This window comes from uncultured Brachyspira sp. (genome assembly GCF_944390845.1).
GTDB lineage: Bacteria > Spirochaetota > Brachyspiria > Brachyspirales > Brachyspiraceae > Brachyspira > Brachyspira pulli.
Window position 1 is genome coordinate 1 of the sequence record NZ_CALXRM010000001.1, and the last position, 115,343, is coordinate 115,343.

Consider the following 115,343-nt stretch of genomic DNA (forward strand, 5'->3'; position numbering starts at 1 on the left):
TTCTAGTAATTTAAATTATAAGGAATACCTTCTTTTTTTAAAATAAAAGTGTGCAATATCTATGGCTCTTAAACAATCAGTATAAAAAACATATATTTACAAACATAACTTTTTATATTATAATATTTCAATTCAAAATAGAGGTTGTTATGGCATCAAAGTACGAAGAAATTTATAATAATTTGCTCGATAAAATAAGATTTGGATACTACAAAAAAGGGGATATACTTCCAAGCGAATATGATTTGATGAAAGAATACGATGCTTCAAGGGATACCATAAGAAAGTCATTGCAGCTTTTATCTAACAATGGATGCATTCAAAAACATAAAGGAAAAGGTTCTATAGTTATCAATTCAAATATATATAATTTTGAATTCGGAGGAATATTCAGTTTTAAAGAAGTTGCTTCAAAAATGTACGGTAAAGTAGAAACTATAGTGCATAGATGTGAATGCATAAAACCTGATGCATTAGTAAAAAAAGCATTGAAACTAAATGACGATGATAAAGTATGGGCTATAGAGAGAATAAGAAATATAGACGGAGAAAATATTATACTTGATATAGACTTTATTAATGCATCTATTATACCGTTTATAGATGAAAATATTTTAAAAGACTCTTTATATGAACATATAGAAAAAAATCTTCAGTTAAAAATATCTTATGCTGAAAGAGAAATATCATGTGAAAAAATAAATAATAATGATAAAAAGCTTTTAGATTTAAAAGATTATGATATGGTGATAAATGTAGAGTCTAGAACATTTTTATCAGATACAAGAGTTTTTCAGCTCACATCTGCAAGACATAGACCAGATAAATTTAAATTCAGAGATTTTGCAAGAAGATAATTATTATTTTTTTATTGTGAATTTACAATTTGGATAATTACTGCATCCATAAAATTGTCCGTATTTTCCCTCTCTTAAAATTAATTTTCCTTTACATCTTGGACATATACCATTACTTATTTCTTGTTTAGTATCATTTATATTTTTTATATGTTCCGAATTTGAAATATTATTATGATTTGATATTAATTTCTCATAAATATAATTCATTTCATCAGTAGTATAATTATTTCCTTCATTAAAATTATTTAAATAATTTTTTAAATCACATAAATTAATTACATTATTTATATCTATTTTATCAGCATTATTTTGAGTAAATACAATTAATGAATAAACATTATATTTATTATCCAATAATTTTTTTAAATGAAATATATGAGATTTATTTTGTTTTAACGGATTATAAAAATAGTTCTTTTTACCATGTCTTAAACATTGAGTCCATTTTTCCTGATTTTCACTGCCAAATATAAGTCCGCTGTAATTTTTAGTTTCTATGCAAAATATACCATTTGCTCTTATTTCTATATGATCTATTTGATGACTTTTTCCATTATCATCAATTATTACTAAGTTATTTATTTGCCTATGTTCTGCTTTACCAAAAAATAATGGATTTAAAGCATTATCTACTTCAAATTCTCCTACTTTTCCTTTAAGTGAATCAGTATATAAAAAATTAGGAATAAGTTTTTTAGTGAAATCATTTAATAATCCCATAATTACCATACCTTATGATCTAAATATAAAATAATTATAATCTTCTATAAGTATTTATCAATTATTAAAATTAATAAAAAATCATTAAAAGAGAATTGACAAACTTGTACGTATATGTTAATATGTACGTACAAGTTAATGATAATAAAAATATATAAAGCTATGGAGGCATATTTATGGGAAAATTCACCGAAGACGCCACACTTCTATTAAAATATGTTGGCGGAAAAGAAAATGTTAAGGCAATAACTCATTGTGTTACAAGAATGCGTTTTGTTTTAATAGACCCTAAAAAAGCAGATATCAAAGCTATTGAAAATTTAAAATCTACTAAAGGTACTTTTACTCAATCAGGACAATTTCAAGTTATAATAGGTAATGAAGTTTCAGAATATTATAATGAATTTGTTAAAATTTCTGGTATAGAAGGAGTAAGTAAAGATGCTGTAAAAGAATCAGCAAAAGGCAATCAAACATTCTTGCAGCGTTTAATGTCTAACATAGCAGAAATATTTTCACCTCTTATTCCAGCTATTATATGCGGAGGTTTTATATTAGGTTTTAGAAGCGTAATATCAGATATAAAATTTTTTGAAGAAGGTACAAAGAGTTTAACTCAAATATCTCAGTTCTGGGCTGGAACAAATGATTTTTTATGGTTAATAGGTGAAGCAATTTTCCATTTCCTTCCTGTAGGTATCACATGGTCTATTACTAGAAAAATGGGAACTACTCAAATATTAGGTATTGTTTTAGGTATAACATTAGTATCTCCTCAGCTTGTTAATGCTTATTTGGTTGGAAGTGTTGATCCTAAGTTTTATGATTTCGGAATATTTAAAATGCCTATGGTTGGTTATCAGGCACAAGTTATACCGGCTATAATGGCGGGATTTATATTGGTTTATTTAGAGAAGTTTTGGAGAAAAGTTGTCCCTGAATATGTTTCTATGGTTATAATACCTTTTGCTTCATTAATACCAACAGTTATTATAGCACATGCTGTTGTTGGTCCTATAGGTTGGAAAATAGGTGAGGCTGTTTCTTATGTTGTATATACTGGCTTAACATCAAAATTTGGTGTTTTATTTGCTGGGGTATTCGGATTCTTCTATGCTCCTTTAGTAATAACTGGTCTTCATCACATGTCTAATGCTATTGACTTACAGCTTATGAGTCAGTTCGGCGGTACTATGTTATGGCCTATGATAGCTTTATCAAATATAGCACAAGGTTCTGCAGTAGTTGCTATGTCTATACTTCAGAAAAGAAATAACAAAGCTAAACAAATAAATATACCTGCTTTTATATCATGTTATTTAGGAGTTACAGAACCTGCATTATTCGGTGTAAATTTAAAATATGGTTTTCCATTTATATGTGCATTGATAGGTTCTTGTGTGGCTGCAATTATATCAGTTGGTTCTAAGGTTATGGCTACATCTATTGGTATTGGCGGTATACCTGGCATACTTTCAATACAGCCTCAGCATATGTTAATGTTTGCTGTTGCTATGATTTTTGCTATAGCTATACCATTAGTATTAACTTTTATAGTAGGAAAGAAAAAATTAAAACCAGAAGATTTAACTGATAATACAGATATTTCAGAAAAAACAGAAACTGTTTCAGATAATGCATCAGCTGCAGAAAGTATAGCTTTAGATGATGATAATTTTGTTTCACCTATGAATGGAAAAGTTTATAAATTATCAGATATAGCAGATGAGGCATTTTCAAGCGGTGCTATGGGAGAAGGTTTCGCAATAGAATTAGCTGATAGTATAGTTACTTCTCCTTGTGATGGTGAAATAATAGCCGCTTTCCCTACAAAACATGCTTATGGTATAGAAACAGCAGGAGGAAATGAAATACTTATTCATATTGGAATGGATACTGTAGAACTTAATGGAGAAGGTTTTGAATCTTTTGTAAAAGTGGGAGATAAAGTGAAAAAAGGAGATAAAATAGCTAAAGTTGATTTAGAATACGTAAAAAATCATGGAAAATCTTTAGTATCTCCTGTAGTGTTTACAGACGGAACTAAAATTAATATATTAAAGGAAAATACTATCATAAAAAACGGTGAAGGAAAAATTATAGAAATAAAATAATAAAGCGGGGTAAATATTTATAGGTTTTTATTATATACACGGCAGTTAACTATAATTATTGGCTGCCGTTATGAAACTTATAAATATTATTATAAAATTATTTAATTAGGAATCATTTATGAATTTTAAAAATAAAGTTGTTTATCAAATATATCCAAAATCTTTTATGGATAGTAATAATGACGGATTTGGAGATATAAGAGGAATAATATCAAAATTAGATTATTTACAGAATTTAGGAGTAGATATTATTTGGAGTACTCCTTTCTTCGTATCTCCTCAAAAAGATAATGGATACGATGTTGCTGATTATTATAATGTTGATCCTTCTTATGGTACTATGGAAGATGTTGAAGAACTCATAAAAGAAGCTAAAAAAAGAAATATAGATATAATGTTTGATATGGTATTCAATCATACTTCTACAGAACATGAATGGTTTAAGAAGGCTATTAATGGAGAAGAAAAATATAAAAATTATTATATATTCAAAAAGGGCAGAGTAGTTGATGGAAAAAATGAAAAAAAAGTACCTCCTACAAATTGGGTATCTAAATTCGGCGGCAATGCTTGGCAGTATATAGAAAAATTTGATGAGTATTATTTGCATCTATTCGATGTTAGTCAGGCTGATTTGAATTGGGATAATGAAGAAGTAAGAAAAGAAATTTTTGACATAGTTAACTTCTGGATAAAAAAAGGGGTTTACGGATTTAGATTTGATGTTATAAACCTTATATCAAAACCAGAAATTTTTGAAGATGATTTTGAAGGAGACGGCAGACGTTTCTATACTGACGGAATAAATATACATAAATATTTAAAAGAATTAAATAAAAATACTTTCGGAAAATATGATAATGCTGTTACTGTAGGTGAAATGTCATCAACAAGTATAGAAAACTGTATTAAATATTCTGGTGAAAAAGAAAATGAACTTAGCATGGTATTTAGTTTTCATCATCTTAAAGTTGATTATAAAAATAAAGATAAATGGCAGTTAATGGATTTTGATTTTCAAGAATTAAAAAATCTTTTATTTTCTTGGCAGGAAGGAATGCAGGATAATAATGCATGGTCAGCCTTATTTTGGTGCAATCATGATCAGCCTAGAATAGTTTCAAGATTCGGAGATGATAAAAAATACCATAAAGAATCTGCTAAAATGCTTGCTACTGTTATGCATTGTTTAAGAGGTACTCCTTATATTTATCAAGGCGAAGAAATAGGTATGACTAATGCTTATTTTGATAATATTAATCAATATAAAGATGTTGAATCAATAAACTATTTCAATATACTTAAAAATAATGGCATAGAAGAAAAAGAAATATATAAAATACTTCAAAGTAGATCAAGAGATAATTCAAGAACTCCTATGCAATGGAATGACAAAGAGAATGCAGGATTTTCAAATGCTAAACCTTGGATAGAAGTTATTGATAATTATAAAGATATTAATGCTGAAAATAATATTAAAGATGAAAACTCTATATTTAATCATTATAAAAAATTAATAAAATTAAGAAAAGATTATAAAGTTATTTCAGAAGGTAAAACTATACCTATATTAAAAGATGATAAAAATGTATTTGCTTTTATAAGAGAATACAATAATGAAAAACTTTTAGTAATAAATAATTTTTACAGTAATGAGTGCACTATAGATTTAAGTAATATTGATTTTGATATAAAAAAATCGAAATGCCTTCTTTCAAATTATGATGAGGCAGTACTTGATAACACATTAAAGTTAAGACCTTATGAATCTATAGTACTATATAATAATTAATTGCAGATTGATCCTTCATATAAATTTTTATTATCGTTATTAAAAGCCTTGCATATATTAGCCTTTATATGCAAGGTTATTTTTTAATTTTAATAAAACATATATACTATCTAGAAGCAAAGCAAATAATATACATATTAAACAAAATAACTGAAAATTATTGAATATCTTAAAAGCAAGAGAATTTGCTGATTCTAATTTTATTAATGCATTCATAAAATTAATATTAATTACATTGTATGATAATAGCCATAATGATGATGCAATAGCTGATACTATATCAATACCAATAAACAATGCAACTGTTTTTTTATTGTAAGTGTCTGTAAACATTTTGATGATTTCTCTTGATATAAGCATTAAAATGAATATTAAAGGAAATAAAAAACTATTCTTCATAATGTCTATATTAAAGAATGCAAAATATTCATTATTTATTTTTATTGAAAATAAATTTGGAGATAAGAACAAAAGAGATAAAAATATAATTGCTGCGGATATCTTAATAATTGAATTATATAAATTTATTTTTTTATTGGGAAGTTTTGGAAGATTATCAAAATCTACTGTTATGCTGGAAATATCTATATTCTTATTTGAAATAAATACAAATATTAATGTTACAAATGAAAATGCTAATAACAATGCAGTAAAAATATTGCTTGCTGTATTAATTATATTGAAAGCTTCATTATTTATAATTATATTAATTATTGATGAAACTACTATTCCAAGCAATGTTGAAGATAATACAATTTTTAATACAAATTTATAATATATATAATATGGATATCCTATTAAGCATTTATTGTAATCTGTATCATATTTACATGCAAGTTCATAAGGATTTCCGATTTCTATTAAAATATTTTTTATATCATTTATTTTATAGTCTGAGTTTGAAAATCTTTCTTTGATTATATCATCAATAAGAGTTCTTATTTCATTAGAAACATCTTCTTTAATTTTATCGGGCATTGATTTTGTAACAGTATAAATATATCTTTCAATAATATCTTCCGCTTTTTTATTTTCTTTATTGTTAATCATATAAACTCCTATATATTAAAAAATTAAAAAAAATTATTCATCTATTATTTTATTAACATTAGATGAAAATTCCTTCCAATGATGAACAGCTTTTTTTAAAACTTCTTTTCCGTCTTTTGTTATAGAATAATATTTTCTTGGCTTATCTTCTTTAGTATTCCATTCACTTTTTAAAAGCCCTTGATTTTCTAATCTTCTTAAAAGAGGGTATAAAGTATTAGCTTCAACCGTAATACCGTTTTCTTTTAATTTAGTAATCAAATTGTATCCGTATTCTTCTTTTTTTAATTGACTAAGTACAACTATTATTAAAGTTCCGCGTCTTAGTTCCTGCATCAAATTTGATACTATATCATCATAGTTCAATATTAAATCCTTTATATATTATATAATACATTATAGTGTGTAATACACAATATATCAATATGTGAAATAAATTTTATTTAAAAAGCTTTATTTTTATTCTAATATATGGCATACTATACAAATGAAGAACGATAAAAAAGACTTAAGAATATTGAAAACTGAAAAACTTTTAAAAGAATCATTGCTTGAACTTTTAAAAACTAATTCATTAAAAGATATAAGTGTAACAGAAATATGCGATAATGCCATGATAAATAGAGTTACATTTTATGATCATTTCAATAATAAAGAGGAATTATTAAATTCAATTATAGAGGATATTAAACAGGATATTATAAAAGAATTAAAGAAAGATAATTCAATATATGATTTCAAAAAAAATTATAGAAAAATATTAGAAAAAGTTATTAATTACTTTGATGATAATAAACAATATTTTAATGTGTCATTAATAGATTATAATAATACATTGCTTTTCGTTTCATCATTATACAAAATATTTACAGAATATTTAGATGAAACCATGAAAACTGATAATATTGAAAACACAAAAATAACTTCTCAATTCTTTTCTGGAGCTTTGGTTTCAGTAATATTATGCTGGGTTAAGGATAATAATAAAATCAAAAAAGAAGATTTACTGAATGGTATATGCCTGCTATTAGAAAAATCATTAAAAGAATAGTTTACATAATATTTTTACAATTATGTCTTGATAATAGTTATTTTTTATATATACTAATATCATAATAAATAGGTGGGGTATATTATGGCAAATGTTGGAATTATAGGTGCTGGCGGTTGGGGACTTGCACTTGCTAATATTTTCTCAGAGAAACACAATATTAAAGTTTGGGTGCATAGCGAAGAAAGCTATAAACTATTAAATTCTTCACATCAAAATGATAATTATTTGAAAAATATTAAATTAAATGAAGATATAAATTTCACAATGGATATAGGCGAGGCTGTAAATGATAGTGAAATAGTTATAATAGTAACACCATCTTTTGCATTTTCTGAAGCCTGTACAAATATAGAACCATATATAAGTAATGAACAAATATTAGTGTCTGCTACAAAGGGGCTAGATAGAAATACAGGTAAAACTATGAGCGAAGTGGCAAGGAGTATAATATCTGGAGATTTATCAATATTAACTCTTTCAGGCCCTTCTCATGCTGAAGAAGTTGCCAAAGGTGTTCCAACTGCTGTAGTTGTAGGCGGTGAAAAAGGTGTTTCTGAATATGTAAGAGATACATTAACAATACCTCCTAAATTTAGAATATATAACTCTACAGATCAAAAAGGTGTTGAAATAGGCGGAGCTTTAAAAAATATTATAGCTATTGCCGGCGGTATAGTAGACGGACTTAAACTCGGCGATAATACAAAAGCAGCACTCATAACTAGAGGATTGCATGAAATAGTAAGATTTGCATTAAGTAAAGGTGCCAGAACCGATACTATGTACGGACTTTCAGGAATAGGGGATTTAATAGTAACTTGTTCCAGCGGACTCAGCAGAAACAATAGACTAGGCAGAGAACTTGCTAAGGGAAAAAAATATCAAGATGTAATAGCTGAAAGTCATGGGCAGGTTGCTGAAGGAGTATATGCTACTACTGCGGCTTATGAATATTCTAAAAAAAATAATATTTATATGCCAATCACAGAAGCCATATATAATATACTTTTTAATAATGCGAATATACAGGATACATTAACAGAACTTATGAGTAAAGATGCTAAAAGCGAAGGATTCTTTTAATAGTATTTATTGCTGCTGCTGTACTTTTGTCATTGGTAATACTTGCTGTACTACATTTTTTAATATTATAGAAGCTTGAGCATTATTTAAGTCTTTAAACTCTAATATAACATAAGTAATATTATCTATATCTAGTCTAAATTTTGTAGCTTCAGATGATGGATCCCCAACTTTTACATATCCCCTATAAACCATCCATCCTTTTAATACTACATAAGCAAATCCATTTTGTTTTAAATCAGCATCAAAAGTAAAATAAGGACTTTTACTTTTATAGTATCCAGCTCTATCTTTTAAAATAGTTGCTTTTGGCTTTTCTACTTCTACTGTTTCTTTATTATGATGTTCTGATACTTCTATCATTTGTACATTTGTGCTTTTGCATGAAATAAAAGCAAGAATAATAAAATTAATAATTAATATTAGTAAGGGCTTCATACCATATAATATATAAATTTTTTTTACAAATTCAAGTTTTTTTTATGCTTGAAAGAATATCATATTTAATATATTATATATTTACTTTAACTTTAAAATAGATGAGGTGTATAATTTGAGTAAAAAATTAGATGAAAATAGAATAAAAGAAGGAGTAGGCGGTCAGGCTGTTATAGAAGGCATAATGCTCAGAAATAGAAGTCATTATGTTGTTGCTGTAAGAAAACCTGATAAACAAATAGATTTTATTAAAGCATCTATTCCAGAAAATAAAAATAAATTAACAAAAATGCCTTTTGTAAGAGGAGTTGTTAATTTTATAGATATGATGAAATTAGGATATAAAACTTTAGTATTCTCTGCTAATACAGCAGGTCTTGAAGAAGAAAACAATAAAAAAGATAATAAGCCTAAATCAGAAAAAAGTGAAAATCTAGCTATGACTTTAAGTATGTTAGTATCTTTAGCATTTGCTGTAGGGCTTTTTATAGCTTTGCCTTATTTCATCACTACACTTATAGGAATAAATGAAAAAGAAAATTTTGTTATTTTTAATTTGGCTAGAGGCGGAATAAAATTAGCAATATTTGTTTTATATTTATTAGTAATTTCATTTTTTAAGGATATAAAAAGAGTATTTGAATATCATGGTGCAGAGCATATGGTAGTTAATGCTTATGAACATGGATTAAACCCAGATACAGGAAATATTAGACAATATACTACTATACACCCTAGATGCGGTACTACATTTATGTTTTTAGTATTAACTGTTTCTATATTACTATATATGTTTACAAGTTATTTTGTATACACTTATATATATGCTTCTTATACACCTGCAAAAATTGTTGGAAATTTAACAGTACTTGCTATAAATATATTATTATTACCTATTGTTTCTGGTATATCTTATGAAATATTAAAACTAGGTTTCAAATTCTACAATTTCCCTCTTATGAGAATAGCAATATTACCTGGTCTATTGCTCCAAAAAATTACTACAAGAAGACCTAAAGATGACGAAATTGAAGTTGCACTATTTGCTTTAAATAAACTAATAGATGATTCAGTAGAAAACAGAACAGAAGAAGAAGTTCAGGCAGATATTAAAGCAAACCTAGAAAATAATAATACAAAAGAAGATAATACAGAAGAAAAGTTATGTATATAAGAAAACGTCTTGTAGCAAAGAAAGATGATTATTACGAATATTCTTCCAGCTATATAAGGAAGTATATCGTTTTAATCTCTGCAGCTTTAATAATTTTATTATTTACATTAATATTTATACATGTTAATTACAGAGTCATTCCTAATAAATCATATATGAGAAATGATACTCCTGTATTAGATACCAATTCTTCTATAGTTACTATAACAAATAATAATGGGGTATATTATACTGGTGATTTTAATAGTATACCTCAATCTATTCAAATAAATGATAAAATGGTTGAAAATCTATATTTGTATTTGTTTCATGATAATCATATTATATTTTGGAAATTATACAAATATGGATTAAAAAGATATTTTTCATATTATGCATTTAATATATTAGATGGTGATTCTCAAAAGTTTATAATAAAGGAAAATGAAAAAGACTTTTTAGACTTTTATGATAACTTTATAAGATCCCAATTTAGAAAAAGTGTAGGGTATTTGGATTTAGAAATACCTAATTTTTATAATACAAAAATTAATGTAAAAACTTCTATTAATGATTTAATAGAAACAGAATTTTCATTCAAATTTACTAATTATAGTGCTTCTATGGTAAACTGGGCAGCTAATAGAGCTTTATATGTATCTTTTTATTATGGACTTCCTTCTGGATATTTAATAGTACCTGGAAGTGAAAACTCTATCACTGATACAAGTTCTGTTTTAGCAATAAATACTGTTGGAAGAAATCCATCAAGATATACACATAATATAATAGCGGCATTAGTATACACTTCTTATAATACTGAACCTATACCTGTTTTTATTTATGATTCTAAACCGGAATCACAAAATTCAAGAATAGTAAAATTTTTATTTAAAAATAAATGGTATGTATATAAAAATGTTGATTCTCATGAATACAAAGATGTTATAGACTTTTATTCAAAAGAACAAGGATTTAGCTTTGTATTTACTGTAACAAGCGACTATTCTTATGATGATTTTGGCAGTTTCACTAAATTAGATTTAGAAACTACAAAGGGTGTATTAGACGGATATTTTACTGTAGGAGATGAACAATTTAAAATTAATGGAAATGCGGTAAGAGAATTCGTTCATAGTGTATTTTGATGTGAGGAAATATGGCTGAAAATAAAAAATTTGTTAGATTATTTGAAATATATACTTCATTAATATTAGATGGTTTTGTATTAAAAAATACGCTTGTTGAGTTAAATAATATGTCTGTAAGGACAGCTCAAAGAGATATAGATGAAATTAAAAGATACTTACATATTAAACTTGTATCAGAAAAAGATAGATACATTATAAAGCCTGAAGATTTAAAAAAACTTAGAAGAGGTTTTCATTTAAATGAAAATGATCTAAAGCAAAATTTAGATATACTATTTTCTGTTTTTATGAAAAAAATAAGCAGTAATTTATCTTTAATACCTAATTCTACTATATCAAAATTATTGCCAAATAATGTAAATAATGATTATTATGATATAATAGTAATTGCTAGTAATGATATAAACAATATATCAGGAAATAGTGAGAACATAGATAAATTATTATCTTGTGCTAAAAATTTGAATGATATAACTTTTAATTATTATCTTGAAAGTTCTGATGTTAATTTTAAAGTAGAGGCTGTAGCTTATCTTATTTATTATTTTCAAGGAATATGGTATTTAGTTGCCAATGATAATAAAAAAGATAAAATAAAAACATATATAGTCAATAATATTTCCAATATAGAAATAATCAAAAAGATAAAATTCACAAATAAAAAAGAAAAAGATGAATATGACAAACAATATGAAATTAGATCAGCTAAAAGAGAAGAATTAATAAAATTTTTAGAAAAGAAAAGAAGTATTTATTGGGATAAAAATAATTTAATAAAAACTACAGTAAAATTTCTTCCAGATGTTGCACATTATTTCAAAAATAGAGATTATGGATTTAATCAAAAAATAAAAAAAGAATTGGAAGATGGATCTATACTAATTAGTTTTGATTTTTCATCTTTTACAGAACTTAGAATATTTTTAAGTCCTTGGATTGGATTCTTTAAAATTATATCGCCTAAAAAATTTAATGAAGATTTTATCAAATATTTAAATGATTCTTTAACTGTTATGAGTGATAATTAAAAAAATCAGGTATGAATATTTAATATATTTACATACCTGATTCTTATATGATAATTACTTATGATAAGCTGTATAGCATATCACCATAAGTTGGAAGCTTCCAATATTTTTTAGATACTATTTTTTCTAATTCATCTATTGTTACTCTCATATCTTCTAAGCAAGCAAATATTTTATCTCTATAAAATATAGCAGATTGAGATATATCAGTAATTTTCTTTCCTTCTACAATATAGTTTTCTAATTTTCCTAATTTTGTATAAAGACTTTCAATTAAATCATTTAGTTTATTTGCTAAATCTTTTTCAACATCGCATTTTAATTGTAAATGACTTTTTTTATTAGCTATAGATGCCACTTCTCCAGAATATTCTATAGAACTTGGTAATATATCTTTATGAACCATATCTGCCAATGTAAGAGCTTCTATATTAATTTCCTTAACATATTCCTCCATGCTTATTTCATATCTTGAATGTATTTCAGTTTCTGTTAGTACTTTATGTTTTGTTAATACATCTATATTCTTTTTAGATATGAAATGAGGTAATGCTTCAGGAGTTGTTTTTAAATTAAATAGTCCTCTTTTTTCTGCTTCTTTAACCCATTCATCTGAATAATTGTTTCCATTATATATTATTCTTTTATGTTTTTTAATAGTATTTCTTATAAGCTCATCAACATCTTTATCAAAATCAGATGATTTTTCTAATATATCAGCAAATTGAGATAAAGCTTCAGCAACTATTGTATTCATTATAATATTTGGTCCAGAAACAGAAAGACTAGAGCCAACCATTCTAAATTCAAATTTATTACCAGTAAATGCTAAAGGAGAAGTTCTGTTTCTATCAGTTGTATCTTTAGTGAGTCTAGCTAATGAATTAACTCCCATTTCCATTTCAACTTTTTCTTTTCCTGTATATTTAGTATCATTTTCCATAGATTCAAGTATTTCAGTAAGTTCATCACCAAGGAACATAGATATTATTGCTGGAGGAGCTTCAGAAGCACCAAGTCTATGGTCATTGCTTGCACTTGCAGTAGTTACTCTAAGTAAATCTTGATACTCATCAACAGCTTTGATAATAGCAACTAAGAATAATAAAAACTGTTTATTATTAGCAGGATTATCAGTAGGATCTAATAGATTCAATCCTGTATCTGTAGCTATAGACCAGTTATTGTGTTTACCGCTTCCATTAACACCAGCAAAAGGTTTTTCATGAAGTATGCATGCCAAATTGTGTTTTTCAGCTATTACTTTCATAAGCTCCATTGTTATTTGGTTTTGGTCAGTTGCCATATTTGTAATTGTAAATTCAGGAGCTAATTCATATTGACCTGGTGCTACTTCGTTATGTTCAGTTTTTGCAACTATTCCTAATTTCCAAAGTTCATTATCTAATTCTTTCATAAATTCTGAAACTCTTGGTTTTATTGCGCCGAAATAATGGTCTTCTAATTCCTGACCTTTAGGCGGACAAGCTCCAAATAATGTTCTTTTACAATATCTTAAATCCGGTCTTTGTAAATAAAGTTCTCTATCTATTAAAAAATATTCCTGTTCAGCTCCTACAGTTGTGAATACTCTATTAATATTATTATGTCCGAAAAGTTTTAATATTCTTTTAGCCTCTTTTTCTATTACCTGCATAGAACGAAGTAGGGGAGTTTTCTTATCTAATGATTCACCACTATAAGAACAGAAAGCACTTGGTATACATAAAGTATCACCTTTTATAAAAGCGTAAGAAGTAGGGTCCCAAGCTGTATATCCTCTAGCTTCAAATGTAGCTCTTAGTCCTCCTGAAGGAAAGCTAGAAGCATCTGGTTCACCCTGTACTAATTCCTTACCAGTAAATTCCATACGTATATCGCCGTCACTTGTTTGTGTTATAAAGCTAGTATGTTTTTCAGCAGTAACACCTGTCATAGGCTGAAACCAATGAGTAAAATGTGTAGCACCTTTTTCTATAGCCCATTCTTTCATAGCATGAGCAACAACATTAGCAACTTCTAAATTTAAACGCTCGCCATTTTTTATGGTTTTTATTAATTTTTTATAGATATCTTTAGGAAGTTTATCCTTCATTACATTATCATTAAAAACCATACTACCGAATATTTCTGGTATTTTTTTCATTTTTATTCTCCCATAAAGTATTATTATAAATAATAATTTAGAATATTATATCATTAGTTAGAATTAACACAATATTACTGTTAGTAGTTATTTGAAAAAAAGATAAAAAAGTGAATTTTTTATAAATTTTCTTGTACGATTTGTTTTATTTTGTATAAAGCCTGCAAAATTTCTTTTCTGTGAAGATTATTTCTGGTAGAAAATAATACTTTAATATCATTAATTTCAGAAAGAGACATATAATCATCACTAGCTATTTTTTCGTATATATAATCAATAGCTTTCAATACAGCCTCATCATAATCTCTAAATCTAAAATATTCATTAGGAAGGTTCCATATAAGAGCTTCAATTATACTAGAAGAAAGCTCATTTAATGATTTAATTTCAGAAGCAAAAGTCAAAAATATATGTTTAAATATTTTTATTAAATTAATAAAATTTACTCCGCATTCCTGTTCTTTCTTATCAAAATTTTTATTATCTAATTTGGGATAAAATATTTCATTAGAACCATCAGAAGTAGTAACTAAAGCACCTTCCACATTATTTTCAATGTTTTTAAAAGAGGGTAGAAGTAATATCTTCTCATTATCATCTTGTAATATTAAATAATAAGCTATTTCATTAATTTTATCAGAATATGCTTTATTAGTTTTTATTGCATTTAGAATAGAAGTTTTAAAATTTCTTGTATCTAAAGAATTTTGATTTTCATCTAATATTAGATACACATTTAAATATTCCATATAATTCACATCTGTTCGATTTCTCTTAGCACCAGATGGTATAATAGAAATATTCTCAAATGATTTATGAGAAGATATTAACTTTGATATTAAATCTAATTTTGCATCAATTTTATAATAAGGGTAAGTAGTGGAATTACCTACCCATTTATTCATATATTCGTATAAATCTATATTTTCTTTCATTTTAGATTATACTCTTTTCAAAGCTGCAGCAAGTATTTTATCTAAAGGTAAAACCTCATCTACACCACCTCTTGCTATAGCTTCTCTAGGCATACCAAATACTGTACAAGTTTCTTCATTTTGTGCTATATTGTATGCACCAGCATCTTTCATTTCTTTCATACCATTAGCACCATCATCACCCATACCTGTTAAGATAATACCAATAGCTTTATTTTTAGCATAAACTGCACCGCTTCTGAATAATACGTCTACAGAAGGTTTATGTCTAGTAACAGGCTCTCCATCTCTTACTTCTAAGTAATATTTTCCGCCTTTTACTTTAATCATAGTGTGTCTTCCGCCATGAGCTAATGCAGCTTGGCCTCTTCCTATAGGCATACCATCTTCAGATTCAAATACTTCAATTTTAAGAATACTATTTAATCTCTTAGCAAAAGAAGTAGTAAAGTGTTCAGGCATGTGCTGAGTTATTACAATAGGAGGAGCTGAAGGTGTGACATTTTTAAGACATTCTATCAAAGCCTCAGTACCACCTGTAGAAGAACCTATAAGAATAATTTTATCCATAGGAGTTTCTCTTGAAGGTGTAAGAGGTAATATTATGTCTGCAGTATTTTTTTGATAAACTTTAAACCCAGGAGTTTTTGGAGCTTCTAAACTTATAGGAGTTCTTTCAGTAACAGTAGAAGTTGTTTCTGTAGGCATAGAAACACCATGCTTTCTATAGAATTTAGCTCTATTGGCATAAGCATTTTTTATTTTTTCTACCAAGTCAGTAGCTAATTCCTCAACACCATCTCTAACATTAGCTGTAGGTTTTATAATATAATCAAAAGCACCTATATTCAAAGCGTCCAAAGCTAATTCTCTATGTTTATCCAACAAAGAACTGAACATGATTACTGGAATAGGGTTGTTTAACATTAATTTTTTAAGATAAGTTATACCATCCATTTCTGGCATTTCAATATCTAGGGTAATAATATCTGGTTTAAGATTTTTTACCTTATTTTCAGCCAAAATTGGATTAGCTGCTGTACCAACCATTTCCAAAGCAGGATCTGAGTTTACTATCTTTGTTAGTAATTGTCTAATTAATGCGCTATCATCAATAGCTAATACTTTAATTTTTGTAGCCATAAAAAATCCTTAATAATTATTAATATATTAAAACAATGTGATATCTGATTTTTCCTCAAGTTTATGCTGTAAGTTTTTAGAATATTTAATCTCTTGTTCTGCAGAGAATTCTTTAGTTTTACCTTCAAGCTTTTTCATTAAAACCCTATTTTCTGTATTAAAGAAAAATACTTTTCTAGGCCAAGAACCTCCTATATCTTCACTTACTATAGGTATTTTTTCATCTGCTAAGAACTTTTTAGCGAACTGAATATTTTTATCTGGTACTTGAAGAATATTACTAGTCATACCGGAAAGAACATGTCCACCGCCAAATATTTTAGCAGTAAGATTTTCTTTCTTACCACCTAGTTTAATAATTTCATTTATCAGAACCTCCATAGCAAAAACACCATATCTAGTATTGTTGTAATCTTCTGCCGGGTTTTCCCACTCCCTCATTTCTGGCAGCATAAAGTGATTCATACCGCCAAATTTTAACTTATTTTCAAAAAGACAAACAGATATACAACTACCCAAAACTGTTTTAATTACAGCGGGTTCTTTAGATGCATAATATCCACCTATATATATAGTTATTCTTTTAAAATTACTGTTAGCCGCTGCTGGAAAATCTATCATTATTATTACCCCTACTTAAATCTTTTTATAAATATTACTAGCCACATATTTGAATTTATCAGATACTCCGAATAAAGTTTCAGAGTGTCCTATAAATACAAAACTATCTTCTTTAAGATATCTATGGAATTTATTAAATAATTCCTTTTGAAACTCTTTATCAAAATAAATTATAACATTTCTACAAAAAATCAAATCAAATTGGGTATGTATATCAAAGTCTTCATCTTTAAAATTCAATTGTCTGAAAAACAAATTCTTTTTAAGGATATCTTTTACTTTATATAATCCATCATTATCACCTGTACCTTTCAAAAAATATTTTCTTAATAGGTTAGGATTAATAGGTTCCACAGATTCTTCTTTATAAATACCAGCTCTCCCATGAGCAAGTACATTTGTATCTATATCACTAGCTAAAACCTTTATATCATATCGATCATAATTACTTCCAAAATACTCATGAAGCGTCATTTGTATTGTATATGGCTCTTCACCAGTGGAACAAGCTGCTGACCAAATTCTAAGGTTTTTAACTTTTCCATCTTTAAAATTTTTCTCCCACTCAGGAAGTAAAGTGCTTTTCATATATTCAAAATGTTTATTTTCTCTAAAGAAATCAGTCTTATTTGTAGTAACTGCATTTACGAAATTTGTTAGTTCTTCATCTTTAGCATTTTTTACGAAATCTATGTACTCTCTAAAAGAATCCATATTCAATGCCCTAAGTCTTTTACTTAGTCTAGAAGTAACTAAAGCCCTTTTATGATTAGACATCTGTATACGAGTTTTATCATAAATAATTTTAACTAATTCATTAAATTCCGAATCAGTTAAAGCAGGCATATTAGCATTCATATCTTCCATATTATCATACCCCATTAACTACTTTTATACTGTTTTATTGCTATCATCATTGGATTTAATTATTTCATCTATAGGCAAAACCATAATAATTTTATTTTCTAATCTAATAACATTAGAGATTTGAAGACCTCTCATATTATCTATTGGTGTTTCTGTCATTTGACTTTCATAAACAGTTATAACATCACTAACCATATCTGCTAATATTCCGAATTTTCTATTAGTAGTTGATATTACTATTATTACATCATCTTCTATAGAATGATCATCTCTTCTGTCTAAGCCAAACCTTATTCTTATATCAACGATATGTAAAATATTACCTCTCAAATTCATTAAGCCTCTCATAAACTTAGGGCTTCCAGGTACAGGAGTGATATTAGTAACACCAACAATACCATCAATACTTAAAACATCAAGAGCATATTCTTCATTATCAATTTTAAATACTAGAAATTGCTGACTTGGTTCAGTAGAAAGATTTTCTTCATGATCTAAACCAGTACCACCAACCTGAGGTATATTAGCAGCATTTATTTTTTGATTATCTAACATATTTCAATCCTTTATTTTACACCGTTGTTTATTTTTCCTTGTAAAGACATATTAACTAGCCCTTGTATATCTATAATAAGAGCTATTCTACCATCTCCAAGTATAGTACCACCAGCTATTCCAGCATGTTTACTGAAAGCTGAATCCAAAGACTTAATAACTACTTGTTGCTGATCCAAAAGCTCATCTACAAATATAGCACATCTTCTATAACCAGCTTCAACAACAACAACAATACCATCTTCTATATTTTCAACTTGTGTATCTATTTCAAATACTTTATGTAATCTAATTAAAGGTAAATATTCCTCTCTAATTTTTATCATTTCACCTTTACCTTCGAAAGGCTTAACTTGTTCATTTTTTACTTTAATTTGTTCTATAATAGAAATTAGAGGCATAATATATATTTGTTTACCTAAAGCAAAAGTAATACCTTCAATAATTGCCAATGTTAAAGGAAGTTTAATAATAAATGTACTACCTTTACCTTCTGTTGATTTAATTTCTATTTTACCTTTCATCTTTTCAACATTTGCTCTAACAACGTCCATACCAACACCTCTACCAGATATGTCAGTAACTTTGTCAGCAGTTGAAAGACCAGGTGCGAATATAGTTCTGTATATTTCTATATCAGAATATTTTCCATCTCTTGAAAGTAAACCTTTTTCTACAGCTTTATTAAATATTTTTTCTTTATTTAATCCATTACCATCATCAGATACTTCTATAACAACGTGACCTTCTTGGTGAGCAGCTGACATAGTAATAGTACCATATTCAGGTTTACCTCTTGCTATTCTTTCTTCTTTAGTCTTTTCTATACCGTGGTCCATAGAGTTTCTTATAATATGTTTAAGAGGGTCAGATAACTGCTCTAACATATTTTTATCTATTTCTGTTGTTTCACCTTTTAATACTAACTTAACTTCTTTATTTAATTCCAAGTTAAGGTCTCTAACATATCTATGGAACTGAGTGAATATAGGACCTATAGGCATCATTCGGATATTCATAACTTCTTCTTGTATTTGTCTTGAAGTTCTATCCATTGAACTTACAGCCTCTTTTAATCCATTATCTATATCTAAACTTTGAGTAAGCTGCATTATTCTTGACTGAGCTATAACAAGTTCTCCAATTAGGTTCATTAAACTATCAAGTTTTCTTGTATCAACTCTTACAGTAGAAGGAGCTTGTACTTTAGCTTTTGGTGCAGCAGTAGCAGCTGGCTGATTAGTAGCTGAAGCAGCTGGTGCTTCTGCAGTTTTTTCTTCTGTTTTTTGAGCTTCTTCATGCTTTTGTTCTTCTGCTGGAGTTTCTTGAACTTCTTGAGTTGCTTCAGCAGGTTTAGCATCATCTTTTATTTCTGCTTTTGTATTAACGATATTAATATCATTATCATCTATTACAAATAAGAATATATTTTGAACTTGTTCTTCTGGAGCATCAGTATCAAAATCCAAAGAAAATTGTGTATAACAAACATAAGGGTCTTCAAGATTTAGAATACTTGGAAGACTATTACATTCTATTTTCAAATTACTGATAGTACCAATAGCTCTTAAATCATTTAAGAACATAAGAGGGTCTATACCATTATCGAAAATAGTATTTTTAAATCCCATATCAATGTGGAAAGAATTACTTCCGCTCTTAACAGCTTCTGGTTCTTCCTTTTCTGCTTTAGGAGCTTCCTCTTCTTTCTTTGGCTCTTCTTTTTTAGGTTCAGGTGCTGCAGCTGCTTTTGGAGCTGGAGTAGAGGATACTGTTGAAGGATCATTTCCATCTGCTATAGCTTTAATTTTAGCCTTTAAAGAATCTATATTATTAACACCTTCTGTTTCACTTTTTCCATCAACGATATTTTGCAACATCAATTTAACAGTGTCCAAAAATTCCAACAACACTGTTATCATTTGTGGAGTTACATCTAATTTACCACTTCTTACTTTCTCCAATAAATTTTCAGCAACGTGGTTTAATTCGCTCATTGTCGTAAAACCAACTGTACCTGCTGAAGATTTAAGAGTATGAGCACTTCTAAATATCTTATTTAAAAGATCTTCATCACTTTTATTATCCTCTAATAAAACTAAATCATTCTCAAGCCCTTCTACAATCTCTTTCGCTTCGCTTAAGAATATGGATATAAATTCATCACTATCAAACATGTATTACACCTCTACCTTTAATAAAATTCTTATTAGCTCATAATAAGACGGTTGACAATCAATTTAAGAAACGTTTTACAACGTCCAAAAGTTGAGTTGGGTTAAATGGCTTTACTAGCCAACCACTAGCACCAGCAGCCTTACCCTCCATTTTTTTCTCATCTTGAGATTCTGTTGTAAGCATAAGAATAGGGGTATATTTATGTTGATCTACCTTTCTTACATGCTTAATAAATTCTATACCGTCCATTTTAGGCATGTTAAGGTCAGTTATTATCATATCAACATTTGGAGTTTTACCTAATACCTCCAATCCTGTAGTACCGTCATCTGCAGACACTACAGTATAACTGCCCTTTTTCAAGGTATATTCAACAGATGCTCTAGCTGTATTTGAATCGTCTACAATTAGTATTGTTTTAGCCATACATTTAACCTCTTATATCATTAATTATTTTTATCATTAATTATTTTTAAATATTCTACAAACAAATTATCCATGCCTTCTACTATAAGATTTTTTTGATTTTTCGCAAGTTCTTTTTTCATAGCATACAATATTTGAAGACCTGCTAAATCTATATGGGCATCACCTTCACAATTAAATTTCACAGTAATATCATCATTGTAATTTGCACTTTTTATAACATTCTTAAAATATTTACTCATGGTTCTTATATTAAGATTGTCATTTATTTCTATAACTGACATAGACAAACACCTCCATTACTTTTATTAGAACATAGTAAAGTCACCGCTATCTGCTCCTACATCTATACTTATATCGACATTAGGGGCTTCTTCTCCAGATAAAATACTGTTTGCGATAGCTCTTTCTTTCTTAATTGTATATGAATTAACTATGTCCAAATATTTATCACTTTCTATTTTCCAGTTTTCTATACCTAATATTTTATAGTATTCATTTTTCTTATCTCTTATAACATTTCTCATGCTATTAAAGATTTCTATTATTTCATTAATCTTAGTAAGCAATGTACTTAATGTACTTAAATCTATTAAAGTTTTATCTATAAGTCCAAACAATTCATCAGCATAACTATCTAATCTCTTAATATTATTATTAATAATATATTTTGACTCATCTAAACGCTTACTAACACTCTCAGTCATAGATTCTATAAATGAATGCTCTGTAGATTGTTGATTAATGTTAGACTTAAATTTATTAATAGAGCTAAATATTGCTGATTTAATATTATGGAATTGCTCCAAACAAGCATCTACTGTTTCTGTAATGTTTGTAGCTATTGATTCCACGCTTTCTATTGAGAAAGTTTGAGAGTTATTGAATATATCGCTGTTCTTTTCTAGTTCTATTTTTGCCAAAAAGTTAATTGAGTTAAATGTTTTAGCAATGTTTTTAGTTTCTAAGAACATACTCTCTAGCTCTTCAATAGAGTCTATAATAGCTATATTGCTGTCTGATATTCTATATTTATTTGTTAGGAATAATTTAAAATTCTCTAAATAAAGTTTAATAAATCCCATATACTCATTAAACAATGATTCTGAAACAGTGAATGGGAATTCTGATTTACCGCTTTCTCCTCCAATCATATACTCAACTATAGTAGTTCTATCTGAAGTTATATCTGATAAAGCATCTTTTAAACCTTTCAAACTTTTATAAATATCAGAGTTTGTTAAATCTATTTCTTCATGTATAGATTTAAAGTTTTCTATTATTAAAGTCAAAACCACATCGTCAAAAGTTAATAAGTCAAGTAATTTGTGTTCTAAAGTCTGATTCTCTTCTTTTTCAAGTTCCTCAGCATCCATTGATTCTACTTCTTTACCATAAAAGTCAATGAAATTCCTATTTTCATAAACTATAGAATTTATAGACTCAACTATATGTTCTGTTTGCTGTCTAACTATATCTTCACGAGGAAGAACCATCATTATTTCAAATATAAAATCATAAGTATTATCTACTCTTGAAATGATATCTGATATAATATTAGAAAAAACAGCAAAGGAATTAACCATATTATTATGTTCTTTATCTAACTGTTCTCTCATGATAGTAAAGTTTTGTCTTTGTAATTCATTAGTCTTTAAAATTTCAGTTTTGAATGACTCAAATCTTACAAACAACTCTTTACCAATCCTATTCATCTGATCAGCTTGTTCATTTGATGTTTCAGACATTTTAATGATGTTTTTAGATATTTCTCCAAAAGCTCTACCGCCGGCACCATATTTAGATGATATTATAATGGCATTCAAAGAATATACTTTAATTTGATCTGCAAGCATTCTTATTTGCTCTATAGAATCCATTATATTACTTGTCTTACCAACATCTTCAACAAGAGAATCTGATAACTCATTATCTTGAGCTATAAACCCTTGCATTCTATCAAATGACATAAAGAAATCTTCTTGGTTTTCTTCCAAATCATTAGAAAAGTTTTTTACACCTTTATCTTTATTAGTAAAGTATGACAACAAATTATTAGCTTTTTCGTTTTCATTTTTCATTTCCTGTTCAATCATAGGAAATTTTTCACCGATAAAACTATATACTCTTCCAACTTCTTCCAAGAAAGAATGTATATCTTTCACGGTAGTTTCAAGTATAGCAGAATAATCAAGAATATCCTGTCGTATATTATTATCTATTATATTTGCTGCCACTATATATAATTCCTATTTATTTTTTTATATAGTTTAAATAAATTACTCTATATAAATATAACATTTATTATCGCTTTTTGCAAGTAAAAATTTATATACTCAATAATTTTAAAATAAAATTTACATAAATATTAATTTTAATATCATTAAAATTTAATTTAAATCAAGTATTTTGTTTTTTAAAGCTAAATATTTTGCTGTATAATAAACTCTATTTTGTGATTCTCTATTTCCAAAACCAAAACTTCTTCTGCTTACAGCAAGTATAGGAGGAGCTTGTATTCTTTTTGATATACCCATTCCCATATATTGCTTCCACCATCTTTCCAAATCATCTACAAATTCATTACCATTTTTAAAATATTTATTTAAAATACCTTTTTGACAGCCTATTTTTTCTTCAAGTTCACCTTTAATATACAAATCTGCAATATCTTCTAATATGGATCTATTCCAAGATTCCATTAAATATTTAAATAAATAATCATGATAATCATATTTTATAGGATCACCTTTGCCTTCATCAACAGCCTGTGCGGTAGATAATTCTGCACTTGGAACAATATTTATAGTACCTTCAGGAATAATTTCCTTTTTAAATACTTCTTTGTTAACATAATTAGAAAGTCCGTATATTTGATATTTCCATAAATCAGCAAGACATGCAAAGAATCCTGCACCATCACCATACATAGTAGAATATCCTACCATAGTTTCTGTCTTATTAGCATTGCAAGTAAATACACCTCCAAAACTTGCTGCGATAGAAGCTAAAACTCTTGAAGATCTATCCCTTGCTTGTATATTTTCTATAACGAAAGATGATACTGTTAAATTACTTTCTTTTCCGTCTTTTATAATAGGGGAGGTTTCTAATTGTTTTACTGTATAATCTACTGATTCTTGTATAGGAACTACCATATATGCACAGCCTAAATTATCAGCTAATGTTTTAGCAAGATTTTTAGTTGTGTTAGAATTAAATTTACTTGGCATATTTACCAAAAGAACATTGTCTTTACCAATAGCATTTACATACATAGCTGATGATAATGCCGAATCAATTCCTCCTGATACGCCTATAACTACTTTACTGATTCCTATAGACTTCATAAATTTTCTTATACCATAAATAACTGTATCGTATATTAATTTATATTCATTTTCCTCTTTTATTTCCATAGGATTTGGGAATATTTTATTTTTTACATCTATATCTGCATAATACAAATTATCTTCGTATCTATTAGCTGTTATTAACAATTTACCATTATTGTCATAAACAGAACTTCCGCCATCAAAAGTATAAACTGTTTTTCCATTATTTTGTATTCCTACATTATTAACATATATTAAAGGAACATTATGTTTACTTGCTATATCACCATACATTTTATGACGTTTAGTATCTTTCACTAAAGTATATGGAGAACTTGATATATTAACAAATAAATCAACATCTTTATTGCTATTTATTATATCTATAGGAGAAAATGAATAATTACTGCTCCAAGCATCTTCACATATTGTCAAACCAAGTTTAATTTTTTCTCCATTGCATTCTATTTCTAATGGCTTTAAATATTCTTTTATATCAGCATTATTTTCAAAAGCCAAATCTTTTAAACTGAAAAAATGTCTTGGGTCTTCAAATTCTTTATAATTAGGAAGTAAAGATTTTATTATAAAAGGGTAGGAAGTGGAATTATTATGTATTAACTTTCCATCTTTTGCTACAAATAAAGCATTATATTTTCTTATTCTACCATCAAAATTTTTCTTAGTTTTATCCGATGCTACATTTCCAAAAATAACATATATGCCATTAGAAGCCTTGATAATTTCTTCTCCAAGCTCCTCACATTCTTTTACAAATCCTTCGCTTTCCCACATATCACCAAGCATATATCCAGATACTGCTAATTCAGGAAATATTACTATATCTGCTTTATTTTTTTTAGCAGAACTTATAGCACTTATGATTCTAACTGTATTATCGCATGGTATTGAGGGTATTATTTCAATTTGAGCAATAGCTATTTTCACAATAAATCTCCAAATATGTTATATTACGACCAATAACTATAATAATATAATTAAAGAAAAAATACAATAAACCGTTATATAATATATATTATTTTTTATTACTGTATGTTAAATATAAATAGGGGAAATGGAATGAGAAGGAAAGATTTTATATTTGAAAATATGAATGAAATAGAAAACATGCTGAATAATATAGAATTTGGTGTTATGGCTTTACCAGATACTATACCTTATGCTGTACCAATTAGTTTTTGCTACAAAGATAATAAAATATATTTTCATGGTGCTATGTCTGGAAGAAAATACGAAATTTTAAAAAATAATCCTAATATTTCTTTCACAGCTTCAAAAGTATATTCATATATACCATCTACATTTATGAACAATAAAATGATACCTACTCAATTTTTCTTTTCTGTATTTATTGAAGGTAAATTTGAAACCATACAAGATACAGAAGAAAGAAGGAGTATTTTGTATGAATTGGTAAAGAAATATGAACCAAATAATAATAATTTATCAATAGACGATAAAATGTTTGACTATGCCCAAAATAACATGTTAATAGGTATTATAAATATAAAAAACATCACAGCAAAAGCAAAATTTGGTCAAAATATGCCTGATGATGAAATAAAAATTATAATTGATGATCTAAAAACAAGGGGAACAAAACTTGACATAGAAACAGTAGATATGATAAATAAAACAAGAAAATAGAAAAAATAACTTGAAAAAAGTATTATAAGTGATAGAATAAAAGTTAAGGTGAAAAAACATCTCTTTTATTCTAAAATATATTAATTAGAATAAATATTAATTGAGGACAAATTAAATGCAAACAAGAGTATATAAAGCAGGCTCTATAGTATACTTTACTGGTGATACTTCTGATAGAGTTTACATATTAAAACAAGGTCAGGCTCAAAGCATATTTTTGTCAGAAGAAACAGGCTATGAAACTAGAGAGCTTATCAATATAGGTGAGTTTTTTGGTGTAAAAAGTATACTGGGAACATATCCGCAAGAAGATACTGTTCAATGTTTGACAGATTGTGTTGTTATTATTATTACTTATGAAGAATTTGAAAGTCTGATTGAAAAGAATAAACCTATCATTATAAAAATGTTGAAAGTTTTTTCTACTCAGCTTAGAAGAATAAATAAGAGAGTTAGAGAATTAGTTGAAAATGATATAAGTGAGGGTACTATTGATACTTTAGAAGGTTTGTATAGTATTGGAGAGTTTTATTTCAAAAATAAGAAATATAGAAATGCTTTATATGCCTATAAAAGATACATACAATATGCTGATGAGGATTCATCATTCTATAATACTGCTAAAGAGAAAATAGAGGAATGTAAGGAAGAATTAGATATAACTGATGACAGCGATATAGCTCCTCCTACTTCTGCACCTATTTCATCAAGTGCTAAACCTGATGCAAAATCTCAGAATGTTACTATTAATGATCCAAATTATAATAAAGCAGTAGAATTATATAATAATAATGATTATATTAATTCTATCAAAATATTTAATAGTTTATTAAAGAGTACAAATGCTCTTGTAGCTGAGAATGCTATTTTCTATATGGGAAAATGTTATTACAATATAAATAAATATGATAATGCTTCTACAGTGCTTCTTTCTGCTGTAAAAAAATATCCTAAATCTGCAAATGTAAAAGAAGCTATACTCTTTTTAGCTAAAACTTGCGAAGCTAAAGGCGACAAAACTAAAGCCAAAGCATATTATCAAAAAGTTATTTCAATGCCTCCTATGGATAATTTCTCTAAAGAGGCTTATGCTAATGCTTCTAGGTTATAATTTTAATTAAGGAAAATTGATATGGATAATAATTTATCTTCTCATACAAAAAAATACAATACTGATGATGTTATATTCTTGGAATATGAAAAAGGCGATAAATTCTACATGGTTCAAAGCGGTTCTGTAAAGATTACTAAAGTTATTAAAGATGTTGAAAAATTATTAGACATAGTTTATCCAGGTGATTTTTTTGGTGAAATGGCTATACTTGAAGACACTACTAGAAGTGCATCTGCAATAGCTAATGAACCTACTGTTTTATTAGAATTAAGAAAAGAAAATTTCCAAAATATATTAGCAAACAATACAGCAATGGCTCTTAAACTTTCAAAAATGTTCGCTAAAAGAATATTCGATGCCAAAAGAAGACTTTTAATACTACAATTAAATGAAACAGATTTAAGAGTTTATGACTGTTTGCTTTTACTTGCTGAACTTCAAAACATTCCTAGAGATCATTATTATGAACCTCAGGAATTAAATGCTACTATAAATGATATTGCAAATTGGTGCGGTGTTAAAGTAGTTGATGTTCAAAAAGTATTGAATAACTTGGTAAAAACAGGTAAAATTGATATTAAAACTAATACAATTTATGTAAAAAATTTAAAAGAAATTCAAAGACAAATTGACTTAAAAAGAAAGAAATCATAATAAAAAATTATTTCTTTCTATAAACTTTATAAAAAAGCTGATGACTGATTATTTAGTTATCAGCTTTTATTTTATTAATAACATTATAATTATGTAAAAAATATTTATTTTTCATTAATTATTCTACTATATTCACCTAAAAACATATATTAATAACATGATAATTCACAATATTATAATATTAATATATATAATACAGAATTTTATTATCGATCATAAAATATTCATATTGACAAAATAATACAATTAATATATACATTTTATAAAATATTTTTAAAAAGAGGTTTATATGAAAAAAATTGTATTAATGGCAGTATTGTATACTTTATTTAGTTTTAATGCTTTGTATCCGGCAAACGAGGAAACAGAAGCACGGTTCTTTTTGTATATAGGATCTGGTAATATTGAAGAAGTTTCAAATTATATAGATGATAAAAAAATCAATATAAATGCCAAATTAGATGATGGTATGACACCATTAATATTATCTATTGTTTATAAGCAAGACGAAATAGCAAAAATGCTTATAGAAAAAGGTGCAAATCTTAATATCAAAGACAAATCAGGATTTACAGCTTTAATACATTCTATAATGAAAAATAGAACAGAAGTATCAAAAATGCTTATAGAAAAAAAAGCTGATGTAAATATAAAGCTTTCATTAAATGAAAATGGAATATATATGAAAAATTTTACTCCTTTATTACTTAATGAAAATAAAGAAATAGCTCAATCGTTAATAAATGCTGGTGCTGATATTAATATAAAATTTACTGCAAAATATGCTGGACAAGATATAAAATTAGAAAATGCTACACCTTTAATGTGGTTTATTGTGAATGATAATACTGAAATAGCTCAGTTATTGATAGAAGCTGGAGCTGATATCAATGCTAAAGATAAAAGAGGAAACACAACATTAGATTATGCAAAAGAGAAAAACAATACTAAAATAGAGCAGTTACTTATAGCAAAAGGTGCTAATTAATAATCCATTATTATTTATAGCGATAAACTTGCTGAAAGATAGCTAGCTGACAACTAAAGTTATCAACTATTTATTTATCACTTTAAAAAGTTCATAAATAATTTTTATTAGTTGTTATATAATTCAATAGTGTAAATAATTTATAGGCAATACAGTAATTAAATGTAAATTCTGTATTGTCTAAATAATAACTAATAAATATAAAATTGAGAAAATAATATATTTTATTATAGAATATTTTTTTAAAAGAGGTTTATATGAAAAAAATTGTATTAATGGCGGTATTGTATACTTTATTTAGTTTTAACGCTTTATATCCAGTAAAATCTGAAAATGAAGCACTGTTTTTATCGTATATAGCATCTGGTAATATTGAAGAAGTTTCAAATTTTATAGACAATAAGAAAATTAATATAAATGCTAGAATAGAAAATAGTACGACACCATTAATATTTTCTATTATTTTTAAGCAAGATGAAATATCAAAGCTACTTATAGAGAAAGGTGCAGATCCTAATATCAAAGACAAGTCAGGATTCACCGCTTTAATATATTCTATAATGTATAATAGAACAGAAATATCAAAAATACTTATAGAAAAAAAAGCTGATGTAAATACAAAAGTATCATTAAATGAGAATGGAGTATATATGAAAAACGTTACTCCTTTAATACTTAATGAAAATAAAGAAGTAGCTCAATCATTAATAAATGCTGGTGCAGATGTTAATATTAAATTCTCTTTTCAACATGCTGGAAAAAATATAAAATTAGAAAATATTACACCTTTAATATGGTTTATTTTTACTGATAATTCTGAAATAGCTAAGTTATTGATAGAATCCGGTGCTGATATCAATGCTAAAGATAAAAACGGAAAAACAGCATTAGATTATGCGAAAGAAAAAAACAATAGTAAAATAGAGCAGTTACTTATAACCAAAGGTGCTAAATAATAAAAAATATATAGTTTTAAAAACTCTATAAGCTAAAGCTGATAGAGTTTTTTTTATTCGTAAGTCATTTAAAATTAAAGTTTTCACTTAATTGTTTATTGATTTAAAAGTTATAATAACTATAAAAGTTAAATGTACAAATTACTAATATACAAAAATAGTTTAAGTAATTAAATTTAATAATTATAAAATCATATACCCATATAAAGTATATAATTGACAAAACAATGTAATTAGTATATATTTTGTATAGAATATTTAAAAGAGGTTTATATGAAAAAAATTGTATTAATGGCAGTATTGTATACTTTATTTAGTTTTAATGCTTTGTATCCAGAGCTTAGTAAAGATGAAAAAGAATTTGTATCATATATAGCAAATGGTAATAAAGAAGAAGTTTTAAATTTTTTAAATAATAAAAAAGCAAATATAAATTTAGATATTATGGACGGTGCTACACCTTTGATGTTATCTATTATTTATAAGCAAGATGAAATTGCAAAGCTGTTAATAGAAAAAGGTGCTGATCTCAATAAAAAAGAGAAAGAAAGCGGTGCTACACCTTTAATCTTATCTATTCTTTATGAGCAATATGAAATAGCAGAGATACTAATAAAAAAAGGTGCTAATGTTAATATAAAAGACAATTCTGGATTTACAGCTTTAATACATGCTATACAACGTGAGAAAACAGATTTATCAAAAATGCTTATAGAAAAAAAATCTGATGTAAATACAAAAATCACATTTAAGACAGATGGATTATATTTAAAAGACTTTACTCCTTTGACATTTAATGTAGATATAGAAATAGCTGAGTTATTAATAAAAGCTGGTGCTAAAGTTAATACTAGATTATCTATAAAAGATGATGAACGAGATATACAATTAGAAAATATTACTCCTTTAATGTGGGTAATTTTTGATTATAATCCAGAATTAGCAAAATTATTAATAGAAGCCGGAGCTGATATTAATGCAAAAGATAAAGACGGAAACACAGCACTAGATTATGCAAGATACAGAAATAATAGCGAAATAGAGCAGCTGCTTATTGAAAAAGGTGCTAAATAATAAAAAGTTACTATAAATAAATTTTTTAGTATTTTCTTTGTATATTTAAATAATAAAAATGAAACATTAAAAAATATTTTAATATTACAAAAATATTTTTTAATATTAATGTATTTCCTATAAGTATAAAATTTATTATTAAAACATAAGTAATTATTTTTTAATAATATGAAAATTAATTTAAATAATATATTGAAAAAATACTTACATTTGTATATATTTAAATATATATATGTTTTTTATTAAGGCATGACTATGAAAAAAGTTATATTAATGATTCTATTTTTTAGTTTTACTTCCCTTTATTCTTATAATGTAACCGAGTAAGAATTTTTATCATACATAGTAAATGGAAATAAAGAAGAAGTTTTAAATTATATAAACCATAAAAAAGTAAATATAAATGCAAAAAATGACAGAGGTTTAACTTTTTTAATTTTATCTATTTTGCATAAACAAAATGAAATAGCTAAAATACTTATAAAAAGCGGAGCTGATCTTGATTTGCAGGATAATTTAGGACTTACAGCATTAGCATATTCACTTTTGCATGATAATGATGAAATGAGTAAAATACTTATAGATTCCAAGGCTGAGATTCATGTTAAAATAACAGTAAAAACGGGATATATGGATGTGAAAAACGTCACTTTCTTAATGCTTACTACAAATCCTGAAATAGCTAAAAAATTAATAGAAGTTGGAGTTAATATTGATGCTCAAGCAGATTTTAAATCTTATATGGAAAATATGTATTTAGAAAATATTACAGCTTTAATATTGGCTATTTTTAATGATAATACACCCAAAGCAGAAGTATTAATAAATTCAGGAGCCAATGTTAATATAAAAGATAGATATGGACGTACTGCTTTATATTATGCAAAAAGAAATAATAATACTAAAATAGTTCAAATGCTTATTGAAAAAGGTGCTGAATAATAAAAAATTATTTTTTATTTTCTTTACTATTTAAAATTATTCTATGTATTATTATGATTAGAATATTATATATAAGTAATGCTATAAAAAATACTTTCATTACAAACATGAAATTTTCAAAAGTTCTAAGTCCATTTCTTAATGAAAAATAAACATAAGAAAATATAACTAAATATCCATAGAATGGTGCAAACAATTTATAAGCAAGACCATAATTAAATGTAAGCACTGTAAAGCCTAAAGAGAACCCAAAAATTACTGCTTGAGGAATTAATGGAATAATAGCTTCATATCTATTTGTAAATTGTATCAACACAATTTGTTTAGCAAATACAATTAAAAATACTGATAAACAAAATGAAGCAAATACAAAAAGTGCAATAGAATAATAAAGTATTTTATTTTCTTTATTTTTCTTATCTTTTTTTGCTATTAAAATATAAGAAAACATTACTGAAGCTATAGGAGTTCCTATATAGAAAAACATTTTTATTACTAATGATATAGTAGAGTAGTATCCTGCACTTGTTTTATCCAAATACCTATTAGCCATAAGTACATCGCTTAATGATATCCAATTAAATATAAAATTTATAATAACAATATTTATTAAATATATTAAAAATCTTGATAAGTTTGTAATTGAAAAATGAGTTTTTATTTCATTAATTTTAATATAGTAGGGTAGTTTAAGTTTTTTTAATTCTATTAAATTAATAATCAAATATAAAATACAAAATAAAGATACAGATATAACAGCTCTTTCTAATGTTAATCCTGTTATAATGAAATATGCAAGCAATATTATTTTAGCTATGAATATTGCTATTAAACTTGCAATATAATCATAAGCTATATAATTATTAATTTTTAATATTGATTGAGATACTATACCTAAAATAGTGGCAAATATACCAATAGATATTATAAAAAGAGCAGTATAATTTTTGATATTGAAAAATATATCCATCAATGGTATAGAAAATATATAAAGTATAGTTATTACAAAAGCCATAAAATAACCGTAAGACCAATAAGTTTTACCGTCTTCTTCATTTCTATAATGATGCATTATATAATAACTAAAACTAGAAACAGTTAAAACAATAATAGAATATATATTGATTATACCATTATAATGTGCGAAATCTTCTATTGATAAACTTCTATTTACATAAATGGAAGAAACATAATTTAAAACGCTGGATATACCATTTATAAATACCAATAATGCATAATTAATATAATATGAATATCTTTTATATAATTTTTTTATATTATCCATATTATATTAACTGCATGCCTTTTATGTTATTTATATCAATTATCTTCTTCTTAAGAACCATATTAATATGCCAAGTATACCAAATAAACAAGGCAAACCTATTTGAGCAACGTATCTTATGAAATTAGTTTCAGTAGTTGTAAGAGTAAGATTTTTAATACTAGCTTCTTTAGGTCTTATAGTAATTTTTTGTCTAGCTTCTAAAAGATAAGCAACAGTATTCATAAATAAATCTTTGTTTCCAGCAAAAGCCACATCTACAGACTGACCTTGCTCAGGATTAATATAAGCATTCAAAGCAAAAGTAGCATCACCAAATACAACTATTCTTGCAGGAGCTTTTCTTCCTTCTATTTCATAAGTACCAGCAATAGCCAAAGGTACAGGTCCCATTATATCAGTTTTAGGATTGAATCTAGCTCTTGATAAATCGAATGTAGCTTCTTCTTTTCCATAACCTCTAGGGCTTGTTGTAATTATATTTTCAAAGCTGCCGTTATATTGATTTTCACCGCTTAATATACTTCTAGCAACAACTAAACAAGCAAATACATTTCCTTCTTTAAGTGTTTGTGTTATTGGGTGAGAAGTGTATTGAGGAACAACGTTAACCGGTATAACTACACTTGAAGCTGAATCTATTATATAATCGTTTTTAGTTTTGAATCCCCAATCTGATAGGAAGTTACCTAAATTAGAATTAAATTTACTTCTATCCATAAAACTATCATATAAAACAAGTAATTTACCGCCTGTTTTTACATAGTTATTTAATTTCTCTATTTCAAAATCACTGAAAGTTTCAACTGGTGCTGCTATAACAATCAAAGCGGCATCTGTTGGAATATTTTCAAGTATTATATTTAATTCTCTAACTTTATAGTTTTCATTTTCTAAATAAGTTTTAACATAAGATAAACCTTCTCCGCCTCTGTCCTGTATCTGTCTTTCACCATGTCCAACAGTAAAATATATTACATAAGATTCATTATCCAATAATGTATATATTGCCTGAGTGAATTTTTCTTCACCTACAAACAATGGATCTGAAGTAACTTTTGACTGAGTAGTTAAATCTTTTCTATAAACTCTAACTTGTTTGCTCTGACCATAAGTAAATACTATTTCTCCAACTTGTGTCATTTGATATTTACTTTTAGCAGAAGGTTTTTCTATAGGGTTTATATATTCAACTGTGATATGTTTATTTATTCTTTTATATTGTTCTAATAATAAATCAGCTCTCCAATCTGGTGAAGTAGGATCTGTACTTGGAGATCTTAACACAACAATAGAAAGAGGACTGTCTATTCTTGATAAAACGTCCATAGTTTGCTGTGAAACTGTATACGATTTATTTTGAGTTAAATCGAATCTCATTGGGAAGTTTATACTTATAATGTACAAACCAACAAGTATTGCCAAAATTATTATTAAAGATAATATTCCAAAAAAAGCCTTATGTACAAAACGCATCTTTAATAGAGATATAATATGTTTCCTATCTACTATTAAAGTAATAAGAGTTATAATAGAAGATATTGCTAAAACTACCCAAAACACGGTTGTCGGTGTTTGAGTAACAGCATAAAAGAAAATCCAAGCAAAAAATAATAATACCCAAGAAGCGATTGTAAGAATTCTTAAATTAAACTTTTTATTTGACATCTAATAATAATCCATTTTTTATAAAATTTTAAATTAATTTGAATAAGTATTATATATAATTAATGATAAATTTCAATAGTTATGTTTAGTTATACTTATTCTGAAACATTATCGGTTAATTTATAAATATATAAAAATAATTTTTTTAATTTTATAAATACTATTATAAAATTTATAAATGTACGATTTGTAAAGAAATATTTTTTATTTTCATTATTATATATTTTTTAACCTAAACAAATTGAAATAATTAAAAAATCACCTTATTATAAGTACAAAAAATTATAATAAAGTTGGTTTATATATGAAAAAAAGAATTCTTTTGTTGGGAGCTACTGGCTCTATTGGTACTAACACTTGTTCAGTTGTTAGAGAGTTTTGCAATGATTTTGAAATAGTAGGAATGTCTACAAATAGTAAAATAGATGTATTAAGAACTTTATGTATAGAGTTTAAACCTAAAACTGTTAACATATCGGATAAAAGTGCTGCTAATATTTTTAAAGATTATGATTGTACAGATAATATAAATATTTATGATGGAAGCATTGCTGATTTTGTTAAAAATACAGATTTTGATATATTGGTAAATGCCCTTACAGGATATGCAGGATTTCTACCTACAATAGAAGCTATAAAAAAAGGCAAAACTGCAGCATTAGCAAATAAAGAAACATTAGTTGTAGGCGGAGATATAATTAATGAATTATTAATAAAACATAATGCCAAATTGATACCTATAGACAGTGAACATTCTGCAATATTCCAAATACTCAATCATTTTAAAAAGGAATCATTATCTAAAGTAATAATAACAGCTTCAGGCGGACCTTTCTTTAGAACGCCTAAAGAAGAATTAAAAAATGTCACTGTTGAAATGGCTTTAAAACACCCAACTTGGGCTATGGGAAGTAAAATAACTATTGATAGTGCAACTATGATGAATAAAGGCTTTGAAGTTATAGAAGCACATCATTTATTTAATTTAGATTATGATAAAATAGAAACTATAATTCACCCTCAAAGTTTAATACATTCTATGGTAGAATTTGTTGATGGCGAAATATATGCCCAAATTGGTAAAAATGATATGCGTCTTCCTATACAGCATGCATTAACTTATCCTGAAATAAGAAATACTCCTTTTGAAAAACTAAAATTGTATGAACATTCTGAAATCAATTTTTATAAGATGGATTTTGATAAATTCGTAATGTTAAAATTAGCTTATGAATGCGGAAAGAAAGGAGGACTTTATCCTTGTGTTTTGAATGCAGCTAATGAAATATGCGTGTATTCATTCTTAGAAAAGAAAATAGGTTTTACTGATATATTTGACATTGTAACAAAAGTATGCGACAGAAAAATAAATATACCTCTTTCTGTTGATAATATTATCAATATGGACAGTGAAATCAGAAAAGAAACTAGATGGATAATAGATTCTATGATTAATAAATAAAATAAAAATTTGTTGTAATTGATAATTTTTACTTTATAATATATCATTATTAAAAAATATTTTAAGGAAATATTATGCGTTTATCGAAACTATTTATGCCTACTTTAAAAGAAGCTCCTAGCGATGCTATAATAGCTTCAAATAAATTGATGTTGAGAGCTGCACTTGCAAGAAAAATATCTAATGGACTTTATTCTTATTTACCTCTTGGGGTTAGAGTATTAAACAAAATATCTAATATTATACGTGAAGAAATGGATGCTATAGGTTCTAATGAATGCATAATGCCCATACTTGTTTCAAAGGAATTATTGACTCCTTCAGGAAGATGGGAAAGATTCAAAAAAGAATTATTCAGATTAAAAGACAGAAATGATGTTGATATGGCAATGGGACCTACTCATGAAGAAGCTTTCACTATAACAGCACAAAATGAAATACAATCATATAAAGATTTTCCATTAACTTTATATCAAATACATACTAAATTCAGAGATGAAATACGTCCTAGATTCGGAGTTATACGTTCTAAAGAATTTACAATGAAAGATGCTTATTCATTTCATATTACTAAAGAATGTCTTGATAAAACTTATAATGATATGAGCGGAGCATATACGAGAATATTCAAAAGAATGGGACTTGATACAGTTAGTGTAAAAGCTGACAGCGGTGCAATGGGCGGTGAAGGCAGCGAAGAATTTATGGTTTTGAGCGAAGTAGGTGAGGAAACTATTATTTTCTGTTCTAAATGTAATTACAGAGCTAATGTTGAAAAAGCTAATGTAAAAGAAGATGAAGCTGCTAAAGCTTACACAGATAAAGCATTAGAAGAAGTTCATACTCCTGATATAAAAACAATTAATGATTTAGAAAAATTCTTTAATACAACTTCAGACAATTTTATAAAAAGTATAATATACAAAACTGAAGAAGGCGAAGTTATATTGGTAGCTATAAGAGGAGATTTAGAAATTAATGAAACTAAATTATCTAATGCATTAGGCGGACTTGATTTAGAACTTGCTGATGAAGAAACTGTAAAAGAAGTTACAGGTGCTAGGGTAGGTTTTGCTTCTCCTATAGGATTAAAGAAGAAAATAAGAATATTTGCTGATAACTCTATTAAATCAGTAGCTGATGCAATAGTAGGCGGAAATAAAGATGATACTCATATCAAAAATGTTAATATAACAAGAGATTTTAATATTGATGTATGGGGTGATTTCAGAGTAGCTAAAGAAGGAGATAAATGTCCTCAATGCGGAGAAAAATTGTATCAGAAAAAAGGTTTAGAGTTAGGACATATTTTCAAACTTGGTGATAAATATACCGAAGCATTTAATTTCAAAGTATTAGATGAAAATAATAAAGAAATAACTCCTATAATGGGTTGTTATGGTATTGGAGTTAATAGAGCTTTAGCTTCTGTTATAGAACAAAACTATGATGATAAAGGTATAATATTCCCTATAAGTGTTGCTCCTTATGAGGCTATAGTTGTAGCTATTGATAAAGAAGGAGAAGAATCATTCCAAAAAGCAGAAGAAATATATAATGCTCTCAATTCTTTAGGTGTAGAAACTATGTTTGATGACAGAAAAGAAAGATTAGGTGTTAAACTTAATGACTGTGATTTAATAGGAATACCTATGAGAATAATGGTTGGTAAAAAATCTCTTCAGCGTGGAGTAGTTGAATTCAAACTTAGAAGTTCATCTGAAAGCATTGAAATTAAAGTTGAAGAAATAATTGAATATGTGAAAAATAAAAAACAAGAATTATTCAATGAAATAAATAGTAAATTATAATAAATATAACATATCAATTTATAAAATGAATAAGATAAGTATTATGCTTTCTTATTCATTTTATTTTTTAAATTTATTATGGAAAATATAGAAATAGTAAATAGCATTGATAATAATATAATAGATTCTATTCTCTTTATAGCTTCAAAAAGCGAATATATACATTTATCTAAAGATTATATAAAACAGTACATAGAAGATGAATATCATAAAGTTATAATAATCAAAAATGAAAATATAATAGTTGGATTTTTAATATATTTTTTATTATCTCCAGATGCAGATATAATATTCATAGCTACTTATCCAAATGATAAAGGATACGGAAAAAAGTTATTATCATACTTATTTAAAGATGCAAAGAATAATAATGTAAGCAGCATTAAATTAGATTTACATGAAAATAATACAAAAGCTAAAGATTTTTATCTTAATAATGGATTTAAAAAAATAGCCGTCAGAAAAAAATACTATGATAATCAATTTAATGCTGTCATAATGGAAAAAGAATTAAATTAATATTTACACAATTTATTAAATTAATTAATGGAATTTCTTAAATGCCAATATACAAAGTATTGCAAATATGATATTTGGCATCCATGCTGCAATAAAAGGATTCATATTACCTGCCTCACCCATAGATCTAAATACCATAAGAATAGAATAATAAAGCAATGCAACTATTATAACCATAACTAAACTTACAACTAATACACTTTGGGTTGAAAATTTAGAAAATAATGAAGCAAGTAATACAATAATAAATCCGGAAAAACAATATGATATTCTGTAATGCAAATCTGTCTCTAATTTTGAAGTATTCATATTAACTTCTTTTTGAAGTTTTATAATATGAGCCTCTTCACTCAAACTCATAGAATCTAATGGAGGTCTTCCATAAAAATGTTCAGGTCTTTCCAAAACATCTAATTGATAATTATTAAGTATTTGAATACCTATTTCTTTATTATCACTAAATGTAGTCAATATACCATTTTGCACATACCATTTTTTATCATTATCATTCCATTGTATATAAGGACTAGATATTCTAAATTTAATTGATCCGTCTTCATTCATATTTAATATTATAGTATTTGTCATGTATTGTTCTTTGTAGAAATAAGTTTCTATAAAATATAAGTAGTTATTTCCGCCAAAAAGCTGCCATGGACCACTTTTAGAAGCTTTTTTATTACCACGCATAGCATCATTAGCAGCAAATGATACTTTATTTAAAGGTGCTGCTACAAATTCCCAAAATAATACTAATAAAAGACATAATAAAATAACTATTAGAAACATAGGTTTTGAAAATTGAAATAAACTAATACCTGAATTTTCTATAGCAAGCATCTCTTTATTTTTAACAAATGTTCCTAAAACATAGGTTGATGAAAACATTAAAGCAACAGGGAATATATAATAAGTATTATGCGGTGCCCTAGCTAGGTGATAGACAATGAAATAATTAAGAAACTCTGGATGCTGAGTATAAAAAGATAGCCTGCCGCTTAAATCTGCTATAGTAACAAGCACAACAAACAATAACAAAGATCCAAAGAAAAAAGATAGGAACTCTTTTAATAAATAGCTATTTAATTTTTTCATTAATTCACATCTATACCATATTCTTGATTAAGTTCATTTAATTCATCGGTTATAGCATTATGTAATTCTTTAATTTTTTCTAATAAAGCAGAAGGTTTTGATTTGCTGCTTTTACCAGAACCAAATATTTTACTTATTTTTCTTTTAGCCTGTACCAATGTTTCAGCTTTTACTTTAGGATCCGGAATAAATTTTGAAGCATCCATACCAAGCAAAGCTGCCATATATAACATACCTTCATAACCAAAATTGTTATCTATATCAGGTCCAAATGATTTAATCTTTTCAAAATTTTCTTTACCATTTTGCATACATTCTATAGAAGCTGAATATAGTTCACTGGCTTTATATTGGAAGAATGGTATTAATCTATCATAATTTTCATTAGGATAAACATTTGCTAAATCCTCAAGCGTCCAACTAAGTCTTAAAGCACATAACGCTTTCTTTAAAGTAGGAGCAGTATCTTTACCATGATAACGATAACCATCTAAAGCTAGAAAATAGCTTGCTGCACCTTCCATCAATGTTCTATGCCTTTTAAAATCTATATCATTACCAAAAAATTCATGCATGTATTTAGCTCTTAATTTTGCCCCATCTGCTGCTTCCTCTTTTTTCTTATGATCTATTAATTGAAAATCCTCTTGAAAAGCGGCATATAAACAATTAGGACAAACTACAACTACATATATCAATGGATAAACCACACCATATTTTTTACTTTTTTCATAAGTTCTTCTTAAATCATCTCTCAACTTACCTGCTATTAATCTTCCTCCGCCTGTAAGAAGCATCTCATGATAGAACTCAGAATTACATACTGGGCAAGTTCTTGGATTTTTCTCTATAAACGATATTTTTGGTTGTTCATCACTCATAAAAATTCCTACTTTATAGTTAATCTAATAAACATTTAAAATAAAAAAATGTCAAATTTATTATCGACTTATTTCAATTTTTCAATATCACTTATATTGAATTTCGTCATTCTTAATTCACTAAAGACTGTATTATAATATATTATATACAAATACGGATATTGTGCAGCTATTAATCTCATATTACCGCTGCTAGGTCCTAAAACAGATAAATCTATTATTCTATCGTCCATAAATAAATACTTATTACCATCTTCTTTAGCATATAAAACCATCATCTGTGCTGCATAATTTAATGCTGATTCTAATGAAATTATATTAGTATTTTCTGTTGTTATAACTCCATTTGTAAATACACCATCATAAAACCTTGTATAATTTATAGTTTGCTGATTATCTTTGGTTAAATATACTATATTAAATCTATTATGGGCCTCATGAGTTATAGAATACATGCCTGCATTTGTCACAATAGCTCTATTATCAAAAAATTTGAATGCTGTATTAGTTTTTCTTGAACCGTAAAAAATGTTTCCTGTTTTATATTCATGCATATAAAGAGCATATCCGTCCTTTTCACCTACAGCAAAAAAACTATCAACAGGATTATTGGTATAAACAAAATCAGAGAAAAAATTATCTCTATAGAATCTTGTTACAGATAAAGTACCTCTATTATCTATAAAAAATAATGTTGGATAATAAAATGCTGACATAACCAATTGCAAATCAACTATTTTTCTATTTTGCCTTAAATCCATAGCATAATTATTAAAATAGCCGGCATTATTATTGACATATAGTATTTTATTTTCTTTATTATATGCTATATGAATATTGCTATTATTTGTTGTAATGCTTATTAAATTTCCCAAAGCTCTATCATTGTCTAATATAGTTCTGGTAAATTTACCTTCTTTTCCTGTAACATATACAGCAGTATTAAGTAAATCATCATAATATGCAAAATGTACATTATTATAGCCATCTACAAATAATTCACTAATATACGGTTCTTTTCTTAAAGATGCAATACTCCAAGTAGAAAGCGATTCAAATCCGCTCATTCTTACATAATGCTCTGTGAGTGGGGGAGCATCTTTTTTTACTTCTTTTTGATATTGTCCTGTTAAATTAGCATATAAAAAAACTAGGGCAGTAACAATTAATAAACTACTTTTTCTTAGATTTTTTACCATCTTCTATTTTTTCTACCGATTCAACACCTTCTTCTTTTGGTCTTATAAATCTGCATTTTATTACATTACCTTTTTCATCAAGCAATGCTTTAATATGAGAGTAGTAAAATATACAATGTTCTATATAAGCATTATCATCAACAATAGATCCATATAAATAACTTACACCTTTAATCAATACATTAGAACCTATTTTTACAGGGTGATTATTGCTTCCTGTAACATTAACACCTCTTTCCAATGTTGTATTCTCACCTATATGAACATTTCCCTTAATTTGATCGCCAGAATAAATATGAACATTATTATCTAATATAAGTTTCTGATTTTCTAAACAAGAAAGAAAAACATTATCTCCTATATAAGCATTTTCGCCAAGATGTACATTTCCCTCTATTTTAGCACCATGAGATATTGTTACACCATAATTAAGGGTAACACCTTTTCCAATATAAGCACCTTTTCCAACATATATATCAAGAGGTTTTTCATCTTTATCTCTTTCTAATATTTGTTCTACTACAGAATCATCAATAAAGAAATCTTCAGCATCATATATAGTAATTATATTTTTTAGTTTATTATAAACATTTGATCTTGCTATAGATTCCATTTCTTTTAGAACTGTTTTATCATTAAATCCTAAAACAACTCTATTGTCTTTAGGCATATAAGTAGAAATAGTTAAATTATTATTAATAAAAATTTCTATTAAATCAGTTAAATAAAGCTCATTTTGTGCATTATTAGCTTCTAATTTTTGTATCAATTCTTCTAAAGGCTTCATTTTGAAACCATATATTCCAGCAACATATTCATTAAAATTGTCTAACAATTCATCTTTTTCATAAGAAAATTTTTCATCTTTATAGATTTTATAAAGTTTTTCTTCGTCTTTCATTGCTAGAATATCTTTATATTCAATAACACCAACAACATTACCTTGAGAACCTTGTCTGTATTTACTTTTATTTCCATCAGAAGTTAATCCTCTGCTTCTGAGTATTCTTCCATAATAGTTACTGCCTTTAGGACCATCATACATAGCAGTCATAACTATCATATCTGTTTTAGACTTCAAAAATTCTTCATGAAATTCCTTCATAGTTTCAGAATCTATAAGTCCCATATCAGCATATATTACATAACAATACTTGATATTCTTTAAATCGCTCTTTTCAAGTCCTACTTTAACAGCATGACCTGTTCCTCTTTGTTCTTCCTGATAAGCAAAATTAGTATTAGATTGCTTGCCCACTGCATTAGCAACATCTAACGCCTTTATACCAACTACTATAGTAATATTAGTTTTAGGCATACCATTTTTCACAGCTAGTCTGACTCTTTCTATACTTGGCACTCCCCATATAGTATGAAGCATTTTAGATGTAGAGCTTCTTATTCTTTTGCCATGACCAGCCGCTAATATTATCACTAAAGTATCATTTTTAGAAAATTTTGATGATAATGAAGCAAGAGCATTTTCAATTTCAACTACATTTTTTTCCATAATAATAACTCCTATTTTACTTATCATTTATTTTTTACTTTGTTTGTTCGTATATATTTGTTCAAACACAGGTTTTTTTATATTCGGAAGTTCATTAAGACTTTTTTGAGTATTTACAGTATTAGTATTTTTATCTAATTCTTCTTTAGCTTTCAAAATATCTTCCAAGCTATTTTTTTTATAATTATTTGGAAGAAATACATTTTTGCTATCTAATTCTAATTTGTCATTGTTTTTATTTTGATTAAAAGTTTCATCTTCTTTCAACCATTTTCTCAAAACTTTAACAATAGATTCTGACAATTTATCCAATTTCTGTTTAGCTCTTACATTTCCGCCAAGATTTGAATCTTCTTTAATTATAAGTCTATACAACTGCATAGCTTTTATTATATTTTTCTTTTCAAAATTATAATAATCAGCTACTTTTTCTATACCGCCAAAATAGGAAGCAGTAAGATAACATCTATAAGCACCTTCTATATCTTTTTGATTAAAAAGTTCATTTCCTTTTCTAACCAAAGCACTTCTTGTAGAATCTTTTATTTCCATGATATATATTATATACCTATAATGGAAAACTGCAAGTATTAATTTTATATATAGGTAGATTATATCAAACTTTATTAATTTCCAATTTCATTTCTTTTATCATACTATAACCAAGAGGCAAAGCTAATATAAATGTTAATAAATCAGCAAAAGGCTGAGCAATTTCTATACCTGTTATTCCTAATAATTTTGGAAATATATAAATTATAGGTACAAGAAATATACCCTGTTTAGCTATAGCTAAAATAGAAGCTCTTATAGTTTTTCTAGTAGTTTGAAGCATCATACTTGATAAAGTTATAATCCCCCATAAAGGTAAACTCAATGCCTGATATCTTAATGCTCTATTGGCTACATCAAGTAAAGTTATATCTTTATCATTAAATAAATGAACTATCTGTGATGAATAAATATATATTATAATAGCTAATATTAATAAAACAAATGTTGAAATTTTTACACAAAAATAAAAAGCATCTATAACTCTTGAATATTTTTTAGCTCCATAATTGAATCCGCATACTGGCTGAAAACCTTGTCCAAAACCGATAATAGCGGAATTGGCAAACATAGCAACTCTATTAACTATAGACATAGCAGCTATTGCAGCATCGCCAAATGGAGCAGAAGCAGTATTTAAAAATGCTGTAGAAAAACTTGATATACTCTGTCTGCAAAGACTTGGAAGCCCGCCTATCACGATAGCTTTATATTTTTGCAAACTTGGTGAAAAATCTCTTATATTTATTGGCAAAGTTCCCCATACATTAGTACCTACCAAAAGTATACAAAATCCAACAAATTGACTTATTATAGTTCCTATAGCTGCACCTTTTACACCCATATCAAAATGAAATATTAATATAGGGTCTAATACAATATTTAAAATTGCTCCTGTTATTAACCCTATCATTGCAAATACTGCATTTCCTTGAAGTCTTAATTGATTATTAAGTACAAGTGAAGCTGTCATATATGGAGCACCTATTAAAATATATTTCATATAACTAATAGAATAGGGTAATATAGTTTCTGTTGAACCTAACATGTATGCTAAAGGCTTAATAAAAATAATTCCGCAAACAAGAATAATAAAACCTACTATCATTGCTGATAAAAATCCAGTAGCTGCCATTTTTGAAGCTTCTTCTGTTTCTTTTGCCCCAAGTTTTAATGAAATATAATTACCTGATCCATGTCCGAAGAAAAATCCTATTGCTTGTATTATTGCCATCATAGAAAATACTATTCCTACTGCAGCAGTTGATTGAGTATTAATTTTACTTACAAAAAAAGTATCTGCCATATTATAGAATGATGTTGTAAGCATACTAATTATAGTTGGTATCCCCATTTTTATAACTAAAGCTTCCACATTAGATTCCGTTAATTGTTTAAATTTTCTATCTTGTTTTTCTGTTTCCTTTGACTTTACCTCACAATCCATAATACCTTCTTTATATTAGCAATTTTTAAAAGAGTATATAACTTTTTATTTATAACCGCAATATGTTTTTTTTATTTGACTTTTTTAATTTATTTAGTACTATAGTATGAATAAACATAATGTTAGGAATATTAATTATGAATAATAATGTAGAAAACTTTATAAATACTTTAGAAAACAATGATGAATATACATTTACATTAGAAATATCACCTCAAGCAAAATATGATTTAGGATACATAGAAGAAAAAATAAATGATTCAAATATATCAGATTATATAAATGCATTTGTGGTTACTGATTCACCATTTGCTAATTTAAAAATATCTTCAATACTTGCCGCATTGCAATTACAGCAAAGATTAAACAATAATAAACCTTTCATTGCCACTCAGACAATGAGAGATAAAAACTCAATAGCTTTACAAAATGATTTAATAGGAGCTAATTATTTTGATATAAGAATGGTGCTTGCTGTTACTGGTGATGCTATAGCTAATGGCAATCAAAAACAAGCAAAAGCTGTATTTGAAGGAAATTCAGAATTACTTATAAGTATAATAAAAGATTTAAATAAAGGAAAAAGTTTAGGTGAATTTATTTTCAAAGAGCCGTTAAAACCAATATATCCATTCTGCGTTATTAACAGTTATGCAAAAAATAATGATACATTAAAAGTAAGACTTGCTAAAAAAGCTAATTCCGGTGTTAAAGCAATATTTACTCAGCCTATATATGAAGCCGAAAGATTGGAGTTATTATTAAAGTGGATAGATGAACTTCCTTTAAAAGAAAAACCTGTATTAGTACCTGGATTCTTTCCAATACTTACTTATAAAACTGCATATTTTATATATTATAAACTTCCAGGTGCTTATATTCCAGAAACTTGGTTAAATAAATTAAAAGAGGCTAGCGATAAATCTCCTGAGGAAGAGAAAAAAGTTGCAGTAGAATTATCAACTAATTTATTTAATGATATGGTCAAAATTCATAAGAAAATGCATATTATGAGTATGAATAATTATGATTTTGTTGTTAGCTTATTAAAAAATATAAAATAAATCAATTAGCAAAATAGTAAGCATCTTCACAAAATGAGATTATAGCACATGTACTAAGTTCAGGATCCATCATATAGCTTTCTGTAAGTATAACATTGAATTCTCCTGGCTTTAATTGGTCAAAAATAATTCTGTTGCCGTACATATTTGAAAGTGCTTTATATCCGAAAGAATATCTGCAGCCTACATGTTTTCTTTTACCATTATTTTTTAAATTAAGCAAATTTTCCATATAAGTTTGAAGTATATCAACATAATTTTCTATAATATGTGTTCCTAATGCATTATAGAAATAATATTCTTTATATTCATCATTATCATATAAACTTTTTAAAAATTGATGAAACTTTGTTCCAAGGCTTACTAAAGTAAAACCTATAGTATCTTCTTCTTTATCAAAAAAATCTACTATAGAATTATAAGGTTCTTTTTCCATACGCTCCAAAGGAATTTCTATTTTTTCATTCTTTAATTCATTAGTTTCAAAATCTACATTATATATGTATAATTTATCATTTTCTGTAATAGTCTTATAAAAACCATAAATCATTACAGGTTCAATTAAATTATTTTCTATGATATTACTTTTCATTTCTTCGTATTTAGGTTCTACTTTAGTTTTAATCATTTCATTATACTTTTCCATATCTTGATTCTTTGTAGAATATCCGAAACCTGCTCTAAAAAGACGTACTTTGTTAATCATATCAAAAGCTTCTTTTTCTATTTGTTTGTTGAACTCAAAAACTTTTCTTCCATAGAATGGAGGTTTATTTATATAATGTTCATGATTTTTATGATTTATTTCAGGCATTGCTGTTAGTGTCCTTTAATTATTATTTTCTTTATCTCTGTCAGCTATTATCTCTTTTATTGCTAAAATATCATCAAATCCATCTTTACAGTAAAATATTTTAGCAGTATCTCCATAAACTTTTTTACAATCATTTTCTACAAACTCTTTTGTAAGTGCAGCTCCTCCAAGTATAATAGGTATTTTTAAACCTTTTTCTCTTATATATGCAAGATTATCTTTCATCACTTCAGTAGATTTTACTAAAAGCCCAGACATTCCTATACAATCTGCATTATGTTCATGATAGGCCTCTAAAAATTTTTCTATAGGAACTTTAGTACCAATATTAACAGTTTCAAATCCATTATTTTTTATGATGATTTCAACTAAATTTTTACCAACATCATGCACATCTCCTGCCACAGTACCAAGTATTATTTTAGCAGTTTTTTCTTGTTTTTTCTTCTCTAAAAATTCAGATAAGAAGTCAACACTTTTCTTCATTACTTCAGCAGAACCTAAAACGAAAGGAAGCTGTATAGTACCTTCACCAAATTTTACACCAATATCAGCCATAGTAGGAAGAAGTATTTCATCAATTATAGCCTGTGCAAATTTCTTTTCTCCTCCAAACTCTTCGCTATTTTCTTTCACTTCATTAAGTAAGTTTTGCATATCTTTCCATTCACCATCAAGCATAGCATCTCTTATAGCTTCCCTTATAGGCTTTTTGATATTTTCTTCTTTATTAAGTTCTTTTTTTTCTTTTTTATCAGAGAAATGATTTATATAATTTATTAAAGGTTCTTTAGTATTACTTTTATTGTAAATTAATTCTCTTGCTAACTCTATTTCTTTTTCATCTATCTTTGAAAGAGGAAGTATTTGAGCTACATTAACAATTGCAGTAGTAAGGCCATGATTAATAGCTTCATACAAAAATACTGAATTCATTATCTTTCTTGCTTCTTCTTTAAGTCCAAAAGATATATTTGATACACCCAAACTTATAGAACATTCAGGATATTTTTTTGATAATTCTTTAATAGCATTTAAAGTTTCAACTCCTGCTAAAAAGCTTTTTTCATCACCGCTTGCAAGCGTAAATGTAAGAGGGTCGAATATTATATCATGAGGCAGTATCTTATGAACATTAACAGCACGATCATACATTCTTTCAGCCATTCTTAATTTATCTTCGCAAGTAAATGCCATTGATTTTTCATCTATTGTAAGAAGCATAATGGATGCACCATATCTTTTAGCCAATGAACATATAGTATCAAATTTTTCTTCACCTTGCTCCATATTAGCAGAGTTTATTATTGGCTTTCCGCCATACACTTTTAAAGCAGCTTCTATAACATTAGGCTTTATTGCATCTATAACTAAAGGCAAAGAAATTTGTTTAACATAAGCAGAAATAATTTTTGTAATATCTTCTACTTCATCGCGTCCAGCCCAAGCAGCATTAACATCTATTGCATGACTTCCTGCTTTTACCTGTTTTATACCAACATCAAGCATTCCGTCCATATCGCCCGCAATCATAAGTTCTCTAAATATTTTACTTCCTGTAGCATTACTTCTTTCACCAATCATTAATGGTGCTGGATTTTGTTTTATGCTTACAACATTAAATAAACTTGCTATATAAGGTCTTTGTTTATCTAATATAGGCTTTTTAGGTTTTATACCTTTTACTTTATCAGCCAAAGCCTTTATATGGAGTGGAGTAGTGCCGCAGCATCCTCCTATAAATGCAAGTCCGTCTAATTCAAAAAACTTACTATTAATATTTGCAAACTCTTCAGGTGTCATACTATAATATGCTTTTCCGCCTCTATTTTCTGGAAGTCCTGCATTACTATGTATCGATATAGGAAGACATGATATTTCTGAAAGCCTTTTTATATGACGCATTGCCATATCCGGACCAGTACCGCAATTCATACCAATAGAAAATATATCCAAATTTGAAAGTATAGTATATGCTGTTTCTATATCTGTACCTAAAAGCATAGTACCTTCTTTTTCTATAGTAACAGATACCATTATTGGAATTTCTTTATTAAGTTTTTTAGCAGTATCATTAACCGCTAGTATTGCAGCTTTTAATTGCAAAACATCTTGTGCAGTTTCAAGAAGTATTATATCAATACCTCCATCTATTAATCCTCTTGCAGCTTCTGTATATCCATTGTACATTTCATCAAAACTAATTTGTCCTAAACTAGGAAGTTTTACTCCAGGTCCTAAACTGCCGGCAATAAATATATCTCTATTTAAATCTCCTTTTAAATTAGGATTTTTTAAATATTCTTCTCTTGCCTCATTAGCTATTAATGCAGCACTTTTAGCTAGTTCATAAGTTTTATCTGCAATGTCATATTCACTTAAAACCCAAGGTATAGCTCCGAAACTGTTTGTCTTTGTTATATTTGCATTAGCATTCAAATAATCTATATGTATTTCTTTCATTATATTTGGAGCAGTTATATTCAGTATTTCATTACAACCTTCTATATTATTTCCATTTATAATCCAAGATTCTTTTTTAATTTCTTTCTTTTGAAGTTCTGTACCTGTTGCACCATCTATTATTAAATATTGTTCTTTTATAAGTTCTTTTAATTTTTCTTTAATATTATTCATTATTCAAGCTCCAATTTTTATATAAAACTGCATTTTGACTATTCTAATATAAAAATATAAATATAACAAGTTTTAACTTCTATTAACAATAAAAATATTATTAACAATTATAAAAAAAATTTTATTATAATCATTGACAAATAAAGTTATTGTAGTATACTAAAAATATGGATATTAATACATATTATTATTATTTCCAGTTATTGTCCTCAGTTTCTTTATTTTCCATTAATAATATAATCAGCCAAAGGATTTTTTATGATTAATTTATACAAAAAAAATAAACTTATTTTAAGCTTCATAATACCTTATACAATTTGTATAATGGTTATATTTATAGCAGTTTTGTCTTTATATATACCAAAATATAAAAATGATTTTATTGCTATGTCTAAAGATAATGCAAAATTATTATCCAATACATTAGACAACAATATGTATGCAATAAAGAAACAAATGGAAATATTTTCTTCATATTTGGAAGCAGAATATTATACAAATAATTTCCCTACTATAATGTCAAATATAGTTAGAAGAGATAATGATATAGCAAATATATATTTTGCAACAACTGTTCCATATAAAGATGGAGGAGTAATGTTTAATAGTGCACCTTTGCCATCAGATTATGATCAAACTACAAGAGAATGGTTTATAAAAGCACTAGAAACTACAAATATATTTATATCAAATCCATATATTGATGTTGTTACAGAATCATTAGCCATAGCATTCAGTAAAGCGATTTATAATTCTGATAACACAGTGCGAGGAATATTAGGTGTAGATATAATATTTAATGAACTTGCAAATGATACTTTATCCAATGCAATGATATACAATTATAATATAAGTTTAATAAATGGAGAAGGAATTTATTTTTATCATAAAAATCAAAATGCTATTTTAAAAGAAAATATATTTAATAATGCAATATTTTCAGACCATAAAAATGATATCTTAGGAAGCGATTCATTTGCATTTATAAAAAATAAAAAATTATATATGAGTACAAACATAAAAAATACTCCATGGTATTTAATAGTAGAAGCTAATATAGATATTTTAGAATGGAATGTTCTTAGACTTATTATTGTTATGATAGTAGGATTTATAATGTTAATATTAATGGAGTCAATACTTGTTACAATAATAGCAAAACCTATATCAAACACTTTAAACAATACAATAAAAATTGTAGAATCTATGTCTGAAGGAAATTTCAATGCCTCATTTAATAAAAAAGAATTAGAAAAAAAGAATGAAACTGGAACTCTAGTTAGGGCAATGAAAATGATGCAAAACAAATTAGGCAGCATTATTCATAACTTAAAAAATGAAATTAACGGCATTAATAGTTCTATGGAAATAATAAATAATGGAAATAAAAATTTATCACAAAGAGTTTCTGTACAATCTTCTTCATTAGAAGAATTAACAAGCTCAATAGAATTTGTATTCTCATCTATAAAAGATACAGTAGTTAATACAGACAATGCTAAAAAAACAAGTGATAATATGTTGGAATCAACAATAAGAGGAGTAAATGCTATAAAAGATACTGCTAAAAATGTTATAGAAGTATCTGAATATAGTAAAAAAATAGCAAATATTACTTCTATAATAGAATCAATAGCTTTTCAAACAAATATATTAGCTCTCAATGCTTCAGTTGAGGCTGCACGGGCTGGTGATCAAGGTAAAGGATTTGCAGTGGTTGCTTCAGAAGTAAGGAATCTATCTACTAATGTAAGCAGTGCAGCAAAAGATATAAGTACTATAGTAAGTGAAACTATAAAAAAAATAGAAGTAGGAGAAACTACAGTAAGAGAATCTTCTAAAGCATTGGAAGAAATAGAAACTTTTGCAAATGAAATGTCTGATATATTAGTATCTATATTACAATCTATAAAAGATGAAGAAGAAAGTATGTCAAAAATAAATACTGCTGTTACTGAACTTAATAATATTAATTATACAAATTCAAATATAGCTGAACAAGGGGCAAATGAAAGTAATAATATACTTGAAAAAACAGAAAATATAGTTAATGAAGTATCTTATTTTAAATTTTAAAGCTTATTTTTTTATTTATTGTGATAAAAACTATAAATTACGCATTATTTTTAATATAAAAAATCAATTAATACGAATTATTATTTAGTAAAAGTAATATTTGATACCATATTGACATTTTATTTTCATACTATATAATAGTAGAATTATATATTTTTTACTATTTAGTTTATTGAGGTAGTATTTTGAATAATATTTTTGATAATATACTATATAGATTAGATGCTTCTAAAAAAAAATCCCCATCTGTTTTTATTTCAATAATTATTCCTGTATATAATACAGAAAAATATCTTAACAGATGTATTAATAGTATAATAAATCAAAAATTTCAAAATTTTGAAATAATTATAGTTAATGATTGTTCACCAGGAAATTGTGAAGAAATTATAAAACAATATAATAATAATAAAATAATATATATAAAAAACGAGCAGAATTTAGGCAGTGCTTGGACCAGAATTAATGGATTATCTTATGCTACTGGAAAATATGTACATTTTGTAGATAGTGATGATTGGATTGTAGATGACAGTTATGATAAAATATTTAAATATTTAAAAAGAAATTTTGATGCATTATATTTTAATGGCGTATATGCTGATGACGAAAAAACTTGGGAATATAGTTTTCATATACCAGAAGATTCTAAATTATATGGTAAAAGAATTGCATTTGATAAAATGTTTTTCAATGATGCACAAAAAAGAACATTGTGGTGTAGGGTATTCAAAAGAGATATAGCAATTAATGGTGCTAAATATATGCCTAGAGAACATATTAGTGTTGCTGATGATTGGATATTAAATTTATTCATATTATTTCACACAAAAAATTATAGAAGTGTTTCTGACATATTTTATTATTATTACCAAGACAACCCAAATGCTGTTACAGCTATAGTAGAAAATAAAAAAAATAATACTATTTCTTTTAATAAATTAAATAACAATCTTAGACAATTATATATTTCCTACAATGCCGTGGTTAGTTTTTTAAAAGAAAAAAAAGTTTGGAATATATATAGATCTTCTTGGGTATTATATATAATAAGGGATTTAAAATATAGTTTTATAGAACCATTTAAAAACTTTGACGGTTATTTTAACTATTTGTTGAATGAAGATAAAGATAAATACACAAAAGAAAGTTTAGAGTATTTTAATTCTAATATATCAAATTTAAATATATTAAATTTCTTATATCTAAATTTATTAGATGCTTCAGGTATTTGGGAAAGAAATTCTTTTAAATATTCTTTAATATCTTTATTATATAAGTTATATACATCGATTATTAGAATTAGAAATTATCCGCAAGCTGTATTTAAAATAAATGTAACCAAAAATAATGAATATAGAAGAATGTATATAAGGTTATTATTTTTTAAAATAACACTAAAATTAAAATCAAAAGATGGAAAATAATATGTATGAATATTTAATAGTTGGAGCCGGTATTTCAGGTTCTGTACTCGCTAATCTAATAGCTAATAAACTCAATAAAAAAGTATTAGTAATAGACAAAAAAGATCATATAGCTGGTAATTGTTATGATTATAAGGATAAAAACGGAATAACTATTCATAAATATGGTGCTCATATATTTCATACAAACAATAAAGAAGTATGGGATTATATTTCTGAATTTACAAAATGGAATTATTTTTACAATAAAGTTAATGTTGTTATAGAAGGAAATAAGGTTTCATTACCATTTACTTTAAAAACTTTACGAGAGCTATTTTCTCCAAATATGTCATCAACAATAGAAAAAAAACTTATAGATAAATATGGTTACGGCATAAAAGTACCTATATTAGAATTTTTAAATAGTGAAGATAAAGATTTAAAATTTATTGGTAATTATGTTTATGAAAATATTTTTAAAAATTATACTATAAAACAATGGGGATTAAAACCAGAAGAAATTGATCCTACAGTTACAGCACGCGTACCAATTTATATATCTAATGATGTAAGATATTTCCAAGATAAATACCAAGGAATACCTTTAAATGGTTATACTAATTTAATAAATAATATATTAAATCATAAAAATATTACAGTTCAATTAAATACTGAATATAAAGATTTAGAAAATTACAATTTTAATTGCATATTTCATACTGGTGCTATAGATGAATATTTCAATTATAAATTTGGCGAATTATCGTATAGAAGTCTTAAATTTGATATTCAAACTATAAATAAAGAATATTATCAAAATACAGCTGTAACTAACTATCCTAATGACTATGATTTTACACGCATAATAGAACATAAATATTTTTTAGATGAAAAAAGTGATAAAACAACTATTTCTATAGAATATCCTGAAGCATTTGAAGTTGGTAAAAATGAAAGATATTATCCTATTTCAAATGATAAAAATAATAAATTATACAATATGTATTTGGAAGAAGCCAAAAAAATCAATAATTTACATTTCTTAGGTAGACTTGGAGATTATAAATATTACAATATGGATTTAGCTGTAGAAAGAGTTTTATCCTTTTTTAAGGAGAAATTTAATGCCTAAAGTTTCTATTATTATGCCTACATACAATGTAGAAAAATATTTTAGACAATGTTTAGAAAGTGTAATAAATCAAACACTAAAAGACATAGAAATCATACCTGTAGATGACGGCAGTCCTGATAATTGCGGAAGAATTATGGATGAATATGCCCTTAAAGATGAGAGAGTAAAACCTATACATAAAACTAATGGAGGATATGGAACAGCTGTAAATATTGGTATAGAAAAAGCAACTGGAGAATATATTGCTATACTTGAAACAGATGATTGGGTAGAACCAAATGCTTATGAATTATTATATAATAATGCTAAAAAAAATAATACTGATATTACAAAATGTGCATTTTATTATTATAATTCGTATGATATCATACAAAATAGAAAATATACAGAATATAATAATAATTTATTTGTAAATATAATAGATAATGCTCCTGAAAATACATTTAATATTTCAGAATATCCTGAATTATTATTTTTTCATGCATCTGTTTGGGCTGCTGTATACAAAAAAGAATTTATAAAAAATATCAAATTCATAGAAAAAGAATACTATCAAGATTTTCCATTCGCTATGGAGGCTTTATGTAAAGCAAAATCAATATCTATAGTAAAAGAATATTTAATTCATTACAGAATGGAAGATGGTCAAAATTCTTCAACTAGCCAAAAAAATCAAAAATTATTACATATGGCTATTAACACTATAAGAGGAAAAGAAATTATAAAAAAATATCAATTATATGATAATTTAAAAGAACAATTTTATTTCCATGCCATTTTAGCAAATATAGGATTTTATAAAAATATTCAATTAAAATACAAAAAAAAATATTTATTATTATTAAAAGATATTTTCCAAGAATTAGCTAACGATAAAAATTTTAGATATATTTATTTTTCAAATGAACAAAAAAAATTGGTAAATGATGTTTTAAATAAGCCGGTTTTCCATATAATGTTAAAGTGGTATTTTAAATATATTAAATCATTTTTTATCTATAAATATAATTATCAAAAATATAATATAATTGTATTATTTAAATTTATCAAAATAACTAGAAAATCGACTCTATTAGAATTGAACAATAAGATTAATAATTTAGAATATATGATATTAGAGTTAAATGATAAACTCAATAAAAATAACAAGGAAAATAAATGAATAAATATACAATAAATAATATAGTTTTGTGTATACCAATTAAAAAAATTAATAAACTTATTAAAAGGGACTATTTATAAGTTTAATTAATAGGATTAACAAACTATGATAAATAAAGAAAATGTATATAAATTATATTCATTTGATATATTTGATACTTTAATTACAAGAAAAACTGCCACTCCTCTAGGCATATTCTTACTTATGCAAGATAGGCTTAAATCTTATGATATAGATAAATATATAAAAAACAACTTTTATTATATAAGAATTGAGACTGAAAGATATTTAAGAAAATATTTCTGTAATGCAGAAAATGAGGACATAACATTATTTGCCATATATGATTTAATAGCTAATAATTACAATTTATCAGAAAAAGAGAAAAACACTTTAATAGATCTAGAAATAAAATTAGAGTACGAAAATTCTGTACCAATTTATGATAATATAAAGCTAATAGAAGAATTGGTAAAAAATAATAATAAAGTTATATTAATAAGCGATATGTATTTATCAACAGATATAATACGTAATATGCTATTAAAACATAGTAATGTTTTCGAAAAAATAAAAATATATGTTTCTTCTGATGTACAAAAAGCTAAATTCACTGGAAATTTATATAAATTAATAAAAGAAAAAGAAGAAATAGAATATACAGATTGGATTCATAAAGGTGATAATAAATATGCTGACATAAAAATGGCAGAAGAGTTATCAATAAATACTGAATTGTATGCATTTGAACCACTAATGGAATTTGAAAATAGATTATTAAAACATTACCATAAAAGCTGTTTAGTTCAATTAGTTATTGGTATGAATAGAAACTTAAGATTATCCAATAAAAAAAATATTCAAACAGATTTAGGTATATCTTTAGGAGGACCAGTTCTATATTTTTATGTTAATTGGCTTTTGGAAAGTGCTATAAAAAATAACATAAAAAGTTTGTATTTTATTGCAAGAGATGGATTTATATTAAAAAATATTGCAGATATAATAATAAAATCAAAAGAACTAAATTTAAAAACTTACTATATATATGGCTCAAGAGAAGCATGGCAAATTCCAACTGTAGTAGGCGGAGTACCAATACCACAATCATTTTTAGGGAAATCACATACTATACATGATTTAGTATGCTTTTTACAAATATCAAAAAAAGATTTATTTAGATTCTTACCAAAAAAATATAGAAATATTAATAAAAAATTAAATGATACAATAAGAAAAGAACTCTATGAAAATTTATTTTTAAATGAACTTTTTATAGAATTCCTAAAAGAAAAACATAAAGAAAAATATGATCTGCTTATAAAATATTTATACCAAGAAATAAATTTTGATGAAAATTTTGCATTTGTAGATTTAAGAGGTACAGGAGAAACTTTAGATTATTTAGCAACTGTTTTAAATAAAAAATTTAAAATTTATTTATTATATAGAGCACCTTATTCAGAAAAGCACAATATACAAACTTATAATTTTTTTAATCAAGCTTCATATATAAATGTAGTAATAGAAATATTAGCAAGAGCATTACATGGTCAAACTATAGGATATGAAATGTCAAATGGTAAAATAATTCCTATATTTGAAAATTCTGAAGTAGAAGCTATAAATAATATTGGTTATAAAGATTATATTGATGGAATAAAGATATTTGCAAAAGAATATTGTATGAATGATAGTAACAATTTAGATGAATTAAATTTGAACTTTTTTATAGAATACCAAAAATATTTATTATATTTTGTTACTAATCAAGAAATAATTAATTTTATAGGTTCTATACCTTTTAAAATTGATGGAAAGTCAGAAAAATTAGAAGAATACGGACCTTCTATTTCTGTTATTAATTTATTTAAATACTTTTTCACTAATAAAAAATATTTAAATTTTCATATATCATTAGGAAGAAGTTCTAAATTTATTAAAAAATTACATAAAAAGATTAATAATATGAATGTTAATCTTTTTTTAATAAAAATAAATATTAATAAAAGACAAAGATACTCTTACATATCATTATTTGGAATAAAAATATGCATAAAAAATACTTGATATGTTGAGTAAGTTATTATTATTGAACTTAAATAAAAATTAGGGTTATTAATTATGATAAAAAAAATATTAGAGTTTATTTTTTCAAAGAAAGATAAAGGTATATACTGTTATATAACTATATTAGGTATAAAAATAGTTACTAAGCCATTAAGATTGAAAATATTAGAAATGGACAAAAGAATTGAAAATAGTTTTAATACTTTAAGAAAAGAAATATTAATATCTAGAGGTTTAAACTATCAAGTACCAATATATAGTTTAAATGAAAATGAAATAAAATATAGTCCTTTAGTATCTGTAATTATCACAGTATATAATATTGGCAGCAAATATTTAGTTCATTGTTTAGAATCTGTAATAAATCAAACATTAAAAGATATAGAAATTATTATAGTAAATGATGCCTCTCATTTGAAAGAAGATGATGATATATGTTTATCTTATAAAGAAAAAGATAGTAGAATAACATATATTAAACTTGATAAAAATGTAGGGGATGGAGAAGCAAGGATGTGCGGACTAAGAAAAGCAAAAGGATATGCAGTTTCTTTTGTAGATGGTGATGATTATTTATCACCCAATTTGTATGAAATAACAGTTGGCAATATGTTACAAAATTCTCTTGATATAGTTTGTTATAATTTTTTTATTTTACATAAAAATAATAATAATATTGTTTTTTTAAATTCTGCCAATAACAATATGCCATATAATATTTTTTATAAAAAAGATTCTATAGACATATTTAGCAATACATATCTATATATAGACGGACATTTATGGAACAAATTATTTAGAAGAGAAATACTATTAAAAGTTGGTTATAATAATATGGCAGCTAGATATAAATGTAAAGATTTAAATTATTGTTTTAAAGTATTTATAGAAGCAGAGGCTATATCATATATACCAATTAATTTATATTTTTATATAGATAGTAGGCAAACTTCAATAATTAACAATACAAATTTTAAAGATAATTTTTTTACAGATATATATTATATATATACTGATATGTATGATTATATTAATAAATCTTCTAATGAAATGATAACAAAATTATTTGCATCTAATTTTGATTGGCTATATAATTCAGCATTAAAATTTGATAGATATAAAATAAAAGATGAAAAATATTTTATTAATTTATTTGGAAAAATCATATTAGATCTAAAAAATTATGGAGCTATCAATATAGAACAATTAATTGAAAATGTAAAAATTAATAATAATAACAATATTAATATGATTAATTGGCTTGATAATTTATTTTTAATAAGTAGAAAAAAGATAAAATAATTATATGTAAATAAAAAATTGAATGTATTTTATTGATAAAATATATTCAATTTTTTTAAATTGAAATTTATTAAAAAATGTACTGATTGTTTTATAGGCTATTATCTATATCCATAGATTTCATATATATAAATTTATCATTATTTTTAACAGGAATAAAGGTACAAATTACTATTTGTATAATATTTATTATAAAAAACTTGTAATTAATATTTCTTAAAAATTAATTACAAGTTTTAATCTATATATCATAAAAATAGAATGGATTATCCTATTCTAATATATTTCAAACCTCTTGACTCTAAAATATTTCTATCATATATATTTCTACCATCAAAAATAATTTTATCTTTTAATATATTAGCAATTCTAGTAAAATCAGGACGTCTAAATTCATTCCATTCAGTCAAAAGAAGTAAAGCATCAGCATTTTCTAATACATCATATGATGAACTAGCATATTTTATTTTATCACCAAATATAACTTTAGCAGTCTCCATAGCTTTAGGGTCATAGCCTTTAATAATAGCACCTTTTTCAAGTAAAGAATTTATTATAGTAATAGATGGAGCCTCTCTCATATCATTAGTATTAGGTTTAAATGCAAATCCCCATACAGCAAAAACTTTTCCTTCTAATTTATTATTATAATAATCTTCTATTTTTTTTACAAAAATTTCTCTCTGTTTGAAATTAACTGAATCAGCAGCTTTTAATATATCATATTCACATCCATTTTCTTTAGCAGTATTTAACAATGCTTTTACATCTTTAGGAAAACAGCTTCCGCCATAACCTAATCCAGGAAACAAGAATTGACTTCCTATACGTCTATCAGCTGCCATTCCCAATCTAACCATATCTACATTAGCACCAACTTTTTCACAAATATTTGCTATCTCATTAATATAAGATATTTTAACAGCTAAAAAAGAATTAGCTGCATATTTTGTCATCTCAGCAGATTTTACATCCATAGTAATTACAGGATTACCAGTTCTTAAGAAAGCAGAATATAATTCATACATTATTTTAGTAGCTCTTTCAGAATTAGAACCAATTACTATTCTATCAGGTTTTAGTGAATCTTCTACAGCAGCACCTTGCTTTAAAAATTCAGGATTAGATACCACATCAAATTCATTTTTAAATTCATCTTTAGCATTTGATCTTATTATTTCAGTAACTTTTTCTGCAGTACCAACTGGCACAGTAGATTTATCAACTATAACCTTATATCCATTCAAAGCTTTTCCTATTTGTTCTGCCACAGTATATACATATTTCATATCAGCAGAACCATCTTCTCCTTGAGGTGTACCTACCGCTATAAAACAGATTAAAGATTCTTTAACTGCATTTGCTAAATCAGAGCTAAAAGATAATCTCTTTTCTCCAACATTAAATTTAATTAAATCATCTAATCCAGGCTCATAGATTGGTATTATTCCATTTTTTAATTTTTTTAATTTATCTTCATCATTATCAACACATATTACAAAATTACCCATTTCAGCAAAACAAGCTCCCACCACTAAACCAACATAGCCGGTACCAATAACACATATTTTCATTATCAATGTCTCCTTTAATCCTAAAGTATATATTTGAAATTAATAATCAAATATACAAATATTATAAGTTCGTTTATATATGTATAATTATAAAGCTAATATTTATATTTACAATCATAAAAATAATATATATTAATAAAATTGTCAATATTTTATATATTATTATTTTTGTGATTTATCTATTTTTAATTATATTATAATAATTAAAAATATTTTTACAAATATGTAAAATATACTGTTATTATTATTAATTGTTATTCTCATTCTCAAAAACATAAAAATATAATTAGGTAAATTATGAAAAACAAACTATTAATATTTATCATTTTTGCATTAACTATATTGTCCATTAATAATTTTATATCATTTATATTCTTTTATTCTATATTATCTTTTCTAATAATGATGTTATCTTGTTCATCATTATCAAATATAGATAATTATCAGCACTTTTATTTGATAAATCAAGACAAAGAATATTTAAATATTTTAATATTAAATAATAACTATGAATATGGAACTATATATTACTCAGACAACAATAATAATGTAGTAGAATATAAAATAAAAAAATTAAACAAATTAGATGGTTCATTTAAATCTGAAACAATTGACGGAAAGAAATTAAATGGTTATTTACCAAACAAAAACAGTGGTTTTGAAGGATCTTTAAATAATCAAAAAGTACATTTTGACTATCCAGGTTCATATATATCAGAAACTAATATATTACAGTATAATTATTCAAACCATATTGGAAAAGCAACATTAAAATATGAAATTTCTTTATTTCTTTTAAACAATCCCAATAGTATAAAAGCAATAGATATTATTAATTCAAATATAAATAAAGAGTATGGCATAACAGAGACAGTTAATATAAAAGATCAAAAAGAAATATATGATATAATAGAAACTACATTGAATAATAACATGCAAAAACATTTTCATGAATTAGGTGAAAAGATTGGAAATGAAGAATCAATTTACTATATAAAAAATACAATACCAAATATAACATTTATAAATGATGATTTAATTTCAATATCAAGTGATAATATATTAAAAAATGCTGTATATTATTTGAATAGCGGAGAACAATTAAAAATCAATTATATCATTGCTGATACTAATAAATGTATAGAAATAATAAGATCTAAAATGCTAGATAATAAAAAAATTATAGAAAATAAAAAATTTAACATTAATAATATAAGTTTAGAAAACAATTACTTTTACATAACACCTAACGGCATAGTTTTCAATTGGCTTTTACATTACAAAGATAATATCATTAATAAAGAAATCGATTATGTAAGTGTATTTCTAGAAGCAAAAGAAATTAATGATGTAATAAGCAATAAATTTAAGAAAATATTTAATTAATAATTATAAATCTTTTTTACAAATGATAGTACAAATTGTTTTATAATAAATATATTTTGGGAAGTATATTATAATTTATAAGAGGGTAAAAATGAAATCTAGTTTTTTAACTTTATTATTATGTTTATCAATATTAGTTTCATGTACTACTAATACAAATGATAATCAAAAAGAAGCTACTAATGATTCCAAAACTACGAAATTGGAACTTAGTGAAAATGAAAAAGCAAACAATTATGAAGTTGTATATTTGGTAGCTGATACTGGCGAATATATCAACTCAGAAGTAACACAAAATGAAAATGGCAATTTCGGTTATATATACTATAGAGATGCCAATCAAAATTTAACTACATTCAATATTACAAGAGCAGGGGAGCTTGATGAAGGAAGTGTATCAGCAACTTCTTATGACAATAAAACATTAGAAGGAAATTTCCCTAGCATAGCATATCCATTCGTAGCTACAATAGATGGTAAAGAAATGACTTTCAAAACTGGAAAAACATCTATAACTGGTGCTAGAATAATTGAATACACTTATTCTAATGTATCACCAAAAGCAGATGATCCTAGATATTTCCAATTCAAAAGTGCAATATTTGCTTTGAATAATGAAAATCAAATTGAAGTAATAGACAAAATAAATTTAGATATAAATAAAGAGTTCAATATAACAAATGCAACTGTTTTCAATGATTTGACAAAATTATTAACAGCTCAAACTATAGTAAGCAATAAAATGACTCCTATCTATGATGAATGGGTAAAATCAGATTATATATCACATATAGAAAATTATTCTTCTCAATTTGGTATAGATTATTTAAGTAAAAAAGTTGTATCTATAAACAAATTAGTTTATGAATATACTGGCGGAGCACATGGAAATTATGCTACAGTAAATAGTGTATACTCATTAGAAGATGGAAGCAAATTAAAAATAGAAGATCTTATAATCGACTTAAAAAATCCAGAATTATTAAAATTAGTGAAAGATAAATTAGTAAATATTGAAGGCAGAGATGCTAATTCTTATATAGGTTTAGACGAGCTTACATTAGAAAATAACAATTTCTATTTGACATCAAAAGGTTTAGTATTTACTTGGGGCATTTATGAAATAGGACCTTATGCAATAGGTGAAACTAGAGTATTAATACCTATAAAAGAAATAACACCTTATTTAAAAGACAAATACAAAACAATCTTTGAATAATAAAAATATCTATTTATAAAGTGTAAAAGAGGGTAGTTATTAATTTAACTATCCTCTTTTAAGTTCAAATTAGTAATTGAAATTTATAAAACATAAATTATATAAAATATTAGACAATAAACAAATATTATACTTCCAAAGAAATCAAAAAATATTATTAGTTATTATTGGTATTATCTTTCTTTATTAAACCAGCTTATACAATGCTTATTCAATGTAATAATAGAAAATAATTTGCTTACTGATGAGCAATTCAGAAGCGATGAATTCTAATATAATATTTTTATAAAGGTATTAATTATTTTTTTAATTAATACCTTTATATTAAACTTGCTCCAAAAATAGTTTACAATATTAAATATAACATTTTGTAATTTACCAATTATAAAAATAGCCTTTTATATGTTCTATAAAAAATATTTTAGTATATAAATATGAAGTCCTTTTGCTTCTCGCCAAAGGCGTACTTCGTATGGGTCACCACCGAGTAGGTGCCTAATCTGCAAAAGAAGTGGGTGTGGGTGGCTAGTCCCCACAATTAATAAATAAAATTAATTTTGAAACCAAGAATGTTATTTTAATTAAATATACTTCCAAGTGTAGCCTTTTTTCATCTCTAGAATTTCATCAACAGTACCTTTAGCAATGATTTCTCCTCCATTAGTACCACCTTCTAATCCTAAATCAATTATATAGTCAGCAGCTTTTATAACATCAGGATTATGCTCTATTATTATAACGCTATGTCCTTTTTCTACTAATTTGTTTAAAGCTATAAGAAGTTTATTAACATCATCAAAATGAAGCCCTGTAGTAGGCTCATCTAAAATATATACTATATGCTCATCGCCTTGTTTTTTAGCTAACTCTGTAGCAAGTTTCAAACGCTGTAATTCACCGCCAGAGAAAGTATCAAGCCTTTGAGAAAGTTTTATATAACCGAGTCCAACCTCGCTCATTATAGAAAGTGTTTTTACGATTGATTTGTCGAAATCAAAAAACTCTATTGCCTCATCAACTGTTAATTCTAATACTTCGGCTATATTTAAAGATTTGAATCTTACGGATAAAGTTTCGTCATTGTATCTTTTACCTCCGCAAGCCTCGCAAACTATTTCCATGTCGGATAAGAAGTGCATTGCTATTTTTCTTATTCCTTTACCTTCGCATATATTGCACCTTCCTTCTTTGCCGTTATATGAGAATCTTCCTGGTGCGAATGCCTTTGCCTTTGCTGTAGGAGTTTTAGCAAATATATTTCTTATTTTATCGAACACTTTACTATAGCTTACTAATGTACTTCTAATAGAACCAACTATTGAAATTTGATCAACTAATATAGTATCTGAAACAATGCTAGGTATTTCAACACTTTCAAATTTTGAATATTGATTTAGTCTGCGTTTTTTTAGAGCAGGGTAGAGTGTGTCTATTATCAATGATGACTTACCGCTTCCAGATACTCCAGTAACAACTACTATCTTTTTTAATGGTATATCAACATCAATATTTTTTAAATTGTTTGTTGAAACATTTTTTAATTTTATGCATTCAGTTTCCTCATTTCTTACAGCAGTTTTTTCAAATACTTTTTTTCTCTCGCTTAAATAATTTCCTGTAAGTGAATTATCATCTTTTAATATATCATCGTATTTACCTTGGAAAACTACTTCTCCTCCAAAAGCACCAGCATAAGGTCCCATATCAACAATATTATCAGCAGCCTTCATAGTATCTCTGTCATGCTCTACTATTACAAGAGTATTTTTTAAATCTCTCAATTCTTTTAATGTATCAAGCAAATGATTTGTATCTCTTGGGTGAAGTCCTACAGTAGGTTCATCTAATACATAAAGTACGCCTGTAAGTTTAGAGCCTAATTGACTAGCAAGTCTTATTCTCTGTGCCTCACCGCCTGAAAGTGTTGCATATTTTCTGCTTAAGAATAAATATCCAAGTCCAACTTTATCTAAGAAACTTAATCTTGTTCTTATTTCTTTTATAGCTTCCTTTGATATAGTATTTTCTCTCTCGCTTAAAACATTTGGAAGTTCATCAAAGAAATGAATATTTTCTTCAACTGTCATAGCACATACTTGGCTGATATTTTTATTTTGTATAGTATAAGATCTCATTATTTCATTTAATCTTTCTCCATGACAAGAACTGCATTCCTCATCAATAAAGAATTTACCAAGGGATTGATCCTTCCACTCTGAATAATCTTCACTTGTAACATCATTATTGGAATGCCATGCAGTTATTACATTACCTATAGAATAATCGCCTCCAAAAAATACTGTGTCTATAACTTTTTTATCTAATTCATTGAAAGGAGTTTCATATAAATCTTTTTTTGTTATCCCGCTTCTTCTTAAAAATCTCATTAAAGAATCAGTATAATGCTTTCCCGGGGTAGAAAACATATTATGAATAGCTATATCCAATGCACCGTCAAATAAAGGTTTTGTACTGTCTTTTATTGCTAAATCTATACTGAATGTAGGCTTACTTCCAAGTCCTTTACATTCTTCACAATATCCCCAATGTGAATTAAATGAAAAATGTCTTGGTGTAACTTCAAAATCAAATAAAATTCCATGAAGCAAGCAAGCAGGGAATTTCGTATGGAAACTTTCTTTTACTATTATTCCATGAGAGGCTTTTATATGTGCTACTCCGTTTGATAAATCCATTGCTCTATCAATAGCATCTGCAATTCTAGCTCTTTTATCCTTTCCAACAACAATCCTATCGATTACTATACCTACAGAATATATTTCTTCTTTAGATAATTCTTTAATATCTTCTTCTGTAATATCATCTATAACATAATCATTATTATTGATCTGCATTCTTACATATCCAGCTTCTCTGGTTTTTTCTATAATCTTTTTAATATCTTTTGCATCATTATCATCAAAAGTAAATCTATGATTAAATGAACTATGATACAAAGGTGATATTATAACAAGTTTATGAAGATCCATAGTATCAACAATTTCAGTTGCAAGTATAGAAGGAGTTTCAGCTTTTAAAGTATATTTATCAGAACAATGCGGACAATGAGGCTTGGATAATCTTGCAAAAATTAATCTGAAATAGTCATAAATTTCTGTAACAGTTGCCACAGTAGAACGAGGATTCCTACTTACATTTTTCTGATCAATTGCAATTGCAGGAGCTAATCCTTCTATTTTTTCAACGTTAGCATCTTCAAATCTTCCTAAAAATCTTCTGGCATAAGTAGAAAGCGATTCAACAAATCTTCTTTGACCTTCTTTAAATATAGTATCAAATGCAAGAGAAGTTTTTCCGCTTCCTGATACTCCTGTTATAACATTGATTTGATTTTTAGGAAGTGTCAAGCTTATATTTTTAAGATTATGTTTATTGGCACCTTTTATTATTAATGAAGTATTTTCTTCTTTTTTTGTTTCTTCTGTCTTGATATTTTCTTTTTTCTTTTTTGAAGGTTTTAATATTTCTTTAAGTTCTTTTGCTGTGAGAGATTCTTTTACATTAATTATATCTTCCGGCTTACCCTCAGCAACGACTCTGCCTCCTTTATCTCCGCTTAAAGGCCCCATATCTATAATATGATCGGCACATTTAATAACGTCCAAATTATGCTCTACAACTAAAACAGTATTACCTTTATCAACAAGTCCGTCCAATGCTTTTAATAATTTCTTTATATCCTCAAAATGAAGTCCTGTAGTAGGCTCATCTAATATATAGAGAGTATTTCCAGTAGATATTTTATGAAGCTCGCTTGCAAGTTTTATTCTTTGAGCTTCTCCTCCTGAAAGTGTAGTTGAAGGCTGCCCTAATTTTATATATCCAAGTCCTATATCTTCCATTATTTTTAATATTCTTGTAATAGAAGTTATACCGTCAAAAAATGTAATCGCCTCTGAAACACTCATTTCAAGAACATCATAAATAGTTTTGTCTTTATATTTAACATCTAAAGTTTCTGCATTGAATCTCTTTCCTCCGCATTCTTCACATGGCACTAATACATTAGAAAGAAACTGCATTTCTAATTCTATAACTCCAGCACCTTCGCAAGTAGGACATCTTCCGGTTTTTACATTGAATGAAAATCTTCCTTTATCGTATCCTCTCATTTTAGCAAGTTTAGTAGCTGCAAATAAATCCCTTATAGGCGATAAAACTTTTGTATAAGTTGCTGGGTTGCTTCTTGGTGTTCTTCCTATAGGTGACTGATCAACTTCTATAACTTTGTCAATATTTTCAAGTCCTTCTATTCTTTCATGGCTTCCAGGATTTAAACTTTTACCATAAAAATGATTATGCAATGCACGCATTAAAATATTTTCAACTAAAGTAGATTTACCGCTTCCTGAAAGTCCTGTAACTACAATAAATAAACCCAAAGGAAATTGAACATCTATATTCTTAAGATTAAATTGATTAGCTCCAATTACTTTTAAAAACTTTCCATTTCCTTCACGTCTTTGTTTTGGAATTTCTATGTCATCATCGCCGCGTAAATATTTAGCAGTATATGATCTATCAGATTTTATAAACTCTTCATAATCACCAATACCTACAACCTCACCGCCATTAACACCAGCATTAGGGCCTATATCGATTAAATAATCTGATTCCTCCATAGTTTCTTTATCATGCTCTACAACTATGACAGTATTATTTTTATCTCTTAATGTTTTTAATGATTCAATTAATTTTTTATTATCTGATTGATGCAAACCTATTGAAGGCTCGTCAAGTACATATAATACGCCTTCAAGTCCGCTTCCTATTTGTGAAGCTAATCTTATTCTTTGAGATTCTCCGCCTGAAAGAGTAGGGGAGGAACGCTCTATTGTTAAATAAGTTAATCCCACCTTTACCAAAAATGTTAATCTATAAATAATTTCTTTTACTATAGGAGCACCGATTACTTCTTCATTTGGTTTTAATTTTAATTTAGTGAAATAATCATATAAATCTTCTATAGTCATTGAAGAAAAATCAGCTATAGTTTTTCCATTAAATTTTACTGACAAAGCGTCATCATTAATTCTTTTACCTTTACATTTAGGGCATTCAACTTCGTCCATAAAATTGGCATAATAACTATTTTTATAAGTTTCATAATCATATTTTAATCTGTCTAAAATTCCGGGTACTCTTTCTTCAACAAGTTTGCTATGATACCAAAATCTTTTTCTCCATTTTACTTCTTTATCAGTACCATATAATAAATATTTCTTTTCAGTTTTAGTTAAATCTTTCCAAGGCTTTTTTAAATCTATTTTATAAGTCTTAGCAATAACTTCAAGTTCATCAGTACCATATTCCATATCAAAACCGATATGATCATCTACAAAACAAGATAAAGCCCCTTCATAAATATTTAAATTTTCATCTTTTACAATATGTTTTTCAGTAAATACATGTTCGACCCCAAGTCCTCCGCAAACAGTGCATGCTCCCATAGGGTTATTAAATGAAAATAAATTAGGCTCAATATCAGCAATAGAGTGTCCGCAATTTGCACAAGATCTTTCAGTTGTATACAATTTATAATATTTATCTATTTCAAACTGCTTACTCATTTTGATTTTTTTCTTTTTTGTTTTTGTATCTTCTTCAGCATTTTCTGGAGTTTGTGTTTCTAATACTTCTTCGCTTTTTTCATGTTCTTCATAGAATGCTACTAAGCCTTTTGTTATTCTTATGGCTCTTTCAATATCATCAGTGATTCTTGATAAGTATTTATCTTCAACTTTTATTCTATCTATAACTATTTCTAAAGTGTGCTTCTCATATCTTTTAAGTTCTGGTATTTCATCTTCATCAAATTTATAAACTATATTATCAATTCTTATTCTAGGATAACCTGCAAGTTTAACTTCTTCAATTTCTTTTCTATACTCTCCCTTTCTATCTCTTACAATAGGGGCTAGAACTAAAATTCTTTTTTCTGCGAACTCTCTTAAAACACTTTGTGCGATTTGGTCTTCACTCTGCTTAGAAATTTTATGTCCGCATTTAGAGCAATAAGGAACTCCAAGTCTTGCAAATAATAATCTAAAAAAGTCATAAATTTCTGTAACAGTACCTACAGTAGAACGAGGATTTTTATTTACGCTTTTTTGGTCTATAGAAATAGTAGGGGATAGTCCTTCTATATGTTCAACATCAGCCTTAGCCATAACTCCTAAAAACTGTCTGGCATAAGCTGACAATGATTCTAAATATCTTCTCTGTCCCTCTTTAAAAATAGTATCAAATGCAAGCGAACTTTTTCCGCTTCCTGATACTCCTGTTAAAGTAGTTAGTGTTTTATGAGGTATTGAAAGTGATACATTTTTAAGGTTATGCTCTTTAGCACCTCTTATTTCTATAGAATTATTAGCCATAAAAAATCCTTCTAAAAAAGTTAAATTATTATAACATAAATTCTATATAAAAAAAGGTTTTACTGGTATTAAATATTAATAAATAAATAATATTAAAAAAGATACTGCAGATTATACGATATACCTAAACAAATATATTTTGTCAAAAATTATTTTATTATTTGTGGGGACTACCCCCCCCGCTGTGCGTGCCTTCGGCAGGCGAGAAGCAAAAAGGCTATATTTTAGTTTAAAATTAATATTTTATCTTACATATAAAACAAAATTAGTATTATTTAGTACTAATTTTATACTTGCACTTTTTAGTTCTTTGACGAAGTCCGCCTGTGGCGTGCGGCGGGAAAAAGAACAAGAAAAAAATTGACAAACTTAAAAATTTTCAGTATATCTTTATTCATTAAAAATTAATATTGATTTTTAAAGATTTAGAATATTTTATTTCTCTGCTTGCATTAGAACTAAATTTTAAATTCATAGAAGAATTTAAAACATTAATTAAAAACTTAGGTATATGGGCACCGCTTACTTTTACTGCAATATCTACATATCTTTCTAAACTAGAAACTACATGGTCTAATTTAAATTCTTCTATTTTTATATTACCAGCTATCTTACCATGAAGCATATATTCATCAATTTTGGATTTTATTTGCATTAAAGCATATATATTAATATTTTCATCTTCTATCATTTTTTTAAAATCTTCTTTAGGTAGAGAATGTATTTCTGTTATATCTTCCTCATACCTAGATTCTTTTTTTTCGGTATGCTCTAATTTAGATATTATACTAGTATTTGATCCAGCACCAATTTTTAATTTCCCTATTATAAAACTTGATTTAGATGACATTTTTTTTTCCAATTCTTCTATATTTATTTTTTCTTCCTGAATAATAATTTCTATATACTTTGCTCCAATATTTTTGGATAAATGAGATAATAAATATTTAAAATCATGTTCGTAACATTCATAATAAGTATCTATTGGATAATAAACATTATTGAATAATTTACTTTCAACTAAATATAAGGATTTATGATTTGAACTAGCTAAGTTTATTGGTTCCTTATATAATTCTTTTACATAATATTTATTGAGTTTTTCTGCATCTTCATCTGGAGTATATATATCTAAATCTCCAAAAATTTTTTTACGTTCTGAATATTCATTTTCTATATCAAATTTAGTTTGACTATCAGCAACTATTAATATTTCTGAATCTTTCATAAAATATCCTTATTTATTAATAAAATAAAATATTATAAATGCAATAACTATTGCAGCAAATATTGATGTTATAGTTTTTACATTTGTAGTTGTTTTATATTTAGAATGAAGTTCTTTCCACTTTTCATAATCTAATCCCATTAACTTCAATGTTTTTTGTATTTCATCATTTGTAACCTCATTATTGTAAATTATCAAAGCCGTTCTTCTTCTATTTGAAATATCTTTTTTTTCATGCTTCATATAGCATAATGTATAACCATTTTTTGCTTTTATGACACCTTCATCATCATTAATATTAAGTCTTGGAAGCATTTCATATAATTTATTTATTGCTTCATTTTCTTCTTTACCTTTAACTAATTTACCATTAATTACTGTGGTATGTTCAAAACCTTCTTCAGCACCCTGAATTGTAGCAATTATCATATTATTTCTCCTTTTAATCTAAAATAAAATTTATAATTTCATCTTGAGGACTTTCAGATAATTCAAATATCTTACATCTAACTCCTAAATCCGATATTTTTTTCTCTACTTCTATTTTATTCTGTAACTCATTACCATGAGTTCCTATAGCAAAACATTTGATATTTTCATTTTCTAGTGAAAAATTAACCATATTAATTATTCCACGTTCTATATTTTTTCTTACCATAATTTTTTTTATATTATCAAATAAATAAAATATATTATCTGTAGTATTATAATATCTACAGTCAAAAATATAACATCTCATAGAATGAGGTATCTTTCTAGCTGTACCAATAGTTTGTTTTTTTCTAGAATTATTACTTCCAGGTGTATTTATGAAATAATATGGTTTCTTTTTATCATTACCTATTTTTTTTGATTTTATAATTTCATAAATAAAGGTTTCATCTGTACCTAATTTCCGTCTATCTTTTATACGAAAAACTCTTCTAAAAAAAGTTTTTACTTTGCCTTCTTTTTTTGGTAAATCTTCAAACTTTAAACCTAATAATATTTTTATAAATGTATCTTTTCCAGCCCTACTTTCACCAAAAACTAAAACCGTCCTATCTTTAAATAATCCATGCTTAAGACGTTCGCATATTTCACCAATCTTTGTCTTAAAATCTTGTAATTTATTAAACATAAATACACCTTTATTATTTAAATTAACAATACTCAATATATTATACAAAAAAAAAAAAAAAAAATCAAGTATTTTAACAAAGATAATATGTTTTTATACATTAAAAAATATTTTTTTATAATTTTTCTTACATTCCCCGCCCTTTAAAATTTACTGCTTAAATTTGAACATAAAATCTCTTATTCTTTGAAGCTATAAAAGAAAAAGCATGCCCGCCCAAGCGATTTTTAAATTTAGAATTTTTACTAGAAAATCAAATTAAAAACTTTATTCACCGCACGCAGAATGAAGCTAAAAAACAAAGCTTATTTAGAATTCAAAATTCATAAAATATAATATCCTATTTACCGTGCGTTAAGGAGATTATAAATTTAATAAAAACTAGGGTGGGGTTGCTTTTTCTAATTCAGCAATAAGAATAATTAAATTAAAAATACAGAATAAAATAGTAGACTTAACAGGGTGGGCATGTAAATAAATTCTAAATATAAATAAAAAAGGCTTTATAATATATTGCTATACTATAAAGCCATGGAAAATTATGAATCTATATGTTTAACTATTATATGTCTAAAGCAGCATGATAGCCCCAATAAACAGCATTTGTTATTGTTGCTACTTTTGCAGCATCTCCTATTACTCTTACAAATGGAGCAGTATCTCTTAATTTTTCAACAGTATCAGTGCAAGATCTTTGTCCTAATGCACATATAACTGTAGTTCCTTCAACTAATACTTCTTTATTGTCTTTATCAACACATAATATTCCGTCTTTTCTTACTTCTATACCTTTATATCCAGTATGAACAGTAACATATTTATCAACTTCTTTTAAAAGTAAAGGTCTATGTCTTACATTAGCATCAGGAGCAAGTTCATCTCTCATTTCTACAAGATGTACTTTTTTACCTTCCATTCCTAAATGTATAGCACATTCACAGCCTGCCAATCCTCCACCAAATACAACTACATTATCAGTTACTTTATCTTTTTCTTTGTAGTAGTTATTTACTATTACAACATTATCACCATCTAAACCTTTTATAGGAGGAACTAAAGGAGTTGAACCTACTGCAATTATTAATGCATAAGGATTTTCTTTTTCCACTAATTCTTTTGTTACTTCTGTATTTGTACGAATTTCAACGCCAGCTTTTTTAGCAAGCAATGCATAAGTATTAGATAAATCATACATTTCTTTTTTGAAAGGTATTGCCTGCTCACTTTTTAATATACCTCCCACTTCTGATTCTTTCTCACATAATATAACTTTATGTCCTCTTCTAGCAGCAGTATAAGCAGCATATAAACCTCCAGGGCCTGCACCTGCAACTAAAACTTTTTTACTTTCTCTTGCAGGCATAACTTCAATTCTGTCAAGTTCTCTTCCTATTAAAGGATTAACTGTACATCTTCTAGTAGCAGTAGCAGCACGTTCAGCCATACAAGTAAAGCATCTTAAACAATGCACTATTTCTTCATCTCTATTTTCCATTACCTTTCTAGGCAATTGATGATCAGCAAGTAAAGCACGTGCCATATAAACAATATCTGCCTTTCCTGAGGCAATAATATCGTCCATTTGTTCTGGGCTATTTAAAGCCCCTATAGTTGATACTGGTACAGAAACATGTTTTTTTATAGCCTCTGCTAAATATACATTACATCCATGCTCTTTAAATATAGAAGGGTGAGTGTCTCCGAAACCTCTTTGATAAGTACCAGCAGAAACATGAAGCAAATCAACATAAGGAGATATCTGTTTAGCTATTTCTATTCCTTCATCTAAATCATAACCTCCATCAAATAATTCAGAACCGCTGAATCTAAACTCTATTGGAAATCTTTCTCCAACAGCTTTACGTACAGATGTTAATACCTCTATTGCTAAACGGCATCTATTCTCTAAACTTCCGCCGTATTCATCTTTTCTTTTATTAAAATAAGGAGAGAAAAATTGATTTAACAACCAACCATGACCTCCATGTATTAAAAGCATTTCAAAACCAGCTCTTTTAGCAAGTGCTGCAACATTTCCGTAAGCATCAACAATATCTTTTATCATTTCTTTTGTTAATGATTTTACTTCTACACCATCAGGACGTACTGTATCAGAAGGCCCCCATTGAGCCATGCTTTGTTTTTTACTTTTATCTGTCATATATGTACCTGCATACATACCAGAATGTGATAATTCCAAGCTAGCTATTGAACCATGTCTTCTTATAGCATCTGCAGTATAAGTAGCTGCGGCAAGAGAGTTTAATATTTTTGTATCCAAATGATAAGCATGAGAACCGTCTGTCTCAGGATGCACCATACATTCACTTACTGTAACAGCACCTGCACCGCCTCTTGCTCTTAATTCATAGAATGCAGTTGATTTTGGTCCTATACAGCCATCATTAGTTATATCAGTTCCGCCCATTGGAGCTGAAAACATTCTATTTTGAAATGTAACGCCTGCTATTGTTATAGGCTTACATAGATTAGGATATTTATGTTTCATATTGTACTCCTTTATTTATTTTTTATTATTATCAATTTTTTAGGTACATACATTCATTATGTGTATTTTTTCAAATCTATGCTATGTAATAAATAATAATGTAATGTATACTAAAAATTTTTAAGTTTATCATTTTTTATTGTTCTTTTTCCCGCCGCGTACGCTCTGCGGACTTCGTCAAAGAACCAAAAAGTGCAATTATAAAATTAATATCAAATCATAATAATCATGTTTTTCATATAAGATAAATTACTAAATTTAAGCTAAAATATAGCCTTTCGCGAAGCGTATCCGAGTCTATTGAAAATATAAGCTTCTTTATAGCAATACCATCCTAAAGGACTTCCTATGGTCGCAGTACTTCATTCGTCCAAAAGAAGTATGGTGCCTAAGCATGCAGAGCTGTAAGCAAAGCTCCGCAATTTTTTAAAACTAATTTTTTAGAAAATATATTTTACTTTAATATATTAATTAAGAATTAGCTTTCTTTTCTCTTTTGTCTAAAATAGAATAAATTATTGTTAATACTATTCCAAAAATATTTAAAGCACATGCCACTAAAAATGCATTCTGATAACTTCCGTATTGACGGTACATACTTCCCATAACAGTAGGGCCGAAATATCCAGCTATAGCAACACCAATAAACATTATTCCATAATTAACACTGTTATTTAATGTTCCAAATTTTGAAGCTGTAAATCCTGGAAAAACTCCCATAAAAGAACCGAAACAAAGTCCTACTATAGATATGCCAATATAGAAGATAACATTAGTTCCTTCTCCTGATTTATAAAGACATAATAATCCTATTGCACCAAGAACACATGAAAAAGCTAATGTTAATATTCTTCCTATTTTATCTGAAGAATAACCTGCTACAATTCTTCCAAATACATTAAATAATGCTAGAACTGAAACTGCGGTACTTGCAGCAATAGCACTCATACCAACTAAATTTCTTGCAACTGCTGAAGCTTGAGAAGTAATCATCATTCCTGTAAAAGCTCCGCAAGTAAAAAGAAGTATCATTACATAGAAATGCTGGAGTTTTAAGCATTCCTTTCCAATCTTTATTAATAGTGACCGAATTTGAATTCTTCTTTTCTGGAGGAGTCCAACCATCTGGTATAAAGTTTGGAGGACATTTTTCTATAGTGAAAGAACAAAATGCAAGTATAATACAAAAAACTACACCAACAATTTTAAATGCTGTAGGGGCATCAAATTTATTAACAATCATTGTAACTATAGGAGGAAGTGCTACAGAACCAAAACCATATACTGCAGTTATAATACCTCCTACCAATCCGCTTTTATCTGGAAAAAATTTTATACAGCTGCTTATTGCTGTACCATAAGCCATGCCTAATCCAAGTCCTCCTATTAAAGCATAAGATACAATTAAAAATCCAACACTTGTAGCAAATCCTGAAAGAAGCATTCCAAGTCCCCACATCATACCGCCTACAAATAAAACTTTTTTAGGTCCGAATTTATCATTAACCCAGCCTCCGCTTATCATTGTTATAGGGCCAACACTATTAGCTATTGTATATACTATAGCTAAATCTGCTGAAGTTAATGTTTTTCCTAATATTCCAGACAAATATTCAGCCATAGGTGCAGCAAATACACTCCAAGTATAAATTGAACCTAAACATAAATTGGCTAAACATACTACAAAAAGTATAAACCATCTCTTTTTGTATAATTCATAATATACTCCCACGATTTATTATTATATGTAAACATTTATAAAATGTTATATTCTTATCCTTTATTTAAAGGTTAAACAGTTTTCATGTATACAAATAATAACATATAGATATAAACGTGTCAATATATACATATTAGTTTTTATATGTTTTACACTATAGATTTTATATATTAATAATGATATAATGCTAAAATATAAACATATAGAACAAATAATTGGAGCGATTTTTATGGGAGTGTTAAAATATGCCATTTTAGGACTTTTAAATCAAAAAAGTATGACAGGATATGACATAACAAAAGAATTTGAAGAAACATTATGCGAATTTTGGAGTGCGAAACATAGTCAAATATATCCGGAATTAAAATCACTCAATGAACAAGGTATGGTAGAATATAAAATAGAAATATCCGGAACTGTTTTAGAAAAAAAATTATATTCTATTACTGAACTTGGAAAAAAAGATTTTATGAAGTGGCTTGAGTCAGAAATAGAGATTCCTCCTACATTTAAAGATGAATTTAGGCTGCAGTTATTTTTCTCAGATTGTTTATCAGAAGAAATGAGAATAAATCTTATAACTAATCATTTAAATCAGCATAAAGAAAGACTAGAGCATTTAAAAAATAATCAAAAAAAATTTTCATCTGTTATTCCTGAAAAAAACACAAATAGTTTCAGCGATTATTTAGTATTAATGGGAGCTATTATGCGTGAAGAAAATACTTGTAAATGGCTTGAAAAATGTTTAGAATTATGCAGTAAATAAATATTGTTCTAAATATTTAATTAATAAAAAGTATAATAAAAAACTAAAAAATATAAAGTTCATATAATAGTGACTTATTATTTCTTATATAAGAACATATAAAGTTAGTTATTTTTTAAACTATGTTTATTATAGAATAAATATATTGAAAAACAAATAAAAATATACTATACTTAATATATAAAATAAATTCTCAGGATATCTAATGACTTTAACAAATGTAGTTACAATCAAAAGCAAAAACGGTATGCATCTTAGACCTGCAGGCGTTTTATCACAAATTTCAAGCAAAACTGACTATGCCAATATAGGAATATTTCTATTATATAACGGCGTTAGAGCAGATGCTAAAAGTGTATTCAATATTATGGGACTTGGAGCATTTCAAGGTGCAAATCTTATACTAGAAATTGAATATGAAGATGGTATGGAAGAAATAGCAAAAGAAGCTGAAAAAGAATTAGTAGAATTCTTTGAAGAAGGCTATATACATGCTGAAGTTCCAGAGGAAGATTAAAAACTATAAATTTATATAAAGATAAATACTAAAAAGGATATCTAATGATTAGTTATTTTGTAATAGCTATGTTGGCGATATCAATTATTGTTGTAATGGTTTTGACTATTAAATTTAAAGTGCATCCATTTATAGCAATGTTGTTAGTTGCCATATTTTTAGCATTTACCCTGCATGTTCCCTCGAGTAAGGGCAGTAATTATATAACAGAAATATCAGCATTAATAGGTAAAGGTTTCGGTAACGCATTAGCAAATGTTGGTATATTGATAGTACTAGGAAGTATCATTGGTAATATATTAGAAATGTCTGGTGCCGCCTTAAAATTAGGTGAGATAGTACTAAAAATAGTTGGAAAATCTCACCCTGCTTTAGCTATGAATATATTAGGATTCATAGTTTCAATACCTGTCTTTTGTGATTCTGGTTATTTAATATTAACACCTCTAAGAAAAGCTGTAGCTAAAAAAAGCGGAGCATCTCCTGTAGCATTATCAGTTGCATTGTCTACTGGACTTTATGCCTCTCATGCTTTGATTCCTCCAACTCCTGGGCCGGCTGCAGTTGTAAATCTATTCGGACTTGAAGCTCATTTATTAACTATAATTATAGTTGGTTTAATAGTAGCTATACCAACATCATTAGTTGGGGCAATATATGGTATATTTATATCAAAATATATAAAAAAGCCAAAGTATCCAGATAAATCACCTACTTATGAAACTTTAATTAGCGATATAGGCGAACTTCCTTCTGCTTGGAAGGCATTAGCCCCTATAATTGTACCTATATTATTAATGGCTATAGGAAGTATAGTAAGATTCGATTCATTACATTTAGGTGAAGGTTTCATAGTTAATGTATTAATTTTCTTAGGTGAACCTACTATGGCATTATTTATAGGCTTTTTATTCTCACTTCTATTAACTCATAGATTTAACAGAGAAGAAATAGCGATGTGGATAGGCGATGGTATAAGATCTTCAGGAAGCATATTAGCTATAGTTGGAGCCAGCGGTGCTTTTGCGGAAGTTTTGAAATCTACTGAACTTGCAAAAATCATACCTGAACTAGGTCATATATTTGCTTCAGTTAATTTAGGTTTAATATTACCTTTTATAATGGCATCTGCTTTAAAAATAATGTTAGGTTCTTCTACAATAGCAGTCGTTACAGTTGCTAGTTTATTTGCTCCTTTGCTTGATACTTTAGGATTTGTAACTCCTATATCTCAAATATTAGTATTAATGTCAATAGGTGCCGGATCTATGATAGCTTCACATGCTAATGATAGTTATTTCTGGATTGTTGTTGAATTATCCGGATTAAAAATCAATGATGCATATAAAGCAAGAACTTTAGCAACATTTGTACAAGGAATTACAGCATTAATTATAATAATGATACTTGCTTTCTTACTAAGATAGTAATATAATCCTTTTCAATCTACAAAATGATACAAATAATTGGAGAAAATGATGCTTAAAATAAAAATTATAAATAAATCAAATAATCCATTACCAAAATATCAAACCCCAGGCTCTTCTGGTCTAGATTTGCATGCTAATTTAGATGCACCAATTACATTAAATAAAAATGATATTGTATTAGTACCTACAGGTCTTTTTATTGAGATTCCAGAAGGTTATGAAGCACAGATTAGAAGCAGAAGTTCATTAGCTTTAAAAAATGGTATATTTTGCTTAAACTCTCCCGCTACCATAGACAGTGATTACAGAGGAGAATTAAAAATTATATTAGCTTCTTTAACAGATAAACCTTTTACTATAAATAATGGTGATAGAATAGCTCAAATGGTATTTGCTAAAGTAGAAAAAATAGATTTTGAAGAAGTAGATTCTATTTCTAATACGCAAAGAGGGGAGGGCGGATTTGGAAGTACAAATAAATAACTATTGATAAATTATATTTTTTATATATAATATACTTATGAATAATAAATTAAAAATGTTTTTATGTTTCATATTTTCAATTTTAATGTTATCATGCGGTTTACCGGATGTTACAGGAGTAACTCTAGAATTAAACCAGCCATATATAACAAAAGTTATACCTGGCAATAATAAACTAACAGTTGAATTTGAAGCACAAAATAATGAGCCGTCATTTAGCGGATATAATATATATTTTGGAGATAAAACTAATCCAAGAAAATATAGATTATATAATCAGCAAAAAGCTCGCCCAACTATGTCTGAAACTAAATCAGAAACTCCACGTAAATTTACTTTCACTATTGAAATAGGAAGTTATTATTCCACCAATAATAATGATGTAGATACATTAAAAAATACTGATCTAAATAATGGAATACCAGTATATATTTGGGTATCAGCATATCAAATAACCCCTCAATTAGAAAGTTATTATTATTATGATAATTTTGTACAAATGGGTACTCCAAGACCAGAGGCTTTGAATCAAACAATATCATCTGGAGATAAACTTAATATAGAGGGACGAGATCTTGCTGTTGTAACAACTGTTAATGGTAAATTGTATTTTCAAAATGCTGCTAATGGAAGTATGATGGTTATGTCAGGAAATTCCCTTGAAGATATTGTTGTTCCTCCAGAAAATGGATATGGTAATATAGATTTGGAAGTAAAAGCTAATAGGTTATACCTTATAAAAATAACAGAAAACAATAATGCATATTATGGAAAAATATATGTAAGGAGTGTAAGCGGTACGAGTGCTACAGTTGATTATTGCCGTCAAACTGCTGCTAACATACTTAGCTATTAATTATGAAAAAAATTTATATATTTATTATATTAATAATATTTACATTTATTTCATGTAATGAAGAATTAATTACAGTAGTAGATGAATATAATCCGCCTTATGATATTCAAGCCATACCAGGTGATGGTAAAGTAAGTATAAGTTTTTGGTCAGGAGTTATAGCTTCGGACTTTTCTGGATTTAATATATATGCCAAAGATTCTGATTCATTTACACAGCCTGATGATGCAATACAAAATTCTAAAAAGGCATATCCAACAGTAAATAGGGCAAAACATACAAGAACAAATTTTGTAATACAAATTCCAACTTATACATTTAATAATAATACATTATACTATGTATCAGTTACTGCTTATGGTACAAATGATTTAGTAGATAAAAAATATATAGAAACTCCAATAAGTACTATATGCCCAGTAATACCTAGACCAGAAGGAACAGGAAGCGGTACAACATTAACAGCTAGTTCGGCAAATGTTGGAACAATGGATCCAACTACAGAAAAAGTTACTGCTAGTTCTGGATGGGGAGTTCAGTATTTCGGATATCAAACTAATTTTAATGCTGTAGTTATACTAACTAACAATACTGATGCTTCATTTGATACTGAAACAGTATATGCTGTAAATGGACTTTATATATTTAAAAGTGGAAATCAATTAGCTAAAATTTGGATAAAAAGTGCTAGCTCATATCAATGGGCGTACCAACAAGATGCTTCTCAATGGTGGGGCATTTGATTTTAAATATAAAAATATATTTAATTATATAAAAATCTGTTTTTATTTTATACTTAATAATTGCAATTTTTTTATCTAAAAATATTTAATTATATAAACAAAAACTATAAAATACTATACTCAATAAAAAATTTATATTCTATAAAGTTTGTTATACATAATCAAAAATATTATATATCTAAACAAATATACTTTGTCAAAAATAAATTTATGTTTTGGTTTTATATTTTTGGCTTTGCACCACCCCCCACTCTTTTGCGACTGAAGAAGTACCTGTGGTATTGCCACAAAGAAGCTATATCCTCGACAAGCTCGGATACGTTTCGCGAAAGGCTGCATTTCAACTTAAATTTAGTAATTTATCTTACATGTAAAACATAATTAGTATGATTTAATACTAATTTTATATTTGCACTTTTTGGTTCTTTGACGAAGTCCGCAGAGCGTACGCGGCTGGAAAAAGAACAACAAAAAATTGACAAAGTTAAAAATTTTTAGTATATACAAATACTCACACTATAAAAAAATCAAAGCATTTTTTTACTGACATAAACTTTAAATCATTACAAAATATAATAATATACAAAAACAATTTTACATTCAAAAAAATTATAAGATATTATAACTAAAAATAGGGTAATAAATAGACAAACTTTCATAAATAAAAATAGAGCCTATAGCATAAAACTATAAGCTCTATTTCCAAAGGAGAACAATAAACCTATCTAATTTAATTATCCTCTTGATTGTTTGTCTTTCCAAGATTTGATAGTCTTTTCAACCTCATCTCTTGAATATGAAGTATTCTTAACTATATCATCAGGTTTCCAACCTTGTTTGTACATTTTTATTATAAGCTCTTCTCTTTTACTGTCTACTTTTTCAGATTTATCTCTCTTGCTTCCTTTTCCTGGTTTATCTGGCATATACTTATCAGCATTATCAAGCAAAGTTTCTAAATATCTTACGAAATATTCAGCTCTTTCAAGATTTTTAATTATGTTCTTATCATAATCGTCATACTGATTTTTCATACGAACAAGATTTTCTCTCTGATCTTGTATAGCCTGTATTATATCATCTATTTCCTCTAATTTAGAAATAAACAACTGAACTTTTTTATCGTTCTTTTCTATCTTAGCAAAATCTCTCTCTAAAGAGTAAATCTTATCCATAAAGTTCTTTCTGGTATCTTCAACATCAACCATAGCAGCTTTTATACTATCAACTCTTTCAAGTATAACCTCTGTTTCAATTTCTGCCTTTCTTACCTGTTGTAATATATCATCAGCATATTCTTCCTTATCTTTGATAAATGAAAGTTTATTTTCTATTTGTGATGCTATATCAATAACAAGCTGTATACCTTCTTCAGTATGCTCTATCATAGCATTATTTTCTGCTATATGAACAAATCTTTCCTGTATTTCTCCAGACATATCCATAAGCATATTAACTTTTTCTTGAGTATCTTTCAAGCTGTCTTTTTCTTTCTTGATACTGCTAGCATAATCCAATATTTCATGATGCATTTTCTTCAAGTTTTCAAACTCAGACATAGTTTTATTCATCTCAGTTGTTGTAACTTTAGTATCTTTTACTAATTCATTTAATTTAGATACATCACCTTTGATAGATTCTGCCATTTCTTTAGCATTATCGAACACTTTTACAGTATTCATATATTTTGCTATATCCTGGCCTATGCCATCTATTTTTACTTTCATAGCATCATATTCTAATGAAATATCATTAGTTTTTGATTCAAGCATCTTATCTATAGAAGAAACAGCATCAGCCAATTTTACTTTCAAATCTTCTGTTTGACTATCAAAATCTTTAAGTATTACATTTGTTTTTTCTTCATAGCTCAAATTAATACTTTCAAGTCTAGCTTCTATTTCAGAAGAATATTTAGTAATATCTTCTTCTAAAGCAGATACAATATCCTTCATATTAGTAATTCTTTTATCATATTCATCTAAGTTATCAGCATGTGATTTTATTATTTCTTCCTTAGCAGTTTGAATATGAGCTTTAGCATCGTTCATAAGAAGTGATAATGTCTGCTCTAAATTAGAATTAAGTCTGGCTATATATTTTTCATATTTCTCATTAGCATTTTCTTCTATAGCATTAACATTTTCTTCTATAATATTATTAGCTTCAGCTATTCTAACATTAACAGCTTCAGATATGGAGTCTTGTAAAGCTGTCAAAGATTCAGAAAGACCTTCATAATGAGCTTTTAATGCATCAAACTCAGAATTCTTTTCTTCTAATAAGCTATCCATTTTATTAGAAACTTCTTCTATTACAGAATCAAATTCTGAAATTTTAGCTTCTATAGTTATCTTAGCATCACTAGATAATTCCTCAAGTCTGATATTGAATTTCTCACCTTGAGATTCTATATCTTTAGAGTATACATTTATTTTTTCTTGTAACTCTAAAGCTTTTTCTTCTATAAGAGCTTTTAATTTATCCATAGAAGGGGCAAACTCATTTTGTAAGTTATTCATCTGCTCTTCAACTTCTTTAAGTTTTTCTTTATTAGCTTCTGCTGAAGTAATAAATTCATCTTTTATACTTAAAGCCTGTTTCAAATCAGTAACAACATCTTCTACAGAAGAAGTTATATTGAGTTTAGTATCATCTAATTCAGCATGTAATGCTTCTATTCTTTCATTGTATTCTTTATAAGCCTCCTCAAACAATTTTGAGAATTCCTCTTGGTTCTTCTGATGTCTGTCAGTATAGAATTTTTCAGAAGACAAATACATTTCTTTTAACTTAGCAACTTCTTCATCATGCATAGTTTTTATTTCATCAACTGCTTTTTCACCTTCAGTACCTATAGACATCTTTAATTCACTCATAAATTCTTCTTGATATGTGTCTATCTTTTTCTTGAAGCTAGTAATATTATCTTCAAGCTGTTTGTTCATATTATTGAAGGCAGCTGTAATTTTATTATTAATATCGTTTTCTATGCCTTCTATAGCACTCTTAACATCAGAGAATTTATCAAACTTCTTCATCTCATTTTCAATGAATGTTTGTACCGTATCAAGTATATGAGGACTAAGCTCATCTGTTTCTTTAAGTACAGCCTCATTAAATGAAGCAACTAAGCTATTGATAGCCTCTTTAGCTTTAGATACATTTTCAGAAGCAAGTTTATTTTCTAAGGATTTAATATATTCCTCAGCTTCTTTAATCTTAGTACTGAATGCAGCTTCTTTCTCAGATATCTTCAATGAAGCAACATCAGCAGCCTCAAGTACTGCACTTGTTAAGCTGTCAATCTTATTACGTATATTAATATCAGAATTCTTAACCATATCCATTAGAGCTTCTCTTTCTCTGCGTACAGTTTCAACTTCCTGAGATATATGTTTTTGAGACTGACTTAACATTCTAAGTTCATTTTCTTGCTCTTTAATATTAGCTTTTATAGTACCAACCAAAGAAGTAATATCACTTTGAGCTTCATCTATTCTATTTATGATGCCTTTAACTTTATCATTTTCTAATGCATCTATCTGTTCTTTAGCTGTTTCAACTTTATCATTGATATCTGCAAGCATTTCAACTGCAGCATCTCTTAAGTTATCTACTTCAGAAACTATAGCATCTTTATAGAATTCTTTTATTCTTTCTGGAGAAGCATAAGCATCTTCAAAATGAACTATTCTAGCTTCTATACGTTTTCTGAACTCTTCATTTGATTCCTCAAATACTTTTATAATATCATCTCTAAATGAGTCTGTTAGATATCTTAAATCTGTACCTATAGAATCACTCTGTATACTTTCGAACATTTCAACTATTTGTTTTCTCTCATCTTCAATCATAGCAGCAACATCTTCTCTGTTCAATACATCGAATGATATTTTGTTCTTCAAAGCCTCTATGCTGTCAATTATATTGAGCTTTTCTTGATTGAACATACTCATAGTTTCATCTTGTTCTTTTATAAGTTCAACTATAGATTTTCTAAAGTTTATAAACTCATTAACAAGTCTATCTCTGTCACCTTCAATAGAAGTCAAAGCTTCACCAGAATAAATAGCTCCGCTTTCATATTTAATTCTAAGATTATCTATCTCGGCCATTAATCTGTTTCTTTCTTCTTGTAAGGCTTCAGCTAAATCTTTAATATTAGCTATTCTGTCATTGAATTCATTTCTAAATTCACCCATTTCTTTAGCTAAAGTATCTTTATATCTCTTAATACTTTCTGAGAAGTCCTGCTCTAATATTTGGAAATCATCTTTAATACGAGCATTATACTCTTGAGCCATATTAGCTAAATCATTATTAGTTGGAACAGAACCTAATATCTCATCTCTTAAAGATACGAACTCATCTCTAAGTTCATCTTTTAATGTTTCTTTCTCATCTACAAATATTTGACTGATACTATCTAAAGTAGGAACATCTTTGAGCATTTCTTCTTTCATCTCTAACAATTTAGCCTCAACTGCTTCTTGTTCCTTAGATAATACTTCAGCAACTGCTTCAACAGTAGAGTAGTTGTCCTCTATATTTTTCTTAAATGATTCTAATGTATCATTTATTCTTACTCTTTCAGCTTCTATAATTTTTTCTACATAAGAAGTATCTAATTTACCAGCCTCTATATTTTTAGCAACTTCTGCTTTTGTATTTTCAATATCAGCTGTTACATTTTCCTTATAAGTATTTATAAGTTTTTCAACTTCTTCTCTTGATATAGATTTATCATTTAAGCTGCTTATCTCTTTTCTTATCTCATCAAATGATGTTTCTAAATTAGCTCTTTCTACATCTAAAAGATTGTTCAAATTATCTAAATAATCTTTCTTAAGATTTTCAAATCTTTCTTCTGCAGATATATATTCAACTCTTACTGCTGATTTGAAATGATCTAATTCATTAATCAATTTTGCTTTTTCTTCTTCAAACATCTTAGCAAAATTTCTATTGTCTATTTGAGTATTTATTATCTCATTTCTAAACTCTTCAAGTTCATTTGCTCTGTCTTCTCTTTCAGATACAAATAAGTCAGCAAGTTCGTCCATATTAGGTACAGAGTCTATTATTTTATTTTTAAACTCTTCAAGCTCATCTAAAATGCTAACATCTTTTTGAGATATTTCACTAGCTATTCTATCATAAACTTCTTTTTTGAACTCATCTATAGCAGTAAGTAAATCTTTTTTATCCTTAGCTAATTCATTAGAAAGTTTTAATGTATTTGTATTAAGTTCATTATTTATTCTGCTTATATAAGATTCTAATGCCTTAATTTTTACATCAACACCTTTATTAGAACTGCTAATATCTTCTTTAATAGACATTATATTATTTTCTAGGTAATCTATAGTTTGTTTACCTTCTGTTTTTAATGCATCCTGAAGATTTATAACTTTAGATTTTACTTTATCTTCATATTCATTTAACATAGAATCTAATTTTTCTTTGTACTTAGCTACTTCAGCACTTAAAGAACCTTGATTATATTCTAAGTCTTTTATTCTATCATCAAATGCATTTATATGTCCTTCAATATTAGATATACCTTCTTCCAATCTTGAATCTAAGCTATCTTGTAATTCTAATTGTTTATTAGCTATATCTTCCTTCAATGCTTCTATCATAGACATAATTTCAGAATAATTTTCATTATCTAATAAGTTATCCTTAGCATTTTCTAAAGTATCATTAATAGCATTAAGATTAGTATCCTTCCAAGAATTCAAATCTCTTTCCATTCCCTCTATCTTGTCTTTAAATTCAGTGAATGAACCATTAAATTGATTTTCTAATTCTTGTTTCAATACTGCAAAACTAGATGCTATAGTATCACCGTATAATTCTACAACTCTATTTTCATTAGACCAAACGTCTTCAAAATAATTTACACGTTTATCTAATCTATCTTTAAATTCTTTAGAATCTTTTTCTATACTTTCTACTAAATCATTCTTAATAGCTACAACACTATCATTGAAGTTATTGAATATGCTATCCAATTTTCCTTCTAATCTAGCAAGCTCATCTCTGCTTATATAAGATTTAGGTAAAGAATTCATAACATTATTTAAGTCTTTGTAAATCTCTTCTTTACTGTCTAATATCTTATCTTCTAGTTTACTGAAGCTTGATATTTGAGGAATTATACTTTCCTTAAATTGTTCTAAGCTATCGCTAAGCTGTTTGAAGTTTTCATAAATAGCAGCAATTTCCTCTTGAGTTACATTAGTTTCATTGCTTTCTTCTTCCTCTTCTTCATATTCATCAACTTCTTCAGAATCCTCAGTTTCATCAGCAACTTCTTCTTCCTCTTCTTCATAGTACTCTTCTGCATCTTCTGTTTCATATTCTTCTTCATCTTCAACAGCAGCTAAACTATTCTTCAATTCTTCCAATTCATTAGAAAGTCTTATAACTTCATCATTCAAACTTGTATCAACACCTTTAACTTTATCTTTTATTGTTGATAAGTCTTTTTCCAAATCTTCTATTTTTGAGAAATCCTCTTTAAGTGTATTGAATGATTCTTCTAATCTGTTTCTTTCAGCAATCAAATCACTATAGTCATGATTATCTTTTATAGATGTAACTTCTTTCTTGAATTCATCTATAGCATTTGATATCATATTTTTATATTCTATCAAAGTAGATTCTAAATTAGAAACATTATCATCGCTGCTATTCATTCTAGCTGTTAATGTTTCCATTACATCATCTATAGCAGCCTGTATATGTGCTTTTTCAGAATCGAATATAGCAGGTATTCTCTCATCAGCAGCACTTAAGATATCATCTTTTAATGAAGCAAATGAAGCTCTTAAACCTTCAACTTCTTTTATCAATAGCTCTTTCTCATTTATATAGTACTGAAGCATATTGTTCTTATCTAATACTGCATCTTTTATCTCATCAATAGATTTATCAAAATCTTTACTCAAGCTTGAATACTTGTTATCTATTTCTTCTTTTACATTATTTATTTCTTCAATAAGAGAAGTTTTTACGCTTTCTATATCTTCTAATATATCAGTTACAGAAGAAATTTTCTCACTGTATTCGCCAAACAATGACAATATATGTTCATTATTAGATATAAAGTCATTAACTTGAGCTTTAAATCTATCGTCTATATTAGATTTGAAATAGTCAAATTCAGCTGATAATTTAGATATAGAATTATATAATTCTTCTTTCTCTAAATCCATTCTATCAGAAACAAATCTAGCCTGAGTTTCTAATTGATTATTTACTTCAGTTACAGAATTTTCTATAGTTTCTAATTTATCAGCAATATCCATCAAGCCGTTATAATCAATTTTATCTTTAAATTCATTATATAAGCCCATTAATTCATTTTTAATATTTTCAAATGAAGTTGTTTGCTTGTCTCTCAATTCTGATTCGTAAGAACTTATTCTATTAACAATTTCTTCTTCTTTATTGACAAGTAAATCATTAATTTGTACTTCTAAATTCTCAACAACATCTCTTAATTTAGCATCAGAATCTTCTAACATTTTAGATACTGCATTATTTATGCTTTGATTCAAGTTATTGAATGAATCATTAAGCATAATATCTAAATTATACTTATTCTTTTCAAGTTCTTCTAATTTTTCCTGTATATCAGCATCTACTTTAGAAGAATACTCGTTCAAATAATCATCTATATAAGCTTTATTAGTATCAACTCTAGCTTTTTCTATTTCTATTTTTAAACTGTCTGAATATTCGTCTAATGCTTTTTTGTTTCCTTCATAAACAGATTCTAACATTTCTGAATATTCTTCATAATTAGATATAATGTTTCTTCCAACATCTTCTAATTTAGACATTATAGATTCTGTTTCATCTAATCTATAAGACTCTATGTTCTTCAACTCTTCTTCATATTTACTAACTGCATCTGATATCATATTATTAAATCTATTAACATCAGAAGTTAATCTTTCTTCTAAGTTAGAAATTCTATCATTAACAGTAGATAATTTTTCTTCCAAGCGAGTATTGATTTCGCTTTCTTTGCCAAGTATTTCTTCTTTAATAGAAGCTATCATTTTAGCAATAATTCCATTCTTCTTATCTTTAGAACTTTCTATAAAGCTGTCAATATTTTCTTTAGCCTCTTTTAATTGCTCTAAAAGAAGAGATAAATTACCATCTTTCCAAATAGAAAGATTGCTTTCTATTTCATTTACTTGACCTTGTATATTAGACATAATCTCTGACTTAAAGCTGTCAACTTCAGGTCTTATAGCACTTTCATAAAGTTTTAAAGTTTTATTAGGATCTGACCAAGTATCTTCAAAATAAGAAATTCTCTTATCCATCAAATCTTTAAATTCTTTAGTACCTGATTCTAATTCATCATATAAAGAATATAATTTTTCTCTGTCATCATCAAATAAATCTCTTGAAACTGTATTATCTTCAAGTGAATCTAATTTTTCTTCTAAGCTAAATTTGAAGTCTGCTAATTCATCAAACAATTTATCAACATCGCTTCTTAAATTAGAATCAACTCCATCTAAATTGCTCTTTAATGTATAAACTTCACTTTCTAAATCGTATAATCTTTCAAAGTCTTCTCTTAAAGAATTAAATGCATCCTCTAATCTAGCTTTTTCTGCTTCTAATATCTCTATAGAATCATTGTTTTTAAGTTCATCTAATTCATATCTAAATGTTTCAATATTTTCTAATATAGTATCCTTTTCATCTGATATAGCATTTTTAAATTCTTCTATATCAGCACTAGAACTATCCATTTTTTCTAATATATCATTTGTAAATGAATTAAATTCAGCTTCAATTTTTTCTTTCTCTCTTTCAAATATAGAGTTAATATCTTCTTTGTTAGCATTTAATACTTCTTCTTTGAATGCTGTGAAGTCTTCTCTTAATTTCTGCATCTGTTCATTATTCAACACTGCACTTTCTAAGCTTACTATCTTTTCATTAAAGAAGTTTCTTAAATTATCATATCTTTCATTAACAGCAGCTATTCTTGTGTCTATCTTCTCATGTAAATCTCTGATTCTATCTTCAAATATATTGATATAGCTTTGATTTTTCTCTAAATCATATACTTTTTTCTCTAAGATTTCATACTTATCTTCAACAGTAAGAAGTTTACTATCTATTTTTCCATAGAAATCTTTAACTCTGTCTTCTATTTTCTGAATATAGTTTTCACCATAAACAACTTCATCAACTTTTTTCTCTATGTTTTCTATAGTTTGAGAAACTTTTTCATTTGATGATTCTTCAAACTTACTCATAGATTCATTAAATTTAGCTTCTAAATCTTCAACAGATATTTTTACAATATTATCTAATTCTTCTTTAGCAGAATCTAATATGTTCATCTTATCTGAAACTTGAGATTCTAATTTCTCTATGCCTTCTATAGTTTGAGAAACTTTTTCATTTGATGATTCCTCAAACTTACTCATAGATTCATTAAATCTATTTTGTAAATCTTCAAAAGATGATTGTAATATTTTATCTAAATCTTCTTTAGTAGAATCTAATATATTCATCTTATCTAATATCAAAGAATCTAATCTTGAAGAATAATCTTTTAAGTATTCATCAATACGTTCTCTTTCATTAGCTAGATGCTTATCTTCAATTCCTTTTATAGCACTATCTATCTCATCTTTAATAGAATCTGAATAATCTTTCAATGAATTGAGTGAATTATCATAAACTTCATTTATAAGTTTAGAATAATTTTCATAAGTAGATCTTATTTCTTTACCTACATTATCAATATCATCTAATATTTTATTATTTTCATCTAATCTGTAATGCTCCATATTTTTTATCTCATCATCATACTTAGATACAGCTTCATTTACCATATTGTAAAGATTTTCTAAATTACCGCTTATATCATTATTCAATTTAGAATCCATAGCAGCTAATCTATTTTCTATATCTTGTACTCTGATCTCTAAAGTTTCATTGATATATTTTTCTTTCTCATCAATTGTTGATAATAAGTTATCTACTATTTTTTTGCCTTTTACTTCTGATTCATTTAAATAATTAGATATACTTTCTCTAGCTTCATCTAATTGCTGAACTAACTCATCAACATGACCTTCTTTCCAAGTAGAGATATCATTATCCAATGATTCTATTTTACTTTTCAAATAGTTGATAGAATTTTCAAATTTAATCTCATTGTCATTTCTGATATCATCTAATTGTTCTCTTATATCTGAAGCAAATATGTTTTTCAATTTTCTGCTGTCAGCCCAAGTATCTTCAAAGAAACTTACACGTTTTTCAAGTCTGTATCTAAATTCTTTATTATCATCTTTTATTTGATTAAATAAATCATTTAATTTTTCTCTTTCCTGAGTTAATAATTCTTCTATAGCCTCATTATTATTAGAATTTGTCATTAATTCTTCTTTTATAGAAGCTAATTTATTATCTAATTCTTCTTTTTCAGTATATATTATACTTTCTAACTCAGAAGATTTATTGATATTATCTTCTATTTGAGTTTTTACATCATCTATTCTTGAAGTCAATTTATTAACATGTGAAGTAAGATTTCCTAATTCAATAGAATATTCATCTAAATCTCTTACTATATCATCTTTCATTCTTCCTTCAAAATCAGACAATTTATCAGATAATGCTTTAACCTCATCTTTTAAGAATACATCAACATCAGACATATTTTCTTTTAATTGGTATAAGTTACTTTCTAATCTTTCTAATTTAGAGAAATCAGATTTTATAGCATTAAATGAATCTTCTAAAGCTTTTTTCTCTAAAGCTAATTGCTCTATAGTATTATCTTTCTTAACGCTTTCTAATTCAAGCTCTAAATTATCCAATTTTTCTAATAAATCTAACTTATCAGAAGAAATAATATCTTTTAATCTATTAACTTCATCATCTGAAGCATCAACTCTTTCTACAACAGCTCTTGTAAATTCTTCAAATACATGCTCTATTTCATTTTTCTTATCTTCAAATAAAGTAGGTACATTGTCATTGAATTTTAATGTAGATTCTCTGAAAGATTCAAAATCATTTTTAATACTTTCCAATCTTTCTACCAAAGCATTCTTTTCATCATTATGTAATGAGATAAGCTCATCTCTGTCTATTATAGAATTCTTGATAATCTCAACTGCTTCATCAAAATCACTGCTTAAAGAGTCATATTTATTTCTTAAATCAACAGTTTCACTATTTAATTTTTCAGTTATAGCTTCAATATCTTTACTCAAAGTAGCCATATATTTATTGAATAATACAGATTCAGTATCTCTCTCTAATTGTTCAATAACTTCTAAGACTTTATCATTAGTTTCATCACTAAATTTAGCTATAGCCTCATTAAAGCTATTTTCCAAATTATCAAATGATTCTTTAACCATATTATCTAATTCTTCTTTAGCTTCATTGAGTACAGACATTTTTTCAGCTATCTGATTATCAATTTTCTCTGAATACTCTCTCAAATATTCATCAATATAGTTTTTCTCATTAGATAAATGCTTAGATTCTGATTCTTCTCTTGATTTCTCTATTTCTTCTTTTATAGTATTAGAATAATCTGTCAAAGAATTAACAGAATTGTTATAAGCTTCATTTATTAAGTTAGAATAATTTTCATAATTTGATTTGATATCCTCAATAAGTTTTTGAGAATCTTCCATTAACTTATTGTTTTCATCTAATCTATAATGCTCAATATTTTTAATATCTTCATCATATTTAGCTATGGCATTATTCAACATAGTATGTAAATTATCTAAATTAGAACTTATATCTTCATTAATCTTAGAATCTGTTTCTGATAATCTATTTTCTATATCAGCAATCTTTTCATCTAATTTATTATAGATAGTATTTTCTTTTTCTTCTATCTTAGATAAGATATCTGTTAATAATTTTTCAGCTTTAACATCTGAATTATCTATGTAATTAGAAATATTGTTTTTAGCTTCTTCTAATTGAGATAATAATTCATTAATTCTTCCATCTTTCCAAGTTAAGATATCACTATCCATAGAATCTATTTTTGATTTCAATTCATTTAGATATTCTTCTTTGAAAGTATTCAAATCTGAATTCATAGATTCCATTTTAGCATTCATACTGTTAATATGTTCTTCTTTCCAAACAGCGATATCGTCGTTCATAGAATCCATTTTTTCTCTTAATTCATTGATAGAATTTTCAAATTTCAATTCAGTATCTGATTTAACATTTTCTATTTCATCTCTTATATCAGATGAGAATAAATTTCTTATTCTAGAACTGTCAGCCCAAGAATCTTCAAAATATTCTATGCGTTTTTCAAGTCTATCCCTAAACTCTAAATTATCATTACGAACTTTTTCAAATAGAATGTCTAATTTTTTTACTTCTTCATTAAATAATGATTCTATACCATCATTTTGACCAGAAACAGAAAGTAAATTATCCTTTATAGCAGACAATCTATTTTCTAATTCTTCTCTGTCTTTTGATATAGTTTCTTCCAACTGTGAAGATTTATCTAAAGAATCCTGTATATTAGCTTTTATTGATTCTATATATTCATTTAAAGTATTTACATTAGAATTAAGAGCACTTAAATCATTAGAATAATCTTCTAAATCTCTTGAAACATCTTCTCTGATTTTTGAATCAAGTTCTTCTATTTTTGAAGATAATTCTTTAACCTCATCTTGTAAATTTACATCAACATCTGACATATTATCTTTTAATTGATATAAACTGCTTTCAAGCTCTTCTAATTTAGCAAAATCATCTTTAATAGCATTGAATGATTCTTCTAATGCATCTTTCTCCAAAGTTAATTGAGTAATGGCATCATCATCTCTCACAGAAGCAAGTTCATCTCTTAAGTTTTCAATTTGTTCTAGTATAAATGTCTTATCTTCATAAAGTAAATCTTTAATATAATTAATATCACTTTCTGAAGTATTTACTCTGTCTAATAATGTAGAACTGAATTCCTCAAATGCATTTTCTATTTTTTGTTTTTCTTCTTCAAATATAGTAGGTATAGCTTCTTTAGTAGAGCTTAAAATTTCATCTTTGAAACTGTCAAATTCTTTTTTAAGTTCATCAACTTTTGAAACTAAAACTTCTTTTTCTGAAGCATGCATTTCTAATAATTCATTTCTATCAAGTATAGAATTTTTAAGAACATCTAATGATTCATCTAAATCTTTGCTTAATGCTTCATATTTTTCTATAATAGAAGTAATATCATCTGATACCTTAGTATTAAATGTATCTATATCAAAATCAACTTTTGATACATTACTGTCTATTTTTTCATTAACTTTTGATATTTCATCTTCTATTTTCTTGTATATGATACCAAGCTGTTCTGTTAGATAAATGCTATATTCATTTTTATCGAATATAACTGTTTTAGCATCTTCTTCTAATCTAGCAATAACTTCTAAAATCTTACTGTTAGATTCTCTTTCAAAATTAGATATAACATTCTGCATATTAGCTTCTAAATTACCAAATGCATCTTTTATCATTTTATCTAATTCTTCTTTGGTATTATTTAGAGTATTTATTTTTTCTGATATTTGACTATCAACCTTATTAGAATAGTCTTTCAAATAATCATCTATATAATTTTTCTCATTAGATACATGTTTAGCTTCTGATTCTTCTCTTGATTTTTCTATTTCTTCTCTTACCAATTTAGAATAATCTGTCAAAGAATTTAAAGAGTTATTATATGTTTCATTTATTAAGTTAGAATAATTATCATAACTTGCTTTTAACTCATCAATAAGTTTTTTAGAGTCTTCTGCCAACTTATCTGATTCTGCGGTTCTATAATTTTCTATATTCTTAATATCCTCATCATATTTAGCTATAGCATTATTCAACATAGTATAAAGATTATCTAAGTTAGAACCTATATCATTATTAAGTTTAGAGTCTGTTTCTGATAATCTATTTTCTATATCTGCTATTTTTTCATCTAACTTAGTATAGATACTATTTTCTTTTTCTTCTATTTTAGATAATACTTCAGCTACAAGTTTATTCTTATTATCTTCTGTAGTATCTAAATAAGCAGCTATATCCTGTTTAGCATTTTCCAACTGACCTAATAGTTCATTGATATTGCTTTCTTTCCAAACAGATATATCTTCATTTATAGAGTCTATTTTGTTATTCAAATCGTTAAGATAGTTTTCAAATTTAAGAGCAGTTTCTTTCTTAACTTCTTCTAACTCATTTCTCATTTCTGAAGCATATAAACTTCTTATTCTAGTACTGTCTGACCAAGTATCCTCAAAATATGTTATGCGTTTTTCAAGTCTATCTCTAAACTCTATACTACCATTTTTAAAGTTATTGAATAATTCATCTAACTTTTTAACTTCATTAGCAAATAAGCCTTCAACTGTACCGCTATCACCTAATATATTAACTAGATTATCTTTCATTGAAGATATTTTATTTTCTAATTCTTCTTTATCTCTCAATATATTATTTTCTAACTCTGCAGCTCTTTCTATAGAAGCTCTGATATCATCTTTTATACTGTCTCTGTCATCATTTATTGTATTTTCTAATTCTTCAAATTTATTAGATAAAGTAGCAACCTCATCTTTTAAATTGATATCAACATCTTCCATATTATCTTTTAATTCATATAAACGATTCTCTAAATCTTCCAATTTAGCAAAATCATCTTTTATTGAATTAAATGATTCTTCTAAAGCTTGTTTTTCTAATGTTAATTGAGTTATAGCATCATCTTCTCTTAAATTATTTACTTCCTCTCTTAAACCATCAATTTGTTCTAATAATGTTAATTTATCTTCTGATAAAATGTCTTTAATATAATTGATATCGCTTTCTGAAGTATTTACTCTTTCTAATAAATTGCTTGTAAACTCTTCAAATGCATTCTCTATTTTTTGTTTTTCTTCTTCAAATAGAGTAGGTATATTTTCTTTATTAGTATTTAATACCTCAGATTTAAAGTTATTGAATTCTTCTTTAAGCTCATCTATTCTGCTTACTAATAACTCTTTCTCTGAAGCCTGAAGTTCTAATAACTCATCTCTATCAAGTATAGAGCTTTTTACCATGTCTAATGTTTCTTCAAAATCGATATTCAATGATTTATATTTATCTTGAAGTTCTGATACTTCTTTATCTAATCTTGAAACAACATTATATATTTCGCTATCTACTTTAGAACTAATAGAAGATAAATGATTTTCTAATTCTGATATATATTCATTATGATTGAATAGTCTATCTGAAACTTCTTGTTCTAATTTAGAAACAACACTATTTATTTTGCTGTCTGCTTCTTCATTCAATTTTAATATAGCATCATTCAAATTAGTATTTAATGTATTGAATGATTCTCTTATCATATCATCTAATTGATTTTTGCTGTCATTCAATATATTAATTTTTTCTGATATTTGGCTGTCTAATTTATCAGCATATTCTTTCAAATAATCATCTATATAGTTTTTCTCACCTTTAAGATGTTTATCTTCTGCTTCTTTTCTAGCATTCTCTATTTCAGCTTTTACTCTGTTTGTATATTCTGATAATGAAGATAATGAATCTTTATAAGTAGTATTGATTAATTTAGAGTAATAATCATATCCTGTTTTTATATCCTCTAATAACTTATTACCTTCTTCTGTACGGTAATGTTCTATATTCTTAATATCTTCATCATATTTAGATACAGCAGAGTTTACCATACCTTGAACTTCTTCCAAGTTTCTAGCTATGTCATCTGATACTTTATCATCTAAAACTGATAATCTGCTTTCTATATCTGCTATTTTTGTATCTATTCTATTATAGATGCTGTTTTCTTTCTCCTCAATTTTTGCCAATACATCTGATACAAGCTCATCTTTTTTACCTTCAGTAGTATCTAAGTAATTAGCTATATCTTGTTTAGCATTTTCTAATTGCTGTAATAATTCATTGATACGAGTATCTTTCCAGCTAGATATATCTTTGTCGATAAGATCTATTTTGTTATTTAACTCATTAAGATAATTTTCATATTTGAGTTCTGTTTCTTTTTGTACTTCTTCTAACTCATTTCTTATTTCAGAAGCATATAAACTTCTTATTCTAGTACTGTCTGACCAAGTGTCCTCAAAATATGTTATACGTTTTTCGAGTCTATCTCTAAACTCTAAATTATCGTTCTTGAAGTTATTGAATAATTCATCTAGCTTTTTAACTTCATTAGTAAATAAGCCTTCGATATTTTCATTATCACCTAACATATTAATTAGATTATCTTTCATTGAAGCTATTTTTTGTTCCAATTCTTCTTTATCTTTTAATATGTTATTCTCTAACTCTGAAGATTTAACTAAAGAATCATTAATAAGATTTCTAACATAATCTATATTAGTATTGGCATTAGCAATATTATTGTTCAAATTATCTATATTAGAATATATATTGTTAATGTTATTATTTTGTTCATTTATAGTATTATCAAAATATTCTTTAGTTTCTTTTGCTTTATTTTCAAATTCATTGAACTTATCAGCTAAACTAGAAACTTTATCTTTTAATACTATATCAACATCTTCCATATTATCTTTTAATTCATATAAACGATTCTCTAAATCTTCCAATTTAGCAAAATCATTCTTGATTGAATTAAATGATTCTTCTAAAGCCTGTTTTTCTGATGCTAACTGAGCAACTATATCATCTTCTCTTATAGAATTAACTTCAGCTCTTAAATTATCAATTTGCTCTAATAATGTTAATTTATCTTCTGATAAAACATCTTTAATATAATTGATGTCGCTTTCTGAAGTATTTACTCTGTCTATTAAATTATTAGTGAAGTCTTCAAATGCTGCTTCTATTCTTTGTTTTTCTTCTTCAAATAGAGTAGGTATATCCTCTTTATTAGCATTTAATACTTCTTCTTTGAAATTATCAAATTCATTTCTAAGTTCATCTATTCTGCTTGCTAATAACTCTTTCTCTGAAGATTGAAGTTCTAATAATTCATCTCTATCAAGTATAGAGCTTTTTACCATGTCTAATGTTTCTTCAAAATCTATACTTAAAGAATCACATTTTTCATGAAGTTCTGATACTTCTTTATCTAATTTTGAAGACATATTAAATATTTCATTATCTATCTTAGAATTAATAGAAGCTAAATGATTTTCTAATTCTGATATATAACCATTATAATTAAATAGTCTATCTGATACTTCCTGTTCTAATTTAGAAACAACACTATTTATTTTGCTGTCTGCTTCTTCATTCAATTTTAATATAGCATCATTCAAATTAGTATTTAATGTATTGAATGATTCTCTTATCATATCATCTAATTGATTTTTGCTGTCATTCAATATATTAATTTTTTCTGATATTTGGCTGTCTAATTTATCAGCATATTCTTTCAAATAATCATCTATATAGTTTTTCTCACCTTTAAGATGTTTATCTTCTGCTTCTTTTCTAGCATTCTCTATTTCAGTTTTGATTCTATTTGTATAATCTGATAATGAAGATAATGAATCTTTATAAGTGTTATTGATTAATTTAGAATAATATTCATATCCTGTTTTTATATCTTCTAACAACTTATTACCTTCTTCTGTACGGTAAGTTTCTATATTTCTAATATCTTCATCATATTTATTTACAGCTTCATTTACCATAGCTTGAACTTCTTCCAAGTTTCTAGCTATATCGTCTGATACTTTATCATCTAAAACTGATAATCTATTTTCTATATCTTCAATTTTTGTATCTATTCTGCTGTAAATAGATGCCTCTTTATCTTCTATTTTTGCCAATACATCTGATACAAGTTCATCTTTTCTGCCTTCAGTAGTATCTAAGTAATTAGCTATATCTTGTTTAGCATTTTCTAATTGCTGTAATAATTCATTGATACGAGTATCTTTCCAACTAGTAATATCTTTGTCAATAAGATCTATTTTGTTATTTAACTCATTAAGATAATTTTCATATTTGAGTTCTGTTTCTCTTTGTACTTCTTCTAATTCATTTCTCATTTCTGAAGCATACAAACTTCTTATCTTAGTGCTGTCAGACCAAGTATCCTCAAAATATGTTATACGTTTTTCAAGTCTATCTCTGAACTCTATGCTGTCATTCTTAAAGTTATTGAATAATTCATCTAACTTTTTAACTTCACTAGCAAATAATCCTTCAATATTTTCATTATCGCCTAAGATATTAACTAGATTATCTCTCATTGAAGATATTTTTCTATCTAGTTCTTCTCTGTCTTTTAGTATATTGCTTTCTAATTCAACAGATCTGTCTATTGAAGCTCTGATATCATTTCTTATATTATCTCTATCTTCTTTCATAGAAGTTTCTAATTCTTCAAATTTATCAGCTAAACCAGAAACTTTATCTTTAAGATTAACATCAGCATCTTCCATATTATCTTTTAATTCATATAAACGATTCTCTAAATCTTCCAATTTAGCAAAATCTTCTTTGATTGAATTAAGTGATTCTTCTAAAGCTTGTTTTTCTAATGTTAATTGAGTTATAGCATCATCTTCTCTTAAGCTGCTTAATTCTTCTTTCAAGTTATCAATATTTTCTAATAAAGCAGCTTTATCTTCTGATAATGCATCTTTGATATAATTAATATCATTTTCAGATATGCTTACTCTTTCCAATACATTATTAGCAAACTCTTCAAATGCATTTTCTATTCTTTGTTTTTCTTGTTCAAATAGAGTAGGTATATCTGCTCTATTAGCATTTAATACTTCAGTTTTAAAATTGTTGAATTCTTCTTTAAGTTCATCTATTTTACCAACTAAAGATTCTCTTTCTGAAGCTTGTAAATCTAATAATTCATCTCTATCAAGTATAGAGCTTTTTACCATATCTAAAGATTCTTCAAAATCTATATTCAATGATTTATATTGATTTTTGAGTTCTGATACATCTTTATCTAATCTTGAAACAACATTGTATATTTCACTATCAACTTTAGAATTGATAGAAGCTAAATGTGTTTCTAACTCTGACATATATTCATTATAATTGAATAATTTATCAGATACTTCTTGTTCCAATTTAGACACAACATTATTAATTTTGCTGTCTGCTTCTTCATTAAACTTAGATATAGCTTCATTCAAATTAGTATTTAATGTCTCAAATGATTGTTTGATCATATCATCTAATTGATTTTTACTGTCATTTAATACATTAATTTTCTCTGATATTTGATTATCTAAATTATCAGCATATTCTTTCAAATAATCATCTATATAGTTTTTCTCACCTTTAAGATGTTTATCTTCTGCTTCTTTTCTAGCATTCTCTATTTCAGCTTTTACTCTATTTGTATACTCTGATAATGAGAATAAAGAATCTTTATAAGTAGTATTGATTAATTTAGAATAATAATCATATCCTGCTTTAATATCTTCTAATAATTTAGCACTTTCTTCATCACGGTAATGTTCTATATTTCTAATATCTTCATCATATTTAGATACAGCAGCACTTACCATACCTTGAACTTCTTCCAAGTTTCTAGCTATATCATCTGATACTTTATCATTTAAAGAAGACAATCTATTTTCTATATCTTCAATTTTTGAATCTATTCTAGTATAGATATCATTTTCTTTTTCTTCTATTTTAGAAAGTATATCTGAAAGCAATTCTTCTTTTTTATCATCAGTGAATTCCAAGTATTCATTAATGCTTTCTTTAGCATTTTCTAATTGCTCTAACAAGTCATTAATACGTCCGTCTTTCCAGCTAGATATATCTTTATCTATAGAATCTATTTTGCTGCCTAAATCATTAAGATAATTTTCAAATTTAAGTTCTGTTTCTTTCTGAACTTCTTCTAACTCATTTCTCATTTCAGAAATATACAAACTTCTTATCTTAGTATTATCAGACCAAGTATCTTCGAAATATGTTATGCGTTTTTCTAATCTTTCTCTGAAGTCTATACTGTCATTTTTGAAGTTATTGAATAATTCATCTAATTTTTTAACTTCTTCAGCAAATAAACCTTCAAGAGTTCCATTTCCGCCTAATATATTGATGATATTATCTTTCATTGAAGATATTTTATTTTCTAATTCTTCTTTATCTTTTAATAAATTATCTTCTAATTCTGAAGATTTATCTAAAGATTCATTGATAGCATTTCTAACTAAATCAATATCTTCATTTAGATTATTCATATTAGATAATATAGCACTTATATTGTCCTCATGATTATTGATGCTATTTTCAAATTCTTCAAATTTTTCTGACAAATTAGCAACTTTATCTTTCAAATTAACATCAACATTTTGCATATTATCTTTTAATTCATATAAACGACTCTCTAAATCTCCTAATTTAGCAAAATCATTTTTGATTGAATTAAATGATTCTTCCAAAGTTTGTTTTTCTAAAGCTAATTGAGCAACTATATCATCTTGTCTTATAGAATTAACTTCAGCTCTTAAATTATCAATTTTTTCTAATAATGTTAATTTATCCTCTGATAAGATATCTTTTATATAATTGATATCGCTTTCTGAATTATTTACTCTATCTAATAAATGATTAGTAAAGTCTTCAAAAGCAGCTTCTATTCTCTGCTTTTCTTCTTCAAATAGAGCAGACATATCTTCTCCGCTTGCATTGAAGGCATCGTTTTTGAAGCTGTCAAATTCATTTTTAAGTTCATCTAATCTATTGATTAATAAATCTTTTTCTGAAGTTTGAAGTTCTAATAATTCATCTCTATCAAGTATAGAGCTTTTTACCATATCTAAAGATTCTTCAAAATCTATACTTAACTCTTTATATTTGTTTTTCATATCAGATATTTCACTATCTAATCTTGAAGAAACATTATAAATTTCATTATCTATTTTAGCATTGATATCTCTTAAGCTGTCTTCCAATTCACCTATGTAATTTTGATAATTAGATAATCTTTCAGATGCATCTCTTTCCAATCTTTCAATAGTATCGTTTATTCTGATATCAGCATCTTCATTGAATCTCATTATAGCTTCGTTTAAGTTATCATTCAAAGTATTAAATGATTCTCTTATCATGTCATCTAACTGATCTTTACTTTCATTTAATATATTGATTTTTTCATTAACTCTTTCATCTAATCTTGATTCATATTCTTTTAAATAATTATCAATATAATTTTTCTCATTATTTAAATGTTTGTCTTCTGTTTCTTTTCTAGCTTTTTCTATTTCAGCTTTTATTCTATTAGTGTAGTCAGATAAAGAAGATAATGAATCTTTGTATGTATTATTTATCAATTTAGAATAATAATTATAACCAGATTGTATTTCTTCTAATAATTTGCTATTTTCTTCAGCTCTATGATGTTCAATATTTTTTATCTCTTCATCATATTTATTTATAGCTTTATTAACTATAGATTGTACTTCTTCCAATCCTCTAGCCATATCATCTGATACTTTACTATCTACATTAGATAATCTATTTTCTATTTCTTCGATTTTTGAATCTATTTTAGTATAGATATCATTTTCTTTTTCTTCTATTTTAGAAAGTATATCTGAAAGCAATTCTTCTTTTTTACCTTCAGATGATTCTAAATAATCGTTGATACTGTTTTTAGCATCTTCTAACTGCTGAAGCAATTCATTAATACGTCCGTCTTTCCAGCTAGCTATATCTTTATCAAGAGAATCTATTTTTTCTTTAAACTCATTAATATATTCATCTCTCCAAGAAGAAGCGTCATTATTAATAGAATCTATTTTTGATTTTAATTCATCAATATAATTCTCTAATTTTATATCAGTTTCAGCTTTTATGCTTTCTAATTCTTCTCTTAAATCAGCTGCATATAAGCTTCTTAATCTGCTGCTGTCTGACCAAGTATCTTCAAAGTAATCTATACGTTTTTCAAGTCTATTTCTAAACTCAAAGTTATCTGTTTTGAAGCTATTAAATAATTCATCTAATTTTTTAGCTTCTTCAGCAAATAGATTTTCTATATTCTCATTTTTACCTAATACAGTAAATAAATTTTCTTTTATTGATGAAAATTTATCTTCTAATTCTGAAGATTTAGTTAAAGAATCTTTTATATGATTTTTTATTATTTCTAAATTATCATATAAGTTGTCATATCTATTATCATTGTCAGCAACAACTTTTCCTTCAAAGTCCTCAAATCTTTCATTTAATTCATATAAACCGCTTTCTAAATCGCCTAATTTTTCAAAATCAGCTTTGATAGTATTAAATGAATCTTCTAAAGTTTGTTTATCTAAAGCTAATTGAGCTATAGTATTATCTTCTTTTATTGATTCTACATCTTTTTTGATATCATCAATTTTTTCTAAAAGTGAAGATTTATTTTCTGCTACAACTTCTTTTACTTTATTAATATCAGTTTCAGAAATACTGATTCTATCTAATAAATTAGCACTAAATTCTTCAAATGCACTTTCTATTCTCTGTTTTTCTTCTTCAAATAGAGTAGGAATATCTTCTCTGTTAGCATTGATTAATTCTTCTTTGAAAGAATTGAAATCTGTTTTCAAAGTTTCCATTTCTTCAGCTAACATTTCTTTTTCAGAATTTTGCAATTCCATCAATTCATCTCTATCAAGAAGAGAACCTTTTATCATATCTATTGCTTCATCGAAATCATTACTTAAATCTTTATATTTAGATTTAACATCTGATATTTCAGCATCTAATTTTGAAGAAATTTTATAAAGCTCATTATCTACTTTTACGCTAATAGCTCTTAACTGCTCCTCTAAATCAGACATATATTTCTGTTCATTGAATAATCTAACAGCTGCCTCATTTTCCAATCTTTCAACAACAGAATGTATCTGAGTATTAGCTTCTTCATTAAACTTATTCATTACATCTTGTAAATTAGCATTAAGAGTATCGAATGAGTCTTTTATCATATTATCCAACTCGACTTTACTGTCAGTTAATATGTTTAATTTATCATTAACCTGAGACTCCAATTTTGCTGAATAATCCAACAAATAGTCATCTATATAATTTTTCTCATTAGATAAATGTTTTGCTTCTGATTCTTCTCTTGTTCTTTCTATCTCTTTCTTTATAGTTTCAAGATGAGTTTCTAATTCTGTAACAGCATCTTCATAGATTTTGTCTATCATTATAGAATATTCTTCATAGTCTTCACGTATGCTATTACCTAATTCTTCAATATCTGCTATTAAATCTTCTGTTTCATTAGCTCTATGATGCTCTATTCTCTTTATTTCTTCATCATATTTAGCTACAGATTCATTGATTCTGTTATGGATTTCTTCTAAGCTGTTTCCTATAGCATTATTTAATTTTTCATTTATAGTAGAAAGTTTATTTTCAGCATCTGCAATTCTTTCATCTATGCGTGAATAAACTTCATTTTCTTTAGTTTCTATACGGTTAAGCATATCAATAAGAAGCTGATTTTTCTTACCTTCTGAAGTATCGATAAAGCTTTCTATTCCTTTTCTAGCTTCTTCTAATTGAGCAAGTAAAACATTTAAATTACCATTCTTCCAATCGTATATATCTTGCTCTATTAACTTCATTTTTTCTTTTAATTCATTCAAATGATTATCATATTTGATATCAGCTTCTTTTCTTATATTTTCAACTTCTTCTCTTATATCAGCAGCATACATGCTTTTGATTTTAGTATTATCAGACCACATATCTTCAAAATAAGAGATACGTTTTTCAAGTCTGTCTTTGAAGTCTTCATTGTTTGAAGCTAAATTTTCAAATATAGAATTTAATCTTTCTTTTTCACCATTTATTAATGATTCAAAATAGTTTTTATCTACTAGACTAGATATATTATTTTTTACAGATTCAAAATTTCTATTAAGATTTTCCATATCTCTATATAGACCATCTGAATCTTTTTCTATTCTATCTTCTAAATTATCTTTAAAATCTTTTAATTTTTTAGTTAAATCACTAACATCATCTTTTAATCCGCTGTCGATTCCTTCCATTCTGTTTCTGAGTTCAACAAAATCTTTTTCTAAATTCATTATTTTGTCAAAATCATCTCTCAAAGCAGTTAATGAATTTTCTAATACAGCTTTTTCTTCTGATAAAACTTCAACTGTATTATCATCTTTCATATCATCAACGTCTTTTCTTAAAAGCTCTATTTGATATATCAAATGACTTCTTTCTTCTGATAAAACATCTTTGATATAATGTATATCGCTTTCATTGTCTGTAAGTCTCATAAGTAAATTCTTACTGAACTCATCAAACATATTTTCTACTCTTGCTTTTTCTTCATCAAATAATGCTGGTATTTCTAATTCATTAGTTCTTGCAATTTGATCTTTGAATAATTCAAATTCTTCTTTTATATCATCTATTTGATTTTTAAGTAATTCTTTTTCACTATTTTGAAGATTAATTAATTCTTCTCTGTCTATTATAGAAGATTTTATCTGTTCTATTCTGCTATTAAAGTCTTCATTACTATCTGATATATTAGAACTTAATTCATCTATTTTTTCAGATAAAGCTGATTTCACTTCTTCTATCATATTAGAAAGTTCATTAACTTTATCTAATCTATTATCATGATCATCTAATATAGCAAGAATGTTTTCATTATTAGATATTAATTTATCTGCCTGATCTTGTAATCTTTCATCAACATTATCTTTTAAAGAAACAAATTCATTTCTCAAATCCTCTAATGTTAAGCCAAGAGTATCTCTAACTTCTGCTGCTGTATTAGATATAACTTTTTCAGCATATTTTTTGATTTTAGCAATAGAACGCAAAGCCTTTTTAGTATTAGCTTTTCTTATTTTAGCTAATATTTTAGAGAATCCGTTATATAAAGTATTAAATGAATCATTTAAATTTTCATTCAAACGATTAACTTCTTCATCTATTTTTGAAGATGTTTTATTCAAATAATCATCTATATAGTTTGCCTCATTAGTAAGGTGTTTAGCTTCTGATTCTTCTCTAGCTTTTTCTATTTCATCTTTTAATGCATTAACATGCTCGCTTAAAGAATTCTTTTCATTTTGATAAAGTTCTTCAAGCATATTAGTGTACTGTTCATAATCTTTTCTTATTCCAGCACCTATATTTTCAACATCTTTTATTATATTATCATGTTCTTCTAATCTATAAGTTTCTATTTCTTCTATTTCGCCTTTATATTTCTCTATAGCACCATCAATTAATGCTTTTAACTCTTCTAATTTTCCTAAAGCACTTTCTTCTACATTAGAGAATATACCTTCTGTTTTCTTAGCAATTTCATCTTTTTTATCTGCTATATAAGAATCAATTTCATTTGCTTTAGAATCAACAATAGACTGCATATTATTAGCATTATCAATTATTTCGTTGATTCTTTCGCCCAAATTTTCTATACGCATTTTATATTCATCTGTCATTAAAGAAGCATGATGTTTTAATTCTTCATAATCTTCTTTTAAGTTATTAGAATACTTTTCAAGCATTGCATGATATTCAGCACTTATAGCATTCAAATCAGATCTTCTTTCATCTAATACGCCGTCTATTTTTTTGTCCAAAGAATTATATTTATCCTCTATATCAGACATTAATTCTTTTTCTTTATCTTCTGCATTTTCATAAACTTTATTTATAGTACGCTCAAATGCATCTCTGCCGTTTTCAACTCTATGCATGATATCTTCTATTTCATCTTTTATTTTATTCATGCTGTCTCTTTTTTCGTTTAGAAGTATATCAAATGAGTCTGTAGCCTGACGAAGCTCATCATGAAGCATATCAACAACTTCTTTTTTGTTTTCTTCATTGAATCTTACATTTTCGTCTATTGCTTCATCTATTTTATTTTTAAACTCGCCTAAAGAATTTTCTATATCACTGATTAAAGCATCATGTCTTTTTTCACTTTCATCAACTTGGTTCATAACAGAATCAATACTGTCTGTAATAGCTTTCATTTTAGTTTGTTCATAATCATCTAAAACGTTTTTCAAATGAGCTTTCAAACTTTCTATATAAGCATCACTGTAATCAGATATTTCTTTTTTAATGCCTTCCATTTTATCTTCAGCATCTTTTATACCAGTATCTAATTTTTCATTAGCTCTGCTTATTAAGCCATTAACTTCAACAGAAGATTTTTCTAATAATTCTATACGTTTTTCTATATTTTCTCTTATGTTAGCTTCAGTTTCTTTGCTTAAAGTATCTATATCTGTTGTAGCTTTGTCGTACTGTTCTTTTAATCCAGATAATTTTTCATCTATAGCACTTAAATCAGATGAAGTATTTTTGATATATGTATTAATATTTTCTTCTAATTCATCTTTAACACTAGCAAGTAATGTTTCTATTTCATTTATTCTTTCATTAGCCTGAGCTTCTAAATCTTTATACAAATATTCTTTCTGCAAGCTCAAAGAATCAAGTATTTCTTCCTGTTTATTATTAAGTATAGATATTATCTCAGAAGTTTGATAATGAGTTTCATCTATTTTGTCTTTCAAAAGATTAGTTTCAGTTTCAACATCGTTTCTAAGCTCATTGATTTCAGCTATTAAAGAACTTCTAGCATTATCTATAGAGTATTCCATATCATCTTGAGCTCTAGTTAATATATCATTTTTCAATTTATCTATATCATTAACTATATCTTCAAATCTGCTTTCAGCTTTAAGCATGGTTTCTTCGCTCATACCATCTATAGATATGATTAAATCATTAAGTTCTTTAGTTTTATTTCTATAAAGAGTTATTACGCCGTCATCTTCATTTTCAAGTACATTCTTGATATGATTAGAAAAATTCTCTACTTCAACTATAAATCTATTATTAATATCTTCTTTTAATGAAGAGAACTCTGTTTCTAACTGATGAGCTTTATCAGCATAATCTTTAGTTATATAATCAGCTTTATCTTTTATATCATCTATAGACTTCTCTAAAGAATGGGCTTTTTGTTCTATAGAATCTAAGAATTCCTCTCTATCCTGGCTTATTTTCTCAAGTCCTTCTTTTAGGGTAGAGTAGAGCATCTCTTTAGTTTTTTCCATTTCGTCTTTAAACTCTAATACGCTAGATTCTGTTATAGAGTTTAATCTATCATGTATAGTATCTCTTAAACTGTTCAACTCAGTTTCTAAGCCTTCTTTAGACTGACTTAAAGTTTCATAGCGGTTTTCTATATCTTTAGATTTAACATCAATTTCATCGGCGAATGACGAATATTTACTAATAAGCTCATCTCTTCCTTTCTCAAATAATTCTGCCAATTGTTCTATATTGTGACGGGCTGTTCTTTCAGCAAGCTGAGTAAGCTGATTTGTAAATAATTCTTCTTTTTTAGCAACATGAAGCTTAAATTCTTCAGTAAGAGCAGATATTTTCTCTTTTTCTTGTTCTGCCATAGTGCTATAATGAGCATCACGGGCGAGTAGGTTAGTGGTAAGAGCATCAAATCTCTTATAAAGCTCACTTTCAAACTCATTTAACTTAGAATTATAAGACTCTATTAATTTATCCTGTATAGAACCAACATTCTTTTCTAATTCTGTCATTTTGGCTTTAACATCAGATATTCTTTTATAGGTCTTTTCTATAGTGTTACGCTCTTTTAATACAGTATCAACCTTATTCAATATTTCCAAATAAGCTTCTTCTAAGGAATCAACCTGTTCTTGGTACTGTGATACAGCGGCCTTATAGTCTTTATATGACTCTATCCTTTTATTAAGTTTAGCTAGATCCTCTTCCATAGACTTACTTATAAATCCAGCCTTTTTAACTGCTATTTCCAAATCTATGGCATTGTCTCTAACTTCAGATATCTTTTCCTCTACAATACCTTCCAAAGCTGCTTTTTCTTCAGCAAACATTTGATTAAAATTATTATCATTATAGTTTTTTTTCCTATTGATTACACTATAAATACCGATAAATAATAGAGGTACAACAAAAGTTAGTATTAATTGAAGAACAGGGTTCATAGAAAAAACTCCGCAAATATAGTATATTAACATAATTCTATATTATGTTAATGTATATGTCAATAGTATTTGCATGTTTTAATTTCTATGCATAGTAAAATTCAGTCAAAAATAAAGCTTTTTTATAAATTATTTCACTATTTTCATAGCTAAATATATACAAATACAAATTTTTTTACTATAATTAAAAGGCAATTTAAAAATAAATAATTATACAAACATAGAATTTTAACAGCAAAAATAAATATCATCATAATATTTATACATCATTAAACACTATATAAATTAACATATATTTATTTTCACATAATAATACAAACAACAGATAAACAACTATAACATCTCAATTATTACAAATATATTTATACAAACAATATATTAATATCATACTATAAATAAACATAGAAATATTAAATTAAAATATTATTTGAAATGTATGCCAAATATGATAAAATAAACTAAATAAAATATACAGTAAAAAAATATATGAATCAATTATTTATATTAATAAAGCCGGCATCTTCATTATGTAATATGCATTGTAAATATTGCTTTTATGAAGACATAGCAAATATAAGAGAAATAAAAAATTACGGTTTTATGTCTGAAAGCACTATGAAAAATATAATAGACAATGCCTTCAGTATAATAAAACAAGGAAGCATACATTTTGCATTTCAAGGCGGAGAACCAACCTTAATAGGGATAGAGCATTTTTATTCATTTATAGAATACGTAAATAAAAATAAAAATCAGTATATAAATATATCTTATTCAATACAGACTAATGGATTTTTTATAAATGAAGAATGGGTACAATTATTCCTTAATAACAATTTTTTAGTAGGGCTTTCATTTGACATATTAGAGTCTATACACAATAAGTACAGAGTACAAAACGATAATGGAACTTATAATATAGTACTTGATACAAAAAACTTATTTGATAAATATAATGTTCAATATAATATACTTACTGTATTAACAAATGAATTATCAAATTATCCAAATGAAATATATAATGAGTTAAAAATAAACAATATAAAATATATACAATTTATACCATGTTTATCTGGATTAGAAAATAATGAAAATAAAGAGTTTAGTATAAGTCCTAAAGGATTTTCATATTTTTATAATAATATATTTCCTAGATGGAAAGATGATATCATTAAAGGAGATTATATTAGTATATCTTTTTTTGATAATATATCAGAGTTACTTGCAGGATACATTCCAACGACATGCGGAATAAATGGAATATGCCATAATCATATAGTTATAGAAAGCAACGGCAATATATATCCTTGCGATTTTTACTGTATAGATAAATACCTATGCGGAAATATTAATAATGACAGTATAATTGATATAATCAAAAATCAAAATAAGATAAATTTCACAAACGATTTAAAAGAAACAAAAGATAAATGTCAACAATGCCAATTTTATAATATATGTCATGGCGGCTGCAAGAGAATGTACAGTAATATATATGTAGATAACGATAATTTCTGCGGAATGGAAGATTTTTTATCTAAGAACTTAGATTCATTAATACAAATTCTAAAGCTTAAAAATATACTATAAAAAATTTACAAATATGCTATATTATAAACAGAATACTTAAAATAGCTAAAAATCATATATTTAATAGTTATTCACAAATAGGCAATATAGCAAAGACCCAGAAAAACAATAAATTCATATTCCGATAATGTATATTATGTTAACTTATACATGTTATTTTTTATATAATGTGAATATCCTAGTATAATGGTAAGTTTAGCTAATATAGATATTACTAAATATATAAAATATGGTTGTAGAATATTATAAAGCTAAATATTGTGAGCATCTGGCAAGTTTACTTGAAAGACTCATTATGCGAACAATTTTTATTAACAATAAATTGAAGTTTTTTGTATTATATAGTATAATAGCTCACTATTAAATAAAAATTCAATTTGTACGGAAATATCTAATGAAAAAAATAATACTTTTAATATTAAGTTTAACTATAATAATTATATCATGCAAAAATGACGGCGGTTCTATATACGCTATGGAGCAAAGATATAAAAACTTTCTAAATATATTGCCAAATGATGTTAAGAATGATTATACATTAAATTCTGATAAGTACGGTAATATGTATAAAGAATGGATTAATGAGTTCAATACTTGGACTGATGAAATACTTAAAACTGAAGCACAAAGAGAACAAGAAATATCAGCTAGAATAACACCTGATAAAATTGAGTATGCTCTTGAAACTTTAACAAGTAAAGATTATGAGAGAAATCTCCCTGTAGAACTTATGACTAAGGTAAAAGCTCATACAGATACATTATCATTAAAAATTGAAGAATTACAGAAAGATGAAGCTTTTTCTAATTCTATGGTTAAATTAAAAAAAGATGAGGCTGTAGAGAACTTCACAACTGAAGAAACAATATTCTACTATGTTTGGAACTATTTAATAACAATAGAAAGACCAAGACGTTTCCAATAATAAATAATATACTTAATTTTAAGCTTAAAAATATTCATATATAATATTTTTAAGTTTATTATTCAGTATATTAAATTATCTATATTGAACATATTTTAATATACAAAACTACAAATATATTTTATCAAATTCTTTGCTATACAAAAAATCGATAATACATATATAAAAACACGGTAACAGAAAAAATATAATTATTCAATATGGTTTAATGAAAGAACTTTATTAAACATATATAAGTTCAAATAATTAACAAACAAAATAATATTTTACTATAAAAAAATATAATAAAAATAAATACATTTATATATATTTACAACTATTGAAAAATATTATTCCAAAACAGTTTCTACAACAACATTATATTCATTTGAACTATAACTTTCTTCTAATATATAAGCTTCATTAGTTAAACGAACAGCTTCATTAACTTCTATATTATTGTTTCTTAATACTCTAAATAATGATTCATAAGCTCTTTTTAATGCATTTCTTGTAAGCATCTGTCTTGTATAGGCATTTAATTTGGCATTTTCTGATATTTCTATTGAGGCATTAGCTCTAAAAAATTTCTCCCCTACACTACCCTCTTTCTTTATTGTATTTAACACCTCTATTGTTCTATCATATATTGTATCATCTTTAACTTTTATTTCTGTATAAAAATTATCATCTTTTTTATATTCTTTTAATGTTACTATATCTTTATTATCAAAATCTATTAAGTTATTATCTTTTAAGGAAACAGCAACTATATTAAAATCATTTCTATTAATTAATCCGGCAGTTTCTTTTGCTATATTATAGTAAATATCATCTATTGCCTTCATTTTACTTGCTTCAAAGCTAACATCAGTGTATACTTTAGAATACAATTTACCTTTTTGTATGTTATTATTTGAACATGAAATAATAACTAATAATAAAAAAATAATAAAAATATATAGCTTGTTTTTTTCCATAATTTATAATAAATTATCCCCTAATAATATTAACTATTTTAACTTTATTATACATATAATTGTAAAATAATGATTTGGAGATTTTACATTGAATATTAAAATATTTACTTTGTTTATAACATTAATTATATTAGCATCATGTCAGAAAAAACCTGATAATTTTCTGGAAGATATGGCTTCATTAGATAAATCATATATGGATACCCTATTAATAATAAGAGATAATAATAATCCAAACAGAAAAGAAGCCATAGAAAAATTTATTGTTGTATGGAATGATTTTAAGAAAAAATATTATAGTATTAACACAGAAGACCCTCAATGGAAAACTGATTTTGACAGTTTGCAGGATATATTAATACGTTCACATTATTACATATCAAGCGGAGAAGATGAAAGTGCAGGATATTCAATACTGCATGATATAAAATATGTATTATCCGATTTAAGAAAAAGAAATAATGTCAATTGGTTTTTTGATAATTTAAACTCAATATACAAAATAGCGTACAGAGTTGGAGAACTTTCAAAAATATATGCAGGTGCTAATACAGCTCTTACACCTGAAGAAGAAGAAAAATTGGTAGCAGTTTATTATTTATTAGATGAAGCTACAAAAACAACAATAGCAGAGTTTGATAAAAGTAATATACATCTACTCCATCTTTCTCAACAGCAATTAGGAACTTTGAAGCATAATATAGAAACAATAGATGATTTAGTAAAATCTATAGGAAATGATTTATTTTCAAAGAAATATAATAATCTTTCAAATATATCAGAAAACATATTAAATATATATTTTAACTCTTTACAAATAATAAGGGGATAAAAATGAAAGGTTTTTGTATTTTAAATAAACCTATAGGAATAACTTCTTTTGATGCTATAAAAAAAACAAAACAAGTATTAAGAGAAAAAGAAAATATTATAGAAAAAAGAATAGGACATGTTGGAACATTGGATCCATTTGCCAATGGAGTTTTAATACTTGCTTTTGGAAGATATACAAAATTATTCTTTCTATTTGATGATTTACCAAAAGAATATATTGCTGTTGGTGTTTTTGGAGAGAGCAGAGATACCGACGATATAGAAGGAAATGTGATAAAAAAGTCAGATAAAACTAATAAATTAACATTTGATGAATTAAAAAATATAATAGAAACAAATTTTAAGGGAAATATAGTACAAAAACCTCCTATATATAGTGCTAAAAAAATTAACGGCAAAAGAGCTTATGATTTAGCCAGAGAAAATAAAAGTTTTGAATTAAAAAGTGTAAATGTATGCATAAACAATATAGAATTATTAGAATATAATTACCCATATTTCAAAATAAAAACTTCTGTAAGCAAAGGCACTTATATAAGATCTATAATTAGAGATATTGGAGAAATTACAGAGAATCTAGCATATACTAAAGAATTAAGCAGAATATCCATTGGAAATTATAATATAAATATGGCTTCTAATATAGAAGATTTAAACTCAAATAGCATATTATCATTCTTTGATATGTTTAAAAATTTTGATAAGAAAGTCATAGAAGACAAAGAAATGATAAAACAAATACTATGCGGTAATACAAAAATGATAGATAATATAGAAATAAAAAATAAATATTTAGCATTAATTGATAATGATGAAAATTTACTTGCTATTATTGAAAAAGGCAACAGTTATTCTTTTATAGATGTATAATAAAAATATATACATCTATAAATTTAACTATTTAAAAAAATTTATACACACTACCCTATTGCAACACCATTTTCGCATTCTTCATTTGTTGTTAATAAAACCACCTCTCCATTATCCTTAACAGCACCCAATACAAGGCATTCTGAAAAGAAATTAGCTATTTGTTTTTTAGGAAAATTTACCACAGCAATAATACGTTTTCCTATTAAATCTTCTTTTTTATATAATTTTGTTATCTGTGCTGATGAAACTTTTGTTCCTAAAGGCCCAAAATCTATTTTTAATTTGTATGCTGGTCTTTTAGCTTTAGGAAAATCTTCAGCTTCTATTATAGTACCTGTTCTAATATCCAATGCTAAAAAATCATCAAAACTAGCTTCTGTTTTTATATTAGTATCCATTATTACAAATCTCCGTATTTTTTTATTATATTCTATTTATAATGTGATAATTGTCAATTAAATTTTTATATGCATAACTATAAATAGTTTTATAATAATTACATATATAAATAAAATTCTTTAGTTTAGTATTAAAATTTCGATATTAACAACACTATAAGGGAATATTTTAAAAAAAGGCAATATTAATATGAAAGGTAAACGCATAATAATAATAGGTGCTGGTCTATTACAGGTACCTGCTATACAAATAGCTAAAGAAATGGGACTTTATACAATAGTTTTTGATTATAACAAAGATGCTCCAGGTATGCAGATAGCAGATTATCCTATGATAGTGTCCACTAGAGACGTTGATGGAAGTGTAAGGGCTGCTAGAGATTTAAGCCAAAAAATGGAAATACATGGAGTTATTACTGTAGGTACTGATGCTTCTACAACGGTTGCAGCAGTAGCAAATGCTTTAGGATTACCAGGTAATAGATTTGAAGATGCTTATGCTGCTTCTAACAAAATAAGAATGCGTGAAAGATTCAAAAAAAACAATGTTCCTCAGCCAAATTTTTTCCCTGTATGGAATTACGAAGAAGCAA

General features: G+C 26.4%; 74 protein-coding genes (1 of these 74 running past the window's edge). 38 read left to right on the plus strand and 36 right to left on the minus strand.

Annotation, left to right across the window (positions count from 1 at the left end):
- Positions 1-149: 149 nt before the first annotated feature.
- The gene (gene treR, locus Q0K52_RS00005) at positions 150-857 is read left to right on the plus strand and encodes a trehalose operon repressor (protein WP_297295168.1); all 708 of its coding nucleotides are present in this window, start codon (positions 150-152) and stop codon (positions 855-857) included.
- A 3-nt stretch (positions 858-860) separates the two neighbouring features.
- Here the strand turns inward: treR and Q0K52_RS00010 are convergent, their stop codons facing one another.
- Positions 861-1,580: a nuclease-related domain-containing protein gene (locus tag Q0K52_RS00010; RefSeq protein WP_297295170.1), complete on the minus strand. Its 720-nt coding sequence runs from the start codon at positions 1,578-1,580 to the stop codon at positions 861-863.
- Positions 1,581-1,756: 176 nt separating this feature from the next.
- Here Q0K52_RS00010 and treP point away from each other — a divergent pair, with 176 nt between their 5' ends.
- Together treP and treC are read left to right on the plus strand one after the other, a co-directional pair.
- The gene (gene treP / locus Q0K52_RS00015) at positions 1,757-3,694 is read left to right on the plus strand and encodes a PTS system trehalose-specific EIIBC component (RefSeq protein WP_297295172.1); all 1,938 of its coding nucleotides are present in this window, start codon (positions 1,757-1,759) and stop codon (positions 3,692-3,694) included.
- Positions 3,695-3,812: 118 nt separating this feature from the next.
- Positions 3,813-5,486 (plus strand): alpha,alpha-phosphotrehalase, encoded by a 1,674-nt coding sequence (gene treC, locus Q0K52_RS00020; protein WP_297295175.1) that lies wholly within the window; start codon positions 3,813-3,815, stop codon positions 5,484-5,486.
- Positions 5,487-5,543: 57 nt separating this feature from the next.
- Here treC and Q0K52_RS00025 read toward each other — a convergent pair whose 3' ends face one another.
- Positions 5,544-6,536, minus strand: a complete 993-nt coding sequence (locus Q0K52_RS00025) for a hypothetical protein (protein WP_297295177.1) — start codon at positions 6,534-6,536, stop codon at positions 5,544-5,546.
- A gap of 33 nt (positions 6,537-6,569) precedes the next feature.
- Entirely contained in the window at positions 6,570-6,902 is a 333-nt protein-coding gene (locus tag Q0K52_RS00030; RefSeq protein WP_297295179.1) for a PadR family transcriptional regulator, read from the minus strand.
- Positions 6,903-7,023: 121 nt separating this feature from the next.
- On the opposite strand from Q0K52_RS00030, the gene Q0K52_RS00035 reads away from it, so the two are divergent.
- Positions 7,024-7,587 (plus strand): TetR/AcrR family transcriptional regulator, encoded by a 564-nt coding sequence (locus tag Q0K52_RS00035; RefSeq protein ID WP_297295181.1) that lies wholly within the window; start codon positions 7,024-7,026, stop codon positions 7,585-7,587.
- A gap of 84 nt (positions 7,588-7,671) precedes the next feature.
- The gene (locus Q0K52_RS00040) at positions 7,672-8,673 is read left to right on the plus strand and encodes an NAD(P)H-dependent glycerol-3-phosphate dehydrogenase (RefSeq protein WP_297295183.1); all 1,002 of its coding nucleotides are present in this window, start codon (positions 7,672-7,674) and stop codon (positions 8,671-8,673) included.
- Between the two features lie 6 nt (positions 8,674-8,679).
- Here Q0K52_RS00040 and Q0K52_RS00045 read toward each other — a convergent pair whose 3' ends face one another.
- Positions 8,680-9,111 (minus strand): hypothetical protein, encoded by a 432-nt coding sequence (locus Q0K52_RS00045; RefSeq protein WP_297295185.1) that lies wholly within the window; start codon positions 9,109-9,111, stop codon positions 8,680-8,682.
- Positions 9,112-9,226: 115 nt separating this feature from the next.
- Between Q0K52_RS00045 and Q0K52_RS00050 the strand changes: the two genes are divergently transcribed.
- From Q0K52_RS00050 to Q0K52_RS00060, 3 genes are read left to right on the plus strand one after another with little or no spacing between them, the layout of a single operon-like run.
- Complete coding sequence (locus Q0K52_RS00050) at positions 9,227-10,285, plus strand: DUF1385 domain-containing protein (RefSeq protein WP_367270946.1); 1,059 nt, start codon at positions 9,227-9,229, stop codon at positions 10,283-10,285.
- Complete coding sequence (locus tag Q0K52_RS00055) at positions 10,276-11,412, plus strand: hypothetical protein (RefSeq protein WP_297295189.1); 1,137 nt, start codon at positions 10,276-10,278, stop codon at positions 11,410-11,412. Before Q0K52_RS00050 ends, Q0K52_RS00055 begins: the two co-directional genes overlap by 10 nt.
- An 11-nt stretch (positions 11,413-11,423) precedes the next feature.
- The gene (locus Q0K52_RS00060) at positions 11,424-12,443 is read left to right on the plus strand and encodes a WYL domain-containing protein (protein WP_297295191.1); all 1,020 of its coding nucleotides are present in this window, start codon (positions 11,424-11,426) and stop codon (positions 12,441-12,443) included.
- Positions 12,444-12,501: 58 nt separating this feature from the next.
- On the opposite strand, the gene Q0K52_RS00065 is transcribed toward Q0K52_RS00060, so the two are convergent.
- From Q0K52_RS00065 to nadE, 11 genes are all read right to left on the minus strand, one after another.
- Entirely contained in the window at positions 12,502-14,589 is a 2,088-nt protein-coding gene (locus tag Q0K52_RS00065) for a glutamine synthetase III (RefSeq protein WP_297295193.1), read from the minus strand.
- 119 nt (positions 14,590-14,708) lie between these two features.
- Positions 14,709-15,524 (minus strand): hypothetical protein, encoded by an 816-nt coding sequence (locus Q0K52_RS00070; protein ID WP_297295195.1) that lies wholly within the window; start codon positions 15,522-15,524, stop codon positions 14,709-14,711.
- Positions 15,525-15,530: 6 nt separating this feature from the next.
- The gene (locus Q0K52_RS00075; protein WP_297295197.1) at positions 15,531-16,667 is read right to left on the minus strand and encodes a chemotaxis response regulator protein-glutamate methylesterase; all 1,137 of its coding nucleotides are present in this window, start codon (positions 16,665-16,667) and stop codon (positions 15,531-15,533) included.
- A 27-nt stretch (positions 16,668-16,694) separates the two neighbouring features.
- Positions 16,695-17,288, minus strand: a complete 594-nt coding sequence (locus Q0K52_RS00080) for a chemotaxis protein CheD (RefSeq protein WP_012670039.1) — start codon at positions 17,286-17,288, stop codon at positions 16,695-16,697.
- Positions 17,289-17,303: 15 nt separating this feature from the next.
- The gene (locus tag Q0K52_RS00085; protein WP_297295199.1) at positions 17,304-18,155 is read right to left on the minus strand and encodes a protein-glutamate O-methyltransferase CheR; all 852 of its coding nucleotides are present in this window, start codon (positions 18,153-18,155) and stop codon (positions 17,304-17,306) included.
- 24 nt (positions 18,156-18,179) lie between these two features.
- Positions 18,180-18,710, minus strand: a complete 531-nt coding sequence (locus Q0K52_RS00090; RefSeq protein WP_297295201.1) for a chemotaxis protein CheW — start codon at positions 18,708-18,710, stop codon at positions 18,180-18,182.
- Positions 18,711-18,721: 11 nt separating this feature from the next.
- Positions 18,722-20,887, minus strand: a complete 2,166-nt coding sequence (locus Q0K52_RS00095; RefSeq protein ID WP_297295203.1) for a chemotaxis protein CheA — start codon at positions 20,885-20,887, stop codon at positions 18,722-18,724.
- Positions 20,888-20,945: 58 nt separating this feature from the next.
- Positions 20,946-21,314 carry a response regulator gene (locus Q0K52_RS00100; protein WP_008725288.1) on the minus strand — a complete coding sequence of 123 codons (369 nt, stop codon included), beginning with the start codon at positions 21,312-21,314 and terminating at the stop codon, positions 20,946-20,948.
- Positions 21,315-21,334: 20 nt separating this feature from the next.
- On the minus strand, positions 21,335-21,598 hold the full coding sequence (locus Q0K52_RS00105; protein ID WP_297295206.1) for an anti-anti-sigma factor: 264 nt from the start codon (positions 21,596-21,598) through the stop codon (positions 21,335-21,337).
- Positions 21,599-21,622: 24 nt separating this feature from the next.
- A complete protein-coding gene (locus tag Q0K52_RS00110) occupies positions 21,623-23,551 on the minus strand; it encodes a chemotaxis protein (protein WP_297295208.1) in 1,929 nt (642 codons plus the stop codon).
- A 153-nt stretch (positions 23,552-23,704) separates the two neighbouring features.
- A complete protein-coding gene (nadE, locus tag Q0K52_RS00115; RefSeq protein ID WP_297295210.1) occupies positions 23,705-25,597 on the minus strand; it encodes an NAD(+) synthase in 1,893 nt (630 codons plus the stop codon).
- Positions 25,598-25,729: 132 nt separating this feature from the next.
- Between nadE and Q0K52_RS00120 the strand changes: the two genes are divergently transcribed.
- The 7 genes from Q0K52_RS00120 to Q0K52_RS00150 all read left to right on the plus strand — a co-directional run bounded on the left by Q0K52_RS00120 (position 25,730) and on the right by Q0K52_RS00150 (position 32,045).
- Complete coding sequence (locus Q0K52_RS00120) at positions 25,730-26,317, plus strand: pyridoxamine 5'-phosphate oxidase family protein (protein ID WP_297295212.1); 588 nt, start codon at positions 25,730-25,732, stop codon at positions 26,315-26,317.
- A 115-nt stretch (positions 26,318-26,432) separates the two neighbouring features.
- Positions 26,433-27,428, plus strand: coding sequence for a cyclic nucleotide-binding domain-containing protein (locus Q0K52_RS00125; RefSeq protein ID WP_297295213.1), 996 nt, complete (start codon positions 26,433-26,435; stop codon positions 27,426-27,428).
- Positions 27,429-27,449: 21 nt separating this feature from the next.
- Entirely contained in the window at positions 27,450-28,085 is a 636-nt protein-coding gene (locus Q0K52_RS00130) for a Crp/Fnr family transcriptional regulator (RefSeq protein WP_297295215.1), read from the plus strand.
- Positions 28,086-28,374: 289 nt separating this feature from the next.
- Positions 28,375-29,073 (plus strand): ankyrin repeat domain-containing protein, encoded by a 699-nt coding sequence (locus Q0K52_RS00135; protein WP_297295217.1) that lies wholly within the window; start codon positions 28,375-28,377, stop codon positions 29,071-29,073.
- Positions 29,074-29,330: 257 nt separating this feature from the next.
- Positions 29,331-30,029, plus strand: coding sequence for an ankyrin repeat domain-containing protein (locus Q0K52_RS00140; RefSeq protein WP_297295219.1), 699 nt, complete (start codon positions 29,331-29,333; stop codon positions 30,027-30,029).
- Positions 30,030-30,302: 273 nt separating this feature from the next.
- Positions 30,303-31,103 carry an ankyrin repeat domain-containing protein gene (locus Q0K52_RS00145; RefSeq protein ID WP_297295221.1) on the plus strand — a complete coding sequence of 267 codons (801 nt, stop codon included), beginning with the start codon at positions 30,303-30,305 and terminating at the stop codon, positions 31,101-31,103.
- Positions 31,104-31,445: 342 nt separating this feature from the next.
- Positions 31,446-32,045 carry an ankyrin repeat domain-containing protein gene (locus Q0K52_RS00150; protein WP_297295355.1) on the plus strand — a complete coding sequence of 200 codons (600 nt, stop codon included), beginning with the start codon at positions 31,446-31,448 and terminating at the stop codon, positions 32,043-32,045.
- A gap of 7 nt (positions 32,046-32,052) precedes the next feature.
- On the opposite strand, the gene Q0K52_RS00155 is transcribed toward Q0K52_RS00150, so the two are convergent.
- Positions 32,053-33,330, minus strand: a complete 1,278-nt coding sequence (locus tag Q0K52_RS00155; protein WP_297295223.1) for an oligosaccharide flippase family protein — start codon at positions 33,328-33,330, stop codon at positions 32,053-32,055.
- A gap of 39 nt (positions 33,331-33,369) precedes the next feature.
- Positions 33,370-34,998, minus strand: a complete 1,629-nt coding sequence (locus Q0K52_RS00160) for a GldG family protein (protein ID WP_297295225.1) — start codon at positions 34,996-34,998, stop codon at positions 33,370-33,372.
- A gap of 304 nt (positions 34,999-35,302) precedes the next feature.
- On the opposite strand from Q0K52_RS00160, the gene dxr reads away from it, so the two are divergent.
- The 3 genes from dxr to Q0K52_RS00175 all read left to right on the plus strand — a co-directional run bounded on the left by dxr (position 35,303) and on the right by Q0K52_RS00175 (position 38,790).
- The gene (dxr, locus tag Q0K52_RS00165; protein WP_297295227.1) at positions 35,303-36,460 is read left to right on the plus strand and encodes a 1-deoxy-D-xylulose-5-phosphate reductoisomerase; all 1,158 of its coding nucleotides are present in this window, start codon (positions 35,303-35,305) and stop codon (positions 36,458-36,460) included.
- Between the two features lie 74 nt (positions 36,461-36,534).
- Entirely contained in the window at positions 36,535-38,271 is a 1,737-nt protein-coding gene (locus Q0K52_RS00170; RefSeq protein WP_297295229.1) for a proline--tRNA ligase, read from the plus strand.
- Positions 38,272-38,349: 78 nt separating this feature from the next.
- Positions 38,350-38,790: an N-acetyltransferase gene (locus Q0K52_RS00175; protein WP_297295231.1), complete on the plus strand. Its 441-nt coding sequence runs from the start codon at positions 38,350-38,352 to the stop codon at positions 38,788-38,790.
- Between the two features lie 24 nt (positions 38,791-38,814).
- Here Q0K52_RS00175 and Q0K52_RS00180 read toward each other — a convergent pair whose 3' ends face one another.
- The 6 genes from Q0K52_RS00180 to Q0K52_RS00205 form a co-directional block, all read right to left on the minus strand.
- Entirely contained in the window at positions 38,815-39,885 is a 1,071-nt protein-coding gene (locus Q0K52_RS00180; RefSeq protein WP_297295233.1) for an LptF/LptG family permease, read from the minus strand.
- Positions 39,885-40,766 (minus strand): DUF2225 domain-containing protein, encoded by an 882-nt coding sequence (locus tag Q0K52_RS00185; RefSeq protein WP_297295235.1) that lies wholly within the window; start codon positions 40,764-40,766, stop codon positions 39,885-39,887. The genes Q0K52_RS00180 and Q0K52_RS00185 overlap by 1 nt, the downstream gene beginning before the upstream one ends.
- Positions 40,767-40,834: 68 nt before the next feature.
- Positions 40,835-41,965, minus strand: coding sequence for a hypothetical protein (locus tag Q0K52_RS00190; RefSeq protein ID WP_297295237.1), 1,131 nt, complete (start codon positions 41,963-41,965; stop codon positions 40,835-40,837).
- Positions 41,940-43,475, minus strand: coding sequence for an NTP transferase domain-containing protein (locus tag Q0K52_RS00195; protein ID WP_297295239.1), 1,536 nt, complete (start codon positions 43,473-43,475; stop codon positions 41,940-41,942). Before Q0K52_RS00195 ends, Q0K52_RS00190 begins: the two co-directional genes overlap by 26 nt.
- 27 nt (positions 43,476-43,502) lie before the next feature.
- Complete coding sequence (locus Q0K52_RS00200) at positions 43,503-44,027, minus strand: hypothetical protein (protein ID WP_297295241.1); 525 nt, start codon at positions 44,025-44,027, stop codon at positions 43,503-43,505.
- A 64-nt stretch (positions 44,028-44,091) separates the two neighbouring features.
- Positions 44,092-45,474, minus strand: a complete 1,383-nt coding sequence (locus Q0K52_RS00205) for an MATE family efflux transporter (RefSeq protein ID WP_297295243.1) — start codon at positions 45,472-45,474, stop codon at positions 44,092-44,094.
- 137 nt (positions 45,475-45,611) lie between these two features.
- Here Q0K52_RS00205 and Q0K52_RS00210 point away from each other — a divergent pair, with 137 nt between their 5' ends.
- Complete coding sequence (locus Q0K52_RS00210) at positions 45,612-46,538, plus strand: methylenetetrahydrofolate reductase (RefSeq protein ID WP_297295245.1); 927 nt, start codon at positions 45,612-45,614, stop codon at positions 46,536-46,538.
- Position 46,539: 1 nt separating this feature from the next.
- Here the strand turns inward: Q0K52_RS00210 and Q0K52_RS00215 are convergent, their stop codons facing one another.
- Together Q0K52_RS00215 and Q0K52_RS00220 are read right to left on the minus strand one after the other, a co-directional pair.
- Positions 46,540-47,352 (minus strand): vitamin B12 dependent-methionine synthase activation domain-containing protein, encoded by an 813-nt coding sequence (locus tag Q0K52_RS00215; protein ID WP_297295247.1) that lies wholly within the window; start codon positions 47,350-47,352, stop codon positions 46,540-46,542.
- Between the two features lie 15 nt (positions 47,353-47,367).
- Entirely contained in the window at positions 47,368-49,989 is a 2,622-nt protein-coding gene (locus Q0K52_RS00220; RefSeq protein WP_297295249.1) for a homocysteine S-methyltransferase family protein, read from the minus strand.
- A gap of 258 nt (positions 49,990-50,247) precedes the next feature.
- On the opposite strand from Q0K52_RS00220, the gene Q0K52_RS00225 reads away from it, so the two are divergent.
- The 6 genes from Q0K52_RS00225 to Q0K52_RS00250 all read left to right on the plus strand — a co-directional run bounded on the left by Q0K52_RS00225 (position 50,248) and on the right by Q0K52_RS00250 (position 59,143).
- Complete coding sequence (locus Q0K52_RS00225) at positions 50,248-52,065, plus strand: methyl-accepting chemotaxis protein (protein ID WP_297295251.1); 1,818 nt, start codon at positions 50,248-50,250, stop codon at positions 52,063-52,065.
- A gap of 185 nt (positions 52,066-52,250) precedes the next feature.
- Positions 52,251-53,492 carry a glycosyltransferase family 2 protein gene (locus tag Q0K52_RS00230; RefSeq protein ID WP_297295253.1) on the plus strand — a complete coding sequence of 414 codons (1,242 nt, stop codon included), beginning with the start codon at positions 52,251-52,253 and terminating at the stop codon, positions 53,490-53,492.
- Position 53,493: 1 nt separating this feature from the next.
- Positions 53,494-54,606 (plus strand): UDP-galactopyranose mutase, encoded by a 1,113-nt coding sequence (gene glf, locus Q0K52_RS00235; protein ID WP_297295256.1) that lies wholly within the window; start codon positions 53,494-53,496, stop codon positions 54,604-54,606.
- The gene (locus Q0K52_RS00240; protein WP_297295258.1) at positions 54,599-55,771 is read left to right on the plus strand and encodes a glycosyltransferase; all 1,173 of its coding nucleotides are present in this window, start codon (positions 54,599-54,601) and stop codon (positions 55,769-55,771) included. The genes glf and Q0K52_RS00240 overlap by 8 nt, the downstream gene beginning before the upstream one ends.
- 105 nt (positions 55,772-55,876) lie before the next feature.
- Positions 55,877-57,841: a hypothetical protein gene (locus tag Q0K52_RS00245; protein WP_297295260.1), complete on the plus strand. Its 1,965-nt coding sequence runs from the start codon at positions 55,877-55,879 to the stop codon at positions 57,839-57,841.
- 54 nt (positions 57,842-57,895) lie between these two features.
- Complete coding sequence (locus tag Q0K52_RS00250; protein ID WP_297295262.1) at positions 57,896-59,143, plus strand: glycosyltransferase family 2 protein; 1,248 nt, start codon at positions 57,896-57,898, stop codon at positions 59,141-59,143.
- Positions 59,144-59,409: 266 nt separating this feature from the next.
- On the opposite strand, the gene Q0K52_RS00255 is transcribed toward Q0K52_RS00250, so the two are convergent.
- Positions 59,410-60,717: a UDP-glucose/GDP-mannose dehydrogenase family protein gene (locus Q0K52_RS00255; protein ID WP_297295264.1), complete on the minus strand. Its 1,308-nt coding sequence runs from the start codon at positions 60,715-60,717 to the stop codon at positions 59,410-59,412.
- 297 nt (positions 60,718-61,014) lie between these two features.
- Here Q0K52_RS00255 and Q0K52_RS00260 point away from each other — a divergent pair, with 297 nt between their 5' ends.
- Both Q0K52_RS00260 and Q0K52_RS00265 read left to right on the plus strand, forming a co-directional pair.
- Positions 61,015-62,103, plus strand: a complete 1,089-nt coding sequence (locus tag Q0K52_RS00260) for a hypothetical protein (RefSeq protein ID WP_297295266.1) — start codon at positions 61,015-61,017, stop codon at positions 62,101-62,103.
- Positions 62,104-62,194: 91 nt separating this feature from the next.
- Complete coding sequence (locus Q0K52_RS00265; protein WP_297295268.1) at positions 62,195-63,322, plus strand: RsiV family protein; 1,128 nt, start codon at positions 62,195-62,197, stop codon at positions 63,320-63,322.
- 581 nt (positions 63,323-63,903) lie between these two features.
- On the opposite strand, the gene uvrA is transcribed toward Q0K52_RS00265, so the two are convergent.
- From uvrA to Q0K52_RS00300, 7 genes are all read right to left on the minus strand, one after another.
- Positions 63,904-69,720 carry an excinuclease ABC subunit UvrA gene (gene uvrA, locus Q0K52_RS00270; protein ID WP_297295270.1) on the minus strand — a complete coding sequence of 1,939 codons (5,817 nt, stop codon included), beginning with the start codon at positions 69,718-69,720 and terminating at the stop codon, positions 63,904-63,906.
- Positions 69,721-70,117: 397 nt separating this feature from the next.
- Positions 70,118-70,948 (minus strand): hypothetical protein, encoded by an 831-nt coding sequence (locus Q0K52_RS00275; RefSeq protein WP_297295273.1) that lies wholly within the window; start codon positions 70,946-70,948, stop codon positions 70,118-70,120.
- 9 nt (positions 70,949-70,957) lie between these two features.
- Complete coding sequence (locus Q0K52_RS00280; protein ID WP_297295275.1) at positions 70,958-71,377, minus strand: hypothetical protein; 420 nt, start codon at positions 71,375-71,377, stop codon at positions 70,958-70,960.
- Positions 71,378-71,390: 13 nt separating this feature from the next.
- The gene (locus Q0K52_RS00285) at positions 71,391-72,068 is read right to left on the minus strand and encodes a hypothetical protein (protein WP_297295277.1); all 678 of its coding nucleotides are present in this window, start codon (positions 72,066-72,068) and stop codon (positions 71,391-71,393) included.
- Positions 72,069-72,630: 562 nt separating this feature from the next.
- Entirely contained in the window at positions 72,631-74,577 is a 1,947-nt protein-coding gene (locus tag Q0K52_RS00290; RefSeq protein ID WP_297295279.1) for an FAD-dependent oxidoreductase, read from the minus strand.
- Between the two features lie 471 nt (positions 74,578-75,048).
- Positions 75,049-75,573: an MFS transporter gene (locus tag Q0K52_RS00295; protein ID WP_297295281.1), complete on the minus strand. Its 525-nt coding sequence runs from the start codon at positions 75,571-75,573 to the stop codon at positions 75,049-75,051.
- A complete protein-coding gene (locus Q0K52_RS00300) occupies positions 75,476-76,309 on the minus strand; it encodes an MFS transporter (protein ID WP_297295283.1) in 834 nt (277 codons plus the stop codon). The genes Q0K52_RS00295 and Q0K52_RS00300 overlap by 98 nt, the downstream gene beginning before the upstream one ends.
- A gap of 217 nt (positions 76,310-76,526) precedes the next feature.
- Here Q0K52_RS00300 and Q0K52_RS00305 point away from each other — a divergent pair, with 217 nt between their 5' ends.
- From Q0K52_RS00305 to Q0K52_RS00330, 6 genes are all read left to right on the plus strand, one after another.
- Positions 76,527-77,066 (plus strand): PadR family transcriptional regulator, encoded by a 540-nt coding sequence (locus Q0K52_RS00305; RefSeq protein ID WP_297295285.1) that lies wholly within the window; start codon positions 76,527-76,529, stop codon positions 77,064-77,066.
- Between the two features lie 205 nt (positions 77,067-77,271).
- Positions 77,272-77,583, plus strand: coding sequence for an HPr family phosphocarrier protein (locus tag Q0K52_RS00310; RefSeq protein ID WP_297295287.1), 312 nt, complete (start codon positions 77,272-77,274; stop codon positions 77,581-77,583).
- Positions 77,584-77,627: 44 nt separating this feature from the next.
- Positions 77,628-79,010 carry a GntP family permease gene (locus Q0K52_RS00315; RefSeq protein ID WP_297295289.1) on the plus strand — a complete coding sequence of 461 codons (1,383 nt, stop codon included), beginning with the start codon at positions 77,628-77,630 and terminating at the stop codon, positions 79,008-79,010.
- Positions 79,011-79,061: 51 nt separating this feature from the next.
- Positions 79,062-79,496: a dUTP diphosphatase gene (gene dut, locus Q0K52_RS00320; RefSeq protein WP_297295291.1), complete on the plus strand. Its 435-nt coding sequence runs from the start codon at positions 79,062-79,064 to the stop codon at positions 79,494-79,496.
- A 37-nt stretch (positions 79,497-79,533) separates the two neighbouring features.
- A complete protein-coding gene (locus Q0K52_RS00325) occupies positions 79,534-80,352 on the plus strand; it encodes a hypothetical protein (protein ID WP_297295293.1) in 819 nt (272 codons plus the stop codon).
- 2 nt (positions 80,353-80,354) lie between these two features.
- Entirely contained in the window at positions 80,355-81,095 is a 741-nt protein-coding gene (locus tag Q0K52_RS00330; protein WP_297295295.1) for a hypothetical protein, read from the plus strand.
- Between the two features lie 734 nt (positions 81,096-81,829).
- On the opposite strand, the gene Q0K52_RS00335 is transcribed toward Q0K52_RS00330, so the two are convergent.
- Entirely contained in the window at positions 81,830-109,171 is a 27,342-nt protein-coding gene (locus Q0K52_RS00335; RefSeq protein ID WP_297295297.1) for a hypothetical protein, read from the minus strand.
- Between the two features lie 486 nt (positions 109,172-109,657).
- Here Q0K52_RS00335 and Q0K52_RS00340 point away from each other — a divergent pair, with 486 nt between their 5' ends.
- Positions 109,658-110,761: an SPASM domain-containing protein gene (locus Q0K52_RS00340; protein ID WP_297295300.1), complete on the plus strand. Its 1,104-nt coding sequence runs from the start codon at positions 109,658-109,660 to the stop codon at positions 110,759-110,761.
- A gap of 394 nt (positions 110,762-111,155) precedes the next feature.
- Complete coding sequence (locus Q0K52_RS00345; protein WP_297295302.1) at positions 111,156-111,686, plus strand: hypothetical protein; 531 nt, start codon at positions 111,156-111,158, stop codon at positions 111,684-111,686.
- Between the two features lie 329 nt (positions 111,687-112,015).
- Here Q0K52_RS00345 and Q0K52_RS00350 read toward each other — a convergent pair whose 3' ends face one another.
- Positions 112,016-112,645 (minus strand): hypothetical protein, encoded by a 630-nt coding sequence (locus Q0K52_RS00350; RefSeq protein WP_297295304.1) that lies wholly within the window; start codon positions 112,643-112,645, stop codon positions 112,016-112,018.
- Between the two features lie 88 nt (positions 112,646-112,733).
- On the opposite strand from Q0K52_RS00350, the gene Q0K52_RS00355 reads away from it, so the two are divergent.
- Both Q0K52_RS00355 and truB read left to right on the plus strand, forming a co-directional pair.
- Positions 112,734-113,477, plus strand: coding sequence for a hypothetical protein (locus Q0K52_RS00355; protein ID WP_297295306.1), 744 nt, complete (start codon positions 112,734-112,736; stop codon positions 113,475-113,477).
- A 2-nt stretch (positions 113,478-113,479) separates the two neighbouring features.
- Positions 113,480-114,349 carry a tRNA pseudouridine(55) synthase TruB gene (gene truB / locus Q0K52_RS00360; protein ID WP_297295308.1) on the plus strand — a complete coding sequence of 290 codons (870 nt, stop codon included), beginning with the start codon at positions 113,480-113,482 and terminating at the stop codon, positions 114,347-114,349.
- 50 nt (positions 114,350-114,399) lie between these two features.
- On the opposite strand, the gene Q0K52_RS00365 is transcribed toward truB, so the two are convergent.
- A complete protein-coding gene (locus Q0K52_RS00365) occupies positions 114,400-114,750 on the minus strand; it encodes a tRNA-binding protein (RefSeq protein ID WP_297295310.1) in 351 nt (116 codons plus the stop codon).
- 190 nt (positions 114,751-114,940) lie between these two features.
- On the opposite strand from Q0K52_RS00365, the gene Q0K52_RS00370 reads away from it, so the two are divergent.
- Positions 114,941-115,343, plus strand: the start of a protein-coding gene (locus Q0K52_RS00370; protein ID WP_297295312.1) for an ATP-grasp domain-containing protein. It continues 1,745 nt past the right edge of the window; the window shows 403 of its 2,148 coding nt (coding positions 1-403); the start codon lies at positions 114,941-114,943; its stop codon lies off the right edge, out of view.

Excerpts from the sequence above, each read along its gene's own strand:
- treR (WP_297295168.1), top strand. The coding sequence starts at position 150 with ATGGCATCAAAGTACGAAGAAATTTATAATAATTTGCTCGATAAAATA.
- Q0K52_RS00010 (WP_297295170.1), bottom strand. The coding sequence starts at position 1,580 with ATGGGATTATTAAATGATTTCACTAAAAAACTTATTCCTAATTTTTTA.
- treP (WP_297295172.1), top strand. The coding sequence starts at position 1,757 with ATGGGAAAATTCACCGAAGACGCCACACTTCTATTAAAATATGTTGGC.
- treC (WP_297295175.1), top strand. The coding sequence starts at position 3,813 with ATGAATTTTAAAAATAAAGTTGTTTATCAAATATATCCAAAATCTTTT.
- Q0K52_RS00025 (WP_297295177.1), bottom strand. The coding sequence starts at position 6,536 with ATGATTAACAATAAAGAAAATAAAAAAGCGGAAGATATTATTGAAAGA.
- Q0K52_RS00035 (WP_297295181.1), top strand. The coding sequence starts at position 7,024 with ATGAAGAACGATAAAAAAGACTTAAGAATATTGAAAACTGAAAAACTT.
- Q0K52_RS00040 (WP_297295183.1), top strand. The coding sequence starts at position 7,672 with ATGGCAAATGTTGGAATTATAGGTGCTGGCGGTTGGGGACTTGCACTT.
- Q0K52_RS00045 (WP_297295185.1), bottom strand. The coding sequence starts at position 9,111 with ATGAAGCCCTTACTAATATTAATTATTAATTTTATTATTCTTGCTTTT.
- Q0K52_RS00055 (WP_297295189.1), top strand. The coding sequence starts at position 10,276 with ATGTATATAAGAAAACGTCTTGTAGCAAAGAAAGATGATTATTACGAA.
- Q0K52_RS00060 (WP_297295191.1), top strand. The coding sequence starts at position 11,424 with ATGGCTGAAAATAAAAAATTTGTTAGATTATTTGAAATATATACTTCA.
- Q0K52_RS00065 (WP_297295193.1), bottom strand. The coding sequence starts at position 14,589 with ATGAAAAAAATACCAGAAATATTCGGTAGTATGGTTTTTAATGATAAT.
- Q0K52_RS00070 (WP_297295195.1), bottom strand. The coding sequence starts at position 15,524 with ATGAAAGAAAATATAGATTTATACGAATATATGAATAAATGGGTAGGT.
- Q0K52_RS00075 (WP_297295197.1), bottom strand. The coding sequence starts at position 16,667 with ATGGCTACAAAAATTAAAGTATTAGCTATTGATGATAGCGCATTAATT.
- Q0K52_RS00080 (WP_012670039.1), bottom strand. The coding sequence starts at position 17,288 with ATGATAGATTTTCCAGCAGCGGCTAACAGTAATTTTAAAAGAATAACT.
- Q0K52_RS00085 (WP_297295199.1), bottom strand. The coding sequence starts at position 18,155 with ATGGAAGATATGAATGCTAATATGCCTGCTTTAACTGATTCGGAATTT.
- Q0K52_RS00090 (WP_297295201.1), bottom strand. The coding sequence starts at position 18,710 with ATGTTAGATAATCAAAAAATAAATGCTGCTAATATACCTCAGGTTGGT.
- Q0K52_RS00095 (WP_297295203.1), bottom strand. The coding sequence starts at position 20,887 with ATGTTTGATAGTGATGAATTTATATCCATATTCTTAAGCGAAGCGAAA.
- Q0K52_RS00100 (WP_008725288.1), bottom strand. The coding sequence starts at position 21,314 with ATGGCTAAAACAATACTAATTGTAGACGATTCAAATACAGCTAGAGCA.
- Q0K52_RS00105 (WP_297295206.1), bottom strand. The coding sequence starts at position 21,598 with ATGTCAGTTATAGAAATAAATGACAATCTTAATATAAGAACCATGAGT.
- Q0K52_RS00120 (WP_297295212.1), top strand. The coding sequence starts at position 25,730 with ATGAGAAGGAAAGATTTTATATTTGAAAATATGAATGAAATAGAAAAC.
- Q0K52_RS00125 (WP_297295213.1), top strand. The coding sequence starts at position 26,433 with ATGCAAACAAGAGTATATAAAGCAGGCTCTATAGTATACTTTACTGGT.
- Q0K52_RS00130 (WP_297295215.1), top strand. The coding sequence starts at position 27,450 with ATGGATAATAATTTATCTTCTCATACAAAAAAATACAATACTGATGAT.
- Q0K52_RS00135 (WP_297295217.1), top strand. The coding sequence starts at position 28,375 with ATGAAAAAAATTGTATTAATGGCAGTATTGTATACTTTATTTAGTTTT.
- Q0K52_RS00140 (WP_297295219.1), top strand. The coding sequence starts at position 29,331 with ATGAAAAAAATTGTATTAATGGCGGTATTGTATACTTTATTTAGTTTT.
- Q0K52_RS00145 (WP_297295221.1), top strand. The coding sequence starts at position 30,303 with ATGAAAAAAATTGTATTAATGGCAGTATTGTATACTTTATTTAGTTTT.
- Q0K52_RS00155 (WP_297295223.1), bottom strand. The coding sequence starts at position 33,330 with ATGGATAATATAAAAAAATTATATAAAAGATATTCATATTATATTAAT.
- Q0K52_RS00160 (WP_297295225.1), bottom strand. The coding sequence starts at position 34,998 with ATGTCAAATAAAAAGTTTAATTTAAGAATTCTTACAATCGCTTCTTGG.
- dxr (WP_297295227.1), top strand. The coding sequence starts at position 35,303 with ATGAAAAAAAGAATTCTTTTGTTGGGAGCTACTGGCTCTATTGGTACT.
- Q0K52_RS00170 (WP_297295229.1), top strand. The coding sequence starts at position 36,535 with ATGCGTTTATCGAAACTATTTATGCCTACTTTAAAAGAAGCTCCTAGC.
- Q0K52_RS00175 (WP_297295231.1), top strand. The coding sequence starts at position 38,350 with ATGGAAAATATAGAAATAGTAAATAGCATTGATAATAATATAATAGAT.
- Q0K52_RS00180 (WP_297295233.1), bottom strand. The coding sequence starts at position 39,885 with ATGAAAAAATTAAATAGCTATTTATTAAAAGAGTTCCTATCTTTTTTC.
- Q0K52_RS00185 (WP_297295235.1), bottom strand. The coding sequence starts at position 40,766 with ATGAGTGATGAACAACCAAAAATATCGTTTATAGAGAAAAATCCAAGA.
- Q0K52_RS00190 (WP_297295237.1), bottom strand. The coding sequence starts at position 41,965 with ATGGTAAAAAATCTAAGAAAAAGTAGTTTATTAATTGTTACTGCCCTA.
- Q0K52_RS00195 (WP_297295239.1), bottom strand. The coding sequence starts at position 43,475 with ATGGAAAAAAATGTAGTTGAAATTGAAAATGCTCTTGCTTCATTATCA.
- Q0K52_RS00200 (WP_297295241.1), bottom strand. The coding sequence starts at position 44,027 with ATGGAAATAAAAGATTCTACAAGAAGTGCTTTGGTTAGAAAAGGAAAT.
- Q0K52_RS00205 (WP_297295243.1), bottom strand. The coding sequence starts at position 45,474 with ATGGATTGTGAGGTAAAGTCAAAGGAAACAGAAAAACAAGATAGAAAA.
- Q0K52_RS00210 (WP_297295245.1), top strand. The coding sequence starts at position 45,612 with ATGAATAATAATGTAGAAAACTTTATAAATACTTTAGAAAACAATGAT.
- Q0K52_RS00215 (WP_297295247.1), bottom strand. The coding sequence starts at position 47,352 with ATGCCTGAAATAAATCATAAAAATCATGAACATTATATAAATAAACCT.
- Q0K52_RS00220 (WP_297295249.1), bottom strand. The coding sequence starts at position 49,989 with ATGAATAATATTAAAGAAAAATTAAAAGAACTTATAAAAGAACAATAT.
- Q0K52_RS00225 (WP_297295251.1), top strand. The coding sequence starts at position 50,248 with ATGATTAATTTATACAAAAAAAATAAACTTATTTTAAGCTTCATAATA.
- glf (WP_297295256.1), top strand. The coding sequence starts at position 53,494 with ATGTATGAATATTTAATAGTTGGAGCCGGTATTTCAGGTTCTGTACTC.
- Q0K52_RS00240 (WP_297295258.1), top strand. The coding sequence starts at position 54,599 with ATGCCTAAAGTTTCTATTATTATGCCTACATACAATGTAGAAAAATAT.
- Q0K52_RS00245 (WP_297295260.1), top strand. The coding sequence starts at position 55,877 with ATGATAAATAAAGAAAATGTATATAAATTATATTCATTTGATATATTT.
- Q0K52_RS00250 (WP_297295262.1), top strand. The coding sequence starts at position 57,896 with ATGATAAAAAAAATATTAGAGTTTATTTTTTCAAAGAAAGATAAAGGT.
- Q0K52_RS00255 (WP_297295264.1), bottom strand. The coding sequence starts at position 60,717 with ATGAAAATATGTGTTATTGGTACCGGCTATGTTGGTTTAGTGGTGGGA.
- Q0K52_RS00260 (WP_297295266.1), top strand. The coding sequence starts at position 61,015 with ATGAAAAACAAACTATTAATATTTATCATTTTTGCATTAACTATATTG.
- Q0K52_RS00265 (WP_297295268.1), top strand. The coding sequence starts at position 62,195 with ATGAAATCTAGTTTTTTAACTTTATTATTATGTTTATCAATATTAGTT.
- uvrA (WP_297295270.1), bottom strand. The coding sequence starts at position 69,720 with ATGGCTAATAATTCTATAGAAATAAGAGGTGCTAAAGAGCATAACCTT.
- Q0K52_RS00275 (WP_297295273.1), bottom strand. The coding sequence starts at position 70,948 with ATGAAAGATTCAGAAATATTAATAGTTGCTGATAGTCAAACTAAATTT.
- Q0K52_RS00280 (WP_297295275.1), bottom strand. The coding sequence starts at position 71,377 with ATGATAATTGCTACAATTCAGGGTGCTGAAGAAGGTTTTGAACATACC.
- Q0K52_RS00285 (WP_297295277.1), bottom strand. The coding sequence starts at position 72,068 with ATGTTTAATAAATTACAAGATTTTAAGACAAAGATTGGTGAAATATGC.
- Q0K52_RS00290 (WP_297295279.1), bottom strand. The coding sequence starts at position 74,577 with ATGAAACATAAATATCCTAATCTATGTAAGCCTATAACAATAGCAGGC.
- Q0K52_RS00295 (WP_297295281.1), bottom strand. The coding sequence starts at position 75,573 with ATGATGATTACTTCTCAAGCTTCAGCAGTTGCAAGAAATTTAGTTGGT.
- Q0K52_RS00305 (WP_297295285.1), top strand. The coding sequence starts at position 76,527 with ATGGGAGTGTTAAAATATGCCATTTTAGGACTTTTAAATCAAAAAAGT.
- Q0K52_RS00310 (WP_297295287.1), top strand. The coding sequence starts at position 77,272 with ATGACTTTAACAAATGTAGTTACAATCAAAAGCAAAAACGGTATGCAT.
- Q0K52_RS00315 (WP_297295289.1), top strand. The coding sequence starts at position 77,628 with ATGATTAGTTATTTTGTAATAGCTATGTTGGCGATATCAATTATTGTT.
- dut (WP_297295291.1), top strand. The coding sequence starts at position 79,062 with ATGCTTAAAATAAAAATTATAAATAAATCAAATAATCCATTACCAAAA.
- Q0K52_RS00325 (WP_297295293.1), top strand. The coding sequence starts at position 79,534 with ATGAATAATAAATTAAAAATGTTTTTATGTTTCATATTTTCAATTTTA.
- Q0K52_RS00330 (WP_297295295.1), top strand. The coding sequence starts at position 80,355 with ATGAAAAAAATTTATATATTTATTATATTAATAATATTTACATTTATT.
- Q0K52_RS00335 (WP_297295297.1), bottom strand. The coding sequence starts at position 109,171 with ATGAACCCTGTTCTTCAATTAATACTAACTTTTGTTGTACCTCTATTA.
- Q0K52_RS00340 (WP_297295300.1), top strand. The coding sequence starts at position 109,658 with ATGAATCAATTATTTATATTAATAAAGCCGGCATCTTCATTATGTAAT.
- Q0K52_RS00345 (WP_297295302.1), top strand. The coding sequence starts at position 111,156 with ATGAAAAAAATAATACTTTTAATATTAAGTTTAACTATAATAATTATA.
- Q0K52_RS00350 (WP_297295304.1), bottom strand. The coding sequence starts at position 112,645 with ATGGAAAAAAACAAGCTATATATTTTTATTATTTTTTTATTATTAGTT.
- truB (WP_297295308.1), top strand. The coding sequence starts at position 113,480 with ATGAAAGGTTTTTGTATTTTAAATAAACCTATAGGAATAACTTCTTTT.
- Q0K52_RS00365 (WP_297295310.1), bottom strand. The coding sequence starts at position 114,750 with ATGGATACTAATATAAAAACAGAAGCTAGTTTTGATGATTTTTTAGCA.